This window comes from Streptomyces sp. NPDC093600 (assembly GCF_044764755.1).
Classification (GTDB): domain Bacteria; phylum Actinomycetota; class Actinomycetes; order Streptomycetales; family Streptomycetaceae; genus Streptomyces.
Window position 1 is genome coordinate 174,497 of record NZ_JBIWIU010000009.1, and the last position, 113,152, is coordinate 287,648.

The 113,152-nt window shown below is 71.9% G+C and carries 109 protein-coding genes (2 of these 109 cut by a window edge); 64 read left to right on the plus strand and 45 right to left on the minus strand.

What is annotated here, in order from left to right; translation table 11 throughout:
- Positions 1–248: the 5' portion of a GntR family transcriptional regulator gene (locus ACIRB4_RS22625; protein ID WP_403293780.1), read on the minus strand. It extends 532 nt beyond the left edge of the window; the window shows 248 of its 780 coding nt (coding positions 1–248); its start codon is at positions 246–248; its stop codon lies beyond the left edge, outside the window.
- Between the two features lie 57 nt (positions 249–305).
- Between ACIRB4_RS22625 and ACIRB4_RS22630 the strand changes: the two genes are divergently transcribed.
- A complete protein-coding gene (locus ACIRB4_RS22630) occupies positions 306–734 on the plus strand; it encodes an NUDIX hydrolase (RefSeq protein ID WP_403293782.1) in 429 nt (142 codons plus the stop codon).
- A gap of 155 nt (positions 735–889) precedes the next feature.
- Positions 890–1,522: a hypothetical protein gene (locus ACIRB4_RS22635; protein ID WP_403293783.1), complete on the plus strand. Its 633-nt coding sequence runs from the start codon at positions 890–892 to the stop codon at positions 1,520–1,522.
- Between the two features lie 296 nt (positions 1,523–1,818).
- On the opposite strand, the gene ACIRB4_RS22640 is transcribed toward ACIRB4_RS22635, so the two are convergent.
- Positions 1,819–2,805 carry an NAD-dependent epimerase/dehydratase family protein gene (locus ACIRB4_RS22640; protein ID WP_403293785.1) on the minus strand — a complete coding sequence of 329 codons (987 nt, stop codon included), beginning with the start codon at positions 2,803–2,805 and terminating at the stop codon, positions 1,819–1,821.
- Positions 2,802–3,428 carry a ScbR family autoregulator-binding transcription factor gene (locus ACIRB4_RS22645; protein WP_403293786.1) on the minus strand — a complete coding sequence of 209 codons (627 nt, stop codon included), beginning with the start codon at positions 3,426–3,428 and terminating at the stop codon, positions 2,802–2,804. The genes ACIRB4_RS22640 and ACIRB4_RS22645 overlap by 4 nt, the downstream gene beginning before the upstream one ends.
- A 119-nt stretch (positions 3,429–3,547) precedes the next feature.
- Here ACIRB4_RS22645 and ACIRB4_RS22650 point away from each other — a divergent pair, with 119 nt between their 5' ends.
- Together ACIRB4_RS22650 and ACIRB4_RS22655 are read left to right on the plus strand one after the other, a co-directional pair.
- On the plus strand, positions 3,548–4,486 hold the full coding sequence (locus ACIRB4_RS22650; RefSeq protein WP_403293787.1) for a ScbA/BarX family gamma-butyrolactone biosynthesis protein: 939 nt from the start codon (positions 3,548–3,550) through the stop codon (positions 4,484–4,486).
- Between the two features lie 544 nt (positions 4,487–5,030).
- Positions 5,031–6,266: an IS701 family transposase gene (locus ACIRB4_RS22655; RefSeq protein ID WP_403293788.1), complete on the plus strand. Its 1,236-nt coding sequence runs from the start codon at positions 5,031–5,033 to the stop codon at positions 6,264–6,266.
- Here ACIRB4_RS22655 and ACIRB4_RS22660 read toward each other — a convergent pair.
- From ACIRB4_RS22660 to ACIRB4_RS22750, 19 genes are all read right to left on the minus strand, one after another.
- Complete coding sequence (locus tag ACIRB4_RS22660) at positions 6,227–8,200, minus strand: helix-turn-helix domain-containing protein (RefSeq protein WP_403293790.1); 1,974 nt, start codon at positions 8,198–8,200, stop codon at positions 6,227–6,229. The genes ACIRB4_RS22655 and ACIRB4_RS22660 overlap by 40 nt on opposite strands.
- A 172-nt stretch (positions 8,201–8,372) precedes the next feature.
- Entirely contained in the window at positions 8,373–9,227 is an 855-nt protein-coding gene (locus ACIRB4_RS22665; RefSeq protein WP_403293791.1) for a BTAD domain-containing putative transcriptional regulator, read from the minus strand.
- Positions 9,228–9,405: 178 nt separating this feature from the next.
- Complete coding sequence (locus tag ACIRB4_RS22670; RefSeq protein ID WP_403293793.1) at positions 9,406–10,158, minus strand: hypothetical protein; 753 nt, start codon at positions 10,156–10,158, stop codon at positions 9,406–9,408.
- A gap of 41 nt (positions 10,159–10,199) precedes the next feature.
- Entirely contained in the window at positions 10,200–10,721 is a 522-nt protein-coding gene (locus ACIRB4_RS22675; protein ID WP_403293795.1) for a hypothetical protein, read from the minus strand.
- Positions 10,718–11,986: an MCE family protein gene (locus ACIRB4_RS22680; RefSeq protein ID WP_403293797.1), complete on the minus strand. Its 1,269-nt coding sequence runs from the start codon at positions 11,984–11,986 to the stop codon at positions 10,718–10,720. The genes ACIRB4_RS22675 and ACIRB4_RS22680 overlap by 4 nt, the downstream gene beginning before the upstream one ends.
- The gene (locus ACIRB4_RS22685; RefSeq protein WP_403293799.1) at positions 11,983–13,320 is read right to left on the minus strand and encodes an MCE family protein; all 1,338 of its coding nucleotides are present in this window, start codon (positions 13,318–13,320) and stop codon (positions 11,983–11,985) included. The genes ACIRB4_RS22680 and ACIRB4_RS22685 overlap by 4 nt, the downstream gene beginning before the upstream one ends.
- On the minus strand, positions 13,317–14,462 hold the full coding sequence (locus tag ACIRB4_RS22690) for an MCE family protein (protein WP_403294016.1): 1,146 nt from the start codon (positions 14,460–14,462) through the stop codon (positions 13,317–13,319). Before ACIRB4_RS22690 ends, ACIRB4_RS22685 begins: the two co-directional genes overlap by 4 nt.
- 98 nt (positions 14,463–14,560) lie before the next feature.
- Complete coding sequence (locus ACIRB4_RS22695) at positions 14,561–15,544, minus strand: MCE family protein (protein ID WP_403293801.1); 984 nt, start codon at positions 15,542–15,544, stop codon at positions 14,561–14,563.
- Complete coding sequence (locus ACIRB4_RS22700) at positions 15,541–16,581, minus strand: MCE family protein (protein WP_403293803.1); 1,041 nt, start codon at positions 16,579–16,581, stop codon at positions 15,541–15,543. Before ACIRB4_RS22700 ends, ACIRB4_RS22695 begins: the two co-directional genes overlap by 4 nt.
- Positions 16,578–17,828: an MCE family protein gene (locus tag ACIRB4_RS22705; protein WP_403293804.1), complete on the minus strand. Its 1,251-nt coding sequence runs from the start codon at positions 17,826–17,828 to the stop codon at positions 16,578–16,580. Before ACIRB4_RS22705 ends, ACIRB4_RS22700 begins: the two co-directional genes overlap by 4 nt.
- 4 nt (positions 17,829–17,832) lie before the next feature.
- On the minus strand, positions 17,833–18,666 hold the full coding sequence (locus ACIRB4_RS22710; protein WP_403293806.1) for an MlaE family ABC transporter permease: 834 nt from the start codon (positions 18,664–18,666) through the stop codon (positions 17,833–17,835).
- Between the two features lie 2 nt (positions 18,667–18,668).
- The gene (locus tag ACIRB4_RS22715; RefSeq protein ID WP_356888410.1) at positions 18,669–19,439 is read right to left on the minus strand and encodes an ABC transporter permease; all 771 of its coding nucleotides are present in this window, start codon (positions 19,437–19,439) and stop codon (positions 18,669–18,671) included.
- Positions 19,436–20,386: an ABC transporter ATP-binding protein gene (locus ACIRB4_RS22720; protein ID WP_403293807.1), complete on the minus strand. Its 951-nt coding sequence runs from the start codon at positions 20,384–20,386 to the stop codon at positions 19,436–19,438. The genes ACIRB4_RS22715 and ACIRB4_RS22720 overlap by 4 nt, the downstream gene beginning before the upstream one ends.
- An 85-nt stretch (positions 20,387–20,471) precedes the next feature.
- A complete protein-coding gene (locus ACIRB4_RS22725) occupies positions 20,472–21,446 on the minus strand; it encodes an RNA polymerase sigma factor (protein ID WP_403293809.1) in 975 nt (324 codons plus the stop codon).
- 181 nt (positions 21,447–21,627) lie between these two features.
- Complete coding sequence (locus tag ACIRB4_RS22730; protein WP_403293811.1) at positions 21,628–22,701, minus strand: lytic transglycosylase domain-containing protein; 1,074 nt, start codon at positions 22,699–22,701, stop codon at positions 21,628–21,630.
- Between the two features lie 294 nt (positions 22,702–22,995).
- Entirely contained in the window at positions 22,996–24,126 is a 1,131-nt protein-coding gene (tgmC, locus tag ACIRB4_RS22735) for an ATP-grasp peptide maturase system methyltransferase (RefSeq protein ID WP_403293813.1), read from the minus strand.
- Positions 24,123–25,073, minus strand: a complete 951-nt coding sequence (tgmB, locus tag ACIRB4_RS22740; protein ID WP_403293815.1) for an ATP-grasp ribosomal peptide maturase — start codon at positions 25,071–25,073, stop codon at positions 24,123–24,125. The genes tgmC and tgmB overlap by 4 nt, the downstream gene beginning before the upstream one ends.
- The gene (gene tgmA, locus ACIRB4_RS22745; protein ID WP_403293817.1) at positions 25,070–25,381 is read right to left on the minus strand and encodes a putative ATP-grasp-modified RiPP; all 312 of its coding nucleotides are present in this window, start codon (positions 25,379–25,381) and stop codon (positions 25,070–25,072) included. The genes tgmB and tgmA overlap by 4 nt, the downstream gene beginning before the upstream one ends.
- Before the next feature lie 80 nt (positions 25,382–25,461).
- Positions 25,462–25,656: a hypothetical protein gene (locus tag ACIRB4_RS22750; RefSeq protein WP_403293819.1), complete on the minus strand. Its 195-nt coding sequence runs from the start codon at positions 25,654–25,656 to the stop codon at positions 25,462–25,464.
- A gap of 167 nt (positions 25,657–25,823) precedes the next feature.
- Here ACIRB4_RS22750 and ACIRB4_RS22755 point away from each other — a divergent pair, with 167 nt between their 5' ends.
- From ACIRB4_RS22755 to ACIRB4_RS22840, 18 genes are all read left to right on the plus strand, one after another.
- Entirely contained in the window at positions 25,824–27,188 is a 1,365-nt protein-coding gene (locus ACIRB4_RS22755) for a tetratricopeptide repeat protein (RefSeq protein WP_403293821.1), read from the plus strand.
- A 312-nt stretch (positions 27,189–27,500) separates the two neighbouring features.
- Positions 27,501–28,502: a helix-turn-helix transcriptional regulator gene (locus ACIRB4_RS22760; protein WP_403293822.1), complete on the plus strand. Its 1,002-nt coding sequence runs from the start codon at positions 27,501–27,503 to the stop codon at positions 28,500–28,502.
- A 120-nt stretch (positions 28,503–28,622) separates the two neighbouring features.
- Positions 28,623–28,952: a hypothetical protein gene (locus ACIRB4_RS22765; protein ID WP_403293824.1), complete on the plus strand. Its 330-nt coding sequence runs from the start codon at positions 28,623–28,625 to the stop codon at positions 28,950–28,952.
- A gap of 241 nt (positions 28,953–29,193) precedes the next feature.
- Positions 29,194–31,044, plus strand: coding sequence for an amino acid adenylation domain-containing protein (locus ACIRB4_RS22770; RefSeq protein WP_403293826.1), 1,851 nt, complete (start codon positions 29,194–29,196; stop codon positions 31,042–31,044).
- 11 nt (positions 31,045–31,055) lie between these two features.
- On the plus strand, positions 31,056–31,997 hold the full coding sequence (locus ACIRB4_RS22775; RefSeq protein WP_403293828.1) for a chlorinating enzyme: 942 nt from the start codon (positions 31,056–31,058) through the stop codon (positions 31,995–31,997).
- A gap of 1 nt (position 31,998) precedes the next feature.
- On the plus strand, positions 31,999–33,168 hold the full coding sequence (locus ACIRB4_RS22780; protein ID WP_403293830.1) for an alpha/beta fold hydrolase: 1,170 nt from the start codon (positions 31,999–32,001) through the stop codon (positions 33,166–33,168).
- Positions 33,165–33,923 (plus strand): SDR family oxidoreductase, encoded by a 759-nt coding sequence (locus ACIRB4_RS22785; protein WP_403293832.1) that lies wholly within the window; start codon positions 33,165–33,167, stop codon positions 33,921–33,923. Before ACIRB4_RS22780 ends, ACIRB4_RS22785 begins: the two co-directional genes overlap by 4 nt.
- A 40-nt stretch (positions 33,924–33,963) precedes the next feature.
- On the plus strand, positions 33,964–35,043 hold the full coding sequence (locus ACIRB4_RS22790; RefSeq protein WP_403293834.1) for a thioesterase domain-containing protein: 1,080 nt from the start codon (positions 33,964–33,966) through the stop codon (positions 35,041–35,043).
- 5 nt (positions 35,044–35,048) lie between these two features.
- A complete protein-coding gene (locus tag ACIRB4_RS22795; protein WP_403293836.1) occupies positions 35,049–35,273 on the plus strand; it encodes an MbtH family protein in 225 nt (74 codons plus the stop codon).
- Positions 35,270–43,537 (plus strand): amino acid adenylation domain-containing protein, encoded by an 8,268-nt coding sequence (locus tag ACIRB4_RS22800; RefSeq protein ID WP_403293838.1) that lies wholly within the window; start codon positions 35,270–35,272, stop codon positions 43,535–43,537. Before ACIRB4_RS22795 ends, ACIRB4_RS22800 begins: the two co-directional genes overlap by 4 nt.
- Entirely contained in the window at positions 43,534–44,793 is a 1,260-nt protein-coding gene (locus ACIRB4_RS22805; RefSeq protein WP_403293840.1) for an MFS transporter, read from the plus strand. Before ACIRB4_RS22800 ends, ACIRB4_RS22805 begins: the two co-directional genes overlap by 4 nt.
- A gap of 7 nt (positions 44,794–44,800) precedes the next feature.
- Positions 44,801–45,439 (plus strand): hypothetical protein, encoded by a 639-nt coding sequence (locus tag ACIRB4_RS22810; protein ID WP_403293842.1) that lies wholly within the window; start codon positions 44,801–44,803, stop codon positions 45,437–45,439.
- Positions 45,440–46,201: a 4'-phosphopantetheinyl transferase gene (locus ACIRB4_RS22815; RefSeq protein WP_403293843.1), complete on the plus strand. Its 762-nt coding sequence runs from the start codon at positions 45,440–45,442 to the stop codon at positions 46,199–46,201.
- Positions 46,198–47,385: a ribosome small subunit-dependent GTPase A gene (gene rsgA, locus ACIRB4_RS22820; protein ID WP_403293845.1), complete on the plus strand. Its 1,188-nt coding sequence runs from the start codon at positions 46,198–46,200 to the stop codon at positions 47,383–47,385. The genes ACIRB4_RS22815 and rsgA overlap by 4 nt, the downstream gene beginning before the upstream one ends.
- 212 nt (positions 47,386–47,597) lie before the next feature.
- Positions 47,598–47,780 (plus strand): hypothetical protein, encoded by a 183-nt coding sequence (locus ACIRB4_RS22825; protein ID WP_403293847.1) that lies wholly within the window; start codon positions 47,598–47,600, stop codon positions 47,778–47,780.
- A gap of 82 nt (positions 47,781–47,862) precedes the next feature.
- On the plus strand, positions 47,863–48,885 hold the full coding sequence (gene gntD / locus ACIRB4_RS22830) for a guanitoxin biosynthesis L-enduracididine beta-hydroxylase GntD (RefSeq protein ID WP_403293849.1): 1,023 nt from the start codon (positions 47,863–47,865) through the stop codon (positions 48,883–48,885).
- 30 nt (positions 48,886–48,915) lie between these two features.
- Positions 48,916–50,223 (plus strand): cation:proton antiporter, encoded by a 1,308-nt coding sequence (locus ACIRB4_RS22835; protein ID WP_403293851.1) that lies wholly within the window; start codon positions 48,916–48,918, stop codon positions 50,221–50,223.
- Positions 50,223–50,450, plus strand: a complete 228-nt coding sequence (locus tag ACIRB4_RS22840) for a hypothetical protein (RefSeq protein ID WP_403293853.1) — start codon at positions 50,223–50,225, stop codon at positions 50,448–50,450. Before ACIRB4_RS22835 ends, ACIRB4_RS22840 begins: the two co-directional genes overlap by 1 nt.
- A gap of 138 nt (positions 50,451–50,588) precedes the next feature.
- Here the strand turns inward: ACIRB4_RS22840 and ACIRB4_RS22845 are convergent, their stop codons facing one another.
- Positions 50,589–51,152 carry a DUF6479 family protein gene (locus ACIRB4_RS22845; RefSeq protein WP_403293854.1) on the minus strand — a complete coding sequence of 188 codons (564 nt, stop codon included), beginning with the start codon at positions 51,150–51,152 and terminating at the stop codon, positions 50,589–50,591.
- Between ACIRB4_RS22845 and ACIRB4_RS22850 the strand changes: the two genes are divergently transcribed.
- Both ACIRB4_RS22850 and ACIRB4_RS22855 read left to right on the plus strand, forming a co-directional pair.
- Positions 51,121–51,633 (plus strand): SigE family RNA polymerase sigma factor, encoded by a 513-nt coding sequence (locus ACIRB4_RS22850; protein ID WP_403293856.1) that lies wholly within the window; start codon positions 51,121–51,123, stop codon positions 51,631–51,633. The two genes, ACIRB4_RS22845 and ACIRB4_RS22850, sit on opposite strands and share 32 nt — an antisense overlap.
- Before the next feature lie 71 nt (positions 51,634–51,704).
- Positions 51,705–53,027: a hypothetical protein gene (locus tag ACIRB4_RS22855; protein ID WP_403293858.1), complete on the plus strand. Its 1,323-nt coding sequence runs from the start codon at positions 51,705–51,707 to the stop codon at positions 53,025–53,027.
- Positions 53,028–53,158: 131 nt separating this feature from the next.
- Here ACIRB4_RS22855 and ACIRB4_RS22860 read toward each other — a convergent pair whose 3' ends face one another.
- The 5 genes from ACIRB4_RS22860 to ACIRB4_RS22880 all read right to left on the minus strand — a co-directional run bounded on the left by ACIRB4_RS22860 (position 53,159) and on the right by ACIRB4_RS22880 (position 60,122).
- Positions 53,159–54,850: a bifunctional 3'-5' exonuclease/DNA polymerase gene (locus tag ACIRB4_RS22860; protein WP_403293860.1), complete on the minus strand. Its 1,692-nt coding sequence runs from the start codon at positions 54,848–54,850 to the stop codon at positions 53,159–53,161.
- Between the two features lie 125 nt (positions 54,851–54,975).
- Positions 54,976–55,581: a Uma2 family endonuclease gene (locus tag ACIRB4_RS22865; protein ID WP_403293862.1), complete on the minus strand. Its 606-nt coding sequence runs from the start codon at positions 55,579–55,581 to the stop codon at positions 54,976–54,978.
- A 10-nt stretch (positions 55,582–55,591) separates the two neighbouring features.
- Positions 55,592–56,413, minus strand: coding sequence for a helix-turn-helix domain-containing protein (locus ACIRB4_RS22870; RefSeq protein ID WP_403293864.1), 822 nt, complete (start codon positions 56,411–56,413; stop codon positions 55,592–55,594).
- 770 nt (positions 56,414–57,183) lie between these two features.
- Positions 57,184–59,274 carry an FtsX-like permease family protein gene (locus ACIRB4_RS22875; RefSeq protein ID WP_403293866.1) on the minus strand — a complete coding sequence of 697 codons (2,091 nt, stop codon included), beginning with the start codon at positions 59,272–59,274 and terminating at the stop codon, positions 57,184–57,186.
- Complete coding sequence (locus ACIRB4_RS22880; protein WP_403293867.1) at positions 59,268–60,122, minus strand: ABC transporter ATP-binding protein; 855 nt, start codon at positions 60,120–60,122, stop codon at positions 59,268–59,270. Before ACIRB4_RS22880 ends, ACIRB4_RS22875 begins: the two co-directional genes overlap by 7 nt.
- Positions 60,123–60,288: 166 nt before the next feature.
- On the opposite strand from ACIRB4_RS22880, the gene ACIRB4_RS22885 reads away from it, so the two are divergent.
- From ACIRB4_RS22885 to ACIRB4_RS22895, 3 genes are all read left to right on the plus strand, one after another.
- Positions 60,289–61,431, plus strand: a complete 1,143-nt coding sequence (locus ACIRB4_RS22885; protein WP_403293868.1) for a DUF2786 domain-containing protein — start codon at positions 60,289–60,291, stop codon at positions 61,429–61,431.
- A gap of 262 nt (positions 61,432–61,693) precedes the next feature.
- Positions 61,694–63,745: an FUSC family protein gene (locus ACIRB4_RS22890; RefSeq protein ID WP_403293870.1), complete on the plus strand. Its 2,052-nt coding sequence runs from the start codon at positions 61,694–61,696 to the stop codon at positions 63,743–63,745.
- Positions 63,746–63,825: 80 nt separating this feature from the next.
- Positions 63,826–64,377 carry a GNAT family N-acetyltransferase gene (locus ACIRB4_RS22895; RefSeq protein ID WP_403293871.1) on the plus strand — a complete coding sequence of 184 codons (552 nt, stop codon included), beginning with the start codon at positions 63,826–63,828 and terminating at the stop codon, positions 64,375–64,377.
- A gap of 73 nt (positions 64,378–64,450) precedes the next feature.
- Here the strand turns inward: ACIRB4_RS22895 and rpsN are convergent, their stop codons facing one another.
- Entirely contained in the window at positions 64,451–64,756 is a 306-nt protein-coding gene (gene rpsN / locus ACIRB4_RS22900; protein ID WP_403293873.1) for a 30S ribosomal protein S14, read from the minus strand.
- Positions 64,756–64,992 (minus strand): 50S ribosomal protein L28, encoded by a 237-nt coding sequence (gene rpmB, locus ACIRB4_RS22905; RefSeq protein WP_403293874.1) that lies wholly within the window; start codon positions 64,990–64,992, stop codon positions 64,756–64,758. The genes rpsN and rpmB overlap by 1 nt, the downstream gene beginning before the upstream one ends.
- Positions 64,993–65,055: 63 nt before the next feature.
- On the opposite strand from rpmB, the gene rpmG reads away from it, so the two are divergent.
- The 5 genes from rpmG to ACIRB4_RS22930 all read left to right on the plus strand — a co-directional run bounded on the left by rpmG (position 65,056) and on the right by ACIRB4_RS22930 (position 67,255).
- Positions 65,056–65,220 (plus strand): 50S ribosomal protein L33, encoded by a 165-nt coding sequence (rpmG, locus tag ACIRB4_RS22910; protein WP_403293875.1) that lies wholly within the window; start codon positions 65,056–65,058, stop codon positions 65,218–65,220.
- Between the two features lie 7 nt (positions 65,221–65,227).
- Positions 65,228–65,494 carry a type B 50S ribosomal protein L31 gene (locus ACIRB4_RS22915; protein ID WP_403293877.1) on the plus strand — a complete coding sequence of 89 codons (267 nt, stop codon included), beginning with the start codon at positions 65,228–65,230 and terminating at the stop codon, positions 65,492–65,494.
- Positions 65,494–66,633 carry a CobW family GTP-binding protein gene (locus tag ACIRB4_RS22920; RefSeq protein WP_403293879.1) on the plus strand — a complete coding sequence of 380 codons (1,140 nt, stop codon included), beginning with the start codon at positions 65,494–65,496 and terminating at the stop codon, positions 66,631–66,633. The genes ACIRB4_RS22915 and ACIRB4_RS22920 overlap by 1 nt, the downstream gene beginning before the upstream one ends.
- 3 nt (positions 66,634–66,636) lie before the next feature.
- The gene (rpsR, locus tag ACIRB4_RS22925; protein WP_137988604.1) at positions 66,637–66,876 is read left to right on the plus strand and encodes a 30S ribosomal protein S18; all 240 of its coding nucleotides are present in this window, start codon (positions 66,637–66,639) and stop codon (positions 66,874–66,876) included.
- Positions 66,877–67,042: 166 nt separating this feature from the next.
- Positions 67,043–67,255: a DUF397 domain-containing protein gene (locus ACIRB4_RS22930; RefSeq protein WP_041129870.1), complete on the plus strand. Its 213-nt coding sequence runs from the start codon at positions 67,043–67,045 to the stop codon at positions 67,253–67,255.
- 74 nt (positions 67,256–67,329) lie between these two features.
- Here the strand turns inward: ACIRB4_RS22930 and ACIRB4_RS22935 are convergent, their stop codons facing one another.
- Entirely contained in the window at positions 67,330–67,821 is a 492-nt protein-coding gene (locus ACIRB4_RS22935; RefSeq protein WP_403293881.1) for an ATP-binding protein, read from the minus strand.
- A 319-nt stretch (positions 67,822–68,140) separates the two neighbouring features.
- Between ACIRB4_RS22935 and ACIRB4_RS22940 the strand changes: the two genes are divergently transcribed.
- The 6 genes from ACIRB4_RS22940 to ACIRB4_RS22965 all read left to right on the plus strand — a co-directional run bounded on the left by ACIRB4_RS22940 (position 68,141) and on the right by ACIRB4_RS22965 (position 73,728).
- Positions 68,141–69,013, plus strand: coding sequence for a helix-turn-helix domain-containing protein (locus tag ACIRB4_RS22940; protein ID WP_403293883.1), 873 nt, complete (start codon positions 68,141–68,143; stop codon positions 69,011–69,013).
- Between the two features lie 81 nt (positions 69,014–69,094).
- Positions 69,095–70,552 carry an aldehyde dehydrogenase family protein gene (locus ACIRB4_RS22945; protein ID WP_403294018.1) on the plus strand — a complete coding sequence of 486 codons (1,458 nt, stop codon included), beginning with the start codon at positions 69,095–69,097 and terminating at the stop codon, positions 70,550–70,552.
- Positions 70,553–70,684: 132 nt separating this feature from the next.
- A complete protein-coding gene (locus ACIRB4_RS22950) occupies positions 70,685–71,224 on the plus strand; it encodes a DinB family protein (RefSeq protein ID WP_403293885.1) in 540 nt (179 codons plus the stop codon).
- 63 nt (positions 71,225–71,287) lie between these two features.
- Positions 71,288–71,917 carry a PadR family transcriptional regulator gene (locus ACIRB4_RS22955; protein ID WP_403293887.1) on the plus strand — a complete coding sequence of 210 codons (630 nt, stop codon included), beginning with the start codon at positions 71,288–71,290 and terminating at the stop codon, positions 71,915–71,917.
- Positions 71,918–72,016: 99 nt separating this feature from the next.
- Positions 72,017–72,967, plus strand: a complete 951-nt coding sequence (locus ACIRB4_RS22960; RefSeq protein WP_403293888.1) for an ATP-binding cassette domain-containing protein — start codon at positions 72,017–72,019, stop codon at positions 72,965–72,967.
- Positions 72,964–73,728 carry an ABC transporter permease gene (locus ACIRB4_RS22965; RefSeq protein WP_403293890.1) on the plus strand — a complete coding sequence of 255 codons (765 nt, stop codon included), beginning with the start codon at positions 72,964–72,966 and terminating at the stop codon, positions 73,726–73,728. Before ACIRB4_RS22960 ends, ACIRB4_RS22965 begins: the two co-directional genes overlap by 4 nt.
- An 18-nt stretch (positions 73,729–73,746) precedes the next feature.
- Here the strand turns inward: ACIRB4_RS22965 and ACIRB4_RS22970 are convergent, their stop codons facing one another.
- Positions 73,747–75,159: a glutamate decarboxylase gene (locus tag ACIRB4_RS22970; protein ID WP_403293892.1), complete on the minus strand. Its 1,413-nt coding sequence runs from the start codon at positions 75,157–75,159 to the stop codon at positions 73,747–73,749.
- A gap of 182 nt (positions 75,160–75,341) precedes the next feature.
- Between ACIRB4_RS22970 and ACIRB4_RS22975 the strand changes: the two genes are divergently transcribed.
- Complete coding sequence (locus ACIRB4_RS22975; protein ID WP_403293894.1) at positions 75,342–76,040, plus strand: DedA family protein; 699 nt, start codon at positions 75,342–75,344, stop codon at positions 76,038–76,040.
- A 169-nt stretch (positions 76,041–76,209) separates the two neighbouring features.
- On the opposite strand, the gene ACIRB4_RS22980 is transcribed toward ACIRB4_RS22975, so the two are convergent.
- Together ACIRB4_RS22980 and ACIRB4_RS22985 are read right to left on the minus strand one after the other, a co-directional pair.
- Positions 76,210–77,877 (minus strand): threonine/serine exporter ThrE family protein, encoded by a 1,668-nt coding sequence (locus ACIRB4_RS22980; RefSeq protein WP_403293896.1) that lies wholly within the window; start codon positions 77,875–77,877, stop codon positions 76,210–76,212.
- 101 nt (positions 77,878–77,978) lie between these two features.
- Positions 77,979–78,473: an inorganic diphosphatase gene (locus tag ACIRB4_RS22985; RefSeq protein ID WP_019888410.1), complete on the minus strand. Its 495-nt coding sequence runs from the start codon at positions 78,471–78,473 to the stop codon at positions 77,979–77,981.
- A gap of 102 nt (positions 78,474–78,575) precedes the next feature.
- Between ACIRB4_RS22985 and dacB the strand changes: the two genes are divergently transcribed.
- The 7 genes from dacB (at position 78,576) to ACIRB4_RS23020 (ending at position 86,895) form a co-directional block, all read left to right on the plus strand.
- A complete protein-coding gene (gene dacB, locus ACIRB4_RS22990) occupies positions 78,576–80,000 on the plus strand; it encodes a D-alanyl-D-alanine carboxypeptidase/D-alanyl-D-alanine-endopeptidase (RefSeq protein ID WP_403293899.1) in 1,425 nt (474 codons plus the stop codon).
- Between the two features lie 77 nt (positions 80,001–80,077).
- Positions 80,078–81,208 carry a zinc-dependent metalloprotease gene (locus ACIRB4_RS22995; RefSeq protein ID WP_403293900.1) on the plus strand — a complete coding sequence of 377 codons (1,131 nt, stop codon included), beginning with the start codon at positions 80,078–80,080 and terminating at the stop codon, positions 81,206–81,208.
- Positions 81,209–81,402: 194 nt separating this feature from the next.
- Complete coding sequence (gene tilS / locus ACIRB4_RS23000; protein WP_403293902.1) at positions 81,403–82,458, plus strand: tRNA lysidine(34) synthetase TilS; 1,056 nt, start codon at positions 81,403–81,405, stop codon at positions 82,456–82,458.
- Between the two features lie 41 nt (positions 82,459–82,499).
- On the plus strand, positions 82,500–83,039 hold the full coding sequence (hpt, locus tag ACIRB4_RS23005) for a hypoxanthine phosphoribosyltransferase (RefSeq protein ID WP_403294021.1): 540 nt from the start codon (positions 82,500–82,502) through the stop codon (positions 83,037–83,039).
- A 149-nt stretch (positions 83,040–83,188) separates the two neighbouring features.
- Positions 83,189–85,231, plus strand: a complete 2,043-nt coding sequence (ftsH, locus tag ACIRB4_RS23010) for an ATP-dependent zinc metalloprotease FtsH (protein ID WP_403293904.1) — start codon at positions 83,189–83,191, stop codon at positions 85,229–85,231.
- An 89-nt stretch (positions 85,232–85,320) separates the two neighbouring features.
- Positions 85,321–85,926: a GTP cyclohydrolase I FolE gene (gene folE, locus ACIRB4_RS23015; protein ID WP_403293906.1), complete on the plus strand. Its 606-nt coding sequence runs from the start codon at positions 85,321–85,323 to the stop codon at positions 85,924–85,926.
- Between the two features lie 51 nt (positions 85,927–85,977).
- Positions 85,978–86,895 (plus strand): DUF6891 domain-containing protein, encoded by a 918-nt coding sequence (locus tag ACIRB4_RS23020; RefSeq protein ID WP_403293907.1) that lies wholly within the window; start codon positions 85,978–85,980, stop codon positions 86,893–86,895.
- Between the two features lie 8 nt (positions 86,896–86,903).
- Here ACIRB4_RS23020 and ACIRB4_RS23025 read toward each other — a convergent pair whose 3' ends face one another.
- The 6 genes from ACIRB4_RS23025 to ACIRB4_RS23050 form a co-directional block, all read right to left on the minus strand.
- Entirely contained in the window at positions 86,904–87,389 is a 486-nt protein-coding gene (locus tag ACIRB4_RS23025; RefSeq protein WP_403293908.1) for a DUF3180 domain-containing protein, read from the minus strand.
- A gap of 68 nt (positions 87,390–87,457) precedes the next feature.
- Positions 87,458–88,057 (minus strand): 2-amino-4-hydroxy-6-hydroxymethyldihydropteridine diphosphokinase, encoded by a 600-nt coding sequence (gene folK, locus ACIRB4_RS23030; protein ID WP_403293910.1) that lies wholly within the window; start codon positions 88,055–88,057, stop codon positions 87,458–87,460.
- Complete coding sequence (gene folB / locus ACIRB4_RS23035) at positions 88,054–88,413, minus strand: dihydroneopterin aldolase (RefSeq protein ID WP_356888526.1); 360 nt, start codon at positions 88,411–88,413, stop codon at positions 88,054–88,056. The genes folK and folB overlap by 4 nt, the downstream gene beginning before the upstream one ends.
- A gap of 200 nt (positions 88,414–88,613) precedes the next feature.
- On the minus strand, positions 88,614–89,072 hold the full coding sequence (locus ACIRB4_RS23040; RefSeq protein ID WP_403293911.1) for a nuclear transport factor 2 family protein: 459 nt from the start codon (positions 89,070–89,072) through the stop codon (positions 88,614–88,616).
- Entirely contained in the window at positions 89,069–89,929 is an 861-nt protein-coding gene (gene folP, locus ACIRB4_RS23045; protein ID WP_403293913.1) for a dihydropteroate synthase, read from the minus strand. Before folP ends, ACIRB4_RS23040 begins: the two co-directional genes overlap by 4 nt.
- 38 nt (positions 89,930–89,967) lie before the next feature.
- The gene (locus ACIRB4_RS23050; protein ID WP_403293914.1) at positions 89,968–91,800 is read right to left on the minus strand and encodes a phosphatidylglycerol lysyltransferase domain-containing protein; all 1,833 of its coding nucleotides are present in this window, start codon (positions 91,798–91,800) and stop codon (positions 89,968–89,970) included.
- A gap of 174 nt (positions 91,801–91,974) precedes the next feature.
- Here ACIRB4_RS23050 and ACIRB4_RS23055 point away from each other — a divergent pair, with 174 nt between their 5' ends.
- Entirely contained in the window at positions 91,975–93,087 is a 1,113-nt protein-coding gene (locus ACIRB4_RS23055; protein WP_403293916.1) for an alpha/beta hydrolase, read from the plus strand.
- Between the two features lie 37 nt (positions 93,088–93,124).
- Here the strand turns inward: ACIRB4_RS23055 and ACIRB4_RS23060 are convergent, their stop codons facing one another.
- On the minus strand, positions 93,125–94,210 hold the full coding sequence (locus ACIRB4_RS23060) for an ABC transporter ATP-binding protein (RefSeq protein ID WP_403293918.1): 1,086 nt from the start codon (positions 94,208–94,210) through the stop codon (positions 93,125–93,127).
- Between the two features lie 101 nt (positions 94,211–94,311).
- On the opposite strand from ACIRB4_RS23060, the gene ACIRB4_RS23065 reads away from it, so the two are divergent.
- The 4 genes from ACIRB4_RS23065 to ACIRB4_RS23080 all read left to right on the plus strand — a co-directional run bounded on the left by ACIRB4_RS23065 (position 94,312) and on the right by ACIRB4_RS23080 (position 97,811).
- Positions 94,312–94,998: an ABC transporter permease gene (locus tag ACIRB4_RS23065; protein WP_403293920.1), complete on the plus strand. Its 687-nt coding sequence runs from the start codon at positions 94,312–94,314 to the stop codon at positions 94,996–94,998.
- Between the two features lies 1 nt (position 94,999).
- On the plus strand, positions 95,000–95,659 hold the full coding sequence (locus ACIRB4_RS23070; RefSeq protein WP_403293922.1) for an ABC transporter permease: 660 nt from the start codon (positions 95,000–95,002) through the stop codon (positions 95,657–95,659).
- A 28-nt stretch (positions 95,660–95,687) separates the two neighbouring features.
- Positions 95,688–96,668 carry an ABC transporter substrate-binding protein gene (locus ACIRB4_RS23075; protein ID WP_403293924.1) on the plus strand — a complete coding sequence of 327 codons (981 nt, stop codon included), beginning with the start codon at positions 95,688–95,690 and terminating at the stop codon, positions 96,666–96,668.
- Between the two features lie 141 nt (positions 96,669–96,809).
- Complete coding sequence (locus ACIRB4_RS23080) at positions 96,810–97,811, plus strand: hypothetical protein (protein WP_403293926.1); 1,002 nt, start codon at positions 96,810–96,812, stop codon at positions 97,809–97,811.
- A 74-nt stretch (positions 97,812–97,885) separates the two neighbouring features.
- Here ACIRB4_RS23080 and ACIRB4_RS23085 read toward each other — a convergent pair whose 3' ends face one another.
- Positions 97,886–99,028: an NADH-quinone oxidoreductase subunit D gene (locus ACIRB4_RS23085; RefSeq protein ID WP_403293928.1), complete on the minus strand. Its 1,143-nt coding sequence runs from the start codon at positions 99,026–99,028 to the stop codon at positions 97,886–97,888.
- A gap of 58 nt (positions 99,029–99,086) precedes the next feature.
- Positions 99,087–100,091, minus strand: coding sequence for an SAM-dependent methyltransferase (locus ACIRB4_RS23090; protein ID WP_403293930.1), 1,005 nt, complete (start codon positions 100,089–100,091; stop codon positions 99,087–99,089).
- Between the two features lie 97 nt (positions 100,092–100,188).
- Between ACIRB4_RS23090 and ACIRB4_RS23095 the strand changes: the two genes are divergently transcribed.
- Both ACIRB4_RS23095 and ACIRB4_RS23100 read left to right on the plus strand, forming a co-directional pair.
- Entirely contained in the window at positions 100,189–101,391 is a 1,203-nt protein-coding gene (locus ACIRB4_RS23095) for a sensor histidine kinase (protein ID WP_403293932.1), read from the plus strand.
- Positions 101,392–101,467: 76 nt separating this feature from the next.
- Positions 101,468–102,142, plus strand: a complete 675-nt coding sequence (locus tag ACIRB4_RS23100) for a response regulator (RefSeq protein ID WP_403293934.1) — start codon at positions 101,468–101,470, stop codon at positions 102,140–102,142.
- A 98-nt stretch (positions 102,143–102,240) separates the two neighbouring features.
- Here ACIRB4_RS23100 and ACIRB4_RS23105 read toward each other — a convergent pair whose 3' ends face one another.
- Positions 102,241–103,395 carry a threonine aldolase family protein gene (locus tag ACIRB4_RS23105; RefSeq protein WP_403293936.1) on the minus strand — a complete coding sequence of 385 codons (1,155 nt, stop codon included), beginning with the start codon at positions 103,393–103,395 and terminating at the stop codon, positions 102,241–102,243.
- 124 nt (positions 103,396–103,519) lie between these two features.
- Here ACIRB4_RS23105 and ACIRB4_RS23110 point away from each other — a divergent pair, with 124 nt between their 5' ends.
- The 10 genes from ACIRB4_RS23110 (at position 103,520) to ACIRB4_RS23155 (ending at position 111,547) form a co-directional block, all read left to right on the plus strand.
- A complete protein-coding gene (locus ACIRB4_RS23110; RefSeq protein ID WP_403293937.1) occupies positions 103,520–104,431 on the plus strand; it encodes a Rossmann-like and DUF2520 domain-containing protein in 912 nt (303 codons plus the stop codon).
- Complete coding sequence (gene panC / locus ACIRB4_RS23115) at positions 104,428–105,501, plus strand: pantoate--beta-alanine ligase (protein WP_403293938.1); 1,074 nt, start codon at positions 104,428–104,430, stop codon at positions 105,499–105,501. Before ACIRB4_RS23110 ends, panC begins: the two co-directional genes overlap by 4 nt.
- Positions 105,498–107,195: an L-aspartate oxidase gene (locus ACIRB4_RS23120; RefSeq protein ID WP_403293940.1), complete on the plus strand. Its 1,698-nt coding sequence runs from the start codon at positions 105,498–105,500 to the stop codon at positions 107,193–107,195. Before panC ends, ACIRB4_RS23120 begins: the two co-directional genes overlap by 4 nt.
- A gap of 2 nt (positions 107,196–107,197) precedes the next feature.
- Positions 107,198–108,244 (plus strand): carboxylating nicotinate-nucleotide diphosphorylase, encoded by a 1,047-nt coding sequence (gene nadC, locus ACIRB4_RS23125; RefSeq protein ID WP_403293942.1) that lies wholly within the window; start codon positions 107,198–107,200, stop codon positions 108,242–108,244.
- Positions 108,244–109,050 carry a type III pantothenate kinase gene (locus tag ACIRB4_RS23130; protein WP_403293944.1) on the plus strand — a complete coding sequence of 269 codons (807 nt, stop codon included), beginning with the start codon at positions 108,244–108,246 and terminating at the stop codon, positions 109,048–109,050. Before nadC ends, ACIRB4_RS23130 begins: the two co-directional genes overlap by 1 nt.
- 141 nt (positions 109,051–109,191) lie before the next feature.
- Positions 109,192–109,767 carry a hypothetical protein gene (locus ACIRB4_RS23135; protein ID WP_403294023.1) on the plus strand — a complete coding sequence of 192 codons (576 nt, stop codon included), beginning with the start codon at positions 109,192–109,194 and terminating at the stop codon, positions 109,765–109,767.
- A gap of 14 nt (positions 109,768–109,781) precedes the next feature.
- Positions 109,782–109,958, plus strand: coding sequence for a hypothetical protein (locus ACIRB4_RS23140; RefSeq protein WP_403293946.1), 177 nt, complete (start codon positions 109,782–109,784; stop codon positions 109,956–109,958).
- A 137-nt stretch (positions 109,959–110,095) separates the two neighbouring features.
- Positions 110,096–110,518, plus strand: a complete 423-nt coding sequence (locus ACIRB4_RS23145; RefSeq protein WP_403293948.1) for a BlaI/MecI/CopY family transcriptional regulator — start codon at positions 110,096–110,098, stop codon at positions 110,516–110,518.
- A gap of 9 nt (positions 110,519–110,527) precedes the next feature.
- Complete coding sequence (locus tag ACIRB4_RS23150; RefSeq protein WP_356888549.1) at positions 110,528–111,064, plus strand: amino-acid N-acetyltransferase; 537 nt, start codon at positions 110,528–110,530, stop codon at positions 111,062–111,064.
- 144 nt (positions 111,065–111,208) lie between these two features.
- Positions 111,209–111,547, plus strand: coding sequence for an Lsr2 family protein (locus ACIRB4_RS23155; RefSeq protein ID WP_403293951.1), 339 nt, complete (start codon positions 111,209–111,211; stop codon positions 111,545–111,547).
- Here ACIRB4_RS23155 and ACIRB4_RS23160 read toward each other — a convergent pair.
- On the minus strand, positions 111,526–112,119 hold the full coding sequence (locus ACIRB4_RS23160) for an SCO3374 family protein (RefSeq protein WP_403293952.1): 594 nt from the start codon (positions 112,117–112,119) through the stop codon (positions 111,526–111,528). The two genes, ACIRB4_RS23155 and ACIRB4_RS23160, sit on opposite strands and share 22 nt — an antisense overlap.
- 463 nt (positions 112,120–112,582) lie before the next feature.
- Here ACIRB4_RS23160 and ACIRB4_RS23165 point away from each other — a divergent pair, with 463 nt between their 5' ends.
- Positions 112,583–113,152, plus strand: the 5' portion of a protein-coding gene (locus ACIRB4_RS23165; RefSeq protein WP_356888552.1) for an ATP-dependent Clp protease ATP-binding subunit. The gene runs 1,956 nt beyond the window's last position; 570 of the gene's 2,526 nt are visible here — the first part of the coding sequence; it begins with the start codon at positions 112,583–112,585; the stop codon falls past the right edge of the window.

Here is a 113,152-nt window from a genome sequence, read left to right on the forward strand (position 1 = left end):
CGGACGGGGGGTCGCCGCTTAACGTAGGAGCCCTTGCCGTGGAGGGTGTCGATGAGGCCAGTGGCCCGAAGTTCGGCCATCGCCTTCCGGACAGTGCCCTGCGAGGCCGAGTACTTCTTCATGAGTTCCGACTCGCTCGGCACCTGCTCGCCGGGTTCGAGTACCGCCTCCTTGATCTGCTGGACGAGGTCGTCGGCGATCTGGAGATACCGCGGCTTTCCGGAGTCCCGTGCGGGGATGGATGCCATGTCCTTCAGTTCCTCCTAAGCTCCTGTATATAAGCAACGCTACTGGAGGGCGCAACTATGCCGCTGCATTCGGTGTCAGTAGCTGGAGTGGTGGTGCGGGAAGACGGCCGCATCCTCGCGATCCGGCGCGCGGACAACGGCACCTGGGAGCCCCCAGGCGGGGTGCTTGAGCTGGACGAGCGCCCCGAACAGGGGACCGCTCGCGAAGTGCTAGAAGAGACGGGCTTGTGCGTCGAGGTCGAGCGCTTGACCGGTGTGTACAAGAACATGACGCGCGGGGTCGTGGCTCTCGTCTTTCGATGTCGACCCGTCGGCGGCCAGGAGAGCACGTCTGTCGAGTCGACGGCCGTCGAGTGGCTCACTCGCGACGAGGTCCAGGAGCGGATGGGCGAGGTTTACGCCGTGCGGATCTTTGACGCCTTGGACTCCATGGCCGCGCCGCATGTCCGAGCGCACGACGGCCGGCGCCTGCTGGAGAGCGCCTGATCCTCCACGTGATGCACGACGGCGATCCCGCGACCATGACGGCGGCCCTTGACGGCTTCCGCTGGGCCTGCTGCTGGCCGGGGCCCCTGTAAGTGTTGTCCGCACGGATTGGGTGAGTGACCACCGCGTCGGCTATTGGGGAGCAGACTGTTGCAATGCAGATGACCGAGTCCTACGCAGCCACAGTGGCTGCTGTTGTGCCTGTGCTTTGGCTCGTAGGGGCACTTGAGCAGCATCAGGTCGCGCGGAGCTTCGCACAGCGCTTGCGGGAGATCGAAGAATTGACTGCCGAGCACCACAGGGCGCTGGTCAGCCTTAGGGAGGGGGTCTCGGTCGCCGAGGTCGCGACGGCACTAGAAGGCCTCAAGGGCCTGAAGCCGGATCGAGACGCGAAGCTCAAAAATTTCGCAAGTGCCGCTTGGGCGCTGACGGTTGGCGCCCTGCTGGTTGCAGAGACTCAGGCTCTTGGTTGGCTTGCTGACTCTTCGCGGGGCCCCGATGAGTTTTGGGCCGAGTACTGCCTCTGGGCGACCGTTCTGGGCTTCGCCGCTGTAGGTGTCATCCCCCTCGTGATCGCGGCCGTGACGGGTTCCCGGGCGGACAAGGGGACGCGTGAGGCTCTGAGAGAGCTGCAGGAGCACAGAGGTCGTTTGACAGCGGACTTCAATGCTCGGTTGCAGGTGCTCAAGGACCGCCTACATGAGGCGCGAACTCCCGAGGATCTAGAGGAGGTGGAGCGTCTGATGAGAGAGCTGTACGGGGACGATGATGGCGGCGTTCAGGAGTGAGCCAATCCGGTAGACGTGACAGCACTTGCCACCGGCGCTGTCGCCCATGCGCCGGCCCGCCCGACGGGGCTTGTGGTCTCAGTCGTGGTCTCATCTGCCTTTCGTTCCGGCGGTGTCTGGGGTAGTCCGTCAGGGTCCAGCACGGCATCTGACCTGGAGCGCAGCGCGTTTGCCAGACCCCCATGGACGTCCCCGGAACAAGATCGGACAACTCGTAATGCGTAGGTCTCGGGTTCGAATCCCGAAGGCGGCTCGGATCAGCCCCAGGACTCACTCGCCGTGACCTGGGGCTTTTCTTATGCCCGGACCGGCCGCCCGTCGTGGCGCCGACGGCTTTCTCTCAGGAAGGTCCGGTACCACGGGGCCGCCTCCGTGAGGCGGGAGACGGGGCCCGGGCCCTCGGGGCAGGGGAGGGTGTGCCAGATGGTGTTGGCGTCGTACCAGTGGTCCTGGGCGAGCAGGGAGAACTGGCGCTCGCTGATCGTTCCTGGCGTGCGGTGCAGGTGGTGGAGGCACTTCTCCCAGGGCCAGTCGTCCTCGGTGGGCGGCAGCACGTCCAACGCCGCGAGTTGCGCCATCAGTTCGCCGTTGTTCACCGGCTCGGGGTGGCTGGCGTGGTAGATCCCCGAGGCCGGGGCGTGCGGGGTGGTCGCCAGGGTGGTGATCAGTCTGGCCAGATCGTTCACGTCCACCAGGGACAGCAGGCCCCGGCCGCCGTCCCAGCGGGCCGGGACCCGGTCCAGGAGTTCGGCCAGGGCGGGCACCACCCAGCGGTCGCCGGCGCCGAGGACGAGGCCGGGGCGCAGGACGATGCCGCCCGCCGCCAGGGCCGGGGTCTCGCCGAGGAGCCGGGTGCGGCTGGCGGCGGAGACCGGGGCGGGGGTGATCTCGTTCACGGCGATCCCCCGGTGCGGGCCCGCGCCGTAGACCGCCGTGGTGGAGAGGTGCACGACGCGGCCCACCCCGCACCGCACCGCCTCGTCGACCAGGGCCGTCGTGCCTTCGACGTTGACCGCCGCGCACTGGGCCTCGTCACCGGAGATCCGGGAGGCGAGGTGGACCAGGACGTCGGCCCCGCTCATGACGCCCCGCAGCGACGCCGGGTCCGTCAGATCCGCGGGTGTCCACGTGACGCCCGGCGCCGGCCGGCTCTCGGGCGCGGTACGGGCGAGCGCCCGTACCGTGATCCCGGGGTCGGTCTCGTGCGCGGCGGCCAGCCCGCGCAGCACGTGCGAGCCGACGAAGCCCGTCGCCCCCGTCAGAACGATCCTCGTCGGACTCACCCGGCGATCACCGGGTCCGCCTCGGGGACCGTCAGGCCCGCGATGACGTCGGCCGGGGCCAGCGCCGGCAGCAGGCACCGCCACATCGCGGTGATCCGCTGGGGCAGGTCGGCGCGGCCGGTGGAGATCTGGGACATGACCTGGGTGCCGGTGTACGCGGCGACCAGGAGCTGGGCGAACGCGGTCTCGTCCACATCCGGCAGGAGCTGACCCTTCTCCCGCGCGCTCAGGAGCTCCTGGCGGAACCGCTCGGCCCACCATTCGTAGATCGAGTACTCCTGACCGCCCGCCACGCCCTGCTCGACGGCCAGCCTGACCCCGGCGCGCAGCAGGGTGTTGCGCTGCATCTCCACCGCGAGGTACCCCGTCATGTCCAGCAGGTGCTGGAGCCCCGGTTCACCCTCGGGGAACCGCAGATCAGCGGCCTGTTCGAGGATGACGGCCCGGGCAAGCCCTTCCTTGGACTTGAAATGGAAGTACACGGCGCCCGCGGTGAGGCCCGCCCGGTCCAGGATCTTGGTGATGCTCGTTCCCAGATAGCCGGCCTCGTCGAAGACCTCCGCCGCGGCCCTGAGGAGCAACTCCCTCGTACGGACCGCTCGTTCCTGCCTCTGTTCCGCCACGTGCCCGATACCTCGCGTACCTCGACAAACCAAAAGAATGACCACTATCTTATCGGCGCGGTGTTGGCGCAAGTATGTGCGAACCCGTAGACCACAAACAGACTTGGGGGAGAGCTGTTTTGTCTTCGACCGACCTTGCCCTGGACCGACCGACCGTGCCCGTTCCCGTACCCGTCGCGTACACCCACAAGTCGGATCCGGCCGAGGTGCTCCTCTCGACGTGGTGCCAGGTCGGGGAGGACCGCTTCGTCGTCACGGCCCGGTGGCCCGAGACGCACGGCTTCTATCTGACCCGGTTCGGACTGTACGACCCCCTGCTGCTGAGCGAGACGGTGCGCCAGACGCTGCCTCTGCTGGCCCATGCCGCGTACGGCGTCCCGTTCGGGCACCAGCTGCTCTGGAAGGACTTCGGCTGGGACCTGGACCCGGCGGCGCTGCGCGCCGACGGCGAGAAGGGCGCCGCGGTCGAACTGCGGCTCACCTGCTCGGACGTGAAGTACCGGAAGGGCCGGGCGACGGCGATCACGCTCTCCGTCGAGGCCCTGCGGGACGGCGAGCGGCTGGCGCACGCGAGGACGCGCTTCACGATCCAGGAACGGGCCGTGTACGAGCGGCTGCGGGGCCGCTACGCCGACATCGCGAGCGCCAACGCCCGGGCCGTTCCGCTGCCGCCGCCCGCGCCCGCGCAGGCGATGGGGCGGGAGTCCTTCCAGGACGTGGTCCTCTCGTGCACCGACGTTCCGCACCGCTGGCAGCTGCGCACGGACACGTCGCACCCGATCCTCTTCGACCACCCCGTCGACCACGTCCCCGGCATGCTGCTCCTTGAGGCGGTGCGCCAGGCCGCGCAGGCCATAGCCCACCCCCGGCCGACCGTGGTCGTGGGCATGCACTCCGACTTCGTGCGCTACGCCGAGTTCGACGCGCCCTGCTGGATCACGGCCAAGCCCCTGCCCGACGACGTCGAGGGGCGGCGGCGTGTCCTGGTCTCGGCGCACCAGCACGAGGAGGAGATCTTCACCTCCGTCGTCGCCCTGGGCGAAGCCCCGGCCGAGTGAGCCGCCCGGCCGACCGTTCGCGGCCGGGAAGGTGACGTAGTCGGGCACCGCGGCTGGCAGTTGGTTCGCCCCCTTGCCACGATCTCCGTCAGGAGGCCGGGTGTTGTCGTCGTCATCCCCCGTCCGCGACGCGGCCGGCCTCCTGTCACCCCCCCCGGGGGGGGCGGGCACGCGCTCACCGCCGGCAGGCCCGAACCGGCGGAGATCGCCTGTCACCGCGACCGCCGCATCGCCATGGCCTTCTCCGTCCTCGGTCTGCGGGCGGAGGGATCACCCTCGACGACCCGGTTGTGTCGGGAAGATTTTCCCCGGCTTCCACGGGGAGCCGCACCGGATCTTCCGCGCCACCCGCTCGCGGCCGCCGCCCACTACCGACCGGCCCCACTGACCGGCCGCCGCCCACTGACCGACCGGCCCCACGGGCGACCTGTGGCCAAGGATGCACGGATGGTCACAAGTGGGTGGCCTGAGCACCTCGTCCCCCTCCGTCCGTGACGCCAGGGTAAGGGGTGACCGCAGTGGCCCCCACCACGACTGGAGCGTCGTGAACACAACTCGTGACGGAGACCTCGCCCACCGCCTGACCGTGCCCCACCGGGTCGGAATCCCCACCGGCAACGCCGCGTCCGACCACGTCCTCGCCGAACTCGGCGACACCCTGTTCTCGTCGTTCCGCAGGAAGGACCAGCGGCGCAAGGCCGAGCGGTACCTGCACGGACTGCTCACCACCCGAGGACGCAAATCCATCCGCAACATCGCCCTCCAGCTGGGCGGTTCGGCCACCGAACAGAGCCTGCACCACTTCATCGCCAGCTCCACCTGGGACTGGCGGCCGCTGCGCGCCGCCCTCGCCTCGCACCTGGAGCGGACGGCCGCTCCCCAGGCCTGGGTCGTACGCCAGATGGAGATACCGAAGGCGGGCGAGCACTCGGTGGGTGTGGACCGGCGGTTCGCCCCGCACCTGGGCCATGTGTTCCGCGGCCAGCAGGCGTCCGGCGTATGGCTCGCCTCCCAGGAGCTGAGCGCACCCGTCGACTGGCGTCTGCAGCTGTCCGACCAGTGGGTCAACGACCGGGAGCGCCGCGACCGGGCGGAGGTCCCGCACGGGGCCGAGGCGGAGAGCCCGGAGGAGTGCGCCGTGGCCGCCGCGCTGGAGACCGTACGGCTCTGGGGCGCCCCCCGGCGGCCGGTCCTGATCGATCTGCGCTGCGGCGACGCCGCCGCCTCGGTGGCCCGGCTCGCCGCGGCGAACGTCCCCTTCCTCGCCCGGATCAGCGGCTCCCGCCGGCTGTCCGTCGCGGACCGCGGCCTGCCCGGATCGAGGGGCGGCTCCCTGCCGGCCCAGCGGATCGTCGAGTCGGCCAAGGCGATGCGCGCGCCCGTGCAGTGGCGGGACCCGGCCGCCGGGCACGCCTCCCGGGTCTCCCTCGCCGCTCTGGTCCCGGTGGTGTTCCCCGAACCGTCCGCCGCCCCGCGCCGGCGGCTCTCCCTGCTCGGCGAGTGGGACGACCCGACGCGCCCGCCCTCCGCCCTCTGGCTCACCGGCATGGGGCACGCGGCCGCGGGGCCGCTGCTGCGCCTCACCCGGCTGACCCGCAGAGTCGAGGCCGACTTCGCGCGCGTCGGCGAGGAAGCGGGACTACGGGACTACGTCGGCCGGTCCTTCCGCGGCTGGCACCGGCACACCACGCTCGCCTCCGTGGCTCACGCGGCGGTCGTGCTGACCGCGGCCGCGGACGGCTACGCCAACGGCCGCCCGATCGAACTCGCCTCCGCCTGAGGGCCCGGACCGGACCGGCGCTGTCGGCGCAGGGCCTCCCGTGAGCGGTGCAGCCGCAGCGCCAGCTGCACCTCCAGGGTCCTGGCCGGCTGCTGCCACTCCTCGCCCAGGAGGTCGCCGATCCGGTCCAGCCGACGGGAGACGGTGTTGGGGTGGACATCGAGTACGGCGGCGGCGCCTCTCGGGCTGCCCCCTGACGCGAAGTACGCCTCCAGGGTGTCGGTGAGGTCGGTGAGCCGCTCCCGGTCGTAGTCGAGGACGGGACCGATCGCGGACCGGACGTAGCCGTCCACGTCGTGACTGTCCGACAGCAGGAGGCCGAGGAAGCCCAGGTCCTTCGCCGCCGCGGAACCGCCCGCGCCGCCCAGCGCGGTCAGCGCGTCCAGACAGCGCAGCGCCTCCCGGTACATGGGCGCGATCGCGGCCGCTCCCCGTCCCGGCCCCGCCGCGCCCACGGACACCGGATGGCCGAGCAGCGGTGTCAGTTCGTCGGCGACGGCGCGAGCGGCGGCCGAGGCGTCCGTACCGGGCAGGAGCAGCAGGATGCGGCCGCTGTGCACCGTCTTGAGCCCGGACAGCCGGTGCGCGTACGAGGAGGCCCACACCACCGCGCGCCCCTGCTCGCCCCCCTCGGGATGAGCCACGAGCAGGACATGGGGCGCGTCCAGGTCGATCCCGAGGCTGCCGGCCCGGTGGGTCAGGTGGTGCGTCTGACGCCCGGCCCGCGGATCGGCCGCGAGGAGCTCCTCGAACAGGTCGTCGCGTACGGGCCCTTCGGCCACGTCCGTGCTCCGCCGCAGCAGCAGCTGGATCGCGAAGGTCTGGGCCGTCAGCTGCAGCAGGCCCTCGTCCTCGCCCACCAGAGCCGTCGTCGGCCGCAGCAGCAGCGCGCCCAGGTCCTCCGCGCCGGCGACCACCGGAGTGACCCAGGTGCCCTGGGGGGTGACGACGGGGCGCAGCTGGGAGTGGGCGTCCAGCACCGCCTCGGCCAGGGCGGACTCGTCCTGGTCGCCGAGGTCGCCACTGGCGGCGAGGATCCGGCCGCCCGGATCGCGCAGTTGGATCGCCGCGTCCAGCGCGCTGCCGGCCCCCGCGGCCACGGTGGTCAGATCGGCACCGGCGAGCAGCATGCCGAGGGCCCGGCTGTGCGCCTCGTTGAGCTGCTGCAGCCGGACCAGGCTGGTGCGGGTGCGGAAGCTGTCCAGTTCGAGCTGGCCGACCTCGCCCCAGGCCTGTTCGAGGCGTTCGGCCCGCTCGATGGCGACGGCGGCGAGCGCCGCCAGTGAGCAGACCAGTCCGATCTCGTCCGGGCTGAAGTGGCGGACCGTGCGCGCCGATCCGTAGAGCACGCCGACGGCCTCGTCGCCCCGGCAGATCGGCACGGCCATGATCGCGTGCAGTCCTTCGGCCCGGACGACCTCGTCGACGCTCTCGTTGTGGACGAGGGCGTCGTCGTGGAGATAGTCCGCCGTCCACAGCGGGGCCCGGACCTCCAGGCTCTGGTGTCCGAGGCCGTGCCCGGCGGGGACCTCCTGACCGGCGACGAGCGCGGTGGTCGAGCCGTCCGCGGCCCGTACGCGAAGGCCGCCCTCCGGGTCGAGGAGGGCGACCGATGTCATGTCGAAGTTGAGCAGCCGCTTGACCCGCCTGGTGACCACGCGCAGCAGGGAGTCAAGATCGTGAGGGGAGGTCAGGTCCCGGGCGGTGTCGACCAGATCGGCCAGACCGTCCTCCCGCCGGCGCCGCCGGCCCTGCCAGTCGTACACCTGACGGGCAAGGTGTACGGCATGCTCCAGGCGGGCCACGTCCGGCTCCGCAGCGCCGTCGCGCCGCGCGCGCTGTAACACCTCGTCGAACCGTTCGGGTGGCGCCTGCTCGGCGAGCAGCTCCAGGACGAGCATCAGGTCGGCGTCTCTGGTCTCGGCATCCGTCATCGTGCGCAGGCCCCCGTCGAAAGTTTGTCTACCCCCAGCGGAAGCTAGTTCGCCCGTGATCCACCAGTCAACAAGTGACCTGCGGTTATGCCTGGGGCCGGTGGGCGGCACACCGGCCGCGGTGCGGGTGAGGTGTGACGGACACACCACACCACACCACGCCGGGCCCGGCTCAGCCGCCGACGCCGACGCCGACGCCTACACCGCCGATCGCGAGAGTGGTCCTGGCCGGCCGCGGCCGCTCGATGCCGGCGGGACGGGCGGTGCGCAGCAGGGTCCTGACGCGGCCGGCCGCGGGCTCCCGGCGCGTGCATCGGAGCAGCCTCTCGCAGTCCTCGAGCACGTGAACGGGGTCCGCGCCGTGCTCCAGCTCCGCCAACAGCCCTTCGTACGTGGGCTGCGGACCGCTGAACCTGGCGAGGAACCCGGGCAGCGCGGCGTACAGCTCGCGGCGGCGGCCGAGCCTGAGCTGCGCCTCGATCCACTGGTCGAGGGCCTGTACGCGGGACTGTTCCAGGCGCGTGATGTGGGCCCGCAGCTGCGGGCCGGCCGCGACCTCGGTGTACGCGTCGGCGGTCCACAACGCCAGTGCCTGGCCCAGCCGTTCGGCCGCCGTCTCCAGGTCCTCCAGCTCCATGGCCCGGTAACCGGCGCCCACCGCGCGGTGGAACGCGGAGACGTCGGAGCTCCCCCCGCCGGTGTCGAGCCGGTAACCGCCGGGGAGCGACACCAGGACGTCCCGGGCCGACCGGGCCACGGGACGGGAGTCGCTGCCCGGCTCCTCGCGACCGGCGCGCAGCGCGGTGTCGATGAGCTCGCGCACTTGCCGGACATAGGTCTCGACCATGTCGAGCGCGTGGGCCGGCGGGCCGTCGGGCCAGAGCTCCTGCACCACGACGGCGGTCGGGACGACCTGGTCCGCGAACGCCGTGAGCAGGGCGAGCATCCGTCTGGCCGGAGCCGTGACGGGCACGATCGGCGTCCCGCTCTCCTTGACGGCGAACACGCCCAGCACCTTCAGATCCATACTGTCCCCCTCCGTATGGCACATGACGGGGGACCGCGCCGGGCGCAAGCGCTACCGACACTTATCCCCTCTCCCACCGAATAATAAATAGTGGTCATTATTTTGTCTCTAGGGGGAAGCAGAACTTGACGGAGAGCAAACGTCTGTCGCCGCGCCGGGCCGCGGCGACCACGCGGGCTCAGAGGGCGTCGACGGCGCTCACCTTCCAGCCCTGGGCCGTCCGAGCGATGGTCATCCGGACGCGGTTGAGGTCGACGCGGGGGCCGGAGACCTGGGTGCTGTCGGTGACCTGGTTCATGAAGAGCAGGACGACAGCCTCGTCCGGTGACGCGGACACCACCGACACGGCCGGTGCCGCGCCGTCGCCCGGCGGTTGGGCCACGCTCGCCTTGACCACACCCTGGTACTTCTTGGCCGTCGGCGCGACCACGGTCGTGGTCGTCTTCTCGTACTCGTCGAGGAACGGACCGGTGAGGTGGCGGCGCGCCGCGGCGAAGTCGCGGTCCAGGTGACGGTAGTCGTACGACAGGATCACGGGGGCCGCGGTGCGCGCCGCCGCGACCGCGCTCGTGCGGGCCTGATCCGTCCGGACCGCCTCCCGGTACCGCAGGCCGAGGAGGGTCGTGGCGGTCAGGCCCACGACGACGAGGACCGCGAGAACCGTGACGAGGCGGCCGCGCCGACGGCGTGACGGGGTGCCACCGACGTCCGCACCGGCCTCAGCAACCTCAGCAACCTCACCGACCTCACCGGCCTCACCGGCCTCCGCGTCCTCGACGGCCTCCGGCCTCTCGCTCTCCTCCGCGTCGGAGACCGGCACCGGCGGCGCGGGGGACGCGGCGGCCTCCGGCCCCTCGGCGCGGCGGGCCTTCTCGGCGCGCTTGGCGGCGGCGCGGGCGGCCGCCGCGACTCGGACGGGCTGGTTCGCCACGACGTTTCTCCTTACGGGCGGGTGGGACGGGTGGGACGGGTTCAGCCGACGAACTCGACGTTGGAGGTCAGCCACCGGCCGCCCTCGAACACCAGGTCCAGCTGCAGCCGGTAGTTGCGGGCGGCGCCCTCCGGGGCGGACACGTTGCTCACCTTGCTGTCGGTCACCACCAGGACGCGGGCGGTGCGTTCGTCCGCCCGGGCGATGCCCGCGTCGAGCACCTGCCCCTCGGAGACCGACTTGTTGGCGGCGACGAGCTTCGTCAGCTCCGCGGTCTGCGCCGCGAACTGCTTCTTGAACTCCCCGGTCGCGCCGTTCAGCACGTTCTGGCTGTCCCGGGCGTAGTGCCGGTAGTCGAGCGAGGTGAAGTTGAGCGCCGACTGACGGGCCGCGGCCAGGATGTCCTGGTGCCGCCGCTCCGTCTCCCGGCGTTCGTACAGCTGGTGGCCCAGCCACAGGGACGTGGCCGTCAGGACGGTGGCCACGACGGCGAGGACGGCGGTGAGCGCCCTTCCGTGACGCGCCGCCCGCACCGCCACGCTCCGCAGGAGTACGCGGGTCATGCCATGGGTCCCACGAGCAGCCATTGCCATGAGTCCTTTCCGAACGCGTTCCGTGCTCCGCCCGTGGAGCCGATCTCGACGGGCGTTCCGTCCGGGCCGTACGCGGCTCCGGTGTCGGGGTCGTAGGCCGTGACGTGCGATCCCCGGCCGGCCGTGCGCCCCTGCGCGCCCGGTACGTTCTGGGCGCCGCGGACGGAGGTCTCACTGCCGCGCGGGGCCGTGCAGCGGGCCCGGGTGTTCGCCGGGCGGTCGCTGGTGTCGGCGGGGTCGCGGCGCCGGGTGTCGTAGCCCTGCCGACAGGCCGGCGGATCGTCGGCGTTGACCACCATCCCGAAGTGGGTGGTGCCGTCACCGGGGATCACGGTGTAGCTGCCGGCGACCACGACCGGGAAGGTGACCAGCATCTGCTCCACACCGGGCAGCCGGGCGACGGTGATCTGACCGCCGCTGATCAGGTTGCCGAGGAGGACCGGCAGGTGCGTCTCGTTGGCCTTCAGCAGGGAGTCCAGCTCCTGCGCGGCGGGTGTGCCATGGTCGATGAGGGCCCGCAGGTCGCCGTCGGAGGCCTTCAACTGGGCGGTGAGGGCCGCCAGGTCGCGGGAGAACGACGTGATGGCCGAGCCCTTGTCGGCCTGTGTCTTCAGGACCGTCCGCGAGTCCTCGATCAGCCGGATCGTCTGGGGGAGCGAGTCGGAAGCCGACTCCACCAGCGCGTTGCCCGAGTCCACCAGCCGGGTCAGATGCGGACCCGTACCGGCGAACGCCTTGCCGAGCTCGTCGACCGTCACCCGCAGGTCCTTCTTGTCCACCGAGTTCACCAGCCGGTCCAGGCTGAGGATCAGATCGGTGGTGGGAACCGGCACCCGGGTGTTGCGGCGGGCGATGGTGCCGCCCTCCCGGAGGTACGGGCCGCGGTCGGCGCGCGGCTGCAGATCCACGTACTGCTCGCCCACGGCGGAACGGTTCGCCACCACCGCCAGGGCGTCGGCCGGGATGCGGGTGCCGTCCTCGATGTGGAGGGCGACCGAGACACCGTCGGAGCCCGACAGGCGCAGCTCACCCACCCGGCCCACGGGCACCCCGCGGTAGGTGACCTCGGCGCCCGAGTAGATCCCCCCGGAGTCGGCGAGGTCCGCGCGTACGGTGTAGCCGCGGTCCAGGAGGCTGTCGGCGAGACCGGTGTACTCGGCGCCGACGTAGGAGACCCCGACGGCGGTGACGAGCGAGAAGGCGATCAGCTGGGCCTTGACCGTACGGGTGATCACAGCTGCATCCCCTTCAGCATCAGTTCCGCGAGCGGAAGGTTCACGCCGTGCCGGTCGCCCCCGCCGCCGTGCGAGGTGTGGCTGCCGCCGTAAGAGGCGTGGTTTCCGCCGTAAGAGGCGTGGCTGCCCGTGCACACCGGCGGGCAGAGCACGCCACCGTCGCCCGTCCCGCCCCCCGGCCCGTTCGGAGGGACCGTCGGCGACGGGACCGGTGTCGTCGGCAGACCGGGCGTGTCCGGCAGTTTCGGGGTGCCGGGCAGGCCGGGGGTGCCCGGAAGCGTGGGCGCGCCGGGCACCTGGGGAGCCCCGGGCTTCGGCGGCTGGGCGGGGTCGTCCGTGAGGTTGCCGTAGATACCGCGCAGATCGAGGTCGGCGGTGACCTTGAGGTTGACGTAGTCGCCCTTGATGGCGTCCACGGCGTTGCGCGGGAACGGGTAGGTGGTCAGCAGCTCCAGCGAGTTGGGCAGATCGGCGCCGGCCTTGTTCAGCTGCTCCAGGATCGGCCGCAGGCTCCGCAGGTTGGCGATCACGTCGCTCCGCGACGCGTTGATCACGCGCGTGCCGGTCCTGCCCAGCTCCGACAGGGAGGTGAGCATCGCGGTCAGCTTCGTGCGCTGGTCGGCCAGGACCTTCAGCGCGGGCGGCACAGTCGTGAGTGCCTGGTCGATCGTGGCCTTCTCCTTGGCGAGCGTCGTGGCCAGCTTGTCGAGGCCCGCCAGCGCGCGGACGATGTCGGCGCGCTGCTTGTCGAGACCGCCGATGAAGGTGTCCAACTCGGTGAGCAGCGACTTGACCCGGTTCTCGCGGCCCTCCAGGGCTTTGTTGAGCTCCGTGGAGATCGTCTTGAGCTGGGCCACACCGCCGCCGTTGAGCAGGGCGGAGAGCGCCGACAGCACCTCTTCGATCTCGGGGTTGCGGCCGCTGCGGGAGAGCGGGATCTTCGCGCCGTCGGTGAGCCGGCCGACGGGCGCGCCGTCGGCCGGTGCCGACAGGGCGACGTACTTCTCGCCGAGCATGCTCGTCTGCCGCAGCTCGGCGACGGCGTTCCCGGGCAGCTTGACCGAGTCGGAGACGCGCAGCCGCACCCGGGCGTGCCAGCCGACGAGTTCGATCTTCTCGACGGCCCCGACGGTGACGTTGTTCACCTTCACCGTGGACTGGGGCACGAGATCGAGGACGTCCCTGAACTCGACCGTGATCCGGTAGGCGTCGCCGTCGGCGGCGGCCCCGCCGGGTAGCTGCACGTCGTACAGCCCGTTGAAGGAGCAGCCGGTCAGCAGCAGCGAACCGGCCGCCGCCCAGACGACCGCCCGACGGGTCGTGAATGTGCTCATGTACGGGCCTCCAGGATTCCGCCGAGCGTCCGGTCGACCGAGCCCGTGCCGGAGGCGGCGGTGCCCGCCGGGTGCGCGCCCGCCGCGGGCAGCTCGGGCAGGGAGTCGAACAGCTTCTTCAGGTCCCGGCAGTCGGCCTTCTCGCCGGTCGTCCGGAGAATGGAGCAGAGCAGGGAGGCCGGGTCCTGCGGGTGGTCGGGGTTGTTGCGGGTGTCGAGGGTGCCGGAGCCCGGGTTGTAGGCGTTCTGCAGGTTGGAGAGCCCGGCGGGTGCGACCTCGAGGAGTTCCTCCAGCGCGGCGCGCTGGGTGACCAGTACCTTCGTCACCTTGGCGAGGCCCTTCACGTCGGCGGTCAGCGCCTTCTTGTTCTTCTTCACGAAGTCGGCCACATCGGCCAGTGCGACGGCCAGGTGCTTGATCGCCGCCGCGAGGTCCTTGCGTTCGCCGGCCAGTTGCCCGGCCACGGCGGCCAGGCTGTCGTTGAACGCCCGGACGCTCGCGTCGTCCGCCGCCAGCGCGGCCGTGAACACCTGGAGGTTCCGTACGGTCCCGAACAGGTCCTGCCGGCCGTCGGACAGGGTGGTGACGGCCTGCGAGAGGTTCTCCACCGTCTTGTGCAGCTGATCGCCCTGCCCCTGGAGGTTGTCCGCTCCGACGGCGAGGAGCCGGGACAGCGACCCGTCCTTGTTGGCACCGCGCGGGCCGAGCGCGTCCGCGGTCGTACGGAGGCTGTCGAAGACGCGGTCCAGTTCGACCGGGACCGCCGTCCGGTGCTCGGGGATGACGTCGCCGTCGCGCAGCGCGGGTCCGCCGCGGTAGACGGGCAGCAGCTGGAGGTAACGGTCGCTGACCACCGAGGAGTTGATGATCGCGGCCTTGGCGTCCGCCGGGACCTTGCGTTCGCCTTCGTACTCCAGCTCCACGCGCACCCGGTCGCCCTGCGGGGTGATCTTCGTGACCTTGCCGATCCTGACGCCGAGGACACGGACGTCGGAACCGGGGTAGACGCCGACCGTGCGCGGGAAGTACGCGGTGACCCGGACGGTGGGCGACTGCGGCCAGAACACGACGGCGAGGGTGGTGGCGACGGCCGCCAGCGCGGTGAGGAGCGCCACCCGGCGGGCGACCCGCCGGTTCGTCATGAGCCCCTTCAGCGCGAGCCCCTTCAGCGCGAGCCCCTTCAGCGCGAGCCCCTTCAGCGCGAGCCTCTTCGTCACGATGCTCTTCATCGCGATCCGCTTCATCGTGAGCCTCCCGTGCGAGGAGTCACCGGGGCCGGCGCGACGAGGTTCTGGATGTAGCTGTCGAACCAGCGGCCGTTCCCGAGGGTGTTGGTGAAGACCCGGGCGAAGGGCGCCATCAGCTTGACGCTGCGGTCCAGGCTCGCCTGGTTGCGCTCCAGCAGTCGGACCACCGCGTTCAGGTTGCTGAGGGCGGGCCCGATCTCAGCGCGGTTGTCCCGTACCAGGCCGGAGAGCTGGATGCCCAGGGCGACCGAGCTCTTGAGCAGCGCGCGGATGACGTCGCGTCGCCGGGTGATCTCCTTGAACAGCTTGTCGCCGTCCTTGACCAGCGTGGTGAACTCGCCCGTCCGCTCGGCGAGCACACCGGTGACGCCGTTGGCATGGGCGAGGAGTTCGCGCAGCGCCTTGTCGCGGGAGGCCACGGTCGTGGAGATCCTCGACAGGCCCTGGATGGAGGCCCGGACCTCGGGGGGCGAGTCCTCGAAGGTGGTGGAGATGGTGTCCAGGGCGGTGGCAAGGCGCTCCGTGTCGATCTGCTCGGTGGTCGTGGTCAGATCGCTGAACGCCTCCACCACGTCGTACGCCGCCACCGTGCGGCTCAGCGGGATCTCGCTGCCCGGCTCCAGCCGGCCGGGGCCCTTCGGCTCCAGCGCCAGGTACTTCGCGCCCAGGATCGTCTTGATCCGGACGGCAGCGCCGGTCTCCTTGCCGAGCTCCGGGTCTCCCTTGATCCGGAAGGTCACCTTGACGTGGTCGCCGTCGAGGTCGACGTCGTCCACCTTGCCGACCTTCACCCCGGCGATACGGACCTCGTCGCCGGACTTGAGACCGCCCGACTCGGAGAGCGCCGCGCTGTACTCCTCGCCGTTCCCGATCAGCGGGAGGCTGTCGGCGTTGAACGCCGTGGCGATCAGCGCGACGACCATGGTGAGGCCGACGGCCCCGATGGCCACGGGATTGCGTTCGCGGAAGGGGATCATCCGGCGCACCTCGCCCGTGCGACATGGAGTTCGGGTGTGATGACCTCACCGGTCTTCGGCAGCACGATCCGGCCGTCGAAGTCGCACAGGTAGAAGTTGAACCAGGAGCCGTAGGACGCGGTGCCGGTCAGCTTGTTCAGCTTGTTCGGCAGCCGCCGCAGGACGCCTTCCACGGTCTTCTCGTTGTCCTTCAGCGTTCCGGTGAGCTTCGACAGCTCGGCGATGTCCGCCTTCAGCGGCGGCCGGGCGTCCTTGAGCAGGCCGGACGTGGCCTCCGCGAGGCCGTTGATCCCCGCCAGCGAGTCACCGATGGGCTTCCGGTCGGCCGAGAGCCCCGAGATCACCCGCTGCAGCTGCGCGAGGAGATCGGAGAAGCGGGTGCTGCGCTTGTTCACGGTCGACAGCACGGTGTTGAGGTTGGTGATCACCGAACCGATCAGCTTGTCGCGGTCGGCGAGGGTCGTGGTGAGCGAGGCGGTGTGCGCGAGCAGGCTGTTCACCGTGCCGCCCTCGCCCTGCAGGGTCTTGATGATCTCGGTGGCCAGCTGGTTCACGTCCTTCGGGCTCAACGCGGCGAACAGCGGCTTGAAGCCGTTCAGGAGCGCGTTGAGGTCGAGCGCCGGCTCGGTGCGGGAGAGCGGGATCCGTCCGCCGGGGGGCAGCCGCGTCCCGTTCCCCGCCCCTTCCGTCAGCGCGATGTACCGCTGCCCGACCAGGGACCGGTAGCGGATGACGGCGCCGGTGCTGGTGAGCAGCGGCCGGTCGCGCGAGACGCTGAAGGTGACCTCGGCCAGCGTCCGTTCGGTGATGCGGATGGACTCGACCTCGCCGACCCGCACTCCCGCGACCCGGATGTCGTCGCCCTCCTCCAGGCTGGTGACGTCGCTGAACACCGCCGTGTACGTGTCCTGGGGTGTGAAGGAGACGTTGACGATGGTGGCGGCGAGCACCGCCGTGGCCAGCACGGTCACCACGGTGAAGAGGCTGAACTTGACCAGCTGGGGCGCCGTCGACCGTGCACTCGTCCTCGCGCTCATGCGACGCTCACCGCCGTTCCCCGTGCCATCGGTCCGAAGAGCAGGGTCGCGACCGCGGGGACGTCGGCGGCCGGCACGCCCATGACCGGGGCCACGAGCGTGGCGACGGCGCGCTGTTCGGCCGCCGTGCCGGAGAGGGTCTCCCCGGACGTACGCGAGGTGCCGTCGTCGAGCTTGGGGTGCGGCGCGGGCACGCGCGGGTGGGGCAGGTCTCTGCAGTCGGGGCCGGAGCGGTCGGCATAGCGCGGTTCCTCGCCGGGGTGGTAGGGGGGCCGTGGGCGTACGAACTCGAGGGTGATGCGCATCTGTCCGCCCCTGAAGGTCTCTTCGGCGGCCGCCTCCTGCCGGACCAGGCCGGCGAGCAGACAGGGGTACTCGGGGGAGTAGCGGGCAAACAGGGCGAGCGTGGGACGGGAGACCCGGCCCAGGGTGATCAGCCGGTCGGCGTTGTCGTCGAGGAAGCCCTCCGTGGTGCCCGCGGCGGTGGCGGTCCAGGTCAGGGCCGACGCCAGCCGGTCCTCCTTCTCGACCAGGGTCCGGCTGGTGGTGAGGGTGTTGTTCAGGATCCGCATCAGGTCGGGTGCGGCGTCGGCGTACACCTCGGCCACGTCGGCGAACCGGGAGATGTTCTCCCGGAGGGACGGCATGTGCGGGTTGAGCCGGCGGAGGTACTCCTCCACGCGTACGAGGTTGTCGCCGATCCGGTCGCCGCGCCCTTCGAGCGCGGTGGCGAACGCGGACAGGGTGGCGTTCAGCTTGGCGGGCTGCACCGTGCGCAGCAGCGGTAGCAGGTCGTTCATCAGCCGCTGGAGCTCGATGCCGACGGTGGTGCGGTCCTGGGTGATGACGTCGCCGGCGGCGATGTGCCGGGACGACGGGGCGCGCGGCGGGACCAGCTCGACGTACTTCTCGCCGAAGAGGGTCTTGGGCAGCAGCCGGGCGTGGACGTCGGAGGGGATGAGGGTGACGTGCTCCGGCTTGAGCGCGAGGGAGAGGACCGCCTTCTCGCCGTCGGCCCGGACCTCGCGGACCTCGCCCACCAGCAGGCCGCGCAGTTTGACGTCCGCGCGCGGCTCCAGCTGGTTGCCCAGGGTGTCCGCCTCCAGGGTGATCCGGACGACCGGGGTGAACGCCTGCTGGTAGACGGCGACGGTCAGCGACAGCAGCAGCGCGATCACGACGAGGAAGACGACGCCGTACACCCGCAGCCGGGCGGTCGGGGACAGAGTCGGTGGACGCATGGCCATGGCCTTACCCCGCTATCCGTACGGTCGTGTTCGCGCCCCAGATCGCCAGGCTGAGGAAGAAGTCGAGGATGTTGATGGCGACGATGGAGGTACGCACCCCGCGGCCGACCGCGACACCGACCCCGGCGGGGCCGCCGCTCGCGTGGTAGCCGTAGTAGCAGTGGACCAGGATGATCACGACGGCGAAGACGATCACCTTGCCGAAGGACCACAGCACGTCGACGGGGGGCAGGTACTGCTGGAAGTAGTGGTCGTAGGTGCCGGCCGACTGCCCGTAGTAGCCGGTGGTGATGGTCCGGGCGGCGAAGTACGAGGAGAGCAGCCCGACCACGTACAGCGGGACGACCGCGACGAATCCGGCGATCATCCGGGTGGTGACCAGGAAGGGCAGCGACGGGACGCCCATCACCTCCAGGGCGTCGGTCTCCTCGCTGATCCGCATCGCGCCGAGCTGGGCGGTGAAGCCCGCGCCGACTGTGGCCGACAGGGCGAGCCCGGCCACCAGCGGGGCGATCTCGCGGGTGTTGAAGTAGGCGGACAGGAACGCCACGAAGTTGGACGTGCCGAGCTGGTTGAGCGCGGCGTACCCCTGGAGGCCGACCTCGGTGCCGGTGAAGAAGGAGAGGAAGGCGATGACGCCGACGGTGCCGCCGACGACGGCCAGCGCGCCGCGGCCGAAGCTCACCTCGGCCAGCAGGCGCAGCACCTCCTTCTTGTAGCGGCGCAGGGTGCGGCCGGTCCAGGCGAGGGAGCGCCCGTAGAACGACATCTGGCGGCCGAGCTCCTCCAGGAGCCGTCCGGCGCCGCCGAGTGGGTTGAGCCGGTTCGGCAGGGTCATCGCTAACCCCTCTGCGGAACGAGTTGGAAGTAGACCGCCGTCAGCACGAAGTTGGTCACGAAGAGCAACATGAAGGTGATGACCACGGACTGGTTCACGGCGTCGCCGACCCCCTTCGGACCGCCCTTCGCGGTCAGCCCCTTGTACGAGGCGACGATCGCGGCGATGGCGCCGAAGACCAGCGCCTTCAGTTCGGCCGCCCACAGGTCGGACAGCTGGGCGAGCGTGGTGAAGGAGGCGAGGTAGGCGCCGGGTGTGCCGTTCTGCAGGACGACGTTGAAGAAGTAGCCGCCCGCCACCCCGACCACCGAGACCAGGCCGTTGAGCAGCACCGCCACGAGCATCGTGGCGAGCACCCGGGGCACGACGAGCCGGTGGATCGGGTCGATCCCGAGGACCTGCATCGCGTCGATCTCCTCGCGGATCTTGCGCGCCCCGAGGTCCGCGCAGATCGCGGTGCCGCCGGCGCCCGCGATGAGCAGGGCCGTGACGATGGGGGACGCCTCCCGCAGGACGGCGAGCACGGAGGCGGCGCCGGCGAACGACTGGGCGCCGAGCTGCCGGGTCAGGCTGCCGATCTGCAGCGCGATGACGGCACCGAAGGGGATGGAGACCAGCGCGGTGGGCAGGATGGTGACGCTGGCGACGAACCACGCCTGCTGGATGAACTCCCGCACCTGGAAGGGGCGTCGGGGAAGCGTCCGCAGGACGTCCAGGGCCATGGCGAAGAGGCTTCCGGTGTGCCGGAGCGCCCCGGTCGGTGACAGGCTCACGCGTCCGCCACCTCCCGGCTGTCCTCGCGTGCGGCGATCGCCTGCCACCGGGGCGGGCGGGTGACTCCGGGGCTGGGCAGCAGGCGGGGGGTGATGCCCGCTCCGGATGCTCCCTTGCCGCCCTGAGGGCCGCGGTGGTCCCCGGCGTCGAGCTGGGCGAGCTCCTCCTCGACCTGGGCGGCGTCCTTCTCCTCCGCCATGCCGATCGGCCCCTGCATGCGGCCGTTGAGGAACTGCCGTACCACCGGCTCGTCGCTGGCGAGCAGCTCTTCGCGCGGGCCGAACATCACCAGTTCGCGCCGGAAGAGCAGCCCGATGTTGTCCGGGACCTGCCGGGCGGAGGCGATGTCGTGGGTGACGATCAGGAAGGTGGCGTCGATCTGGGCGTTCAGATCCACGATGAGCTGGTTGAGATAGGCCACCCGCACCGGGTCGAGTCCGGAGTCGGGCTCGTCGAACAGGATGATCTCCGGGTCGAGCACCAGGGCCCGGGCGAGACCGGCCCGTTTGCGCATGCCCCCGGATATCTCGCCGGGCAGCTTCTCCTCGGCCCCGATCAGACCGACCATGTCCATCTTCTCGAGGACGATCCGGCGGACCTCGCTCTCCGGCTTACGGGTGTGCTCGCGCAGCGGGAAGGCGATGTTGTCGTACAGGTTCATCGACCCGAACAGGGCGCCGTCCTGGAACAGCACGCCGAAGAGCTTGCGCACCTCGTACAGGTCGCGCTCGCGCAGCCGCGTGATGTCCTGGCCCGCGATCGTGATCGATCCCCGGTCCGGCTTCAGCAGGCCGACGAGCGTTTTGAGGAACACCGACTTGCCCGTGCCCGAAGGGCCGAGCATGACGGACACCTCGCCGGCGGGCAGCGTCAGCGAGACGTCCTGCCAGATGACCTGGTGGCCGAAGGATTTGGTCAACCCTTCCACACAGATCTCGACACCCATCCGGTTCACCCTTCAGCGGGGAGCAGCTCCGACATCTGCTCTACGGGGAGGGGCGGGGCGTCCGTCGCGGAAAGGCGAAGATTTTTTACGGGGCGGAAACCGGACCGTCGACAGACGGGCGTACGGGGACGTCCGGGAGGGCGTCGGATACGGGCACGCGGGGCACGTCGGGGGCTTGGGCCACGGGTATCCGGGCCACTTGGGTCACGTGGGGTATCCCGGGCACCTGGGGCACCTGGGGGGCCGGGACCGCCGGGACCGCCGGTACGGGCAGGTCGGGGACGGGGATACGCGGCACCGGCACCGGCGGCACCGGCACCTCGGAGAGAACCGAGGGGAGGCCGGAGGGCGACGGCTTGGCGCTCGACGGCGCCGGACGGGCGGACGAGGGGGACGCGGACGCGGAGGGGACAGCGCCGGCCCGCCCCGCCGTTCCCTCGGCCTTTTCCGCCGTAACCGGGTCCACCGCCGCGGACGTCACTCCCCGCGGCGGCCGACCCGAGCGGTCCGGCTCGTACTCGTACGTGAAGGGCAGGGTCAGCCCCACCACGGCGAGCGTCGCCGCCGTGGAGGCCGCGACCGCCATCTGGGCGTTCCCGCCCGTCTGGGTCCGGCCGCGCCCGCAGAGCCACAGGGCGAGCGCCAGCGTGCCCGCCAGCGAGTTGCGCAGCGTGCGCCGTGCCCTGGCAAGGAGCGACTCGACCGCCTCGTAGCTGAGCCCCATCTCCTGGGCGACCTGGCCGACATCCCGGTCCTGGGCCTTCAGGCGGAGCGCCTCGGCCTGACGGGCGGGCAGCTCCCGGCTCCGGAACGCCAGCCACTTCGCCTCCGCCCGGTCGCACACCGCCTCGTCGACGGGGACCGGGCCGGGCGCGACGAGCCGCGGGATCCGGCGCACCTCGGCCTCGCGGTTGACCTGCCGGTACCGGTCGACGCACAGGCGCATGGTCACCGTCGTCAGCCACGCGCCCAGCCGGGGGTCGTCGAGGTCGAGGTGCGGGTTCTCCGCGGCGCGCAGCATCGCCTCCTGGACGGCGTCCTCGGCGTCCTCGGTGCTCAAGGATCTCCGGCGCGCCACTTTGAGGAGTTGCTCGCGATGGCTCCACAGGTGCTGCCACCCAGGATGTAGGTCCGTCGCCATGAGGGCCCCTTCACGCTCACACCGGACTGCAGGGCGGCGGCGACATTACCGCCCGGTATCCGGAGTTGTGGAGGGGTGGAGCCGGAGTGAGTCCGCACCGTTACGGGGTGAGTGGTCCGGGGGCCGGGAGGACGGGGTCGTCCGGCAGCCGGACACCGGTGCCGGGGGTGGTGACCGCAGGTGGGGGCGTGAACGAGGGGGTCGGCGAGGGTTCGGGTGAACGGCTGGGCGTGGGGGTGGGCTTGGGCCTGGACGCGGCCGGAGGGGCGGGTGCGACGGAGGGCGAGGTACCGGTACGCGGACGCGTGCCGGCCGGCCGGCCGGGCGCGGCGCTGGAAGGGGCCGCCTGTGCCGGGCCCGTATCACCCGTTTCACCCAGGCTGTCCCCGTACCCGCCGTCCCAGCCCGTTCCGACCGGGATGTGGCCGTCCAGGAAGTACGCGTACCAGGACCGGACAGTGCGGAGGTACTCCCGCGACCGGTTGTAGGAGAGGACGGCGCGGTCGAGATCGTCCGGTTCGGAGAGGACGCGTCCGCCCGCGCAGAGGTAGCGGCCGGCCGCGAGGGCCGCGTCGTAGACGTTGTGGGGGTCGGCGCCGCCGTCACCGTTTCCGTCGGCGCCCCACCGGGCCCAGGTGGACGGGATGAACTGCATGGGGCCGACCGCCCGGTCGTACGAGGTGTCGCCGTCGTACGCGCCGTCGTCGGTGTCGTGGATGGTGGCGAACCCGTTGCCGTCGAGCCGCGGGCCGCGGATGGGCGCGTAGGTCGTACCGCTCCGGTCCACCCTGCCGCCGCGCGCCTGGGCGGACTCGACCTGGCCGATCGCGGCGAGCAGCTGCCAGCGCAGGGCGCAGCGCGGGGTGCTCCGCGCGACGGCCGCCTCCGCCTTCCGGTACGCGTCGAGGACGGTGGCCGGAAGGGCACCGCCTCCCGTCTCGACGGCGACGGCCGGGGCCGGACGCCGAGGCGGCAGAGCGCCGCCGCGCACCGACAGCGGGGGCAGCGCGGTGAAGTAGTACGCGTCCCCCGGAGGGGCGGCGTCCGGCTGTCCGGTGACCTCCTGTGCCACGGGGCTCGGTGGCTGCGAGGCGGTCAGCACCGCCACGGCCACCGCGGCGGCCGCCGTCCCCGCGACTCCCCTGCGTATCCGTCCTGCGACCCGTCTGGCCATGCCCCGGACCCTCCCGGCTCCCACCGCCGCACCGAGGCCCGGCGCGGCGTCCGTCACCCGCTCTACGGGGAGACGGGTCGCGTCCGTCGCTCAGTCCCGGTTCTTTTTCGGCCATCTCGCCGCCCGGGCCGCGGTGTCGGTCGACCGGGGCGACCGGGGGCCCCGACTCCCGCTCCGGCGTCCTCCCGGTGGTCACCACGTTCGGGACGCCACTCGCCGACCCGGCCCTGCCGCCGGGCATCGAACCCCCGGCCCACGTGAGGGGACGGGCGGGGCGCATTCTCGGCGGGGAGGTCACCTGTCCCAGGTGATGGTCTGTTGATCTGGTGTGACCGTGATCAGGAACCGGTCGAGGTCCGGTGATCCGTCGCGTTGCCAGTGCGCCATGTGCTCCTCGATCCGGTCCCACACGCGGTCCGGCCCGCCCTGGCGAACGGTCCAGTGGGCGCCGTCGAGGCGCAGGGCGGCCCATGACTCGGCGTCGACGTCGATGAAGACGTGCTGTGTCTCGCCGCCGGGGGGCTGGATCCGGATGCGTTGAGTACGAGGTGCGGCGATCTGGGCGACGAACCGTGCGGTCCAGTGGTCCAGGGCGTCGGCGCCGATGACGGCCTCGCGTTCCTCGCCGTCGTCGAGATCGGGCAGCATCCCGAGCGGGGGCGGCAGGTGGGGGCGGGCGAGCATGAAGGAGATCTGGCCACCCAGGAGCCTGCCGTGGGCGGCGCCGTCGTCGACGGTGAGGCGGGCGAGTTCGGAGGAGTACATCCAGCCGCAGACCGTGGCGAGGATCTGGCCGCCGGGCCGGGTCTGCGCAAACCAGGCCGCCGGGATGTCGAGGACTCCGCAGGTGGCCACGATCCGGTCGTACGGAGCTCCGTCGGGGTCCCCGTCGAGGCCGTTTCCCACGATCAGGCGGGGAATGTGGCCGGTGGCGCCAAGGGCCGCACGGGCCCGGGTGGACACGTCTTCGTCGATCTCGATCGAGGTCACGAGGTCGTCGCCGAGGCGGTGGCACAGGAGAGCGGTGGAGTAACCGGTGCCGGTGCCGATCTCCAGGACGCGCATTCCGTCGTCCAGGCGCAGCTCTTCGAGCATCCGGACGACCAGGCTGGGCAGGGTGCTGGAGCTGGTCGGGGACCGGAAGATCCGGCCCTGGATGTCGGCAGGTGCGATGGTGCCCGCGATCTGGGTCACCAGCGAGTCGTCGGTGTACGAGGCCGGGAGCCATGCCGCGTCGCCGGGCATGACCGGTTCCCAGCCGGTGGGGCCGGTGCCCGTGCCGTCCACCCGGCGGAAGTAGCCGCCACGAAGAAACTCGTGGCGGGGTGTGTCGAGCACGGCCTGGCGCCATTGGGGCGAACGCAGGTGACCGCCGGCGGTGAGCCGGCCGGCCAGGTCCTCACGAAGAGTCTTGTCGTCGCTCACGCGGTCTTCCGTTCCAGGAGGTCGGCCATGGCCGCGACCATGGGCAGTCCGGTTTCCGGTTCCATCCACGCCCACTGGCCCGACGGGTTGCACTCGAGGAACCACCATGCCCCGCTCCGGTCCACGGCGAAGTCGAATGCTCCGAAGACCAGACCGAAGTGGTCCACGTACCGGTGCAGGGCGTCAGTGATGCCAGGCGGTGGTTCGACCACGGTGTAGGTGAGCCGGTCGTAGTCGGTTCGCCAGTCGAGGAGCCCGGAATCGATCCGGACGCTGAACACCTGTCGGCCGATCAATGTCACGCGTACATCGGCGACTTTGTCGACTCGCTGCTGGAACAGGTGGGCGGTTCCCGCCACCCGCTCATCGATCTGCTCCGCCGTGACCTCGCACACCTCGACCGTGCAGGAGACCCCGTCGATCCGGTACAGGGGCGTTGACAAGGGCTTGTAGATGACTGGCCCGTGGGTCTTGATGAACGCGCGGGTGGCGTCCGGCTCCGAGGTGATCAGGGTCGGCGGAACCTGGAAGCCGCAGTCGACGGCGGCCGCAAGACCGGAGGGCTTGAACTCGGCGTCTCCGATGCGGTGGGGGTGGTTGACGTACAGGCAGTGGGGGAGCGAGGCCAGGACGCCACCGAGGCCGTAGCGGGCCTGGGTGACGGCGAAGCGGGCGTTCTGCGCGTCGAGGTGCGGGAAGGCGAACCCGGAGGGCCGCCGGTAGTACAGGGACCGTACGTGCGGCAGGTCGGCGGTCCTGGTGGGGGTGGACAGCGTTCCTTCGATGCCTCGCGGCGTGATGGTGGCCGCGACCGACATGGTGGCGGGGAAGTCCCCGGAGTCGAGCCGCACGACCGGGATGCCCCGGTCGTGCAGCTCGCTGATCACCACGTCGGCCGTGGGGTCGTCGATCACGGTGACGACCAGCACCGGGCCGGCGTGGGTCACTGGTCGCTGTCGTTCCCGGTGTCCTGGTCGCCGCCGCCGGAGCCGCCGCCGCTGGAGCCGTCGGAGGGGTTGCCGGTGTTGGTGCCCGGGTTGGTGCCGGTGCTGGTGCCGTGGGCGGGCATCTCCATGACCTGGCCGGTGGTGTCGAAGTATCGGGCGGTCTGGGTGTCCGGGTCGATCTCGGCTCGTGCCCAGGCGGGGGCCATGGCCGGGTAGGGGGCCATGCGCTGAACGCCCCACGGCACGGCTGTGCGGTGGCCCATGGGCAGTGGCGTCCCGGTCGGGAGTCGGTCGGAGTGGTTGAACATGCTTCCTCCAGTGGTGGGTTCGGATGGTGGGTGGTGCCGCGCTCCGACGTGCGGGGAGCCGTTCACCACGCGGCGGACCGTCACCCTGCGGCTTCGCGCCGCTCGCCCGCCTGCTCCAGCTGAATCGCGTGCAGCTGGATCTCGTCCGGCGTCAGGACCAGGGTGCTGGGTTCGGAGGTCCCGTCCAGGTGGTGCAGCGTGATCGCGATCGTGGTCCGCTCGGTGGTGGGGTCGTACCGGATGTCGCGGCGGGCGGGGGTGGCGTGGGTGATCACCGGGCTTCTCCGTTCGGGGGACGTGCGTGGGTGTGACGGCGTGTGCGGACCAGCGGTTTGGGCTCGATGATCCGGCGGTATCGAGTCAACCGAACCGCCGCGTGGCACGGAACGGGCGTGGCAGGGTGCGGAGTTGAAATTCTTGAATTCCAAGGGAAGGCCACGGCATGACCGGTCGTGCACGGACGCCGAACACCTCTCTTTCGTCGCTCATCGCCGAGGCGAGGTGGACCAACGGTGAGTTCGCCCGCGCGGTCAACCGGGTGGGCACGGAATCCGGGTTGTCCCTGCGGTACGACGACTCCGCCGTCTGCCACTGGCTGGCCGGCACGATGCCGAGGGCGCGCGTCCACGCAGCGATCGTCGAGGCGCTCTCCCGCCGCCTGAGCCGGCCTGTCACGGCTACCGAGGCGGGTCTGAGGAAAAGCGCCGTCTCTTCCGCGCCCCCGGCGGATACCGTGGAAGGGCTGATCGAGTTGGGGAGCGCGGACATGGACCCATCCCGGCGGGCGGTACTCGGGGCCGCGGGCCTCTTCTCCGTGGCCCTGGCCATCCCCCAATACGAAGACATGATGGGACGGTTCGAGACCGTCGCTCACACCCCGCACGCCAGAATCGGGTACGGCGAGGTCAAGGCCGTCATCGCCATGACGGAGAAGATCAGCGAGATAGACGACCAGTTCGGTGGTCGGACCGCGCGCCCGCTGGCCGCCGCGTTCCTGGTCAACACGGTCGTGCCGCACCTGAGAGCGGACGCTTCCGATGACGTGAAGCGAGCCATGCTGTCCGCCGCCGCCGACCACCTGTACCTGACCGGGTACATGGCCATGGACGAGCGTCTGGACGGCCTGGCCCAGCGCTACTACACGCAGGCTCTCGAACTGGCCGGTGCCGCGAGCGACCACCTGACGTACTGCACGACACTGCGCGGTATGAGCGTCCAGGCCGTGGATCTCGGGCACAGCCGCCTGTCCCTGCGACTGGCGGACTCCGCGTCGGCGGCCTCACCCCAGGCAGGCCCGAGGATGGTCGCCTTCCTCGCCGGACAACAGGCCCACGCGGCCGCCCAGGCCGGCTACCGCACCCTCGCCCTGGCCAAGATCAAGGAAGCCGAGATCGCGATGGACAAAGCCGAGTCGAAGGCGAAGGCGTTCGGTTCGTACGACCCGTCGTCGCTCGCCTACCACGTCGCCCAGGTCCGCTACGAGCTCGGCGACAAGACGGCGGCCATCGACGCCCTGGAGGACTCCGACCGGCTGAGGCACTCGATCTACCAGCGCGGACGAGTTCGCCATCTCGGGCTGCTGGCAGAACGGAAGCTGGAACGGGGACATCTGGACGAAGCGTGCGTGGACTGGAACCGGATGCTCGATGACTATCCGCAGGTGCAGTCCGGACGCTGCGACGACCGGTTCCGTGCCATGACGGCCGCGCTCCGCCCGTACACGAAGAACGGTCACGCGAAGCAGGTGTGGGAACGGGCCCGGTCGATCGCCTTCGGGCCATCCGCGCCGGGTGCCGGAACGGCCTGACCAGGGGCGCTCGGGTCGGATCAGCCGCGCGGTCGTGGCGCCCTATGCCGTTCCCGACCAGTTTGTTCGCCCTTCATCATTCCGCCCGGGTTTCCCCTGTCTCGGCGGTTTGAAACCACGATTCGGTGTGTCCCCTTTTCTGCTCCCGTCCTGTAACGTCAATCACCCGAAAGGGCGCCCTGAACTCCGTACCGGAATGGACCATCCGGCGCTGAATACTAAGGGGCGGGCAAAGGATTCGGCCGAGGATCGATCCATTGGGTGAGGATGGGTTACATGGGGGGCTTTGCCGATCCGTGCCGCGAGACGCGCGTGGGTACGGATCTCTCGTCGCTCGCGGCGCTGATCGGACAGGACGAGATCTGCGTCGACGTCTACCGCCTGGTGATCACCGAACCCGGCTGGGGGCTCGCGGAGATCGCCAAGGAGCTGGACGTCGAAGAAGCCGCGGTCCGGGAGTGCCTGGACCGGCTGGCCGAGCTCTCGATGCTCTATCCGACGAAAGACGCGACGGATGTCGCCCCGATCAGTCCCGAAGTCGGCCTCGCCGCGTACATTCACCGCCGGGAAACCGAAATTCATTCCCAGCAACTGGAGTTGGCGACGATTCGGGCGGCCACCGCCGAACTCACCGCGACGTACGCCTCCCAGCGCGGCCGGCAAGGCAACGTCGGCCTCGAACAGCTCGAAGGCGTCAACGAGGTGCGGGCCCGGCTGTCCGAACTGGCCCGGCACGCCGGATCCGAGATCCTCGCCTTCATGCCCGGCGGCGCGCAGAGCCCCGAGGCGCTGGAGGCCAGCCGCCCGCTGGACGAGCAGAGCCTGTCCGCCGGGGTGAAGCTGCGGACCATCTATCTCGACAGCGTGCGCAACTGCCGGGCCACCACCGAGTACGCCCGCTGGCTCTCCGAACTCGGCGGCGAGATACGCACGATGCCCTCGCTGCCGCTGCGCATGCTCATCGCCGACCGGTCGGTGGCGCTGCTGCCGGTCAGCCCCGACGACACCCGCGCCGGTGCCGTGATCCTGCGGGCCCCCGGTGTGGTGACCGCGCTCCTCGCGCTGTTCGAGATGGTCTGGGACCGGGCCACCCCGCTGCACGGCGGTTCCCGGCCGGCCGTCGACGCGCCCTCCGAGCAGGAGATCGAGCTGCTCCGGCTGCTGCAGAAGGGGCATACCGACGAGGTGGCTGCCAAGAAGCTGGGGCTCTCGCTGCGTACCGCGCGCCGGATGATGTCGGCCATCTCGGCCCGGCTCGGCGCGCGCAGCCGGTTCGAGGCCGGTGTGCTCGCGGAGCGGGCCGGCTGGCTCTGACGTTCTTCGCACGACCCTGCCAAGGGCTCGCCGAATTCCGGCGGGCCCTTTCCTGCCATGGCATCAACCTGCCCTGAGTGTGCGGACGAACCCCGCGAGACGGCTGGGATTCTCTGTGCCATGTACGCCATCCATCTCGATGTCCCGCCCGATGAATTCGGGGTCGCGCGCATCGATCCCGATGATCTGGCCAGAGTGGTCCCCCAGGTGTCCAGCTGCCAGGTGGAGCACGTCTATCTGCCCAAGCCGCCCGAGACCGACCGGCGTTCCGTCGTCTTCGTCTCCGCCGCCTCCGCGCCCGAGGCGGGTACGGGCGTCCTCGCCGCCGTCCAGTTCCTGCTGCGGCCCCCGGTCGAGCGGGTACGGGTCGAGCTGAGGGTGCCCCAGAAGGGCCGGGACCTCGGGCTCTGCCACGGGATCGTGTGCGTCGTGGACGCCGCGCTGCCCTGACCCCGCCCCTCGCCGCCGGTGCCGTCGACGCCCGGACGCCCCCGCGCTGGCCACTTGCAGCCACTGCACCTTGGTGCCAGGAGATTCCCTTGAAGGGCCCCTGAGGCGGCTGACACATTCATGAAGGCGGACGGCGGAAGGTGCCGCCGAGAGTGCCACGAATTCCGAGAAGCATGCGGATCACGCGAATCCCGCGAATCCCTCAAACTCCTGCTCCATGACTGGGAAAGGCTCCACCTCTATGAATCCTGGTGCGATTTCCAGCGAATCGCTCGATGATTCGCTCACCCTGCACGAAAACTTCGAGCGGATCGCCGCGCGATTCCCGGAATCCGTGGCCGTCACCGATGGCCGGACCCGGCTCACCTACGCCGAGCTCGACGCCCGCGCCGAGCGGCTGGCCCGTGCGCTGCGGGCGGCCGGCGCCGGGCGGGACCGGAGGGTCGGACTCTGCGTGGAGCGCGGAACCGACCTCGTCGTCGGTCTGCTCGGCATCCTCAAGGCCGGCGCCGGATACGTCCCGGTCGACCCCGCCTACCCCGCCGACCGCCGTGACTTCGTCCTCGCCGCGTGCGACGCCGGTGTCGTCGTCGCCAGCGGCGCCACGGCCGGTCTGGTGACCGGACAGCGCGTCGTCCTCGTGGACGGGCTGCCCGACGGCGACGGCGGCGACGCCGCCATCCCGGCCGGCCACCAGGCCGCTGACCCGTCGAGCCTCGCGTACACGATCTTCACCTCGGGCTCCACCGGTGAGCCCAAGGGCGTCATGATCGAGCACCGCAACGCGGTCCGGCTCTTCACCGCCACCGCGCCGGTCTTCGGCTTCGACGAGAACGACGTCTGGACCGCCTTCCACTCCGCCGCCTTCGACTTCTCCGTCTGGGAGATCTGGGGCGCGCTGCTGCACGGCGGCCGCCTGGTGGTCGTCGACCACGACACCGCCCGCGACCCGGGGGCGTTCCACGCGCTGCTGCGCCGCGAGCGGGTGACGGTCCTCAACCAGACGCCGTCGGCCTTCCGCAACCTCGTCAACGCGGACATCGACGCCCACGCCGCCGACCCGGCCACCGCGGCGCTCAGCCTCCGGTACGTCGTCTTCGGCGGAGAGCGGCTGGACTACCGCGCCCTGACGCCGTGGACCGACCGGCACGGCTTCGACGCGCCCGCGCTGATCAACATGTACGGCATCACCGAGACCACCGTGCACGTCACGTGGAAGCGGATCGCCGCCGCCGACCTGGCCGGCGAGGGCCCCAGCCCGATCGGCGAGCCCATCGCCGACCTGCGCGTCGACATCCTCGACGAGCAGGGGCGCTCCCTGCCGCTCGGCGAGGAGGGCGTCATCCACGTCGCCGGCGCCGGTGTCGCCCGCGGCTATCTGAACCACCCCGAGCTCACCGCCCAGCGGTTCGTCGAGCGCACCGACGCCGAGGGGACCACCCTGCGCTGGTACGACTCCGGCGACCGCGGCGTCCAGATCGCCCCCGGCCAGTTCGCCTACACCGGCCGCGCCGACCGCCAGCTCAAGGTCCGCGGCTACCGCGTCGAGCCCGGCGAGATCGAGGCCGTCCTCAGCCGGCACCCCGCCGTCCGGGACGTCGTCGTCATCGCCGCCGACTTCGGCGAGGGCGACCCGCGCCTGGTCGCGTACCCCGTGACCACGGCCGCGCCGGACCAGCTGGTCGCCGAGCTCAAGGACGCCGTCGCCGCCGCGCTGCCCGCCTACATGGCGCCCTCGGCCTACCTCCCGCTCGACGAACTCCCGGTCACCGTGAACGGGAAGCTCGACGAGGGCGTGCTGCGCAAGCGGCTGGAGCTGAAGCTCGCCGAGGCGTCGAAGGGCGAGGCCGAAGGGGCCTCCGTGGAGGACACGCTGCGCGCCATCTGGTCGGAGGTGCTCGGCACCGACGGCATCAAGGACACCGACGAGTTCTTCGACCTCGGCGGCACGTCGTTCTCGCTGATCCACATGCTCAGCGTCGTCAACGACCGATTCGGTCTCAGCCTCAACGTCGGCACGCTCGCCGAAGGCGCGAACATCGCCGCCCTCGCCGCCGCCGTCAAGAACCAGCTCGCCGCCACCTCCCGCTAGGAGCGCAGGACATGACCACGGAAGCCCAGCAGGCACAGCAGTCGTTCGCCCTCTCCGAGGAAGAGCTCGCCACCTTCCACCGGCAGGGGTTCATCGGCCCCTTCACGGCCTACCAGCCCGAAGAGATGCGCGAGATCTGGCGCAAGACCCGGCTGCAGATGCTCGACCGCAGCCACGCCGTCTACCCGGACGACGAGCTGTCCGGCGCCACCAACATCTCCAACTACGACCGCCACCTCGACAACGACTTCCTCGCCGCGCACGTCGGCAAGCGGGAGATCGTCGACCGGGTCGCCTCCATCCTCGGCCCGGACGTCATCTGCTGGCGTACGGAGTTCTTCCCCAAGCACCCCGGTGACGAGGGCACCGACTGGCACCAGGCGGACACCTTCGCCAACGCCTCGGGCACCCCGCAGATCCTGTGGCCGGACAACGCCGAGTTCGGCGGCACGATCACCGTCTGGTCCGCCTTCACCGAGGCGAAGGTGGAGAACGGCTGCCTGCAGTTCATCCCCGGTACGCACCAGCAGATGAACTACGACGAGACCAAGCGGATGCACTACGACCCCAACTCGATCAACGGGGTCGACAAGGACGGTGTCCGCCGCGGCTTCTTCGGCTACGACTACCGCGAGCTCCAGGTCGACCCGGACTGGAAGCCGGACGAGGACTCCGCCGTCTCGCAGATCATGGAGCCGGGCCAGTTCATCATCTTCTGGTCCACGCTGATGCACGCCTCCCACCCGCACGACGGCCTGACCGACGAGATGCGGATGGGCTTCGCCTCCCGCTACGTCCCCTCCTCGGTCTCCGTCTACCCCGGCAGCGACCACATCGAGGAGTACGGCGGCCGCATCAGCCTGGAGCGCTACGGCAGCGTCCTGGTCAACGGCACCAACAACAACCCGTCCAACCGCATGGTCACCGAGACCACGCGCGGGAAAAAGTTCTGAGATGACCACGAAGACCCTGAGCGTGGTCGATGTGCTGGAGCTCTGCCAGCCCCTGCTGGGATCGGCCCGCGAGACGCTGCGCGTGTTCCCGGCGAACGGCCGGGACGGCGAGGGCTTCGCCCCGGAGGACGTCGAACGGTGCAACGAGGTCCTGGCCGGTATCGGCGCCTCGTACGGCCTGACGGTGCCCCGGTTCGTCTGGCCGGCCCCGGAGAAGCCCTCCAGCCTGGAAGTGGCGCTGAGCAACTTCTGCGACCTGGAACTGGGCGGCTGGCAGCCGGTCGCCGACCGCTCGGGGGACCCGGCCGGCGGCGCGGCGGGCCTCGCCGGGCTCGCCGCCCTCCCCGGCCGCCGCCGGATCGAGGCCGAGGGCGTCCCCGCCTTCGACTCCTTCTCGGCCGGTCCGGCCGGTGAGGAGGCGATCGTCCTGATCCTGCCGTCCGGGGTGCCGGCGACGCTGTTCCGGCCCTGGCTGGAGGAGCTGTCGGCGGACCGGCTCGTGATCACCTACGAGAACCCGTACCTGTTCGGCGAGTGGCGCTCCCTGGACACGCCCGAGGGGGACTTCGCCGAGGAGATCGATCTGGTCGGCGCGCTCCTCACCGCGTACGGGCTGACCCGGGCGCATCTGGTCGGGATCTGCGGCGGCGCCCCCGTGGCGCTCGCCGCGGCCGCCGAGTTCGGCGACCGGGTGGAGACGCTGACCGTGCTCCACCCCGACCTGAACTTCGGCGAGGGGGTCATGCGCACCCCGTTCCAGAAGCAGTTCCAGAGCGTGCTCGCCGGGGCCGCGTCCGGCCCCCGCCGGGCCCGGGAGACGCTGAACCTCTTCCTCGACCCGAACATGCTGTTCGGCGTCGAACCGAGGCTGGCGCCGTTCATCCTCTACCCGTACGGCGACGAGGAGCTGTTCCACCGGTACGCCAAGCAGAACTACGCGCTCATGGCGTACGACGCGAACGAGGCGGCCCGCCGCCTGCGGCAGCGGGTGCTCATCGCCACCAGCCGTACGGACCGGATGACCCACCCCGAGACGGCGCACCACTTCGGCGGGCTCGTGCCGGGCGAGGTGACGGTCGCGGAACGGGAGTCCGGCACCCATCACGACATCCTGATCCCGGACCAGGAGATCTACGCGATGCTCCGGGAGTTCATCGGCGGTGGCGCGTGAGCGCGGAAGCGACCACGCGCCCGGACACGGCGGAGCGCGTCGCGGTGGTCACCCACGCGACGCGCTACGCCGGGCCCGGCTCCGTCGAGGCCCTGCGCAAGGCCGGCTACACCGTGCTCTGTCACGACGAGTCCTTCGCCGAAGAGGCCGCGCGGACCGCGTTCGAGGACGGCAGGGACGGCGCGGTGGCCTGCCCGGCCAGGACCCCGACCGGCGCGGTCGGCCAGGCGGTCAAGCGGTACGGCCGGCTCGACCTGGTCGTCAGCAACGACGTCTACCCGGCCCGCTACCTGCCGGTGGAGCAGGCCGACCCGGCGGAGCTGCGGCGCGCGGCGGAGGCCCTGCTCGTGACCCCGGCGGCGGTCCTCGCCAAGGCCGCCGCGCACATGAAGCGCCGCGGGAGCGGTCACATCGTGCTGATGACCTCCGCGGCCCCGGTCCGGCCCGAGACCGGGTTCTCGGCGTACAGCTCGCTGCGCGCCGGCGCCTCCGCCTACGCGCGGGCCGCGGCCCGCGAACTCGCCCCGCACGGCGTCACCGTGCACGCCGTCGCCCCCAACTTCCTGCAGAGCGAGACCTACTACCCGCCGGAGGTGTGGGAGACGGACGAGGGCCGGGCCCGGCTCCGGGACCTCCTGCCGGCCGGCCGGCTCGGCACGGCCGAGGAGATCGGCGACCTGGTCGTCTTCCTCGGCAGCGGGTCCGCCGACTTCCTCACCGGCGACGTCATCCACTTCACGGGCGGCTGGTCCTAGGGCCGACCCCAGACCCTCCCCCCAGAAAGAGAGTTCCGTTGTGAGTACTCGGCCGATAGCGCCCGAGGAGTGCGAGGTCACGCCGGGGCAGAGCCTGGTGGAGCAGGCCCTCGTCGAGATCTGGAAGACCACGCTCGACCGCCCTTCGGTCGGCCTCGACGACGACTTCTTCACCACCGGGGGCGACTCCCTGCTCGCCCTGGTCACGATCGAGCAGATCAACCAGCGCCTGGGCTGGTCGCTCAACATGGGCGATCTGCTGCGCTACCGGACCGTCCGCGCCCTGAGCGCCAACAAGGCGCTCTCCCAGGCCGCGAACACCGAGCGGGCGATCATCCGCCTGAGCAACCAGGGCTCGCGCACCCCGCTCGTCCTCATCCACCCCGGCCTCGGCCTGGTCGACGGCTACGCCCGGATCGTGCGGGCGCTCGGCGGCGACCGCGGCTGCTACGGCCTCCAGTCGCCGCACATCAGCGCCCTGGACGTGCCGGACGAGATGACGGCGCTCGCGGAGACGTACGCGGACCTGCTGGAGGACGAGTTCGGCGAGGACGAGTTCCACCTCGCCGGCGCCTGCGCGGGCGGTGTCATCGCGTACGAGATCGCGCGGATCGCCGAGGAGCGCGGCCTCGGGGTGCGCAAGCTCGTCATCCTCGACGGCTACCTCGACGGCTCGGTGACCGGCGAGGACGACATCCCGGAGGGGGAGAGGCTCGTCGGATACCGCGACGACGTGCTGCGGATGGTCGCCCCGCAGGTGGACCACCCGCCGCTGGCGGCCGCCGACGCCACCCGCGAGGACGTCTTCCTGGAGGTGTCGACCGCGCTCTTCGGCGCCGAGACCGCCGCGAAGGACGGCGGCACCCAGTTCATGGAGCGGCTCTACCGGGCGTTCCTGACCACCTCCCGGGCCCTGGAGACCTACCGCCCGGAGCCGGCCGAGCTCGACGTGCTGCTGCTGCTCGCCAAGGACAACCCGACGCTCCCCGACTGGCAGGAGATCGTGCGAGGCGAACTCACCGCCCACGTCATGGACTCGGACGCGTACGGGCTGCGGCTCTGTGTGATCGAAGCGGCGCAGATCGCCGCGCGCATCGACGACTTCGTGGGCGAGGAATGAGCGACATGGACCAGTCAAGCACCAATCCTTTCGAGAACGAGTCGGGCGTGTACCGCGTCCTGACCAACGCCGCGGGCGAGCACTCCCTGTGGCCGGACTTCGTCGCCGTGCCCGACGGCTGGGAGACCGCCTTCGGTCCGGACGTACGCGCGGCCTGCCTCGGGTACGTCGAGGAGCACTGGACGGCGCTCGCCCCCGCCGGTTCCCAGGGACGGGACGGCCGGTCATGACGGCGCGGACGGAGAACGCGGTGGACGCCGGCGCCTGGACGTCCGGTCTCGTCGCCCGGTTCGAGGAGCGGGCCGGGCGGGCCCCCGACGCGGTCGCCGTGCGCTGCGGCGCGCAGTCCCTGTCGTACGCGGAGGTGAACGAGCGGGCCAACCGGATCGCGCACCGGCTGATCGACCGGGGCATCGGCCCCGAGGACATCGTCGCCGTCGCCCTGCCCTCCTCGCCCGAGCTGGTCGCCGCCCTCCTCGGCACGCTCAAGGCCGGCGCGACGTACCTTCCGCTCGACCCGGGCTATCCCGGCGAGCGCCTCGCCTACATGACGGCCGACGCCCGCCCGCGCGCCCTGATCACCACCCCGGAGGTCGAGCCGGGCCTCGGACCCGTCGACCCCGCCACCGCCCTCCTGTACGCAGGTGAGGAGGCCGTCGAGCCCGCCGGGAACCCGGCCGGCCGCTCCACGGACCCCGGCCAGGGCGCGTACACCATCTACACCTCCGGCTCCACGGGCCGCCCCAAGGGCGTGGTCGTCACCCACCGCTCCCTCGCCAACTTTCTCGCCTTCATGTCCGCGCGGTACCGCGTGCACCCCGGCGACGTGGTGCTGTCCACCACCCCGATCTCCTTCGACATCGCCGGTCTGGAGCTGTACCTCCCGCTGGTCAACGGAGCCACGCTCCACCTCGTCCCGCGCGAGACCACCGTCGACGGCGCCGCGCTGCGCCGCCACCTCGTCGAGGCCCGCCCCACCCTGATCCAGGGCACCCCCGCCCTGTGGCAGCTGCTGCGCGAGGCCGGCTGGACCCCGGCCGAGACGCCCGCCGGGACCCGGCTGCTCTGCGGCGGCGAGGCGCTGCCGCAGGACCTGGCCGACTTCCTGGCCGCCGCCGGCCACGCCGAGGTGTGGAACCTCTACGGCCCCACCGAGACGACCATCTGGTCGCTGGTGGCCCCCGTGCGCGCCGGCGAGCCGGTCACCATCGGCGCCCCGATGTGGAACACCGGCGTCCACCTCCTCGACGAGCGCCTCGCGCCCGTCGCCGACGGCGAACCCGGCGAGCTGTACCTCTCCGGCGACGGCCTGGCCCGCGGCTACCACGGCCGGGCCGCGCTCACCGCCGAGCGGTTCGTCGCCTGCCCCTTCGGCCCGCCCGGTGCCCGCATGTACCGCACCGGGGACGTCGTGCGCCGCCGCGCCGACGGAACGCTCGACTTCCTCGGCCGCGTCGACGAGCAGGTCAAGATCCACGGCTACCGCATCGAGATCGGCGAGATCGAGGAGGCGCTGCGCCGCCTTCCCGAGGTCGCCCAGGCCCGGGTCGTCGTCCGCGAGGACACCCCCGACGCCCCCGGCAGCCGCCACCTCGCCGGCTATGTCGTGCCCGCGCCCGGCCACACCCCCGAGCCGACCGCGCTGCGCGCCGCGCTCACCGCCTGGCTGCCCGCGCACATGGTCCCCGCCGGGATCGCCGTCCTGGACCGCTTCCCGCTGACCCCGGCCGGCAAGGTCGACCGCAAGGCCCTGCCCGCCCTGGAGTTCACCCGCTCCACCGCCTACCGCGAGCCCACCGGCGCCGGCGAACGCGCCCTCGCCGACCTCTTCCGCGAGGTCCTGCGGGTCGACCGCGTCGGCGCCGACGACAGCTTCTTCGACCTCGGCGGCAACTCGTTGCTCGCCACCCGGCTCGTCGCCCGCGTCCGCGCCGCCCTCTCCGTCGAACTCCCCCTGCGCGCCGTCTTCGAGGACCGCACCCCGGCCGCCCTCGCGCCGCACCTCGACGCGGGCACCCCCGCCCGCCCCGCCCCCCGACCCGGGGAGCGCGGGGAGCGCGTCCCGGTGTCGTACGCGCAGCAGCGGCTGTGGTTCCTGCATCGCCTGGAGGGCCCGAGCACCACCTACAACCTGCCCATCGCCGTCCGCCTGACCGGTGAGCTCGACCTCGACGCGCTGCGCGCGGCCGTCGACCACCTCCTCGTACGGCACGAGAGCCTGCGGACGTACTTCGCCGAGGGCCCGGACGGCGCCGAGCAGATCGTCGTGCCCGCCGCCGAGGCCCGGGTCGACGTCACCCTCCACGACGTCGCCGAGGACGACCTGCGCGGCGCCGTCGACCGGGCCGCCGGGCACCTCTTCGACCTGGCCGCCGAGATCCCGGTCCGCGTCGACCTGTTCCGTACCGGACCGCACGACCACGTCCTGCTCCTGTGCATCCACCACATCGCCAGCGACGGCTGGTCCCTCGCCCCGCTGGTGAAGGACCTGTGCGACGCCTACACCGCCCACCGCTCCGGCACGGAGCCGCAGGCGCCCGCGCTCGGCGTCCAGTACGTCGACTACACGCTGTGGCAGCGCGAGCTGCTCGGCTCCACGGACGACCCGGACTCCACCATGTCCCGGCGGCTCGCCTACTGGCGCGAACGGCTCGCGGGCGCCCCCGAACTGCTCGACCTGCCCACCGACCGGCCGCGCCCGGCCCTCGCCACCTTCCGGGGCGACGTCGTCCGCTTCGACGTCGACGCCTCTCTCACCGAGAAGCTGCAGAGCCTCGCCCAGCGGGAGCGGGCCAGCCTCTTCATGGTCCTCCAGGCCGCCGCCGCGACCCTGCTGACCAAGCTCGGCGCGGGCACCGACATCCCGCTCGGCTCCCCGCTCGCCGGCCGCGCCGACAGCGCCCTCGACGAGCTCGTCGGCTTCTTCGTCAACACGCTCGTGCTGCGCACCGACACCTCCGGCGACCCCGCCTTCACCGAACTCCTCGCCCGCGTCGCGGAGTCCAACCTCGCCGCCTACGAGCACCAGGACCTGCCGTTCGAGTACCTCGTGGAGGTGCTCAACCCGGCCCGCACCACCAGCCACCACCCGCTGTTCCAGGTGATGCTGGTGCTCCAGAACAACGTCGAGCCCGAATGGCGGCTCGACGGGCTCACCGCCGTGCACGAGACCGTGCCCACGCACACCTCGAAGTTCGACCTGACGATCGAGCTGACCGAGCGTTTCGACGCCGACGGCCGCCCGGGCGGCCTGCGCGGCGAGATCGAGTACGCCACCGACCTCTTCGACCGGGAGACCGTCGAACGGTTCGCCGGCTACCTGCTGCGGATCCTCGACGCCGTCGTCACCGACCCCACCCGCCGCCTGGAGAGCATCGACGTCCTCGACGAGAGCGAGCGCACCGCGCTCCTCGACACCTGGAACGCGACCGGACTCGACCTGCCCGACGACACCTTCCCCGCCCTCTTCGAGGCCCAGGTCGCCCGCACCCCCGACGCGCTCGCCCTCGTCCACGAGGACACCGAGCTCAGCTACGCCGAACTCGACCGGCGCGCCAACCAGGTCGCCCACTGGCTGATCGCCCGCGGGGTCGGCCGCGACGACGTCGTCGGCCTCTCCCTGCGCCGTTCGCCCGAGCTGCTCGGCTGCCTGCTCGGCATCCTCAAGGCCGGCGGCGTCTATCTGCCGCTCGACCCGGACTACCCGCCCGACCGGCTCGCCTTCATGGTCGAGGACACCCGCCCCAAGGCGCTCGTCACCACCGCCGACGTGCTCGCCAAGCTGCCCGCCGAGGCGCGGGACGTGCTCCGGCTCGACCTCGGCGACCCCGAGGCGCGCGCCGAGCTGGCCGGTATGCCCGGCCACGCCCCCACCGACGCCGACCGGCGGGCCCCGCTGCGGCCGGAGGACCTGGCGTACGTCATCTACACCTCCGGCTCCACCGGCCGGCCCAAGGGCGTCGCCGTCACCCACCGCGGCATCCCCAACCTGGCCCGCGGCTACATCGACCGGTTCGGACTCGACGAGAACTCCCGCTTCCTGCAGTTCTCCTCGATCAACTTCGACCCGACGTTCTGCGAGATGTGCTGCACCCTGCTGTCGGGCGCGGCCGTCATCCTCACCTCCCCCGAGGAGCTGCTCTCCCCCGACCGCCAGCGCGCCCTGACCGCCCGCTTCCGGCCGACCCACATCACCTTCTCGCCGACGATCCTCGGCTCCATGGCCGAGGACGCCCTCGCGGACGTACCGCATCTGATGGTCGCCGGAGAGGCCTGCCCGCCGGGGCTCGCGGCGACCTGGTCACGCGGCCGGACGATGATCAACGCGTACGGTCCGACCGAGGCGACCGTCGACACCCTGTACTGGGAGTGCGGCAGCGCGGGCCCGGAGTTCGAGGCCGGTTCGGTGCCCGTGGGCCGCCCGCTGCCCAACACCCGCGTCTACGTCCTGGACGCCGCGCTGCGGCCGGTCGCCCCGGGCGTCACCGGCGAGCTGTACATCGCCGGCCACGGCCTGGCGCGCGGCTACCTCAACCGGCCCGGCCTCACCGCCGAGCGGTTCGTCGCCTGCCCGTACGGTCCGCCCGGCTCGCGGATGTACCGCACCGGCGACCTGGCGAAGTGGCGCACGCTGCCCACCGGTGAGGGCGTGGTGGACTTCGTCGGCCGCGCCGACGACCAGGTCAAGATCCGCGGCATGCGGATCGAACTCGGCGAGATCGAGGCGGTCCTCGACACCCACGAGCGCGTCGCCCAGTCCGCCGTCGTCGTCCGCGAGGACACCCCCGGCCACCAGCAGCTCATCGGCTACGTCGTGCCCAGGGCCGCCGACGCGGCCGTACGCGACCTCGCCGACGACATCGCGCACGTCGACAAGTGGCAGGAGATCCACGAGGAGGGGTACAGCGAGCAGGAGGATCTCGGCGTCGAGCAGGACTTCACCGGCTGGAACAGCAGCTACGACAACCAGCCGATCCCGCTGGAGGAGATGCGCGAGTGGCAGGCCGCCACCGTCGCGCGCATCCTCGACCTGCGGCCCCGCAACGTCCTGGAGGTCGGCGTCGGCTCCGGCCTCATCCTGTGGCAGGTCGCCCCGCACGTCGAGACGTACGCGGGCGTCGACTTCTCGCCCTCCCTCATCCAGACGCTCGGCGCCCGGGTGGAGGCGTCCGAGGAGCTGCGCGACCGGGTCCTGCTGCGCAGCCTCGCCGCGCACGAGATCGGTGACCTGGCCGGCCGCCGCTTCGACACCGTCGTCATCAACTCGGTCGCCCAGTACTTCCCCAGCGTCCACTACCTGATCGACGTCCTGCGGCAGGCCATCGAGCTCCTGGAGCCCGGCGGCCGGATCTTCCTCGGTGACATCCGCCATCTGCGGCTCCTGCACCCCTTCCTCACCGCGACCGCCCTGCACGGCGGCGCCCACGCGGACGAGCCGGTCACGGCCGTACGGGACCTGATCGCCCACACCGTGGAGCTGGAGAGCGAACTCCTCCTCGACCCCGCCTTCTTCAGCCGTATCGGCGAGGAGATCGCGGACGTGGCGGGCGTCGACATCCAGCTCAAGCGCGGCCACCACCGCAACGAACTGACCGACTTCCGCTACGAGGTCGTCCTGCACAAGCAGGGCGCCGAGCCGTTCTCCGTACGGGACGCGGCCGAGATCGTCTGGCAGGACGCCACCGGTCTGGACGCCGTCCGCGAGCACCTCGCCGCCAACCGACCCGCGACGCTGCGCGTCACCGGCATCCCCAACCACCGGGTCGCCGCCGAGGTCGAGGCCGCGCATCTGCTCCGTACGGAATCGGCCGCCCGCCTGCGGGACCTCGGGCTCGACACCCGGGAGCGCCCCGGCACCGACCCCGAGGCGGTGCACGCGCTGGCCGAGGAGCTCGGCTACCGCGCCGCACTGACCTGGACCGACGCCTCGGAGGGCGATCGCTTCGACGCGGTCCTGTTGGACGCGGCGACCGAACACCCGCTGATCACCGACCTGTTCGTCCACAAGGCGGCCCCCGGCCAGTCCCTGTACGAGCACGGCAACGACCCGCGCGCCGAGGACCACGGCCGGAAGCTGGCCGTGGAGGTCCGCCGCCAGGCGGCCCGGCAGCTGCCCGAGCACATGGTGCCCGCGGCCGTCGTCCTGCTCGACAAGCTGCCGCTCACCCCGAACGGCAAGCTCGACACCCGCAGGCTGCCGGCCCCGGACTTCACCGCCCGTGCCGTACGGCCGCCGCGCACCGAACGGGAGATCACCCTCGCCCGGCTCTTCGCCGAGGTCCTGGGCCTCGACACCGTGGGCGTCGACGACCAGTTCTTCGATCTCGGCGGCGACTCCATCCGCTCCATCCAGCTGGTCAGCCGCGCCCGCGCCGAGGGGTTCGTGATCACCCCCCGGGACGTGTTCCAGTACCAGACCATCGAGGCGTTGATCGCCCGCGCCGCCCAGCAGGCCGAGACGACCGACCCGGCGGCCGTGGCGGCCGGCGAGCTGCCGTACTGGCTGAAGACGCTGGAGACGCCCGACCCCTCCTACGGCGAACCGGGCGACGAGCGGGCCGAGTTCGGCCGGGCGCTGACCGGTGACCTCGCCGAGGCGCTGCTGACCGCCCTGCCCCGGATGTTCCACGCGGACCCGGCGCACATCGCGCTCGCCGCGCTCGCCCCCGCCCTCATCGAGTGGCGCGGCCGGCGCGTCCCCGCCGCCCAGTCCGCGCTCCGCGTCGACCTGGCGACGACGGCGGTCCCCGAAGCGGTCCCGGTCCGGCTCACACCCGGCCTGGCCCACCTCGACCGGAGCCTGTCGGACCCGCGCGGCCTCGCCCGCGCCCTGAAGCGGGTCAAGGAGCAGATCCGGTCGCTGCCCGCCGACGGCCGCGGCTACGCCGAGCTGCGGCGCGGGAGCGCGGAGGTACGCGAGCAGCTCGCGGCGTTCGCCCCCTCCCGGGTCTGCTTCCGCTACGACGTGACGGGTGACCCCGGACCGTACCCGCTGCTGGTCGACGTACGGCCGCGGGACGACGGCGGGGCCGACACCGTCTGGCGGTGGGACACGGCGCTCTTCACCGAGCCGGACGTCACCGCGCTCGCCGACCGGTGGACCGAGCTCCTGACCGCCCTCGCCGGGCTCACCGCCCACCCCGGACTGGGCGGGCTCACCCCCTCCGACGTGAGCCTGCTCCCGCTCAAGCAGTCCACCCTCACCGAACTGGAGCGCACCTACCCCGGCCTGCGGGACGTGCTGCCGCTCGCCCCGCTCCAGCAGGGCCTGCTGCTGCACGCCGGCGCCGCCGACCCGGAGAAGGACGACGATCCCTACCAGGGGCAGACCCTCTTCGACCTGGAGGGACCGCTGGACGCCGACCGGCTGCGGCAGGCCGCGCACGGGCTCCTCATGCGCCACGACAACCTGCGGGCGAGCTTCGCGGTCCGCGGCCTGGAGACCCCGGTCCAGGTGGTGCGGGACTCCGTCGAGGTGCCGTGGCGGGTCCACGACCTCACCGGCCTCACCCCCGCCGAGCAGAGCGCGGCGGCCGACCGGATCACCGCCGAGGACGCGGCCCTCCGCTTCGACCTGGCGCACGGCCCGATGCTCCGCTTCTCCCTGCTCCGCTTCTCCGCCACCCGGCACCAGCTCCTCGTGGCGGACCACCACATCCTCCTCGACGGCTGGTCGATGCAGGTCGTCTGGCAGGACCTGTTCGACCTGTACGCGGGCGCCGCACTCCCGCCGGTCACCCCCTTCCGGGAGTACCTGGACTGGCTGGCCCGGCAGGACCGGGAGGGCGCGGTCGAGGCGTGGCGGGAGTACCTCGCCGGCGTCGAGGCACCCACCCGGGTGGGACACCCCGCACTCGCCACCCACGTCCTGCCCGCCACCACCTCCACCGTCCTGCCCGCGGAGCTCACCCGGGACCTGGAGCGGGCCTGCGCCCGCCTCGGCATCACCCTGAACACCGCCATGCAGACCGCCTGGGGCCTCCAGCTCGGCCGGCTCACCGGCAGCACGGACGTCGTCTTCGGCACCACCGTCTCCGAACGGCCGGCCGAGATCGACGGCATCGAGTCCGTCGTCGGCCTGCTCATCAACACCGTCCCCCTGCGGGTGCGCACGGAGCCCGGCGAACCGCTCGGCGCGACCCTCGGCCGCGTGCAGTCCGCCCAACTGGACGTGTTCCCGCACCGCCACCTGGGCCTGACCGAGATCCAGCGGCTCGTGGGCGCGGGCGAACTGTTCGACTCGTACTACGTCTTCCAGAACTACCCTGACCAGACCGATCCGTCCGCCGGCCCCGACGGTCCGCGCGTCACCGAGCGGACCCAGGGCGCCAAGGGCGTCTCCCACTATCCGCTCGGCGTCACGGTCATCCCCGGAGAACGGCTGGAGATCCTCTTCGGCCACCACCCCGATCTTTTCGACCGCCGGCGGATCGACACTCTCAAGGAATCCCTCATCGACATCATCGAAGCGATCGCGGCGGAGGGCAGGGCATGAAGGACCTCCTGAGCCTCGTCCGCGAACTGCCCATCGCCGTACGCATCTTGCTGCTGTGCGCGATGGCGCGCTCGATCAGCTTCTTCGGCATTTTGGCCTACCTGCCGATCTACCTGCACGACGCGCTGGGCATGAACGGCGCCACCATCGGCTACGTCCTCGGCGTGTGCCTGCTCGTCGGCACCCTGGTGAGCGTCTACGGCGGCTATCTCGCCGACCGGTTCGTGAAGGTCCACTTCATGATCGTCCTGGACGTGATCCTCACCGTCCTCTACGCCGCGCTGCCCATGGTCGGCTCCCCGTTCCTGGTCGTCGGCATCCTGCTCGTCGCCAACACCGCATCCTCCTCGATGAGCGTCACCGCCAACGCGCTCCTCGCCGACCTGCTGCCCTCGGAGAACCGGGCGAAGGTGTTCTCGCTGCGCTACTCGCTGCAGAACATCGGCGCCGCCGTCGGCCCGTTCCTCGGCGTGTGGACGGTGCAGGCCGGGACCGGCGGGCCGTTCCTGCTCGCCGCCGGTGTCATCTTCGCCGCCCTGCTGCCGCTGGTGATCTACCGCAGGCTGTTCACCGGCACCACCGCCCCCAAGGACGAGACCGCCGCGGCCGACGACGAGTCGATGAACTTCCGCGAGGTCCTGCGGGTCATGCGGGCCGACCGCCGGCTCGGGCTCTTCACCCTGGGCGGCATCCTCAGCATCGTCGTCTACGGACCGCTGCTGACCTACATGTCGCAGTACCTGGTCCTCGTCGAGTCCCGAGACACGGCCTACCAGCTGGTCGCCTACATCTCGGCCGCCAACGCGATCGTCGTCATCTCCACCCAGTACGTGATCGGCAGCAAACTGAAGGAGAAGACGCTGCTGCGCTGGCTGACCTGGGGCACCGGCGCGTTCGTGCTCGGCCTGATCGGCATGGCCTTGTCGACCAACGCCTGGATCATCGTCGCCGCGATCGTCGTCTTCACCATCGGCGAGGTGATCGTCGTGCCGGCCGAGTACATGTTCATCGACGCGATCGCCCCGGACAACCTGCGCGGCAGCTACTTCGGCGCCCAGAACCTCGTCCACATCGGCGTGGCGATCGGCCCCATCATCTGCGGCTTCCTGCTGGTGCACGCCTCGCCCGCCGCGATGTTCGCCGCGCTCATCGCCCTCGTCATCGCCGGCTGGTGGTTCTACGTCCTCGGCTGCCGGGCCCCCGTGCCCCAGGCCGCCGCCCCCGTCGACTCCGACGCCCAGAAAGTGAACCCGTGAGGTGACCATGAGCTTCGAAGAGATCGTCAAGAACACCCTGTGCCCGTTCGCGAGGTCGTCGAAGATGGGCCCGCCCCTCACCATCGCCACCGGCGACGTGGAGCGGGAGCTGCCCACCCACCGCACCGCCCTCGCCGACTTCTTCCGCACCGCCCGGGCCGAGGAGCTCGACGGCATGGTGCTCACCTTCGAGGACACCGCCCTGGGCGCCACCCTGGACTCGCTGACCCGGCTGACCAAGCGGTTCTTCGAGACGCTCTGCGCGATGTACCCGAGCGTCTACGTCCAGGACTCCCCGGACCCCGACGAGACCTGGTACGCGATGATCGAGGGCGAGCGCTTCTTCGTCGTCTCCTTCGCGCCCTGCTACCCCGAGCACTCGCCGCGCTTCAACCACGGAAGCCCGCACACGTACTTCCTGCTCCAGCCGGCCTCCACCTTCGAGCGGCACGCGCCCGCCATCGACAAGCGCAGGGAGCGCATCCACCGCGCGTTCACGACGGTGGGCAGGCCCTACGACGCCACGCTCGCCAACGTCGAGAACGACATGTTCAAGTCCGTCATGCCGATCTCGCCGATCGACCGGCACATCGCCTGGTGGGAGGCCGGAGCCGACGAGGCGGTCCCGGTCAAGAGGGCCGGCTAGATGATCGAGGAACTGCTGCCCCGGCCGGTCGCCACCGCGGAGGCGTTCGGCGACCCGGCGGGGGAGCCCGTCCCCTTCCCGGGGGAGGAGCATCTGCTGGCCCACGCCGTGCCCGCGCGGCGCCGGGAGTTCACCACGGCGCGGGCGTGCGCCCGCCGGGCCCTCGGCCTGCTCGGGGAGCCGCGGGCGGCCATCCCGTACGACAGCTCCCGCGCCCCCGTCTGGCCGGCCGGGATCGTCGGCAGCATCACCCACTGCGTCGGCTACCGCGCCGCCGCGGTGGCGCGCGCCGAGGACCTGGCGGTGCTGGGCTTCGACGCCGAACCGCACGACCCGCTCGACCACACCGGGGTCCTGCACATGGTGACGGGCGCCGAAGAGCGCGCCCACCTGGCCGAGCTGACGGCGCTGCGGCCCGAAGTCCACTGGGACCGGGCGCTGTTCAGCGCCAAGGAGAGCGTCTACAAGGCGTGGTCGCCGCTGACGGGGCGCTGGCTGGACTTCACGGAGGCCACCGTCACCTTCCAGCCGCGCACGGCGACGTTCTCGGCCCGGCTGCTCGTGGACGGGCCGCTGGTCGACGGCGTGGCGCTGCGCGGATTCGAGGGGCGGTTTCTGGTCAGGGGCGGGCTGCTGCTCACCGCGACGACGGTGAGCCGCGTCCCGGGCGCCGCCTCCGGCGCCGACAATGGCCCCGACCTGGGGGCTGCCCGGCGGTTCAGGGCCGGACAGCCGCTGGCCCGATCGAGGGGAACTCCGTGACAAGCGCAGCCACTTCACCGCTCACCGCCTACGGGTGGGACGCCGACTGGGCGGACGCGTTCGCCCCGCACGCCGAGGCGGGCCTCGTGCCCGGCCGGGTGGTGCGGGTCGACCGCGGCCGCTGCGAACTGGTCGCCGCGACCGACGACATCACCGGCGTCGATCTCACCACCGGCACCGACGGCAGCACCGGTATCGATGGCGCCACCGGCACCGGGGTCGGCGGCGCGGACGCGTCGGCCGGCGGCTCCGTCCGTACGTTACGCGCCGACACCGACCCGGTGACCGGCGTCTGTACGGGCGACTGGGCCGCCGTCGACACGGCACCGCCGACCGGCCCCGTCGTACGGGCGCTGCTGCCCCGCCGTACCCGCTTCACCCGCTCGACCTCCTCCGCCCGTTCCGAGGGCCAGGTCCTCGCCGCCAACATCGACCTGGCCGTGATCGCGGTCTCGCTCGCCGTCGAGCTGGACCTCGGCCGCCTGGAGCGGTTCCTCTCCCTGGCCTGGTCCAGCGGCGCCCAGCCGGTGGTCGCCCTGACCAAGACGGACCTGGTCCCCGACATCACCCATCTCGTCTCCGACGTGGAGCGGGCGGGCCCGGGCGCCGGGGTCTTCCCCGTCAGCTCGGTCAGCGGCGAGGGCCTCGACGCCCTCGCCGGCGAGCTGGCCGGCCGTACCTCCGCCCTGCTCGGGCAGTCGGGCGTCGGCAAGTCCACGCTGGTCAACGCGCTGCTGGGGGAGGAGGAGCAGGCTTCGGGCCCGGTCCGCGGCAGCGACGGCAAGGGCCGGCACACCACCACCGCCCGCGAACTGCTGGCCCTGCCCCGCGGCGGCGTCCTCATCGACACCCCCGGGCTGCGCGGAGTGGGCCTGTGGGAGGCCAACGAAGGACTCTCCCAGGTCTTCGCGGAGATCGAGGAGCTGGCCGCGCACTGCCGTTTCCACGACTGCGAGCACCACGCCGAGCCGGACTGCGCCGTGCTCGCCGCGGTCGAGGACGGCACCCTGTCCCACCGGCGGTTCGAGAGCTACCGCAAGCTGCTGCGGGAGAGCGCCTGGATCGCCTCGCGCACCGACGCCCGGCTGCGCGCCGAACTGGCCCGTGAATGGCGCCGCCGGGAGGCCGCGGGCCGGGAGATGTACGAGCGCAAGCGGGGTGGGAAACACCGCAAGGCGTTCTGACGGTGACCCGGTCACCACCGCGCAAGTGGCCCGTGGCCACTTGCAGCCACTGCACCTTTGTGCCAGTGGAAATCCTTGTAGCGCCCGTTCGGCCCCTGGCAAATTACTCAGCGGCGGCCGGTGAATGAGAGCCACGAAAATGGCGAGGTCACCGGCCCGCCCGGGGGAAAGAGGAATTTCCTCTCGCCACTTCGAAGGAATCGGACGGGAAAATGCGACGCAAGGCTTTCGTCTACCTGATCTCGTGCGCTGCGGCTGTGACGACCACGGTCCTGGGGGCGACCACCGCGCAGGCGGCCGACTCCCAGCCGGTGACCTCCGCGGCGCAGGCCGGCACCACCACCGCCGCCACCGGTACCAACGGCGACGCCGGCGACAGCTGGGGCTGGGACTGACCTCCCCGACGCCCCCGGGCGTGGGGGACCCACCCCCCGGCCCGCGGCTCCGACACCACCCACGCCAGAGAGGGCGAATTCCGTGACCAATGACCAAGGCGTGCTCCACTACGACTTGTCCACCGACGAAGTCACCCAACTCGACGCTTTGATCACCGAGTTGAAGGAGGGCGACGGCGACCCGGGCGACCCGCTCTTCCACGACCGGGCGTGGGAGCTCGCCGCACGGCTTCCCCTCGGGCTGCGCAGGTTCCTGGCGGAGTTCCGGCGCGAGGACCCGGCCGCGGCTTTCAAGATCCAGGGGTTCACCGTCGACGACGCGGCGGTCGGCCCCACCCCCCGGAACTGGGCGGAAGCGGCCGCCTCACGCCGGACCCGGCGCGAGGAGGTCTTCCTCTCACTGATCGGCACATGCCTCGGGGAAGTGTTCAGCTGGCCCACGCTGCAATCCGGAAGAATGATCCAGAACGTGCTTCCGATCGCCGGTGAGGAGAACGAGCAGAGCGGTCACGGAAGTGACGTGCTCCTCGAATGGCACACCGAGGACGGCTTCCACCCTTATCGCTGTGATTATCTGGCCCTCTTCGGAATCCGAAACCATGATCGAGTTCCGACGACCGTCGCCTCCATACGCGATGTCGATCTCGGTGACGAGACCCGCAAGATCCTTTCCGAACCGCGGTTCTACATTCTTCCCGACGACGAACACCTGCGGCAGCTGGCCGCCCAGCAGCCCGACCACCCCGGCCTGCTGCGCATGCGGGCCATGCGCGAGACCCCCGAACCCGTGGCCGTCCTGTTCGGCGCCCCCGACTCGCCGTACCTGCGGATCGACCCCTTCTTCATGCGCTGTGTCGACGGCGACGCCGCCGCCGAGCAGGCGCTCAAGGAGCTGGTGCGGGGACTGGAGGCGGCGACCCGCGACATCGTCGTCGAGGCCGGCTCCCTCCTCGTCGTCGACAACTACCTCGCCGTCCACGGCCGCAAGGCGTTCACCGCCCGGTACGACGGCACCGACCGCTGGCTGCAGAAGGCGATCATCACCCGCGATCTGCGCAAGTCACGCGAGACCCGCGACACCGCCGCCGGCCGCGTCCTGATCTAGCACCTGTCGGTCGAGGGGAGGGAAGACGTGATGGCAGCGTCGTCAAGTGTTCCGCTGGACGCGATCGTCCTGGCGGACGTCGCGATCGTCCTGGTCGTGGGAGCCGTGATGGTCGCACTCGGCCGACGGCTCCACCAGCCGCCCGTCGTCGCGGAGATCGCGGCCGGGCTGATGCTCGGGCCCAGCCTGCTCGGGCTGCTGCCGGGAGATCTGCCCGCGCTGATCTTCCCACCCGAGGCGAGGCCCGCCCTGTCGGCGCTCGCCCAGGTGGGCCTGGCGCTCTTCATGTTCCTGGCCGGCTGGGAGCTGGACCTCGGCCGGCTGCGCGGCCGGACCGGATCCGTCGGGTCGACGGCGTTCCTGGCGATGGCCGTGCCGTTCGCGGTGGGCGCGGGCGCGGCGGCGCTGCTCTACGACTCCACGGCCCCCGACGGCGTCGGCGCCGACATGTTCGTCCTCTACATGGCGACCGCCTTCTCGATCACCGCCTTCCCGGTGCTCGCCCGCATCATCCGGGACCGCCGCCTCGGCCACACCCGCGTCGGCGCCATGGCGATGGCCTGCGCGGCCGCCGGCGACGTCGTCGCCTGGTGCGTCCTGGTGCTGGTCGTCGCCCTGGCGGGCTCGGGCGGCACCGGCGGCTTCTTCACCGTGATCGCCCTGACCGCCGTCTACGCCGCGGTGATGCTCCTCGTCGTACGGCCGCTGCTGCACCGTGCGCTGCGCTCGGCCGCCGGGGGGCCGCAGGAGAGGGGCGTACGGCTCGTCCTGATCGTGGCCGGTGTGCTGCTCTCCTCGTACGCCACCTCCTGGATCGGCATCCACGCCATCTTCGGGGCCTTCGCGTTCGGCCTCGTCATGCCGCGGACGACCGAGCCGCGACTGCACCAGCAGCTCGCCGCCCCGCTGGAGAAGACCTCCTCCCTGCTGCTCCCGGTCTTCTTCGTCATCACCGGCCTCTCCGTGGACATCGGCGGACTGGGCGTGTCCGGTCTCCTCACGCTGCTCGTCGTCCTGGTGGCGGCGGTGGTCGGGAAGTACGCGGGCGCCGCGATCCCGGCCCGTCTCTCGGGGATGAGCTGGCGCGACGCGGGGGCCTTCGGGACGCTCATGAACACCCGGGGGCTCACCGAGATCGTGATCCTCGGCATCGGCCGCGAACTCGGCCTGATCGGACCGGACCTGTTCACCATGATGGTGCTCATGGCGCTGGTGACCACCGCGATGGCCGGGCCCCTGCTGCGCCTGCTCGGCGTGGGGGACGCGGCGCCCCTGACGGTGCCGGAGCCGCCGGAGCCGACGACCGACAGCCGCAAGCAAGCGATCGGAGTCAACTGATGCACACGTCCGTCTCCCAGCCCCGGCCCTCGTCCCGGCCCCGCTCCCGGCACTTCGGCTACGAGCACCGCACCAACGGCACCGTCGTGATCACCCGCGCCTGCCGGATCGTCGCCGTCGTACGCGGCGACGCCCAGGTCCTGCGCTTCCTCGACGACCTCGGGACCGGCGACGCGCAGGAGGTGCTGGCCCGCTGGGTCACCCGTATCGCCAGGGCGTCGCTGTAGGGGGTGCCCACACCGCCCCTGCCACCGGTGCGAGACCTGCCGCCCACGTCCACCCGCACGTGGACGCCGGGCGGCTCGGTCAGGTCCGAACCGCCCGGCGCGATCAGGGGACGGCGGTCGTACGCCCGCCGCGCGGCGTCAGTCGCCGTGCCCCGGCCCGCCGCTGCCGAAGCCTCCACTGGAGATGCCGCCCCACTTGCGCTTCTCCTCGCTGGGCGGTTCCGGTGAGGTCTCGGTGCCCGACGTGCCCGAGTCCTTCAGCTGGTACGGCATGAGCCGGTGCTCCCCGTCCGTCTGCGGCATCTCGGCAGGCCGGCGGTACTCCGACATCTCGCCGGGCAGCCGGTCGGTGTCCGGCCGGTGCGGCTGCTCATCGGGGGTCGGCGGCCGCGGCTCGCGGTCCCGGATCCTTCGCCCGAGAACGAAGGCGCCGATGAGGACGCCGACGACGGCGAGACCGGCCAGGAACTGGCCCAGGCCCTGGGTCCAGACGCTGGCGGCCGTCGTGACCTCTGCGGAATGCATGGCGAAAGCGTTCATATCCGCCGAATACCCGCCCAGGGTCGCCTCAGACATCCCCGGGTCCCCACCTTTCTCCGTACGGGTGAAACATTCCCCCGGGGCCGCCGCGTCAAAGGTGTGGAGCGACGGGGACACGAAGGGGGAGGGCATGAAGCACACGTCCCGCGCGGACGAGTTCATGGAATTCGCGTCCGCCCGAACGGGGCACCTTTTCCGGTCCGCATGCCTCCTGACCAGCGGCGACACCCATCTCGCCGAGGACCTGACGCAGGAGACGCTCGGCCGGCTGTACGCCATGTGGGGACGGATGGGGCGGATCGGCAACCCGGCCGGATACGCCCAGACCGTTCTCGTGCGCACCTTCCTCACCCACCAGCGGCGGCGCTCGTCGACGGAGCGCCCGCTCGGGGAACTGCCCGACCGGGCCCCCGCCACGGGGGACGACCCGGCGCTGCGGGTCGCCCTGCTCGACGCCCTGGCCGCCCTCGCGCCCAAGGACCGGGCGGTCGTGGTCCTGCGGTACTGGGAGGACCGCAGCATCGAGGAGACCGCCGAAGCGCTGCAGGTCAGCTCGGCGGCGGTACGCACCCGCTCGGTGCGGGCGCTGGGCAAGCTGCGCGAGCGGCTCGGCGGCAGCCTCGTCGCCTTCGCCACCCGCTGAGGGCCCGCGCCCGCGGACCCCGAACTCTTCACCTACGAACTTTCACCCATGGACCGGAACGGTGATGCGGCATGCCTCTGAACGACGGACACGGACACGAGGGACACGAGGGATTCGAGGACCGGCTCGGTGAGGCCCTGCGCCTCACGGGCGAAGGCTTCGCCGCGCACGACGGCCGCGGACTGGCGTCCGCCGGCCTCAGCCGCGGCCGGCGCCGCCTGGCCCGCCGCCGTGCGGCCGCGGTGACCGGCGGCGTGCTGGCCCTGGCGGTGATCGGCGTCGGCGGGTCGTACGGCGGGGACCTGCTGGGATCGGGCGGCGGCGAGGTGAGGGGCGCCACGGTCGGCGCGCCGCGGACGGACGGCGTCTCCGCGCGGAGCGAGGCACCGCCGCAGAAGGAGGGACCGGCGCAGGCCGAGATCCCGGTCAAGGCCCTTGCGGAGGTCGTGGAGGCGAACACCCCGGCAGGGACCTGGACCTTCGACGGTCTGGACGGCACGGGCCAGTCCGTCGCGGGGGTGTACGACGACGGCAAGGGCAAGGCGGCCGTCTCCGTCGGCCTGTACCGCACCGGCGGCACCGAAGAATCCGGCACCGACCAGGTGACCTGCCCGGACAAGGTCTACGTCCCGTACGACGACTGCGCCACCGAACGGCTGCCGGACGGCTCCCGGCTGATGGTCCTCCAGGGGTACGAGTACCCGGACAAGCGCGAGGAGACCAAGAACTGGCGGGCCGTGCTGCTCACCGAGGACGGCTTCCTGGTCGACGCGAGCGAGTGGAACGCGGCCGCGCAGAAGGGGGCTCCCGTCAGCCGCGAGACCCCGCCCTTCAGCCCCGCCCAGCTGAAGGCGCTGGTCACGACCGACGAGTGGCACCCGCTGCTCCAGCAACTGCCCAAGAACAAGCGCGGCGAGACCGACCCCGGCGCGCCGACCACCCCGCCCGCCCCGGCCGAGCCGAGCAAGGCGGCCGTCCAGGCGACCCTGAAGGCCCTGCTCCCCAAGGACCTCAAGGTGGTCGAGAGGGGCGGCGACACCGGGTTCGGCTACGTGGTCGTCGACGACGGCCAGGGCAGGAGCCTCGTCCAGATCAACGTCCAGTCCCGCATGAACGACGTCGCGGACGAACTCTTCGGCAGCGGTGACGTCACCACCCTGCCCGACGGCCGGCGCGTGAAGCTGACCCAGCAGCCGGGCGAGAAGGGCGGCGCGGGCGTGGTCTGGTGGACGGCCGACACCATCACCGCCGACGGCTTCCGGGTCGTGGTCTCCGCGTTCAACACCGGCGCACAGCACGAGGCGGCGACGCGCGCCGAGCCGGCGCTGACGATGGAGCAGCTGAAGGAGATCGCACTCAGCCCGAAGTGGCGGAAGGGCGCCTCCGCGAAGTAGCACCGCAGGGGCGGGCGGTGGGGCCGCGCCTCGGAGCGGGCGGTGGCCGCGTCCGTGGGCGGGCGGTGGGCCGGACTCTCGGATGGCCGGACCTCTCGTGGGCCGGCCCACCGCCCTTCCCCGACGGCCCGCTACTTCGCGTCCGAGTACCGCTCCACCGTGGCCGTCGTGAACGGAAAACGCACCGGCGTCGGCCCGAACGCGATCCGCCCGGCCTCGTCCCCGGCCGCGCGGATCGCCTCCGTGACCGCCTCCGCCTCCTCGGCCGGGCAGTGCACGATCACCTCGTCGTGCTGGAAGAAGACCAGCTCGGCCCGGAGCCCGGCGGTGGCGCGGCGCAGCGCGGCGAGCATCAGCAGCGCCCAGTCGGCGGCGCTGCCCTGCACGACGAAGTTACGGGTGAAACGACCCCGGGCCCGCGCGTTGGTGGAGGCGTAACCCGGTGTGAACTCCCCGTCCGGCACAGCGAGTTCGCCGCCCTCCTGGGGGAGGCCGGCCTCCCCGTCGTCGCCCGAGCCGGCCGCACGCGGGCTGGTGCGGCCCAGCCAGGTCCGGACGAGCCTGCCCTCCTCGCCCGCCTTCGCCGCCTCGTCGACATAGGCCACGGCCCGGGGGAAGCGGCGGCGCAGCGCGGCGAGGTTCTTCAGGCCGTCCCCGCTGGTCTGGCCGTAGATGGCTCCGAGCAGGGCCAGCTTGGCGTGGTCCCGGTCGCCGGAGAAGGCCCGGTCGGACAGCCGGGTGTACAGGTCATCGGGGTGGCCGGCGACCTCCATCAGGCCCGGGTCGCGGGAGATCGCGGCCAGCACCCGGGGCTCCATCTGGTCGGCGTCGGCGACGACGAGCCGCCAGCCCTCGTCGGCCACGACCGCCTGCCGTATCACCTTGGGGATCTGCAGTGCCCCGCCGCCGTTGGTGGTCCACCGCCCGCTGACCGTGCCGCCCGGTACGTACTCGGGGCGGAACCGGCCGTCGCGCACCCAGTCCTGGAGCCACGACCAGCCGTGCGCGGTCCAGATCCGGTACAGCTTCTTGTAGGCGATCAACGGCTCGACCGCCGGGTGGTCGAGCTCCGCCAGCTCCCAGCGGCGCGTCGACCTCACCCGGATCCCGGCCTGCGCGAAGGCCCTGATCACATCGGCGGGCAGGTCGGGGCGGACCCGGCGGCCGAAGGCGGCGGAGACCTCGTCGGCGAGTTCGGCCAGGCGGCGCGGCTCCCCGCCGCCCGCGTACCGCTCGCCGAGCAGACCGTGCAGCACCTCCCGGTGCACATCGGCACGCCAGGGCAGCCCGGCGCGGTGCATCTCGGCGGCGACGAGCATGCCGGCGGACTCGGCGGCGGTGAGCAGCCGCATCCGGCCGGGGTGTTCGGCACGGTCATGGCGCCGCTGCTGCTCGGCGTACACCTCCAGAAGACCTTCGAAGGGGATCTCGGAGGTCGGGGCCGGTTCGAAGAGCGAGTCCTGCGAGCCGGGCTCGGCGGCTCGCTGCGGCGGGTCGGGGGGCACGGGCGCGTCCCGCAGCCGCGCGAGCGCGGCGGCGGCCGACCGGGGATCCCCGAGGCGCCCCTCGTGCCCGAGGAGGAGCTGCTCGGCGGCCTCGATGTCGTAACACCGCTCGACCCGCACCCCGGCGGCGAGGAGCCGCGGATAGACCTCGGCGGTCGAGCGCCAGACCCAGCGACCGACCTCGGGCCGCGAACGCACGGCCTCCACGAGATCCGGCTCCCGCCGAACCGGCCCGGCGGGCACCCCGTCGGCCCCGAGGGGCACGAGCCGCGCTCCGCCCCCCTCCCCCTCGCAGGCCAGCGCCCACCTCTCGCTCATGGGTGCGAGTCTGGCACCCACCACTGACAACGACCGGCCACGGCGCCTCGTGGGGCTGCGCGCCGACCTCGCGGCCGCGCGAGGCGCCACCGGGCTCCGGCCGGACTGACGGCCCTCGGGCGCCGTCAGGGATAGCGGGGAAGGTCCTCGGTCGAGATCGTCCAATCGGCGATGGTGACGTCCTCGCCGTAGACGAAGTCCTTGCGGGTGGCGTAGCGCGGGCCGTCGGGGGTGGCGTGGATGTCGGAGAAGACGGCTCCGGTGCCGGTACGGGGATCGAAGATCGCGTACACGGGAATGCCGATCAGGGGGTAGTCCCGCAGCTTGCCCACCCAGTCGTTGTCCGGGTTGGAACGGGAAGCGATCTCAATGGCGGCGACGAGGGTGCGGGGGTCGAAGGAGCCGTCGCCCTCCATGTCCGTCCACGAGATCACCATGACGTCGGGGCGGCGCATGATGCCCCCGGGCGCGTCCTCGACGTCGGGCTCGCCCGTGTGGGCGACGAGGCTGTCCGGCATGACCCGTTCGAGGCGCCGACTGACTTGCGCGGCCGTGAACTCGTGGGGGCGACGCGGAGCCATCATGTCGTGAACGATTCCATCAGCGGTGATCTCGAACTTGCCCGAGACGGTGTCGTCCAGGACCTTCAGCGCTGCGCGCATAGACCGGTAGTGGGGGGAGTCGATGGTCATGGCGCTGGCTCCTCGTCCGTGCCCTGGGGCCCGAGTCATCAGCTTCATGCTAGGCGGCCCTTCTCTCGGGGGGACGGCAGTCGCGACACCGGCCGGGTTCGGCCGATCTGAAGGCTCGGTCGCAGCTGTCGCAGTTCTGAAGGGGGTCGCGGGCGGGTGGTTGCGCGGGGAGGGGCGGTGGAAGCAGGGCGGCGAGGCGGTGGGCGATGAGTCCGGCCGGGTGGACCAGGTCGTCGGGGAGGGTCGCGGCGAGGGTGCGCACGATGGCGTCGGGGGCGGCGCCGCGTTCGAGCCAGGTGGTGACGCCGGGGGCGAGGCGCTGGATGTCACGCGCGGCGAGGAGCAGCCGGGGCTCGTGGAGGCGGAGGCGGGCGAGCAGGTCGGCGGCAGGCTGATGCGCCGGGGGGAACGGCGGTGACGGAGCGGGGGTTACGGGGTGGGATGCGGGTTTCGGTCGCTCAGGCCGGCCCGGCGGCGGCGGGGCGTCCGGAGGCTCGGGGGGCTCCGGAGGCGTCTCCGGTACGGGATCGGGTTCAGCCCCCGGCCGGTTGTACGAGACCGTGCGCGGGGCGAGGCGGCCCGTGGGCAGCCGTTCGTTGAACCGCTTCAGGTAGCCGTGGGTCTCCAGCTCCCGCATGGCGCCCGCGATCCGCATCTCGCTCTCCGGGAACTTCGCGGCCAGGGCCTTGATCCCGACAGGGGTTCCGGCGGGGAGCGACTGGAGGTGGACGGCGAGCCCGATGGCGAGCAGCGAGAGCTCGCGGTGCTGGGCGAGGTGGTTGCCGACGACCGTGAAGCGGGTCGTGTGGCGGACGTTGACGTGAATGAGCCCGGAGGCGCGCGAGGGCGCGCTAGGGTGCTGGGAGGCCATCGGGAAGCCTTATCTTCCTCGGTGGTCAGGCCCTCGATCGGGATCGCTAGTCCCGGCCGGGGGCCGTCGCATGTCTGGGGTTGTGGCGGTGAGCATATGCCAGGCAACGGGCCCCAAATCCAGCCCAGTTGGCGCATATCACCCGTGTGGGTGACGGGTGCGCGTCGGGGAGGCTGGAGGGGTGGGGAGGGTACTTGCCCTGGTACTTAAGTCTTTTCCGTCGTGGGCCACCGGATCGCGGACGCCCGCGACGCGGGACGTCCGGGGTGGGCATCGTGGTCGTCCGCGACGCGGAACCGGGGACGGGCCCCCGGCGCCGCCATCCCCTGGGGCCGCCCTCCGAGAGTTTTCACGCGCCCGGAGGTGACGGGTCAAGGGTGGCCGCAGGTCATCGCACAGCGACGCGTCGCGGAACGAGGAGCGCCCTTGGCGCGTCGCCGGAGGGCGCGACTCTCGGAAGGAAGGGCGTTCCGCACCAGACACTCGCGGAGACCGGCCGCGCACAGGCACCCCTCCCAAGGCCCCGAGCCCGATCTCCGCCGTGACCGCCTTGCGAAGAACAGGGCCGGCTGCCACGCCTCACCGCTCCGCGAGCGCCTCGACGACGACGAGCCCAGCCCGGCCCGGACTCCGCCGACTTTCCCGACTCCGCGCACCCCAAGGCCGGTAGGCGGTCAGCCCGGGTGTCGGTCACCCGGCACAGAACCGAGGGACGGGGCGGTGACCCGGCTCCGACCCCGGTCACCGCCCCGCCCCACCACCTTCCCCGCTCAGCGCGTCAGGCGCCACGCGGGCAGTGCCGCCGCCCCCACCGCCACCGCGCCGCACACCCCCGCCGCCGCCCCGACCGCGCCCCACGGCACGGTGACCGCCACAGGTGCCGAGAGGGCCGCGAGGCCCGCGCCCAGGCCGGCCAGGTTCACCGCTGTCACCGCCAGGCCCAGGACCGCGCCGATCGCCACGGCCACGCCCGCCTCGCCGGTCACTATCCGGAGGACCTGCGCCCGTGTCGCCCCCGCCAGCCGCAGGGACGCCAGTTCCCCGCCCCGTACGGAGGTGGCCATCAGCAGGGTGTTCGCGAGGGCGATCACCGTGTAGACGAGGGCGATGCCCAGGACCAGGAGCAGTCCGAGCCGGGTCTCCGGGCTGCTCGACGGGTGCGTGGCGGCGGCCCACTCCGCGACCGTGCGAACGGGTCCGCCGGCCGCCGAAAGGGCCTCGGGGGCGACGCCTCGTGCCTCGACCCGGTCCACCGCCGCGCCCGGCGCGTTCGCGCGGGTCACGTACGGCCCGTTGTCGCCCGTGCCGAGCGCCAGGACCGCCACGACCCGCAGCCGTACCGGACCGCTGCCGTCCGCGAGCCACACCTCGACGGTCTCGCCGACGCGCCCCCGTTCCCACTCCTCGTTGACGACGATCGACCGGTCGTCGAGCCGCCGTACGTCCCCGGCCACCACCGGCAGCCGTGCCAGGCCGGCGAAGGCCGCCGGGTCGGACACCGCCCGCGCCCCGTACTTCACCAGCGCCTCGGCCCCGTCCCGTACGAAGACGGACGTCGCGCCCGTCGCCGAGGCCCCCGGCACCGGCCGCAGGCCCTCGCCGCTCACCACGTACTCGGCCCGCGTCTGCTCCCGCGCCTCCGCCGCCTTCGCGCTCGTCACCGTCGCCGCCGAACCCAGCAGCGAACCCGCCAGGGCGACGGTCACCAGCACCGGCGCGGCGACGGCGGCGGTACGGCGTACGGCCGCCGCGCTGTTCTCCCGTACGAGCGTCCCCACCGCGCCCGGCAGCCGCAGGGCGCGCGCCACCGGCCGTACCAGCGCCGGTGCGAGCAGCGCGAGCCCGCTGGCAAGGAGCATCGGCTGGGTCGTGTACGTCTTGCGCTTCATCAGCTCCGACGGCTCGGTGAGGCAGGTCCACACCAGCAGCCCGAGGCCCGTCGCGAGCAGTCCCGCGCCCAGCAGCGCACGGCCGAGCGGGAGTACGTCCGTGTCGACGTCCGCCTCCTGGAGCGCCGCCGTCGGGCCGACCTTCCCGGCCCGGCGGGAGGCGGCGACCGCCCCGGCGAGCGCGACCGTCACCCCGGTCCAGAAGGCCGCGTGCAGCGGCCAGGTGGTGGCGCGGTCGATCAGGAACCAGTCCGGGGCCATGTTCCCGTCGACGAGCACACGCACCAGCCAGGGTGCGCCGAGCACACCGAGCGCGCATCCGGCGGCCGAGGCGAGGACGCCGACGCCCGCCGCCTCGACGAGCAGCATCCGCCGCAGCTGTCCGGGCGTCGCACCGGCCGTGCGCAGCAGCCCGAACTCGCGCCGCCGCAGGGCGACGGCGAACGCGAAGGTGGAGGCGACGACGAAGACGGAGACGAAGGCGGTGACGCCGCCCGCCGTGCCGAGAAGGGCGTTGAGGGCGACGAGCGCCTCGGCGTCCCGCTCGGGCTCGGGGTCCGCGAGCCGCCGGTCGTCGCCGGTGAGCACTTGGGCGCGGGCACCGACGAGGGTACGGACCTCGGGGGCCGGGCCGTGGACGCCGACGGCGTCGGGGCCGCCGGCGGTGGTGACCGTCCAGCGGGCCTTCAGCTCGCGCAGCAGTTCGGTATCCACAGGCTGTGGACGGTCGAGCTTCTTGGACACGGGGACGGTCGCCGGTCCGCGCCGTACGTCGACGGTGACCGCGTCCCGCCCCTTGACGACCACCGGCGCGGACGCGAACCGCTGCGGCGCGCGTTCGGGGGCGTCGAAGGTGGCGGAGAGGCCGAGGCCCATGGTGGTGAGGAGGCCGACGCCGAGGGCGAGGGCGACGAAGCTGCCGAGGAAGGCGGCCCAGCGGGCGCGCAGCCCGGAGAGGACGACGGTCAGCACGCGACCCCTCCCGCCCCGGCGCGCGCGCCCTCCGCGCCCGTCTCCGGACTGGCCGTCCGGGCCGCGTCCGTCTCCGGGCCCGCCATCCGCGCCGCGTCCGTCTCCGGGCCCGCCATCCGCGCGGCGTCCGTCTCCAGGCCCGCCATCCGCGCGGCGACCCGCGCGGCCGTCGGGGCGAGGAGTTCGCCGCTCACCCGGCCGTCGACCAGGAATACCACCCGGTCCGCGCGGGCGGCCGCCACCGGATCGTGGGTGACCATGACGATCGTCTGGTCGTCCCGGTCCACCAGCTCCCGCAGCATCGTCAGCACGTCGCGGCTCGTCGTGGAGTCCAGCGCACCCGTCGGCTCGTCCGCGAAGAGCACCGCCGGGCGCGTGATCAACGCCCGTGCGATGGCGACGCGTTGCTGCTGTCCGCCGGACAGCTCCCCGGGGCGGTGCTTCTCCCGACCGGCCAGGCCCACCCGGGCGAGCGCCTCCCGCACCTCCGTACGGGACGGGCGGCGCCCGGCGAGGCGGAGCGGCAGGGCCACGTTCTGCGCCGCCGTGAGCGAGGGCAGCAGGTTGAAGGACTGGAAGACGAACCCGATGCGGTCGCGCCGCAGCAGCGTCAGCCGCCGCTCGCTCAGCTTCTCCAGGGCGACGCCGCCCACCTCCACCCTGCCCCCGGTGGGCCGGTCGAGGCCGGCCGCGCAGCGCAGCAGCGTGGACTTTCCGGAACCGGACGGCCCCATCACGGCGGTGAAGGTCCCGGCCCGGAAGTCCAGGTCGACGCCGTCGAGGGCACGGACGTCCCGGTGGTGGCGGTGCAGGGCGGTGAGCCGTACGGCTACGGCGCTTGAGGTCATGGCTCAAGCGAACCGTTTCCGCCTCTTCCGATCACGACCGCTGGAGGGCGTCTCGGGGGTAGGCCCAGCCCTACCCCGATGTCGCGGGGGTGCGCGGTGAGGACCATCCTGGTGGAGTGACCGGGACCGCGTAAGGTCGCGTGGTGATCGGGCGGGCGCGCGAGGAATGGGACGCGAAGCAGAAGTGAGCGGCACGGTGGAGCGGGCGCTCGAAGCGCTCTACACGGACGACGAGCGGGCACTGGACACAGCGGCGTCGCTGCTCGCCGCCGATCCGGCGGCGGACGCGGAACTGGCCCGCCGGGGCGAGCAGTTCGTCCGCCGGGCGTGGGAGCGCGGCTGGCAGCCGGCCGATGTCGTACGGCTGGCCCGCCGGGACCTGCGGGAGGAGCACGTCCGTCTGCTCGGCGCCCTGATCGCGACGGAGACGGGCGGTTACGAGCGCCTGCCGGCGCGTTGGGCGGCGCAGATCGCCGAGCTGGACACACGCCCCTGGAAGGCGGACCGCTTCTCGTACGCGACGGCGGTCCTGGAGCTGTACCGCCTGCTGGTCCGGCTGCCGTCCCTCGATCCCGTGGGCCCGGTGCCGGGCGACGCGCTGCTCCCGCCCCCGGCGGCGGGGGAGTCCCGCATGCTGACCCGCGTCCGGGCCCTGCTCGCCAAGGCGGAGGCGACCGGCTACCCGGAGGAGGCCGAGGCGCTGACGGCCAAGGCGCAGGAGCTGATGGCCCGCCACAGCCTGGACGAGGCGTCGCTCGCGGCGGGCGCGCCGGCGGGGGAGACGCCGGGGGCGGTTCGGATCGGGGTGGGCGCGCCGTACGAGCAGGCCAAGGCGATCCTGCTGGACGCGGTGGCGACGGCGAACCACTGCCGGGCGGTGTGGAACGAGGCGTACGGCTTCTCGACGGTGATCGGCTTCGAGGCGGACCTGGAGCCGGTGGAACTGCTCTACACCTCGCTCCTGGTCCAGGGGACCTCGGCGATGACGCGGGCGGAGGCGGAACAGCGGGCGGGTGGCCGCAAGCGCACGAAGTCCTTCCGCCAGTCCTTCCTCCTCGCCTACGCGAACCGTCTGGGTGCGCGGCTGGCGAGCACCTCGCGCCGCGTGGCGGCCGAGACGCCGACGCTGCTGCCGGTCCTGGCCTCCCGCGATGTCGCGGTCACCTCGCGCACGGACGAGCTCTTCCCGGAGACCCGTACGACCCGGGTCCGCGCGATGTGGGACGAGGCGGGCTGGACCCACGGCACGACGGCCGCGAACCGCGCGGGCCTCGGCCCCGACCGCCGCGCCGTCCGGGGCGGCTCCTGACGACTCCTAGACGGCTCCTGACGTCCGGGGCACCTGACGGGTCCGGGGCGGCTCCTGACGTCCGGGGCGCCTGACGAGTCCGGGGCGGCCCATGACCGTCGGCGGCTCCTGACCCACCCGGGCTCCTGACCCGCGCGGGCGGTGCCCACGGCGCGTCGGCCCCAACCGGGGCCCCTGACCGGCCCGGGCCCCGCCCCGCCGGGCCCCGGCCGACCATGCGGCCGAAATGTCTGGTCCACCCTTTCGTGGATAACCTCACCCCATGAGCTGGCTCCGCGCCCTGAAGGAGACCGCCCGTGCCGGGCTCGCCGTCGAGCGGCGGCGGCTCGAACCCCTCGTCGCCGCCCGTGGAGCCCTCGGTCTCGCCCTCGTCGTCGGCGTCTCCCTCGCCCTCTTCGGACCCGGCGTCGCCATCTCCTCCGCCTTCGGCGCCTTCCAGGCCGCCATCGCCACCTTCCAGCGCTCCTGGCGCCCCCGCCCCACCCTCGCCCTCGCCTCCGGCGCCAGCCTCGCCGTCTCCACCTTCCTCGGTTACGTCACCAACGCCGGCGCCCACCCCGCCCTCTTCCTCGCCCTGCTCATCCTCTGGACCTTCCTGTCCGGGCTCGCCTGGGCCAACGGCCCGACCGTCGGCATCATCGCCTCCTCCAACGTCGCGATCATGCTGGTCACCGTCACCCTCCCCACCTCCGTCGCCGGAGCCGCCGGCCACGCCGCCATGATCGCCGTCGGCGGTCTCGTCCAGGCCGCGCTGGTCGTGCTCCTCCCGATCCGCCGCTGGGGCGCCCAACGCGACGCCCTGGCCGACGCGCTCGCCGCCGAGGCGGACTACGCCCGGCGCCTGCGCCACGACCCCACCGCCTCCTTCGACCCCGTACCGCTCATGACGGCCCGCAGCGCCGCCGCCGTCACCCCCCGCCAGGCCCGCCGCCGCCCCGCCGAGCTGCACGGCGCCCGGGGCCTGGCCGAGCGGATCCGCCCCGTGCTCGCCTCCCTCGCCGACCCGGCCGTCGGCGTCCCGGCCGAAGGCCCGCAGCGCGCCCGGGTCCATGAGCTGCTGGGCGCCGCCGGTGCCGTCCTGGACGCCGCCGCCCACGCCATCCGCCACGGCACACCGGTCGACCTCCCGCCCGCCGCGCTCGCCGCCCTCCGTACCCCCGACACCGGCGCGATCCTCACCGGCCCGCCCCGCCGCGCCGCCGTCCGGCTCGCCGCGCTCCTCGACGACGTCGTGGAGACCGCCGAGCCGCGCACCGAGACCGCAGCCGAGGCACGCTCCCGCCCCACCCTCCTGCGGCTGACCCCCGTCGCCCTGGCCCGGGTGCGCGCCGAACTGCGCCACGACTCGCCGATCCTGCGCCACGCCGTCCGCGTCTCCGTGGTCACCGCCGCCGGCTACGTCCTCGGCACCGCCCTCCCCCTCGGCCACGGCTACTGGGCCCCGATGGCCTCCGTGATGGTCATGCGCCCCGACTTCTCCCAGACGTACGCCCGTTCCGTCGCCCGCTTCGGCGGAACCCTCCTCGGCGTCGCCCTCGCCACCGGCATCGTGCAGACCGCCCGCCCCGGCGTGTACTCCTCGGCCGCGCTCGCGGTGGGGTGCGCGTTCGGGATGTACCTGCTGATGCGCACCGGGTACGCCGTCAGCCAGGTCTGCGTCTCGGCGTACGTCGTCTTCCTGCTCGGCACGGGCGGTTCGGCGTGGACGCAGACCGTCCCCGAGCGGGTGGTCCTGACGCTGCTGGGCGGCGTCCTGGCGATGGTCGCGTACGCCGTCTATCCGGCGTGGGAGACGCCCCGGCTGCGCCACCGCCTCGCCGACTGGCTGGTGGCGGACGGGCGGTACGCCGCCGCCGTCGTCGCCCACTACGCCGCCTCGGCCGGCCCGGCACTCCCCGACGTCCGCGAGGCGCTCCTGGAGACCAGGACGGCCCGGATCGCCTGGCAGGAGGCGGTGGCGCGGGCGACCCACGAACCGGTGCGCCACCGGGGCCTTTCGCGCGCGGCGGCGGAGGACGCCGGGCACGCCCTGGCCCAGTTCGGACGGGTCGCGATGCTGCTTGAGGCACACCTGCCGGAGCGCGGCGCGCCACCGGTCCCCGCCGCCACGGTGCTCGCGGAGTCGCTGCGCCGGGCGACGGAACGGGGCGCGAGGACGGTACGGGAGCGGGAGGTGCCGCGCTGGGGCGACCTGCGGGAGACCGTCGCCGCCTGGGACACGGCCCCACCGGACCACTTCCTGCTCCACACGAGCGCCCGACTCCTCCTGGACGCGCTCGACGACCTCAGCGCGGCCCTGACGGAGAAGCCATAGGGCACGGTCTTTTGTCTCGGGGCCCACGCCGTGGAAAGTGGTTCGCCGGGCGGGGCGTCGCCTGGATAACGTCACCGTCCATGACCCCGACCCCGGCCCCCACCCTGCGTACCGACCGCCTGCTCCTGGAGCCCTACACCCCTGCGGACGAAGAGGACTTCGTCGCTCTGTTCCAGGATGTGGCGGTGTCGCGGTGGATGGGTGACGGCCCCTCTTCCGAGGAGGAGGACCGGGCCCTGTTCGGGCGGATCTTCACGACGGTCTACGCCCACCGCCTGTTCGACGTCTGGGCCGTTCGCAGAGACGGCCGGCTGATCGGGCACGCCGAGATCAAGCCGACCGAGGAGTCCGGAGGCCACGAGATCATCTACGCGCTGGCACCGGCCGCGTGGGGATCGGGACTGGGGACGGAGCTGGCCCGAGCCCTCGTGGCCTACGGCTTCGACACGCTCGGACTGACCGAGGTGCACGCCACCGTCGCGGCGCCGAACAGCGCGTCGCTGACCCTGCTGAACCGGATCGGCTTCGAGCACGTCCGCGACATCAGCGAGGACGACGGCAGCACGACACGCGTGCTGACCCGCCGCCGCTCGACCGCCACGGACAGGGCCTCGCTCACCCGGCAGGGATGATCACCCGGTCACCACGGCGCCTTGCGCACCCCGGCCACCCGGTCACGACGCCTCGCGCACCTCGGCCACCCGCTCACCACGACGCCTTGCGCACCCCCGGCAGGAACCCCGCGTGGGCCTGTTCCCGCAGCCGGACCCGGGAGATGCCGAACTTCCGCAGGTGACCGCGCGGCCTGCCGTCCACGGCGTCCCGGTTGCGTACCCGGGTCGCACTCGCGTCGCGGGGCTGGCGGCGCAACTCCCGCAGTGCCGCCTCGCGTTCGGCCTCCGCGGTGGACGGGCGGCGGATGATCTCCTTCAGTTCGGCCCGCCGCGCGGCGTACCGCTCCACGACCGCCTTGCGCCGCTCGTTGCGCGCGATCTTGCTCTTCTTCGCCATCAGACCTTCACTCCCCGCGCGCGGATCCGGGCCACGGCGGCCTCGATCCCGATCGTGTCGACGGTCTTGATCGCCCGTGCGCTGAGCGTCAGCCGGACGTACCGGCCCTCGCCGGCCAGCCAGTAGCGCTTGCGCTGGATGTTGGGGTCGAAGCGCCGTGACGTACGGCGGTGGGAGTGCGAGATGCGGTTGCCGAATCCGGGCTGGGCGCCGGTCAGCTGGCAGTGGGCGGACAAGGGTGACCTACCTCTCCGAGCGATTATTGGTAATGGGAACCATGTTCATTTACTCTACACGCCATGGCCCGCAACGAACTCCGCCCGATCATCAAGCTCCGGTCCACCGCCGGCACCGGCTACACCTACGTCACCCGCAAGAACCGCCGGAACAACCCCGACCGCCTCACCCTGCGCAAGTTCGACCCGGTCGCCGGCCGGCACGTCGACTTCCGAGAGGAGCGCTGAGCACCCCATGCAGCACGGCATCCACCCCGCTTACGGCCCCGTCGTCTTCCGCGACAAGGCCGCCGACTTCGCCTTCCTCACCCGTTCCACGCTGACCAGCGACAAGACGGTGGAGTGGGAGGACGGCCACACGTACCCCGTCGTCGACGTCGAGATCTCCTCCGCGAGCCACCCCTTCTACACCGGCACCGCGCGCGTGCTCGACACCGCCGGCCGGGTGGAGCGCTTCGAGCGCCGCTACGGCCGCAAGGACGATCGGCGCGAGGCACGCTGATGTCACCCGGCCTCTCCGTCGCCCTCGTCGGAGGTCTGCACTCCGACGCCCGCCGCGCCGCCGTGGACCGGCTCCTCGCCACCGTCCCCGGCAGCGTCGCCCTCCACCACGACCTCGCGACGGCCCCGGCGACCGGGACGGTCGCCCGAACCGTCCGCGACGCCACCGGCGTCCTGTCCACCGACGAGACCCCGCTCGTCAACGACTGCGCCTGCTGCGCCCTGCGCGAGGACCTCGTCCCCGAGCTGGAACGGCTCGCGGGCAGCGGACTGACCCGTCTGGCCGTCGTCGAACTGTGGGACTCGGTCGAGCCCAAGGCGATGGCCGAGGTCGTGGCCGCCGCCGGGCTCCGGATCGGCGCCGTGATCACCGCCGTCGACCCGGCCCTCGTCCTGCCCTACCTCGGCAACGGCGACGACCTCTCCGACGCCGGGCTCGCGGCCGCCGCGACGGACCAGCGGACCGTCGCCGACACCTGGGCGCGCCAACTGGAGTACGCGCCCGTCCTCGCCCTCCTCGACAACCCCGACGCGGACGACGAGGACCGGGCCCTCCTCACCCAGCTCCACCCCACGGCGCGGCACGTGCCCATCGACGGCGGTACGGAACTGGCCGGCGTCGCGCTCGCCGGTTTCGACGTCGAGGCCGCCGCGGCCGCCCAGCACCCGGCGTGCGCCCTGCTGCCGCAGGAGGCCGACGCGAGCGGCGTCGCCACCTACGTCTGGCACCACCGCCGGCCCTTCCACCCCGAGCGCCTCTACGCCGCCCTGGAGGACCTGACCTGCGCCGCGGCCCGCAGCCGGGGGCGGTTCTGGCTCGCCGACAAGCCCGACACCCTGCTCGCCTGGGACGCGGCCGGCGGCGCCCTCTGTGTGGAGAGCGCCGGGCCGTGGCTGGCCTCGCTGCCCGACGCCGCCTGGGAGATGGTGCCGCCGGTCCGCCGGGCCGCCGCCGCCCTCGACTGGGACCCCGAGCACGGCGACCGCTGCCAGCACCTGGTCTTCACCTCGCCCGGCCTTGACCGGGACGGCCTCGCCGAGGTCCTCGACTCCTGCCTGCTCACCGACGCCGAGTACGCCGCCGGGCGCGACGCCTGGAAGCGGCTCCCGCCCGCCTTCGACTCCCTCCTGGAGGTCTGACCCGTGCCCCCCAAGTCCCCCCGCAAGCCCGCCAAGCCGCGCCCCAACCCGCTGGACCGGGACGGCATCACGTACATCGACTACAAGGACACCGATCTGCTGCGGAAGTTCATCTCCGACCGGGGCAAGATCCGCAGCCGCCGGGTGACGCGCGTGAGCGCGCAGCAGCAGCGGCAGATCGCCCGGGCCGTCAAGAACGCCCGCGAGATGGCACTCTTGCCTTACTCGTCGGTAGCCCGCTGAGGCACGCTGGTACGGAGCGTCGCGTAGTCGACACACCACCCCTCGTGCACGTGCAGATGCTCATGCATTGGTAACGTGAACACGGCTATGATCCGAGGAAGTTGACCACTGCACGAAGCATCTCGGGGAGCTACCAGTGCACCACGCGCATCACGCGTACAACGGCATGGCGGCCACGGAGCTGCGGGGTGTCGTGTGGCAGAAGAGCCGGCACAGCAACTCCCAGGGTTCGTGCGTGGAGTTCGCCAAGCTGCCCGGCGGAGACGTGGCGGTGCGCAACTCCCGTCACCCCGAGGGGCCGGCGCTCGTCTACACGCCCGCCGAGATAGAGGCGCTGCTGCTGGGGGTCAAGGACGGGGAGTTCGACCACCTGGTGTGAGCCGTGCGTGATCGCGTACGCGGAAGAGGGCCCCGGCATCCGCCGGGGCCCCTTTCTGTTCGCGTGGGCGCGTACTACTCCGGCCCCAGCCGGAACAGTGCCCAGACCACCTTGCCCTGGAGCGTCCCGGCCAGCGGGTGCCAGCCCCAGCCGTCACTGAAGGAGTCGACGAGGAAGAGTCCCCGGCCGCCCTCCGCGCAGTCGTCGCTCCCGCGCGCCTCCGGGCTCTTGTGGCTCGGGTCGCGCACGGCGCACACCAGCCGCGAGGACCAGCGCATCAGATGCAACCGCACCGGCGGATTCTGGCCTTCCTCCTGGGGCGCGTCCGCCGGGAGCGCGTGGCGCAGGGCGTTGGTGACGAGTTCGGAGACGACCAGGGCCACATCGTCGAAGCGGTCCGCGAGATCCCACTGGACCAGCGTGGTGCGGGTGAACTTCCGTGCGCCGCGCACCGCGTCGTAGCGCGGGGGCAGCGAGCAGGAGGCCGAGGTGGAGACGGCCGCGGGATCGATCGGCGGAAGCCCCTGCCGTAACGGCTCGAGCATGGTCGATCCATTCGTCCCCATGCGAGGCACTCCCGGAAATCGCGGCGAATCGCGGCTGTGGTGCGACGGCGTGGTGCTACAGGTGGTGCGACGACACGAGGTGTACGCGGCTGCGCGTCCATGGTTCCGAAAGCGACCCCTGGATGCAAGGGCAGATGCACGTGCACGCGCCGGACCTGTCCTTCCCCGCGCCGATTCTGGGGAAATCTTCTGCCGACTCTTTCGCCGGAAACGCCAACCCGCCCTGAAGTCGCCGTCTTTGAGTAATCGAATGTGTACGCGCTGAAGCGTTTAGTGGCAGAATCCGGGGCCCTGGACCCCCGAAGGGAAGGCTGGAGCCGTGACCGCAGGCGAATCGAGCGGGGCGAGCGGGAGCGTGGTGCGGCGCATCCTGCTCGGCTCGCAGCTGAGGCGACTGCGCGAGTCGCGCGGCATCACCCGCGAGGCGGCCGGTTACTCGATCCGCGCGTCCGAATCCAAGATCAGCCGTATGGAGTTGGGCAGGGTGAGCTTCAAGGCCAGAGACGTCGAGGACCTGCTCACGCTCTACGGCGTCAGCGACGACAGGGAGCGCGGCTCGCTCCTCGGGCTCGCCCGCGAGGCCAACGTGGCCGGCTGGTGGCACAGCTTCGGCGACGTCCTGCCCGGCTGGTTCCAGACGTACATAGGCCTCGAAGGCTCCGCCTCCCTCACCCGGGTCTACGAAGTCCAGTTCGTGCACGGCCTGTTGCAGACAGAGGCGTACGCGCACGCTGTCGTCAGCCGGGGCATGCCCGACGCCCCGAGCGCGGACATCGAGCGTCGCGTCGCTCTGCGCCTGGAGCGCCAGAAGATCCTGGTCTCGGAGCACGCCCCCCACTTCCACGTCGTCCTCGACGAGGCCGCGCTGCGCCGGCCCTACGGCGACCGCGCGGTGATGCGGGGCCAGCTGAGGCATCTCATCGAGGTCTCCGAGCACCCCGGAGTCACGCTCCAGGTCATGCCGTTCAGCTTCGGCGGCCATGCCGGCGAGAGCGGCTCGTTCACCATGCTCAGCTTCCCCGAGTCGGACCTCTCCGACATCGTCTATCTGGAGCAGCTCACCAGCGCCCTCTACCTCGACAAGCGCGAGGAGGTCGGCCAGTACGCGCGTGTGATGGAGCGACTGCAGAAGGACAGTCCCGATCCGGCCGAAAGTCGGGACCTTCTCCGAGGACTCCTCCAACTCTCCTGACTCGTCAGTAGGATGACGTCACATCAGTCGCGTCCGTACCGACGTCCGCCACCGCGGGTTAAGGGGTCTCGCCCAATGTCCATGGCCTACTTCACCGACCTGGCTCACCAGTACATAGACGGCGAGTGGAAGCCCGGCAGCGGGTCGTGGGACATCATCGACTTCAACCCCTACACCGGGGAGAAGCTCGCCTCGATCACCGTCGCCACCGCCGACGAGATCGACCGCGCCTACCGCTCCGCCGAGCGCGCCCAGGCCGCGTGGGCCGAGACCAACCCGTACACCCGCCGGCTGGTCTTCGAGCGCGCGCTGCGGATCGTCGAGGAGCGCGAGCAGGAGATCGGCGACGCCATCGTCGCCGAGCTCGGCGGCACCCGCCTGAAGGCGGCCTTCGAGCTGCACCTCGCCAAGGAGTTCCTGCGCGAGGCGATCCAGCTGGCGCTGCGCCCCGAGGGCCGGATCCTGCCCTCGCCCGTGGACGGCAAGGAGAACCGCGTCTACCGCCTCCCGGTCGGTGTCGTCGGTGTCATCTCCCCCTTCAACTTCCCCTTCCTCCTGTCGATCAAGTCGGTGGCGCCCGCGCTCGCGCTCGGCAACGCCGTGGTCCTCAAGCCGCACCAGAACACGCCGATCTGCGGCGGCACCCTGGTCGCCAAGGTCCTGGAGGAGGCCGGCCTGCCGGCCGGTCTGCTGAACGTCGTCGTCACCGACATCGCCGAGATAGGCGACGCGCTGCTGACCCACCCCATCCCGAAGGTCATCTCCTTCACCGGCTCCGACAAGGTCGGCCGCCATGTCGCCACCGTCTGCGCCCAGCACTTCAAGCACGCCGTCCTCGAACTGGGCGGCAACAGCGCCCTGATCGTCCTGGACGACGCCGACGTCGACTACGCCGTCGACGCGGCCGTCTTCAGCCGCTTCGTGCACCAGGGCCAGGTCTGCATGGCGGCCAACCGGATCCTGGTGGACCGCACGCTGGAGGCGGAGTTCACCGAGAAGTTCGTGGCGAAGGTCAGGACGCTGCGCGTCGGCGACCCGGCCGACCCCGCCACCCACATCGGCCCGCTGATCAACTCCCAGCAGGCGGAGGCCATCTCGGCGCTCGTCGAGCAGACGGTCGAGGGCGGCGCGACGGCCCTGCTGCACGGCGCGGCGGACGGCAACGTCGTCTCCCCGACAGTCCTGACCGGCATCGCGGCCGACGCGCCCGTCCTCGGCCAGGAGATCTTCGGCCCGGTCGCCCTGATCGTCCCCTTCGACGGCGAGGACGAGGCGGTACGGATCGCCAACGACACCCCGTACGGGCTGAGCGGCGCCGTCCACACCAGTGACCTGGAGCGCGGCGTACGGGTCGCCAAGCGCATCCACACCGGCATGATCCACATCAACGACGGCACGGTCCACGACGAGCCGATCGTGCCGTTCGGCGGCGAGAAGCACTCCGGTATCGGCCGGCTGAACGGCGACGCGATGATCGACGCCTTCACCACCCAGAAGTGGATCTCGATCCAGCACGGGCGGAGCCACTTCCCCTTTTAGGGCCAGCCTTTTAGGGCCACCCATTTAGGACCATTCCTGTCCGCAAGGGTGCGTAGCGTGAGGGGTGTCGGGAAGGCGGCAGGCCCTCCCGGCACCCACCGGTCGTTCAGGTACGTACGGAAGGCGGACACCATGGTTGCTCTTGTTCCCGCGGAGACCCCCGGCGACGAGCGCGGAGCGTTCCTCAACTTCGTCGAGGCGCAGCGGGCCGCGATCCGCCGCGCCGCCCTCGGTCTCACCGAGGAGCAGGCGGCGAGCCGCCCCAGCGCCAGTGAGCTCAGCCTCTCCGGCCTGATCAAGCACGTCGCGGAGGTCGAGCTGAACTGGCTGCGCCTGGCGCAGCAGCGGCCGAACGAGCGCCAGCGCTCGAAGGAGACCTGGGGCGAGGCGTTCCGGCTGGTGGACGGCGAGACGATCCCCGGGCTGCTGGACTTCTGGGACGGAGTGAAGAAGGAGACCGAGGAGTTCGTCCGCGAGGTCCCGAGCCTGGACGACACCTTCCCGCTGCCGCCGGCGCCGTGGTTCCCGAAGGACGGGCGGGTGTCGGTGCGGTGGATGCTCCTCCACCTCGTCCAGGAGATGGGGCGGCACGCCGGGCACGCGGACATCATCCGGGAGTCCCTGGACGGCCAGGACTCGTTCTCGCTGATCAAGCGGGAGCAGGAAGGGTGACGCGAGGGTGACGCCCCCGACGTCCCCCGTACCCTGGTCGCAGTTGATGAGAGGGGTGGAGGGATGTCGGCGATCCGGCTCCTCGTCCTGGGCGCGGTGCGCCGGCACGGCCGCGCCCACGGCTACCAGGTCCGCAACGACCTGGAGTTCTGGGGCGCGCACGAGTGGTCCACCGCCAAGCCCGGCTCGATCTACCACGCGCTCAAGCAGATGGCCAAGCAGGGCCTGCTGCGCGCCTACGAGACCGCGCCGAGCACGGCCGGCGGACCGCCGCGCACCGAGTACGAGGTGACGGACCGGGGCACCGAGGAGTACTTCGCCCTGCTGCGTGAGGCGCTGACCACCTACGACCAGAAGATGGACGTGCTGTCGGCGGGCATCGGCTTCATCGTCGACCTGCCCCGCGCCGAGGTCGTGGAGCTGCTGCGCGAGCGGCTGCGGGCGCTCGACGAGTGGCGCTCGGCCGTCACCGGGTACTACACCCCGGAGGGCGGCCCGCAGCAGCTCGGGCACATCGGCGAGATCATGCACCTCTGGGTGCACTCCGCCGACGCGGGCAAGGAGTGGACGCTCGGTCTGATCGAGCGGATCGAGGCGGGTGCGTACTCCTTCGCGGGCGAGGGCGGGGACCCCTTCGTGGGAGTCCTCGCGGAGGACCAGGAGAACCCGTTCGCGTCGGGAACCTCCGACTAATCAAGTTTGACCAATGACCGACTCGGGCATAGCGTCACCGCGTAGTCAAGTTTGACTACTGGCGAGGTGTGGGCGGATACGAGTGAAGGAGATGGGCGGATGACCGACGCGATCGTCGTCGAGGGCGCGCGGAAACGGTACGGGGACAAGCAGGCGCTCGACGGCCTCGATCTGGTCGTCGGCGGCGGCACGGTGCACGGGGTGCTCGGCCCCAACGGCGCCGGCAAGACCACGACGGTACGGATCCTGGCCACACTGCTGCGGCACGACGAGGGAGTCGTGCGCGTCGCGGGCTTCGACGTCCGCGGGCAGGCCGCCCAGGTGCGGCGGCGGATCGGTCTCCTCGGCCAGCACGCCGCCGTCGACGAGGAGCTCGGCGGCCGGCAGAACCTGGAGATGTTCGGGCGGCTGCACCACCTCGGCGCCAGGCGTGCCGGGACCCGCGCGGACGAGCTCCTGGAGCGGTTCGGCCTCACGGACGCGGGGCGCAAGCCCGTCAAGCGGTACAGCGGCGGCATGCGGCGCCGGCTCGACCTCGCGGCCTCGCTCCTCACCGAGCCCGACGTGCTCTTCCTCGACGAACCGACGACCGGCCTCGATCCACGGGGCCGGGCCGAGGTGTGGGACTCGGTCCGCTCCCTCGTGGGCGGCGGGACGACCGTGCTGCTGACCACCCAGTACCTGGAGGAGGCCGACCAGCTCGCGGACCGCATCTCGGTCGTGGACCGGGGGAGGGTCGTCGCGGACGGCACGGCCGACGAGCTGAAGGCGAAGGTGGGCGGCGACCGGATCGACGTCGTCCTGCGGGACGCGGGCCGGCTCGCCGAGGCGGCGCGGCTGCTTCCGGCGGCCGACGTGGCCCTCGACGCCGACCGGCGCCGGATCAGCGCCCCGGTCACCGACCGGATGGCCGCGTTGGCGGAGACCGTACGGGCCCTGGAGGCGGCCGGGATCGAGGCGGAGGACATCGCCCTGCGACGGCCCACGCTGGACGAGGTGTTCCTGCACCTGACCGGCGCGCCCGACCACGCGACGGAGGTGGCGGCATGAGCGCCGTGTACGTGATGAGCGACTGCTGGACCATGACCCGCCGCGAACTCGCCCACTGGGCGAGACAGCCGGTCCAGGTGGTGGTCGGACTCGTCTTCCCGATCATGATGCTGCTGATGTTCGGCTACCTCGTCGGCGGGGGCAGGGGCATCGACGGGCCGTACGTCGACTTCCTCGTGCCCGGCATGCTCACCCTCACGATGGTCTTCGGCCTCGAAGGCACCATGACGGCCGTCACCCGGGACCTCGACAAGGGCGTGATCGACCGGTTCCGGTCCATGCCGATGGCCGACGGCGCGGTCCTGGTGGGCCGCTCGGTCGCCGACATGCTCCAGTCCGCCGCCGGGCTGATCCTCATGATCGGTGTCGGGTACACCATCGGCTGGCGTGCGCACGGCGGCCCGGGCGCCTTCCTCGGGGCCGTCGGGCTGCTGCTCCTGCTGCGGTTCGCGATGCTGTGGATCGGCATCTTCCTGGCGCTCGTGGCGGGCCGGGCCGAACTCGTGCAGACCGTGCAGATCCTGGTCTGGCCGATCGGCTTCCTCTCCAACGCCTTCGCCGCTCCCGGAACGATGCCCGGATGGCTGGGCACGGCTGTGGAGTGGAACCCCATGTCCGCCACGGCGACGGCGGTACGGGACCTGTTCGGCAACCCGGGAGGGGAGCCCGGGCACGTCATGGCGGCCGTGGTGTGGCCGCTGCTGCTCCTGGCCGCCTTCTTCCCGCTGGCGGTGGCGAAGTTCAGGCGGCTCAGCAGATAGCGGCGCGGCGGCCGGCCGTCAGTGGTGGAAGGCGGTCGCCGCCGCCTTGTCGCGGCTCCAAGGGTGCGGCTGGCGGCGCAGTTCGGGCAGGAGCCGCCTCAGATCCTCCACGAACAGCTCCGCGAGGTCGGCCGAGAAGCCGTTGCGGCAGACCACGCGCAGCACGGACAGGTCCTCACGGTGGGCGGGGAAGGTGTAGGCGGGGACGAGCCAGCCGCGCTCGCGCAGCCGGCGGGACACGTCGAAGACATCGAACGCGGTGATGTCCGGGGAGGTGGTGAACGCGAAGACGGGCAGCTGGTCGCCTCGGGTCAGGAGCCGGAAGTCGCCCATCGCCTCCACCCGCTCGGCCAGCCCCCTGGCGACGTCCCGGGTGGCCTGCTGGACCGCCCGGTAGCCCTCCCTGCCGAGCCGCAGGAAGGTGTAGTACTGCGCGACGACCTGGGCGCCGGGCCGGGAGAAGTTGAGGGCGAAGGTCGGCATGTCGCCGCCCAGGTAGTCGACCCGGAAGACCAGGTCCTCGGGGAGTTCGGCGGGCGAGCGCCACAGCGCCCAGCCGACGCCCGGGTAGACCAGGCCGTACTTGTGACCCGAGGTGTTGATCGAGGAGACGCGCGGGAGGCGGAAGTCCCACACCAGGCCCTCGTCCAGGAACGGCGCGACCATCGCGCCCGAGGCGCCGTCCACGTGCACGGGGACGTCGAGACCGGTGCGCTCCTGGAGAGTGTCCAGCGCAGCGCAGATCTCGGCGACGGGTTCGTAGGAGCCGTCGAAGGTCGAACCGAGCACGGCGACGACACCGATGGTGTTCTCGTCGCAGAGCGCGACGGCCGCCTCGGGGTCCAGATGGAAGCGGTCGCCCTCCATGGGCACGAGCCGGGGCTCGACCTCCCAGAAGGCGCAGAACTTCTCCCAGCAGACCTGGACGTTGATCCCCATCACCAGATTGGGGCGGGCGGCGGCCGGATAGCGGTCCGCGTTCCGCCGCGCCCAGCGCCGCTTGAGAGCCATGCCCGCGAGCATGCACGCCTCGCTGGAGCCGGTGGTCGAGCAGCCGACGACGGCCGACGGGTCGGGCGCGTTCCACAGGTCGGCGAGCATGGCGACACACCGCCGCTCCAGCTCGGCGGTACGCGGGTACTCGTCCTTGTCGATCATGTTCTTGTCGCGGCACTCGCCCATCAGCACACCGGCCTGGGGCTCCATCCAGGTCGTGACGAAGGTGGCGAGGTTGAGCCGGGAGTTGCCGTCGAGCATCAGCTCGTCGTGGACCAGCCGGTAGGCGGTCATGGGCGGCAGGGGCCCGTCCGGCAGGCGGTGCCGCGGTGGTGCCTCGGTCATGCCGCCGACCGGGTCGGCCTCGCCGTAGAACGGGTTGAGGGCCAGACGCCGGTCGGGCTCCGGCTCGGCGGGAACCTGGTGCAGCGGCACGGGGGATCTCCTTCCGGGCGGGCGTCACACGTGATCCACCTGGCCCCCAGACTCGGCCCCACGGGCCCCACCCGCATCCCGGAGGGCCCCGGGAGGTGCCCGTGGAACCCGAAGCCGTCAGAATGCGTTGATACTTTGGGGCAGCCGTCCCCCGCCCCACCGACCGCAGGAGCCCGGAACCCGTGAATACGCTTGCCCTCGGACCGAGCTGGCTGGACCCGGACTATTTGATCCAGACCTTCGGTCTGATCGGTGTCCTGGTCATCGTCTTCGCCGAGTCCGGCCTGCTCATCGGGTTCTTCCTGCCCGGTGACTCGTTGCTCTTCACCACCGGCCTGCTGGTCACCACCGGCAAGCTGGACACGCCGCTCTGGCTCGTCTGCACGCTGATCGTGATCGCCGCGATCATCGGCGACCAGGTCGGCTACCTCTTCGGCCGCAAGGTCGGCCCGGCCCTCTTCAAGCGCCCCGACTCCAGGCTCTTCAAGCAGGAGAACGTGGAGAAGGCGCACGACTTCTTCGAGAAGCACGGGCCGAAGTCGCTGATCCTGGCCCGGTTCGTGCCGATCGTCCGCACGTTCACGCCGATCATCGCCGGTGTGAGCCGGATGAACTACCGCTCGTTCATCATCTTCAACGTCATCGGCGGTGTCCTGTGGGGCGCGGGCGTGACCCTGCTCGGCGCGTCCCTCGGCAAGATCGACTTCGTGCACCGGCACATCGAGGCGATCCTCATCCTGATCGTGCTGATCTCGGTCGTCCCGATCGTGATCGAGTACCTCCGCGCCCGCTCCCAGTCCAAGAAGGCCGCCGCCCGCACCGAGGCCACCCCCGTCGACCAGGACACCCCCACCGAGCGCGGCCGCCACGCCAAGCGCTGATTTTTCAGGGGCTCGGTTCGCCTCCGGGCGCTTTATGCGTCTGTCGACGGTCGGCCGTGCTCGGTCCCTCGTTCCTCGGGACCTGCGCGCGTTCTCCCTTTTGGCAGCCGCGCGCCCTTCGGCTCACTCGCCGCTGGTGGGCGCCCGGAGGCGAACCGAGCCCCAAAAACTAGAAGCCCCTGGTGCGCTTCGCGGCGCGGCGGGCGGCCGCCGCGCCCGGGGCCTGCATGAAGAGGCGGGCCAGTTCGCCTCCCAGGTTGACCCCGATCGCGATCGCCAGGGCGAGCGCCGCGGCCTTCGCCAGGGAGGTGAAGCCCTGGTCCAGGTTGTTCTGGGCGATGGCCAGGACTCCGAAGTAGGTCGCGGAACCGGGCAGCAGCGGCCCGATCGCCGCCGTCACGTACGGCAGGGACGACGTGTGCTGGTAGCGGGCGATCAGCTGCCCGAACAGACCCACGAGCCCGGCCGCCACCGCCGTGGCCATCACCGCCGACGCGCCCGCCGTCACCGCGATCGACGCGTAGATCACCCACGCGACTCCGCCGTTCAGCGTCACGAAGAGCACGGTCTCCCGCGACTGCTGCAGCAGGATCCCGAACGTCGCGCACAGCACCATCGACGCGAGGATCTGCACCACCGGCCGTTCGACCGGGTTCAGGACACCCTCGGGGTTCAGCTCGGCGTCGAACTGCACGGCCACGTACAGCACCGAAAGCACGCCCACGACGATCGCGACGAAGAAGTACCCGACCTCCAGGAGCCGGGCCGAAGCCGTGATGTAGAAGCCGGTGAGACCGTCCTGGACGGCCGCCACGAGCGCCCGCCCGGGGATCAGCGCGAACAGCCCACCGGTGATCACCGCCGACGGCCGCAGGTCCGCGTGCAGCAGCGTCAGCAGCACCCCCATCGCCGCCGGCGGCATCGCCGCCACCAGGAACTGGTAGAACTCCGGCAGCCCGCGCCCCGCGCACAGCCACGCCAGCCGGTCGCCGAGCACCGCGCCGAGCGCCGCCACGAAGAAGACCGTCGCCCCGCCGCCGAGCAGCACCGACGCCGCACCGGCCAGCACACCGGCCGCCCCGGTCAGCACCCAGCCGGGGTACGGATGCCGGTTGCGCCGGATCTCCGCCAGCCGCCGGTACGCCTCCTCGGGCGTGACCTCGTGCGCCTCGGCGTTGATGTCCGCGAGCAGCTGGTAGACCGCCGCGAGCCGGGTGTAGTCGGTGCCCCGCCGCCGTACCGTCCGGTTCGCCGTGACCGGATCGTCCACCAGCGACGGCTGGTACGTGACCGAGAGCAGGGTGAACGTCACGGTCGGCTCGCAGCGGTCCAGACCGTACGAGCGGCAGATCGCGAACATCGCCGCCTCGACGTCCTCCGCGCCCTCACCGCCCGCGAGCAGCAGCTCCCCGATACGCAGGGCGAGGTCGAGCACGCGCGCCACCGGAGGGCCGCTCTCGTCCTCCTTGCGCAGCGCTTCCGGCACAGGCCGGTCGCCCACCGGCAGCCGCAGCATGGTCCGCATCCGGTCCTGCCAGGGAGCGTCCTTGGACAGCTTCACCAGCGGGATGCCGTGCGAGGGCGTGAAAGCCGGCGGCGAGTGCTTGGCGGAGTAGGTCGACGGCGGAGCGAACGCCGACCCCTCGTGCTCGGCCGGCGGCTCCGTGGCGAGACCATCGGGAACGGCGAACTCGGAGGTCGGATGCTCCTCCTCCGGCACCACCGGCTGCTCGACCCCGGCCGGCGGGGTGAAGGCGCTCCGCGCCTCGTCCGACTGCGGCTTGCGGTCCTCCAGGCCGTCAGACTCCGCCACTACTGTTCCCGCCTTCGTTCCCATTCGCCCCGTCTGCCCAGTATGGACATGCACATACGGCGTTACGCGAGACGGGCGGCGCACCCGGAGGTGCACCGCCCGTCACGTCGTCGACGTGGCCCCACTCAGTGGGCGCCGCCCTGCGCCTCGAGGCGCTTGTAGGAGGCCTCGATCTCGGCCTCCGCCTCGGCGCGGCCGACCCAGTTGGCGCCCTCGACGGACTTGCCGGGCTCCAGGTCCTTGTAGACCTCGAAGAAGTGCTGGATCTCCAGGCGGTCGAACTCCGACACGTGGTGGATGTCGCGCAGGTGCTCGACGCGCGGGTCCGAGGCGGGGACGCACAGCAGCTTGTCGTCGCCGCCGGCCTCGTCCGTCATCCGGAACATGCCGATGGCGCGGCACTTGATGAGGCAGCCGGGGAAGGTCGGCTCGTCCAGGATGACCAGCGCGTCCAGCGGGTCACCGTCCTCGCCGAGGGTGTTCTCGACGAAGCCGTAGTCGGCCGGGTAGCTGGTCGAGGTGAAGAGGCGGCGGTCCAGGCGGATGCGACCGGTCTCGTGGTCGACCTCGTACTTGTTCCGCGACCCCTTCGGGATCTCGATGGTGACGTCGAACTCCACGGGTGGCTCCTCCTGAATCAACACATGTGAATGCCTGCGGCAACGCGCAGTGGTTAAGTGTCCCTCACGCCTGTGTGTGATCGCGAAAGGGGCTGGTCAGCTGTGCCGGAGCCGAGGACTTGGCAGCTCACGGCGTGCTCTGCGGTACTCGGTCTGGCCCTGGCCGCCGGAGCGGTGGCCGCCGCCGGCCCGTGGGACAACGGTCAGCGTAAGGCCGAGCGGACCAGGGCAGCCGCCACGGCCCCCACAGGTGGCGCACATCACGCGGGACCGCCCGCCGCCGCGACCCCCGCCCCGGCCCCCAGCGCGGCCGGAGTCCTCCGCGCCCTCGGCACCCCCGCCGGCACCCGCCCGGGCGACCTCGCCCGCGTCCTCGCCCCGCTCCTCGCCGACCCCGGCCTCGGACCCCTGCGCACCGCGTCCGTCGTCGACACGGCCACCGGCCGGCAGCTGTACGGCGAGGGCGCCACGACCCCCATGACCCCGGCCTCCACCATCAAGATCGCCACCACGGTCGCCGCGCTCTCCGCGCTCGGCCCCGACCACCGCATCCCCACCACGGTCGCCGCCGGCCAGGACGCCCGCACCGTGACCCTGACCGGCGGCGGCGACCCCACCCTCGACCGCGCCCGGCTGCGGGCCCTGGCCATCGACACCGCCCGCGCCCTCAAAGGCCGGGGCCTCACCGCCGTACGGGTGACCTACGACACGAGCCTCTACCAGGGCCCCGTCCGGCACCCCATCGGCCGCAACGACAACATCGCCCCCGTCAGCCCCCTCATGCTCGACGCCGGCCGCCTGGACGGCTCCCGCAGCGGACGCGCCCCGCGCAGCGACGACCCGGCCAAGGCCGCCGCCACCGCCTTCGCCGACCTCCTCACCGGCGCCGGCATCACCGTCCAGGGCGTTCCCGCCCCCGGCCGCGCCCCCGCGACCACTCCCCTCGCCCGCACCTCCTCCGCACCCCTCGCCGCCCTCGTCGAGCGGACCCTGACCCACAGCGACAACGACCTCGCCGAAGCCCTCGCCCGCCAGACCGCCCTCGCCCGCAAGCAGCCCGCGAGCTTCGACGGCGCCGGCCGTGCCGTACGGGCGGAGCTCGCCGCGCTCGGCCTGCCGGTCGAGGGAGCGCGGTTCGCCGACGGCAGCGGGCTCTCCCGCGCCGACCGCGTCTCCGCCGCCCTCCTCACCGCCCTGCTCACCCGCGCGGCCGACCCCGCCCGGCCCGCCCTGCGGCCCGTCCTCACCGGACTGCCCGTCGGCGGCTTCAGCGGCACCCTCGAAGAGCGCTTCGACAGCGGCCCCGCCACCACCGGCGCCGGCCTCGTCCGCGCCAAGACCGGCACCCTCCAGGGCGTCGACACCCTCGCCGGAACCGTCGTCACCGCCGACGGACGGCTGATCGCCTTCGCCTTCCTGGCCGGCCGGACCCCCTCCCCGTACATCGCGCGGCCCGCCCTCGACCGGCTCTCCGCCGCCCTCGCCCCGCCCGCCGGACGGCTGCCGACCGGCGCCCAACAGCCGTGACCGGCGCACGCGAGCCGCACGCAAGCCGTACGCGCGGAACCGGCGCCGATCAGACGCCGAGAACGTACGGTTGACGCATGACGAGCATCGGTGGTGCCGAGATGGTCGACTGGAATCTCGCGGTCGCGACCGCGATCCGCCTGGTCAAACCGGGCCCGGAGGTGAGCCGCGACGAGGCCCGGGAAGTCGTCGCCGAGCTGCGGCGGCACGCCAAGGCGTCCGAGGAGCACGTCCGGGCCTTCACCCGGATGATCCCCGAGGGCCACGAACCACGGGACACCCCCGTCCTCGTCGTGGACCGCGCCGGCTGGATCAGGGCCAACGTCGCCGGCTTCCGCGAACTGCTCTCCCCGCTCCTCGACAAGATGCGGGAACGCCGCTCGAACACCCCCGGCGGCGCCGTGTTCGGAGCCGTCGGCGGCAAGGTCACCGGCGTGGAGCTCGGCATGCTGCTGTCCTTCCTCGCCTCCCGCATCCTCGGCCAGTACGAGACCTTCGCCCCCGCCACCCGCGACCTCCCGGCAGGGGAGGACGGCGGCGGACGCCTCCTCCTCGTCGCCCCCAACATCGTCCACGTCGAACGCGAACTCGCCGTCTCCCCGCACGACTTCCGGCTCTGGGTCAGTCTCCACGAAGAGACCCACCGCACCCAGTTCACCGCCGTGCCCTGGCTGCGCGACCATCTGAAGGGCGAGATCCAGTCATTCCTCGCCGCCACCGACGTGGACCCCTCCACCGTCGTGGAGCGCCTGCGCGAAGCCGCCCAGGCCCTGGTCGGCGGCCGCCCCGAAGGCGAGGAGGGCGAGCCCGCCCCCTCCCTCGTCGAACTCGTCCAGACCCCCGAGCAGCGCGAGGTCCTCGGCCGCCTCACCGCCGTCATGTCCCTCCTCGAAGGCCATGCCGACTACGTCATGGACGGCGTCGGACCCCAGGTCGTTCCCTCGGTCGCCGAGATCCGCGAGAAGTTCCAGCAGCGCCGGGCGCGCGGCGCCTCCCGCCTCGACCTGGCCCTGCGCAAGCTCCTCGGCCTCGACGCCAAGCTCCGCCAGTACCGCGACGGAGAGCGTTTCGTACGAGCCGTCGTCGACCAGGTCGGCATGGACGGCTTCAACCGCGTGTGGACCTCCCCCAACACGCTCCCGACCAAGGCCGAGCTCGCCACACCGGCCGACTGGGTGGCGAGGGTGCACCGTAAGGCAGACTCGTGAGACGGGTGCGACGTACGACAGGAGAAGACGGCCCCCATCACCCATACGAGGGACCGTAGGCAAGGGGTGGGGCGTGCAATGCTCGGGTAACGGCCAGGTTCTGTCACCATCGACGCACTCTGAGTGACCGAACCCCCTCTTCCGACCGTTAAGACTCCGACCGAGGCACCCCACTTTCACGAAGGGCACCGGACATGGGTCCCCATCCTGCGGTCGCGGCGATACGCCTGGCGGTCCGCCGCGTACTCCACGACGTTCTCACCGAGCACCACACCCGCGCCGACCACGCCGGCGGCCACCCCGACCGGAGCGGCCGGCCCCCGGGCACCGCCCCGGACCGCCCGCTGGTCCTCGTGGCCTGCTCCGGAGGCGCCGACTCCATGGCGCTCGCCTCCGCGCTCGCCTTCGAGTCCCGCAAACTCGCCGTCCGCGCCGGCGGCATCACCGTCGACCACGGCCTCCAGGACGGCTCCGACCTCCGCGCCACCGAGGTCGCCGGCCGCATGGCCGCACTCGGCCTCGGCCCCGTCGAGGCCGTCACCGTCACCGTCGGCCGCGAAGGAGGACCCGAGGCCGCCGCCCGCGACGCCCGCTACGCCGCCCTCGACGCCGCCGCCGAACGCCACGGCGCCACCGCCGTCCTGCTCGGCCACACCCGCGACGACCAGGCGGAAACCGTCCTCCTCGGCCTCGCCCGCGGCTCCGGCATCCGCTCCCTCTCCGGCATGGCCGCCGTCTCCGGCGCCGCCGGACGCTACCGCCGCCCCTTCCTGGAGCTCGACCGCCAGACCGTCCGCAAGGCCTGCGTCGCCCAGGAACTCGCCGTATGGGACGACCCGCACAACGCCGACCCGGCCTACACCCGCTCCCGCCTCCGCCACGAGGGCCTGCCCGCCCTGGAGAAGGCCCTCGGCAAAGGCGTCGTCGAAGCCCTCGCCCGCACGGCCCGGCTCTCCCGCGACGACGCCGACGCCCTCGACTCCTGGGCCGCCGACGCGGAGACCGCCGTACGCGACGAAGCGGGCCGGCTCGAATGCGCCAAACTCTTCGGCCTCCCGCCCGCCGTCCGCCGCCGCGTCCTGCGCCGCGCCGTCATCGCCGAAGGGGCACCCGCCGGCTCCCTCTTCGCCCGCCACATCGAGGAAGTCGACCGGCTCATCACCGGCTGGCGCGGCCAAGGAGCCATCAATCTGCCCGGTCGCGTCGAGGCGCGACGCCAGGGTGGCAGACTGGTCATCCGGCAAGGCTGACGCAAGCTGCAACGAAAGTGACCCGGGTGAACGAGAAGGACATGGGCACCGACCTCAAGTCGGTGCTCATCACCAAGGAAGAGATCGACGCGAAGCTGGCCGAGCTGGCCGCGAAGATCGACGCGGAGTACGCGGGCAAGGACCTGCTCATCGTCGGAGTCCTCAAGGGCGCCGTGATGGTGATGGCGGACCTGGCGCGCACGCTGTCCACCCCCGTCACCATGGACTGGATGGCCGTCTCCTCCTACGGCGCCGGCACCCAGTCCTCCGGCGTCGTCCGGATCCTCAAGGACCTCGACACCGACATCAAGGGCAAGCACGTCCTGATCGTCGAGGACATCATCGACTCCGGACTGACCCTGTCCTGGCTGCTCTCCAACCTCGGCTCGCGCGAGCCGGCCTCCCTGGAGGTCTGCACGCTGCTGCGCAAGCCGGACGCCGCGAAGGTCGCCATCGACGTGAAGTGGATCGGATTCGACATCCCGAACGAGTTCGTCGTCGGATACGGCCTCGACTACGCCGAGAAGTACCGCAACCTCCCCTTCGTCGGCACCCTCGCGCCGCACGTGTACGGAGGCTGACCCAGGGGAACCCGTACCGCCTTTCCACCGTTGGAGGAAGGGAAGGCGGTCGCGGGTGACAATGCTGGGGTACCGTCCGAAGAACAGCTTTTTCTCATAGCAGCATTTACCTACGGGCAGGAGGGACGGAGCGTTCTCGCTCCGTATGGATGGACGTGAAGCGATACTTCCGTGGGCCGGTCATGTGGATCGTGCTGGCCGTCCTCGCCGTGGTCGTGCTGATGCAGGTCGTCGGCTCGTCCGAGGGCTACAAGACGGTGGACACCAGCAGGGTCGTCCAGGCGATCAATGACAAGCAGGCCGACCAGGTCAAGCTGACGACCGGCGACGAGCAGGTCATCAAGGTCGAGCTCAAGAAGGGCGCCGACAAGGACAAGTACGGCGGCAGCACCAAGATCCAGGCCAGTTACATCGGTGACCAGGGCGCCAACCTGACCACCGAACTCCAGAACCAGGCCTCGTCCGGCGCGCTGGACAAGGGCTACACGGTCTCCCCGGAGCGGCAGAGCCCGTTCCTGTCCGTGCTGCTCTCGCTGCTCCCCTTCGTGCTCATCGTCGTCGTCTTCCTGTTCCTGATGAACCAGATGCAGGGCGGCGGCTCCCGAGTCATGAACTTCGGGAAGTCCAAGGCCAAGCTCATCACCAAGGACACCCCGAAGACGACCTTCGCCGACGTGGCGGGGTCCGACGAGGCCGTCGAGGAACTCCACGAGATCAAGGAGTTCCTCCAGGAACCGGCGAAGTTCCAGGCCGTCGGCGCCAAGATCCCCAAGGGTGTGCTGCTGTACGGCCCGCCCGGAACCGGCAAGACCCTCCTCGCACGCGCCGTCGCGGGCGAGGCCGGCGTGCCGTTCTACTCGATCTCCGGCTCCGACTTCGTCGAGATGTTCGTCGGCGTCGGCGCCTCCCGGGTCCGCGACCTGTTCGAGCAGGCCAAGGCGAACGCCCCCGCGATCGTCTTCGTCGACGAGATCGACGCCGTCGGACGCCACCGCGGCGCCGGCCTCGGCGGCGGCCACGACGAACGCGAGCAGACCCTCAACCAGCTCCTCGTCGAGATGGACGGCTTCGACGTGAAGGGCGGCGTCATCCTGATCGCCGCCACCAACCGGCCCGACATCCTCGACCCGGCGCTCCTGCGCCCCGGCCGCTTCGACCGGCAGATCGCCGTCGACCGCCCGGACATGCAGGGCCGCCTGGAGATCCTCAAGGTCCACCAGAAGGGCAAGCCGGTCGCCCCGGACGTCGACCTCGGCGCCGTCGCCCGCCGCACGCCCGGCTTCACCGGTGCCGATCTCTCCAACGTCCTCAACGAGGCGGCGCTCCTGACCGCCCGCTCGGACAAGAAGCTGATCGACAACCACTCCCTGGACGAGGCGATCGACCGCGTGGTCGCGGGCCCGCAGAAGCGGACCCGGATCATGTCGGACAAGGAGAAGAAGATCACCGCGTACCACGAGGGCGGCCACGCCCTGGTCGCGGCGGCCTCGCCGAACTCCGACCCCGTCCACAAGATCACCATCCTGTCCCGCGGCCGGGCCCTGGGCTACACCATGGTGCTCCCGGAAGAGGACAAGTACTCGACCACGCGCAACGAGATGCTCGACCAGCTCGCCTACATGCTGGGCGGGCGCGCGGCCGAGGAGCTCGTCTTCCACGACCCGACCACGGGCGCGGCGAACGACATCGAGAAGGCCACGGCCACCGCACGCGCGATGGTCACGCAGTACGGCATGACCGAGCGGCTCGGCGCGATCAAGTTCGGCGGCGACAACACCGAACCCTTCCTCGGCAGGGAGATGGCGCACCAGCGCGACTACTCCGAAGAGGTCGCCGCGCTGGTCGACGAAGAGGTCAAGAAGCTCATCGAGACCGCGCACAACGAGGCGTGGGAGATCCTCGTCGAGAACCGTGACGTCCTCGACAACCTGGTCCTGCAGCTCCTGGAGAAGGAGACGCTGGGCAAGGAGGAGATCGCCGAGATCTTCGCCCCGATCGTCAAGCGCCCGGCCCGCCCCGCGTGGACCGGCTCCTCCCGCCGTACGCCCTCGACGCGCCCGCCGGTGCTCTCCCCCAAGGAGCTGGCACTGACCAACGGCGTGAACAGCACGAACGGCAGCCCGACGATCGACACCGCCAAGACGCCGGCAACCGGCATCGAGGTGGCCCCGGAGGAGACCCCGGAGGTCTGACCCGGAATGGAAGCCGCGCCCCCGCAGGTTCTAGCCTGTGGGGGCGCGGTGTTTTTCGCGTACCACGGTTCAGATGGAACGAGGCACAGATGATCGACCCGGTGACGCTGGACGGCGAGGGCAAGATCGGCGAGTTCGACGAGAAGCGCGCCGAGAACGCCGTACGAGAGCTCCTCATCGCGGTCGGTGAGGACCCGGACCGCGAGGGGCTCAGGGAGACGCCGGCGCGGGTGGCGCGGGCGTACAGGGAGCTGTTCGCGGGGCTGTGGATGAAGCCCGAGGACGTCCTGACGACGACGTTCGACCTGGGGCACGACGAACTGGTGCTCGTGAAGGACATCGAACTGACCGCGACCTGTGAGCATCACCTGCTGCCCTTCCATGGCGTAGCTCACATTGGTTACATTCCGGCGGAAACGGGCAAGATTACGGGCCTGTCCAAGCTGGCGCGCCTCGTCGACGTCTTCGCCCGCCGTCCGCAGGTGCAGGAGCGCCTGACGACGCAGATCGCCGATTCGCTCATGGAGATCCTTGAGGCGCGGGGCGCGATCGTCGTGATCGAGGCCGAGCACATGTGCATGTCGCTGCGCGGCATCCGCAAGCCGGGCGCGAAGACGACGACCTCGGCGGTGCGCGGCCAGCTGCGTGACGCCACCACTCGGGCCGAGGCCATGTCCCTGATACTGGCCCGCTAGCCGCGGTTCCCGGCAGGGTCTGCTGTCAGAGGGGTGTGCCAGAGTCTGCGCATGCTCGAGATCGTGGTGAAGACGGAGACCTGGGAGCGGCATGTCCGCGTGTCCGCCGAGGAGCTGGCCGGACTGGTCCGGCGAATCGGCGGTGAGGGTGACCGGTATCTGGTGCTTCAGCGGATACCGGACCTGCCTGACGTCTTCACCCAGGTCTGGCACCAGGCCGGTGGTGATTTCACTCTGGAGCACCGCGACGGTGCCGCCGACCGGCATTTCCAGGTGAGGGCCGACAGTCCCGAGGCCGTGATCGCGGCGATGACCGGCTGGGCGCGCCGGGAGACCGGCTGGGACGCCGGCCTGGGCTGGTCGCCGCTGGACATGGGCGCCACCCGTGAGGTGGCGCCGCTCGACATCGAGGAGGACGAGCGCGAGCAGTTGGAGAAGCGCGTCCGCGAGGTGCTGGTCGGCGGCTACGCCTCCCGCGCCGAACTGTCCGAGCTCGCCGAGGACTACCTGGTCACCGAAGACCGCCGGCCCCTCTCGCGCGAGCAGGCCGAGGCGCTGGCCGACCGGATGTGGCTGGAGCGCGTCGCGGAGCAGGCCGAATGGCAGGGCGAGACCGACCCCGAGCGGCTCACCCGTGCCTTCACTGCGCTGGAGCACGCCGGCATCACGAGCCGGGAGAACTTCACCTGCTGCCGGTCCTGTGGCAACGCGGAGATCGGAGCCGAGGGCGCACCCGACGCGCGCGGCTTCGTGTACTTCCACACCCAGTGCACCGACTCGGCCGCCGCCGGCCACGGTCTGATGCTGCTGTACGGCGGGTTCGACGGCTCGGAGGAGACGACCGCGGCGGTCGGCCGCGAGGTGGTGGCCGCGCTCGAGGCTGTCGGCCTGCCCACCGTCTGGGACGGCACCCCGGGGCGGGCCGTTCACGTCACCCCGCTCGACTGGCGCCGACGTCTGGTCGGCTGACGCGTCCGCTACGCCACCGGGGCCGTTCCCTTGCCGTTCTCCTCGTCGTCGGGGAGTTTGCAGACGCGTTCCAGGAAGAGGGCCGCCGCGATCACGCCGATGCCCGCCAGGACCGAGAAGCCGGCGTAGATCGCCTGGTCGCGGCGGGCCGGGATGTCCAGGGAGCCGAGCAGGAAGACGCCCGCGCCGCCGTACATGCCGGAGACCAGCGCCGCCACCAGGGCGCTGGCCTGGCCGAAGACCACCGCGCGGGCCGCCATCAGGGGTTCGACGCCCTTCGCGCCGGGGCGGCGTTCGCGCTGGGCCTTGAGGCGGGAGCGCAGGGAGAGGGCCGTCGCGGTCAGGACGGCGGCGATCGCCGCGAGCACGATCGGGGCGGCCAGCGGCACGCTCGGCAGGGTGCCCACCGAGTCCCAGAGCCGCGCACCGCCCCAGGACAGGATGCCCGCCACGAGGAACAGTCCGGTGAGCACCTTGAGCCGCAGTTGTTTCACCGGGTGTCCTTCGTCGTCGCGGGCGTCGATCCGGGTCGATCGATCTCGATCTCTGACGAGAGTAACGACTACTCGGGCAGACGGAGTTCCAGGTCGGTGCGCGGCACGACCCCGGCGCCGCCGAGGGCGGTCAGGAGTTCGGCCACCGTGCCGTGGCCGGGCAGCTGGGCCTCGGGGTCCACGTCGCGCCAGGGGGCCAGGACGAAGGCGCGCTGGTGGGCGCGGGGGTGGGGGAGGGTGAGGACGGGGTCGTCGGAGACGACGTCGGCGTAGGTCACGATGTCGACGTCGATGGTGCGGGCGCCCCACCGCTCCTCGCGGACCCGGTGGAAGGCCTCCTCGACGGCGTGCGCCCGCTCCAGCAGGGAGGAGGGCGGCAGGGTGGTCTTCACCAGGACGACGGCGTTGAGGTACGAGGGCTGGGAGCCGGGCTCGACGCCCCAGGGCTCCGTCTCGTACACGGAGGAGACGGCCTTGACCCGGAGGCCCGGGGTGTCCTCCAGGGCGTCGATGGCCCCTTGGAGGGTCTCCATGCGGTTGCCGAGGTTGGAGCCGAGGGCGATGACGGCCCACTTGGGGTTGGAGAGGGTCACGTCGGCGGCGTCGACGGCCTCGACGACGGAGGCGGGTACGGGCTGCACGGTGGGGTCGCTGTGCGTGGCTTTCATACTCGGCTCCGGGTGATGGTGATGGTGACGTCGTCGAAGGGGACCGTGATCGGTGCGTCGGGCTTGTGGACGCACACCTCGACCTCCTGGACGCCGGCGTGCTTGAGGCACTGCTGGGCGATCCGTTCGGCGAGCGTCTCGATGAGGTCCACCGGCTCGCCCTGGACCACGTCCACGACTTCCTCCGCGACGACGCCGTAGTGCACGGTCTTCGTCAGGTCGTCGTCGGCGGCCGCGGGGCGGGTGTCGAGGCCGAGGACGAGGTCCACGATGAAGGTCTGGCCCTCCTCGCGCTCCTTGGGGAAGACGCCGTGGTGTCCTCGGGCCTTGAGGCCGCGCAGCGCGACACGATCCACGCGAATCACTCCTGCTGTCGTAGTTCTCGGGCCACGCAGCCGGGTGCGGACGGCCGGGTGTCCACCATCGAATCTACCTGCGGGCACCGACAGCATGTGCCCACGGGGGCAGCAGGCGAGGGCCGCAGGGGCTGGTAGCGGCCCCTACCCAGGGGGCGCGGCCCCAACCCCGTGGATCACCCGCAAGGCCCAGCGACCCGTCAGGCGCCTGGCTCCTCGTCCTCTTCGTCGTCGGATTCGGCGAGGACGGGGGAGCCGTGGTGGGACCAGATCTTCCAGCCGTCGAATGTGCGGCGGAACACATTGGTGGCGACCACCAGCTGGCCCACCAGCGGGCCGAGTTCGGCGCCGTCCTCGGCGGGTCCGCCGCTGAGGATGTTCTCGGTGCAGGTGACGACGGCCACGTCGCCGCCGAGGGAGACCTTGACGTCGGTGAGGAAGAACTGGATGTACTCGGTGTTCGCCATGATCAGGGCGTACGAGCGGAGTACCTCGCTGCGGCCGGAAAGGACCGGCCAGCCGGGGTGGACGCAGGAGATCGGGGTGGCGCCGTCGTCGAGCCAGAGGGTGGAGACCTCTTCGAAGTCGCCGCGCTCCATCGCTTCGTAGAAGGCGGTGTTGGCGGCCTCGACCGCTTCGGTGTCGGTCCGGTGGGTCACGCGGCTCCCTCGACGGCTCTGGCGACTCGGACGGCGTCGGCGGTGGCCCTGACCTCGTGGACGCGGACGGCCCAGGCGCCTTCGTGGGCGGCGATGGCGGAGACGGCGGCGGTGGCGGCGTCGCGTTCGCGGGCGGGCGGCGGGGCGGCGCCCTCGCGGGCGAGGACATGGCCGAGGAAGCGCTTGCGGGAGGCGGCCACGAGGAGCGGCCGGCCCAGTGCGCGCAGCTCGGGCAGGTGGGCGACGAGGGCGAGGTCGTGCGGGGCCTGCTTGGCGAAGCCGAGGCCGGGGTCGATGACGATGCGTTCGGGGGCGATGCCGCCGTCGACGACGGCGTCCAGGCGGCGGCGGAGTTCGGTGACGACCTCGGCGACCACGTCGTCGTAGACGGCGAGGCGGTTCATGTCCTGGCTGAAGCCGCGCCAGTGCATGACGACGAAGGGGACCTCGGCGGCGGCGACGGCGGGGACCATCTCCGGGTCGGCGAGGCCGCCGCTGACGTCGTTGACGAGGACGGCGCCCGCCGCGACGGCGGCGCGGGCGACGGAGGCGCGCATGGTGTCGACGGAGACGGTGACGCCTTCGGCGGCGAGGCCGCGGACGACGGGGACGACGCGGCGCAGCTCCTCGTCCTCGTCGACCCGGCTGGCGCCGGGCCGGGTGGATTCGCCGCCGACGTCGACGAGGTCGGCGCCTTCGGCGACGAGGTGGAGGCCGTGTTTGACGGCGGTCGTGGTGTCGAACCAGCGGCCGCCGTCGGAGAAGGAGTCCGGCGTCACGTTGACGACGCCCATGACCGCGCAGCGATCCCACTCCGGCAGGCCCCAGGCCGTGCCCCGTCCGCTCAACGTACTCATACGACCAGCCTAGGGGCTGGCCGGTCCGGGGGCGCCCGTCAGGCCGCCCGGACCTCGCGGTCGGCCTGAGGGGTGACGATGTGGGCGCAGGGGCGGGCGGTGGCGGCGGTGCGGCGGCGGGTGAAGGGGCGGGGCAGGTCGAGGTTGACGAAGCCTTCGGCCTGCATGGCGGCGAAGCCGATGCGGGGCAGGTCGCGGCTCTTGCGGTAGACGACGAAGCGGGGTTCCCAGCGGGGCTGGAACTTGGCGTTGAACTTGTAGAGGGACTCGATCTGGAACCAGCGGGAGAGGAAGACGAGGAGGCCGCGCCAGACGCGCAGGACGGGGCCGGCGCCGATCTTCTCGCCGCGGGCGAGGGCCGCGCGGAACATGGCGAAGTTGAGCGAGACGCGGGTGATGCCCAGGCGGGGGGATTCCTGGAGGGCGGCGACGATGAGGAGCTCGTTCATGCCGGGGTCGGCGGAGCGGTCACGGCGCATGAGTTCCAGGGACATGCCGTCGGCGCCCCAGGGGACGAAGTGGATGATCGCCTTCAGGTCGCCGTAGGGGGAGTCGGGATCGTCCTTGTGGGCGGTGGCTATGACGGCGTCGCCGTCGCCGGGATCGCCGATGCGGCCGAGGGCCATGGAGAAGCCGCGTTCGGTGTCGGTGCCGCGCCAGTCGGCGGCGGCGCGGCGTACGTGTTCGAGTTCGGCGTCGGAGAGGTCACGGACGCGGCGGACCTGGGTGGTGTAGCCGTTGCGTTCGATGCGCTTCACCATCTGGCGCACGTTGCGCATGGCGCGCCCGGCGAGGGAGAAATCCGCGACGTCCACCACCGCCTCGTCGCCGAGTTCGAGGGCGTCGAGGCCGGTCTCGCGGGTCCAGACCTGGCCGCCGGTCTCGGAGCAGCCCATGACGGCGGGGGTCCAGGAGTGGGCCTTGGCCTCGTCCATGAAGCGTTCGATGGCGCCGGGCCAGGCTTCGACGTCGCCGATGGGGTCGCCGCTGGCGAGCATGACGCCGGAGACGACGCGGTAGCAGACGGCGGCCTTGCCGCTGGGGGAGAAGACGACGCCCTTGTCGCGGCGGAGCGCGAAGTGGCCGAGGGAGTCGCGGGCGCCGTGCTTGTCGAGCAGGGCGCGGAGCCTGGTCTCGTCGTCCTGGGTGAGCCGGGCGGTGGGGTGTTCGGGGCGGAAGGCGAGGTAGACGGTGGTGAGGGCGGTCAGCATGCCGAGGGCGCCGAGGGAGTAGCCGACGGTCCAGTCGGCGCCGCCGGTGTAGCGGATGGGGCCTTCGAAGCCGAAGAGTCCGTACAGGACGTGTTCGAGGCGGTCGGTGAGGCCGGGGCCGCCGACGACGCGGCGCGGGTGGGCGCTGACGATGACCAGGCCGAGCGCGATGGATCCGGCGCCCATGAGGACGAAGTTGGCGAGGGCCTTCCAGCGGCTGCGGGGGTCGGGCAGGGCGGCGAACTCGCGGCGGTGGCGGAGCAGCAGGGCGAGCAGCGCGAGGGAGAGCAGGACGCCGACGATCGAGTGGCGCCAGACGAACTGGGCGACGGCGCCGAGCGGCAGCAGGACGACGGCGGCCCGCCAGGCGCGGCGCTTGTGGCGCTTGAGGCCGTGGGCGAGGAGCAGGAGCAGGACGCCGGCGCTGAGGGAGAGGGCGGCGGACAGTGGTCCGAGGGTGCCGGGCAGGACTTCGGCGACGGCGTGCATCCGGCTGGTGCGGAAGCGCGGGAAGACGCCTGCGGCGATGTCGATCAGGCCGATGAGGGTGCAGGCCGTGCCGACGAGGGAGGGGACCTTCTCCGGTCGCGGTCCGCGCAGAATCCGGCGTACCCGATCCGGAACCGATCGTGATTTGTCCCCATCTACCGTGACAGACATCGCTTCCCGTGCTTCCCGTGATCCGCATCCGCGAGAGATTCTTGGTCCGGCGGCCGCGCGGGTGGTCAGGAGCGGGCCGTGTACCGGAGGTTGTGCGCCTTCTAGGACGGTCCTGCGGGGGAGCGGGTTCATTCGCTCACAGGAAAATCTCAAGGAAGAAAGTTCGATCACCTCATGGGTCTCACCAGCAACAATGTTCTGGCGCTCGCCGTCGCGCTGGCTGTGGTGCTGTTCGCCGCCACCGTCTGGCTGTGGCCGCGGCTCGCACGCGGGGGCTGGCGGGCCGTCCTGGGCCGGATCGGCCTGCTGCTCGCGACCCAGCTCGCGCTGTTCGCCTCGGTCGGCCTGGCGGCGAACAACTCCTTCCTGTTCTACGGCTCCTGGGCCGACCTGTTCGGGCAGGAGCAGGACCTGGGGGTGGTCGTCGACCACTCGGCCGGTTCCAAGGACATCAAGGTCGTCGGCGTCCAGGCGCTCGACGTCCCCGGCGGCGGGAAGCCGTCGGTCGGCGGACAGATCCAGAAGATCGTCGTCTCCGGCGAGAAGTCGAAGATCGACTCCCCGGCGTACGTCTATCTGCCGCCGGAGTACTTCCAGGAGGCGTACGCGAAGAGCACCTTTCCCGCCTCGGTGGTGCTGACCGGCTACCCGGGCACGGCCGAGAACCTGCTCAAGGGGCTGAAGTACCCGAAGACGGCCTTCCTGCAGGCGAAGGCGGGGAAGATGCGGCCGATGATCCTGGTGATGCTGCGCCCGACGGTGGCGCCGCCCCGGGACACCGAGTGCGTGAACGTGCCCGGCGGCCCGCAGACCGAGACGTTCTTCGCGCAGGACCTGCCGAAGGCGGTCTCGGAGACGTACCGGGTGGGGACGAAGGCCCGGAACTGGGGGTTCATGGGGAACTCGACCGGCGGCTACTGCGCGCTGAAGATCGCCCTGCACCACCCGGACCGGTTCGCGGCGGGCGCGGGCTTCTCCGCGTACTACAAGGCCGCCGAGGACGTGACGACCGGCGATCTCTTCCACGGCGACGGGAAGGCGCGCAAGCGGGCCGACCTGCTGTGGAGCCTGGACCACGCCCCGCAGGGCAAGTCGTCGTTCCTGGTGACCACCTCGAAGCAGGGCGAGGGCAACCTGAAGGGGACGCTCGCGTTCATCGAGAAGGTGAAGGCCCCGGCGCGGGTCTCCTCGATCACGCTCGACAGCGGCGGGCACAACTTCAACACCTGGAACCGCGAGATCCCGCCGGGCCTGGTGTGGATGAGCGGGCGGCTCAGCGCGAACTGAGCTTGCCCGCGGGGCCCCGGTGTCCGTGGGGTTCTCGTCAGTCCGCCGAGGGGTTTGCGGGAGACGGCTCCGGACGGGCCCGGCGCAGGGCCCGGTGGACGCCGTCGGGGGTCAGCACGCCCGCGTACCGTCCGCCGTCCGTCGGGTCGATGACGGGGAGCCAGCCGGTGTCGTCCTGCAGGAGCGCCGCCAACGCCTCCCGCAGGGAGGTGCCGAGCGGTACGGGAGCGGGCGTCGGCCGGACGTCCTCGGGGTGCTCCGCGGAGACCCAGCCCTCCGGGCGGCCGTCGGCGTCGAGAACGACCACCCGGGGCGCGTCGAAGCCGGCGCCGGTGCGCACCGTCGGCGGGTGTTCCAGATCGCCCTCCTCCACGGGGGTGACGGAGAGCCGCTTGAGGCCGCGGTCCGCGCCGACGAAGTCGGCGACGTACGGGGTGGCGGGGGCGCCGAGCACGGTGGCCGGGGCGGCGAACTGCTCGATCGTCCCGTGGCCGTAGACGGCGATCCGGTCACCGAGGCGGACGGCCTCCTCCAGGTCGTGCGTGACGAGCAGGACCGTCTTGCGGACCTGGGACTGGAGCCGCAGGAACTCGCTCTGCAGCCGTTCGCGGACCACCGGGTCGACCGCGCCGAAGGGTTCGTCCATCAGCAGGACGGGCGGGTCGGCCGCCAGCGCGCGGGCCACCCCCACGCGTTGGCGCTGCCCGCCGGAGAGCTGTTCGGGGTAGCGGTCGCCGTACGTGCCCGGGTCCAGGCCGACCAGGTCGAGGAGTTCGGCGGCGCGGGCGCGGGCCCGGGCGCGCGGGACGCCGAGGAGGTGGGGGACGGTGGCGGTGTTGTCGAGGACCGTGCGGTGCGGGAAGAGGCCGACCTGCTGGATGACGTAGCCGATGCGGCGGCGCAGCTGGACGGGGTCGACGGCGGCTATGTCCTCGCCGTCGAGGAATATCCGCCCCTCGGTCGGCTCGATGAGCCGGTTCACCATCTTCATCGTGGTGGTCTTGCCGCAGCCCGACGGGCCGACGAGCGTGACCAGTTCGCCCTCGGCGACCTCGAAGGAGAGGTCGTCCACGGCGGTGGTGCCGTCCGCGTACCGCTTGGTCACATGCTCGAACCGGATCATGGTTCCCCATTCTGGCCCGGCGATTGTCGGTGGCGGGGGCTAGGGTCGGTTAAGACGTACGTTCGGGGATACGGGTACACGGGCGGGCCGGGGGGAGGCACATGAGCGCGTCGAGCTGTCTGGTGACGAACGACTGGGTCTGCGGGGAGTATCTGCGCACCCGCGCGCAGGAGTTGACCGACGCCACGCTCCAGCACGGGGGCATCACGCTGGTGTCCGTGCTGATCGGGCTCGCGGTCGCCTTTCCGCTGGCCCTGCTCGTCCGGGCCCGGCCCCGGCTCGCCGGACCGGTCCTCGGGCTGACGACCCTGCTCTACACCATTCCGTCGCTGGCCCTGTTCTCGCTGCTGCTGCCGCTCTTCGGGCTGTCGACGGCGCTGGTGGTGACCGGCCTCGTGCTGTACTCGCTGACGATTCTCGTACGGAACATCCTCGCGGGCCTGGCGGCCGTGCCGGCCGAGGCGCGGGAGGCCGCCCGGGGCATGGGGTACGGGCCGGGACGGCTGCTGTGGGAGGTCGAACTCCCCTTGTCGCTGCCTGCCTTGATGGCCGGGATACGGATGGCGACGGTCTCGACGATCGCGCTGACGACGGTCGGGTCGATCGTGGGCCGGGGCGGGCTCGGCAATCTCATCGAGGACGCGCTGCCGACCTTCTTCAAGGCGCAGGTGCTCGCCGCCTCGGTGCTGTGCGTGCTGCTCGCGGTCGCCGCCGATCTGCTGCTCCTGGGCCTCCAGCGGCTGCTCACACCGTGGACCCGCATACGGACCGCGCCGGGGGGAGGGTGAGATGGGGGTCGTGACGGACGCCTGGGCCTGGCTCACCACCGGCGCCCACTGGTCGGGGGACGGCGGGATAGGGCAACGGCTCGCCGAGCACGTCTATGTGAGCGGGGTCGCGCTGCTGCTGGCCTGCGCGCTCGCGCTGCCGCTCGGACTGTGGCTGGGGCACCTCGGCCGGGGCGGCACGCTCGCCGTCAACCTCTCCAACGCCGGACGGGCGGTCCCCGTCTTCGCGGTCCTGGCCCTCTTCATGGTGTCGCCGCTGCGCACCGCCGGTTCGGTGCCGACCGTGATCGCCCTGGTGCTGTTCGCGCTGCCGCCGCTGCTCACCAACGCGTACGTCGGCATGCGCGAGGTCGACCGGGCGGTGGTGGAGGCCGCGCGGGGGATGGGGATGTCCGGCGGCCAGCTCTTCCGGAAGGTCGAACTCCCCCTCGCCCGGCCGCTGGTCATGACGGGGGTGCGGTCGGCCGCCGTGCAGGTGGTCGCCACCGCGACCATCGCGGCGATGGTCGGCCAAGGGGGCCTCGGCCGGATCATCACCGCCGGATTCAACACGTACAACACCCCGCAGGTGGTGGCGGGCGCGCTCCTCGTCGCCCTGCTCGCCCTCCTGGTGGAGGCCGCGCTGGTGGGGGCCGACCGGCTCCTCGGCCGGCGCGCGTGAGACGACCGAAGAAACGACTGGGATGGGGATGGGTGATCTCGTGAGCAGGATCTCGCGCACGGTGGGTGTGGTGCTGGCTGTGGCGCTGACCGGCGGGCTCGCCGCGTGCGGCGGCGACAGCCTGGAGAAGGCGGGCGGCGGCGGTGGCGCGTCCGGAGCGGGCAAGGGCTCCCTGGTCGTGGGCGCCGCCGCGTTCACCGAGTCCAAGGTGCTCGCCGAGCTCTACGCCCAGGTGCTTGAGAGTGCCGGATACTCCGCGACCGTCACCACGGTGAAGAACCGGGAGCTGTACGAACCCTCGCTGGAGAAGGGCGAGATCGACGTCGTACCGGAATACGCGGCGACGATCGCGGAATTCCTCAATGCGAAGGCGAACGGGCCGAAGGCCCCCGAGGAGAAGCCCGTCGCCTCCGGTGACGCGGCCGCCACGGTGGAGGCGCTGAAGAAGCTCGCCGAGCCGCGCGGACTGAAGGTGCTCGGGTTCGGTCAGGCCGTCGACCAGAACGCCTTCGCGGTGTCACGGGAATTCGCCGAGAAGAACGAGCTGACGACGCTTTCCGATCTCGGCCGCGCCAAGCTGAAGGTGAAGATCGCGGCCGGTGACGAATGCGCCGTACGGCCGTTCTGCGCGCCGGGCCTGAAGAAGACGTACGGGATCGACGTCACCGGTGTCGACCCCAAGGGAGTCGGCACGCCGCAGTCCAAGCAGGCGGTCAAGGACGGCGTGGCCCAGCTGGTGCTGACCACCACCACGGACGCCACGCTCGACGGCTTCGGCCTCGTCCTGCTGGCCGACGACAAGAAGCTGCAGAACGCCGACAATGTGCTGCCCGTGGTCAATGCGAAGGACGCCGGATCGCCCGAGATAGCCGCCGCACTGGACAAGATCACAAAGGTCCTGACGACCGCCGATCTCGCCGAACTGAACCGCAAGGTGGATGCCGAGCGGGCGAAGCCGGAGGACGTGGCCAAGAGCTATCTGGAGTCGAAGGGGCTGGTCAAGAAGTGAGGGCCGGCTAAAGGGAGTCGGCGCGGCCGGGGTTGGGTACGGCGAGGGCGGGGCAGAGGCGCGGTGACGACGGCGAGAAGTGGCCAAGAGATTGCGGGGCCGACACCCCATACCGCGCCTACGCACGGTAAATTTCAGGCCATGCCACGTGGACGCCACCGCCATTCCCCTCCCCTGCACAAGCTTCTGCCGCCCTCGGCGGTCGCCGGAGCTTCGGTCGCCTGTGCCGCGGGCGCCTGGCTGCTCGCGGATCCCGTGGTGCTGCGGCTGCTCGTCGCGGCGGCCGCCGCCGCCGCGATCACCGGCGCCGTCCTCATGCGCAGTTGGGACCGGAGCGCCGGCCGCCAGGTCGCCGAACTGACCCGGGCGCGGGCCGCGGACCAGTGGAAGACCGAGGAGCGGATAGCCGAACTCGAGTCCGACATCGAGGAGGCCCGCGAGCTTCGCGCCAAGCTCGACGCGAAGCTGCGCGCCAAGCGGGTGGAGCTCGCCGGACTGCGCGGCGAGCACGCGGAGCTGCTGCGCCGGTACGCCACGGCGGAGACCGAGCGGGCCAGCGCCCTGGAAGGCCGCAGGCAGCTCGCCCTGGAGGCGACCTCCCCGGCGAAGGCGCTGCCGGCCGCCGGATCCACGCCGACCAGGGACGCCTACCGCCAGGCGGCACAAGCGCTGCGCGACCTCTCGCGCAACGCCGCCGCCCAGCAGGCCCGCAGAACCGTCGAAGCCGCCCGCGACCGCGACCTCGCCGAGCGCGCCCGGGAGACGGAGGAGCCGCAGGGGAAGCACGCGGCGGCCGCCGGGGCCGGGCAGCACGCCCGCCCGTCGTCCGCCGCCACCACCGCGCCGCCCGTGCCCGCGGTCCGTCCCGTCCCGGCCGCCGCCGCGATCGTGCCCTACGCCGCCCGCCGCCCCGCCCCGCGCCCCGAAGGAGGCTTCGACTTCTTCGGGACGCAGAAGGCGGCGGCCGCGATCGAGGCGGTCCAGGACACCGATCTCGCGGACGTCGTCGGCGAGGAGGTCCTGGCCACCGTGGCGCGGCGCGCCCCCGAGCAGCGGGCGATCGGCCAGGTCATCGACCTGACCGAACACGACGAGACCGAGCAGCTCGACGTGGCGGAGCTGCGCGGAGCGGTCAGCTCCTAGAGGGCGCGCTGCCGATCAGGCCGGGCCAGGCGGAGTGTCCGGACGCGACCCGGGGGACCCGGGCCCGCCGCCGGTCACTTGTCGATGTCGCCGACGACGAAGAACAGCGAGCCCAGGATGGCCACCATGTCGGCGACCAGCGTGCCGGGGAGCAGCTCGGTCAGCGCCTGGATGTTGTTGAACGACGCCGAGCGGAGCTTGAGGCGGTACGGGGTCTTCTCGCCCTTGGAAACCAGGTAGTAGCCGTTGATGCCGAGGGGGTTCTCGGTCCAGGCGTACGTATGGCCCTCCGGGGCCTTCAGCACCTTCGGCAGCCGCTGGTTGACCGGGCCCGGGGGAAGCTCCGCGAGCCGGTCGAGGCAGGCGTCGGCGAGCTCCAGGGCGTTGTGCGTCTGGTCGAGGAGGCACTCGAACCGGGCCAGGCAGTCGCCCTCCTGCCGGGTGACGACCTTCAGCGTGTCCTGAAGCTCCCCGTAGGCCAGGTACGGCTCGTCGCGGCGCAGGTCGAAGTCGACGCCGGAGGCGCGGGCGATGGGCCCCGAGACGCCGTACGCGTGCGCGGTCTCCTGGCTCAGGACGCCGATGCCACGGGTGCGCCCCCGGAAGATCTCGTTGCCGAGGACCAGCTTGTCGTACACGTCCATCCGGGACCGGACGTCGGCCACGGCCGCGCGCGCCCGGGTCTGCCAGCCGGCCGGCAGGTCCTCCTTGAGGCCGCCGACCCGGTTGAACATGTAGTGCATCCGGCCGCCGGAGACCTCCTCCATCACGGCCTGGAGCTCCTCGCGCTCCCGGAAGGCGTAGAAGACCGGGGTGATACCGCCCAGTTCGAGGGGGTACGACCCCAGGAACATGAGGTGGTTGAGCACCCGGTTCAGCTCGGCGAGGAGCGTACGGGTCCACACGGCGCGCTCGGGGACCTCCATGCCGAGCATCCGCTCGACCGCCATCACGACACCGAGCTCGTTGGAGAAGGCCGACAGCCAGTCGTGGCGGTTGGCGAGCATGATGATCTGGCGGTAGTCGCGCGCCTCGAAGAGCTTCTCGGCACCGCGGTGCATGTACCCGATGACCGGCTCGGCGTGCCGGATGACCTCGCCGTCCAGGACGAGCCGGAGGCGGAGCACACCATGGGTCGAGGGATGCTGCGGCCCGATGTTCAGCACCATGTCGGTGCTCTCCGCCGCCCCGCCGATTCCGACCGTCGTCTCCGTCATGGGCACAGTATCCCCCGCCCCTCCACCCCCGTGGGCGGTCGTCCCACCCGCTGCTCCCTCACCGGCCGGCTCGTCGGCCCGGCACCCGCTGCGTGAGCCACAGGAAGTCCCCCAGACCGCCCCGGGCGGTGAGCTCCGCCGCCTCCCCCGCCGAGGCCAGCGCCCGCACGTACGCCGCCGGATCGCTCGACGCCAGGGACAGCGGCGGCCGGCCGCCGCTCACCCCCAGGCGCCGCAGCGCCTCCCGCTGGGTCGTCAGCTCGCCCCCGGGGCCGCCCGCCGCGGCGACCGCGTCCAGCGCCACGTGCGAGGTCAGGTCGCACGACCCGTCCGGCACCGCCGGGACCTCCCGCCCCGCGCGGAACCCGGTCAGCGTCCCGAAGGGCGGCCTGGCCCCCTGTACATGCGCGTAGTCCACCGCCACCGCGAGTCCGGCCTCCAGCGCGCCCACCGCCCGCGCCCACGCCTCGTCCCGCGGCCGCCCGATCTCCGCCCGCTCGCCCGGCTCCCGCAGCGGCCACCACCGCTCCAGCCACTCCGCGTCCGGGCCCGTGACCGCCCCGCCGAGCCGTTCCGTGCCGTCCGCCCGCACCTCGACGTAGCGCGCCGTCCCCGACGCGTCGGCCTGGGCGACGTCCACGGGCACGTTGTCCAGCCACTCGTTCGCGAAGAGCAGCCCGCGCACCCCTTCCGGCACCCGGTCCGTCCAGGTGATCCGCGGGTCGAGCCCGTCGGGGCGGGCGGCGCGCTCGACGCCGTACGGCCGCACCGAAAGTCCCGCCGGAGCGGCGGCCAGCACGCCCGTCAACAGCTCGCCCCGCCCCGCGCCCACATCCACCAGCGCGATCTCGTCCGTGCCGAGTTCGCCGGCCACCTCCGTCAGCAGCCGGGCGACGGCGCCGGCGAAGAGGGGGGAGGCGTGCACCGAGGTGCGGAAGTGCCCGGCCGGGCCCTCGGGGCGCAGATAGAAGCCGCCCGGCCCGTACAGCGCCCGCTCGGCGGCCTCCCGCCAGCCCCGCCAGCCCGGCTGTCCGTCCGGCCATTGACACGTCTCATCCGTCACGTGCCCCAGTCTCCACCTTGCGGAGTACGGCCTTCCCGCCAAGGATCGCCCCCACGGTTGACCCCTGCACCTATCTCCCTTCCCTACGCTGGGTCACGTGCAGCGCGTCTACGACTTCATCCGCAGACACCCGACGGGCGTCGACAGCCTCTGGGCCGTCGCCCTCCTCGGGTTCTCCCTGCTGTGGGTCGGGTCGACCTACCCGGGGGTCGAGGAGCCCGCCGCGTACGGCGTCGTCGCCGCACTGCTCTCGCTGGTCGTCGCGCTGCGCCGGCGCGCGCCAGAGAAGATGCTGCTGCTCGCGGTCGCCCTGGGGCTCGCCCAGCTCGCCTTCGGGGTGATGCCGTTCTTCGCCGACTTCGCGATGCTCGTGATCATCTACACGGTCGCCGCGCACGACGGTCCGCGCTGGGCCTCGCGCCTCGCGCTGGCCGGCGGACTGAGCGCCGCCACGCTCTCCCAGCTGAGATGGCCGATGGAGGGCGAGAGCTCGGCGCTCGCCAAGGTGTTCTTCACGGTGATCATGACCGTGCCGTTCGCCCTCGCCTGGGTGCTTGGCGACTCCCTGCGCACCCGCCGCGCCTACTTCGCGCAGCTGGAGGAGCGCGCCACGCGCCTGGAACAGGAGCGCGAGGCGCAGTCCAAGGTCGCGGTGGCCGCCGAGCGCGCCCGGATCGCCCGCGAGCTCCACGACGTCGTCGCCCACAACGTCTCCGTCATGGTCGTGCAGGCCGACGGCGCCGCCTACGTCATGGACACCTCACCGGAGCAGGCCAAGCAGGCCCTGGAGACCATCTCCTCCACCGGCCGGCAGGCGCTGGCCGAGATGCGCCGGCTCCTCGGGATCCTGCGCACCGGCGAGCACGAGGAGGCCGGGGAGTACGTGCCCCAGCCCGACGTCCAGCAGATCGAGGATCTGGTGGACCAGGTCCGCGGAGCCGGTCTGACCGTCGACTTCAAGGTCGAGGGCACGCCCCGGCCGCTGCCCAGCGGCGTCGAGCTCACGGCGTACCGGATCGTGCAGGAGGCCCTCACCAACACCCGCAAGCACGGCGGCCCGGACGCCGGGGCCAGTGTCCGTCTGGTGTACTTCGACGACGGGCTCGGCCTGCTCGTCGAGGACGACGGGCGGGGCGCGACCACGGAGATGTACGAGGACGGCGGCGCCGACGGCCGGGGCCACGGCCTGATCGGCATGCGGGAGCGGGTCGGCATGGTCGGCGGCACCCTGGACGCCGGACCCCGGCCCGGGGGTGGCTTCCGGATCAGCGCCCTGCTCCCCTTGAAGCCCGCCCACTGAGCCCCCGCCCTCTGAGCCCCGCGCACGTGGCCCCTCCCGAGCCCCTTGGCCCACCGACGAACCGAAGGAACCCTCCATGTCCATCCGCGTGATGCTCGTCGACGACCAGGTGCTGCTGCGCACCGGATTCCGCATGGTGCTCGCCGCCCAGCCGGACATGGAGGTCGTGGCCGAGGCCGGCGACGGCGTGGAGGCGCTGGAGGTGCTGCGGTCCACGGCCGTGGACGTGGTGCTGATGGACGTACGGATGCCCAAGCTGGACGGGGTCGAGGCGACCCGGCGGATCTGCTCGCAGCCCGACGCGCCCAAGGTGCTGATCCTGACCACGTTCGACCTCGACGAGTACGCCTTCTCCGGGCTGAAGGCGGGGGCGAGCGGCTTCATGCTCAAGGACGTGCCGCCCGGTGAGCTGCTGGGCGCGATCCGCTCGGTGCACAGCGGGGACGCGGTGGTGGCCCCGTCGACCACGCGCCGGCTGCTCGACCGCTTCTCGCCGATGCTGCCGTCGTCGGGCAAGGAGCCCCAGCACAAGGAGATCGACCGGCTCACCGAGCGCGAGCGCGAGGTGATGATGCTGGTCGCACAGGGTCTGTCGAACGGTGAGATCGCCGCGCGGCTGGTTTTGTCCGAGGCGACGGTGAAGACGCACGTCGGCCGGATCCTGACCAAGCTGGACCTGCGCGACCGGGTGCAGGTCGTGGTCCTGGCGTACGAGACGGGCCTGGTGCGGGCGGGCGGCGGAGCGGTCTGACCCGGTCGCTCCCGCCGCGGCGCGCGGCGCCTGAGCGGAATCACCTCACGCGGGCGAGGAAGGCGCCCGGGGGAGGCCGAAGCCTTGACCCGGTCCCCTCACCCCACGCGCGCGAGGAAGGCGCCCACCGCCTCCCGTACGTCGTCCTTCGTCCAGGACAGTCCCGGCTCCCCGACCGTCACCTCCGTCACCGCCACCCCCGGCGGGCCGCCCGCCCCCGGCGAGGACCAGCGGCGGAAGAGGACCGTGTCCGTCTCCACCGTCAGGGCCAGTGACGCCGCCGTGAGACGGTCCGGGTCGTACGGGAGCCACACCTGGAACTGGTGGGTGTGCGGGGGCGCGGGGTGGACCCGGAACCACGGCACCCCCGCCTCCTCGAAGCCCGCCCGAAGCCCGTCCGCCACCACGCGCGCGTGCGCCACGTACGAGGGCAGCCTCGGCAGCTCCACGGCGAGGCCCCTCAGCGCCGCCATCGCCGCCGGGAACTGCTGGAAGACCAGCCCGCCGTACCGGTGGAGCCACACCCGCGCCTCCTCCATCACGTCCTCCGGGCCGGCCAGCGCGGCCCCCGAGATCCCGCCCAGCGACTTGTAGAAGGACACGTACACGGTGTCCGCGAGGCGGGTGATCTCCCGCAGACCGCGCCCGAAGTGAGGGGCGCACTCCCACAGTCGCGCGCCGTCGAAGTGCACCACTGCGTCACGTTCGCGCGCCGCCTCCACGACGTCCACCAGTTCGTCCCAGGCCGGCAGCGTGAAACCGGCGTCCCGCAGCGGCAGCTCCAGCATCAGCGTGCCGAAGGGCTCCGGGTGGTTCCGTACCTCCTCGGCCGTCGGCAGCCGGGGCTCGTCCGTCGGATGGACCGTGCGCAGCCCGCTCACCGCACCGAGCGCACCGCGCTCGTGGACCTCCGGGTGCGCGAGGGGGTGCAGGGCGACGACCGGGCTGCCGGTCCGCCCCGACCAGCAGCGCAGCGCCACCTGCTGTGCCATCGTGCCGGTCGGGAAGAACACCGCCGCCGGCATGCCCAGCGCGTCGGCGACCCGCCGCTCGACCTCCCCGACCGGGCCGCCGCCGTAGGTGTCGACAAGGTCGTGCGGGTCCATGAGCGTGTGGCCCCGCCGGGCCAGCTCCGCCAGCTCGGTCAGCCGTTCGCCGACCGACGCCTCCACCGGCGAGCGCCACAGCGCCCGCCCGGCGCCCGACCACACCGAGGCCCGGTACCGTCTCGCGTCCTGCTCCGACTCGTCCATCCGCCGATCATCACACTGCAACCCACACCCTGTGGACAGGCACGGAGGGGGGCGAAACGCTGGCGTAGCATGACGAGAAATCGTCCGGTACCCCCCGCGGACTGGAACGGAAGGCCGTTGCCGCGTGAACCAAGCTGCAGAACCCCGAGCGGAAGACCGTCCCGCGCGACTCACCGTCGGAGTCGTCGGAGCCGGCCGCGTGGGGCCCGCCCTCGCCGCCTGCCTCCGGCTGGCGGGACACCGCCCCGTCGCCGTCTCCGCGGTCTCCGACGCGTCCGTGCGCCGCGCCGCGACCCTGCTCCCGGACGTGCCGATCATGTCGCCCGCCCAGGTGCTCGCCCACGCCGACCTGGTCCTGCTGACGGTCCCCGACGACGCCCTGCCGGGCCTGGTCGAGGGCCTCGCCGAGACCGGGGCCGTACGGCCCGGGCAGATCCTGGTGCACACCTCCGGGCGGTACGGAGTCAAGGTCCTGGACGCCGCCCGCCGCGCCGGTGCCCTGCCGCTCGCCCTGCACCCGGCCATGACCTTCACCGGCACCTCCGTCGACGTCCAGCGGCTGGCCGGCTGCTCCTTCGGCGTCACCGCGCCCGAGGAGCTGCGGCTGGCCGCCGAGGCCCTGGTGATCGAGATGGGCGGCGAGCCCGAGTGGATCGCGGAGGAGGCCCGCCCGCTCTACCACGCGGCCCTCGCCCTCGGCGCTAACCACCTGGTCACGCTGGTGGCCCAGTCCCTGGACCTGCTCCGTACGGCGGGGGTCGCCGCCCCCGACCGGATGCTCGGACCGCTCCTGGGCGCCGCCCTGGACAACGCCCTGCGCTCCGGTGACGCGGCCCTCACCGGCCCCGTCGCGCGCGGGGACGCCGGCACGGTCGCCGCCCACGTCGCCGAGCTGCGCAAGCACGCCCCCGGCACAGTCGCCGGCTATCTGGCGATGGCCCGCACGACCGCGGACCGGGCGCTCGCGCACGGTCTGCTCAAGCCCGAGCTGGCCGAGGATCTGCTGGGCGTGCTCGCCGAGGGGGAGTCCCGATGAGGTCCACGCCGTCCTCCGCACCGTCCACGTCGTCGTCCACGCCGTCCACGTCATCGTCCACACCGTCCGCGCCGCTCGCACCGGTCCGTACGGCGGACGAACTCCACGCGCTGCCGAGCCGCGGCAGGCGCGCCGTCGTCATGACCATGGGCGCCCTCCACGACGGCCACGCCACCCTGATCCGTGCCGCCCGCGAGTACGTCGGCCGGGACGGGTTCGTCGTCGTCACCGTCTTCGTCAACCCGCTCCAGTTCGGCGCCGGCGAGGACCTCGACCGCTATCCGCGCACGCTGGACGCCGACCTGGAACTGGCCTTCGCCGCAGGCGCGAGCGCCGTCTTCGCCCCCTCCGCCGAGGAGGTCTACCCCGGCGGGGAGCCCCAGGTCCGGATCACCGCGGGACCCATGGGGGAGCGCCTCGAAGGCACCTCCCGCCCCGGGCACTTCGACGGCATGCTCACCGTCGTCGCCAAGCTCCTCCACCTCACCCGTCCCGACGTGGCCTTCTTCGGCCAGAAGGACGCCCAGCAGCTGGCCCTCATCCGCCGGATGGTCCGCGATCTGAACTTCCCGGTCGAGATCGTCGGCGTGCCGACCGTCCGCGAGAGCGACGGCCTCGCGCTCTCCAGCCGCAACCGCTACCTCGCCACCGCCGAGCGCCGCACCGCGCTCGCCCTGTCCCGGGCGCTGTTCGCCGCGAGCGACCGGCTCGCCGCCCAGCAGGCGCTGGCCGCGCGTGCCGCGTCGCTGCCCGGCTCGGAGAGCCGCGCCGAGGCGCTCTCCCGGCTCGGCGAGGCCCGCGCGGCGGCCGACGCGCACGCCGTCGCCCAGGCCACCGCCAGCGAGTGGGGCGGCGCCGACGCCGTACGGGCGGCGGCCCGCGCCGTCCTCGACGACGCGGCGAAGGCCGACCCGCCGCTCGTCCTGGACTATCTCGCCCTCGTCGACCCGGCCGACTTCACCGACGTCGCCGACGACCACCACGGCGAGGCGATCCTCGCCGTCGCCGCGCGCGTGGGCACCACGCGGCTGATCGACAACATCCCGCTGACGTTCGGAGCCACCAAGTGACCGGAATACGGCTGCACGCGCCCGCGCCGGGCTGGGCCATCGACGCCGACGTCGTCGTGGTCGGCTCCGGCGTCGCCGGCCTGACCGCCGCCCTGCGCTGCACCGCCGCCGGACTGCGTACGGTCGTCGTCACCAAGGCCCGCCTGGACGACGGCTCCACCCGCTGGGCCCAGGGCGGCATAGCCGCCGCCCTCGGCGAGGGCGACACCCCCGAGCAGCACCTGGACGACACGCTCGTCGCGGGCGCCGGGCTGTGCGACGAGCAGGCCGTGCACGCCCTGGTCACCGAGGGCCCCGACGCCGTCCGCCGGCTCATCGCCACCGGCGCCGACTTCGACAAGACCTCCGAGGGCGAGATCGCCCTGACCCGCGAGGGCGGTCACCACCGCCGCCGGATCGCGCACGCGGGCGGCGACGCCACCGGAGCCGAGATCTCCCGCGCGCTCGTCGAGGCGATACGCGACCGGGGCGTGCGCACCATCGAGCACGCGCTCGTCCTGGACCTCCTCACGGACGCCGAGGGCCGTACGGCGGGTGTGACCCTGCACGTCATGGGGGAGGGCCAGCACGACGGCGTGGGCGCCGTCCACGCCCCCGCCGTGGTCCTCGCCACCGGCGGCATGGGCCAGGTCTTCTCCGCCACCACCAACCCGGCCGTCTCCACCGGCGACGGGGTCGCGCTCGCGCTGCGCGCCGGGGCCGAGGTCTCCGACCTCGAGTTCGTCCAGTTCCACCCCACCGTGCTCTTCCTCGGCGCCGACGCCGAGGGGCAGCAGCCGCTGGTATCCGAGGCGGTACGCGGGGAGGGCGCCCACCTCGTGGACGCGGACGGGGTCCGGTTCATGCTCGGGCAGCACGAGCTGGCCGAGCTCGCCCCCCGCGACATCGTCGCCAAGGCGATCACGCGCCGCATGCGCGAGCGCGGCACCGAGCACATGTACCTCGACGCCCGGCACTTCGGCGCCGAGATGTGGGAGCACCGCTTCCCCACGATCCTGGCCGCCTGCCGCGCCCACGGCATCGACCCGGTCACCGAGCCCATCCCGGTCGCCCCCGCGGCCCACTACGCCTCCGGCGGGGTCCGCACCGACCTGCGGGGCCGGACCACCGTCCCCGGCCTCTACGCCTGCGGCGAGGTGGCCTGCACGGGCGTGCACGGCGCCAACCGGCTCGCCTCGAACTCCCTCCTGGAGGGCCTGGTCTTCGCCGAGCGCATCGCCGAGGACATCACGGCCCGTACCGCGCGCGTGCCCGGCACCCCCGTGCCGCACCCGGCGCCCGTCATCCTCCCGCTGCCGGTCGCCGGCGCCCGCACCCGTATCCAGCGGATCATGACCGCCGGCGCCGGAGTGCTCCGCTCCGCGGCGAGTCTGCGCGAGGCCGCCGAGGCCCTGGACGCCCTCCACACGGACGCCCTCGCGGGCGGCACCGACGACTCGAAGGCGGCCGAGCCCGGCGTCGAGTCCTGGGAGACGACCAACCTCCTGTGCGTCGCCCGCGTCCTGGTCGCGGCCGCCCGCCGTCGCGAGGAGACCCGGGGCTGCCACTGGCGCGAGGACCACCCCGAGCGCGACGACACGGCCTGGCGCCGCCATCTCGTCGTACGCCTCACCCCGGAGCGGGCCCTCGACGTCCGGCCCACCGAGAACCATGACTTTCCCCCCACCGCCGCCGACGCACCCAGGGAGCCGTAACCGTGAGCACGCCGAGCACCCCCGAAGAAGAACGCCCGCAGCCCGTGGACGTACCCCTGATCCAGATCAGCGCCCCCGGCACGGCCGCGGCGGACGCGGGCGGCTGCGGTGACGGCTGCGGCTGCGGCGACGGTGACGAGGTGTACGAGTGCGGGCTCGACCCCGCCCTCGCGCAGCTGCTCGCCGACGCGGGGCTCGACCCCGTCCAGGTCGAGGACATCGCCCACCTGGCCATCGAGGAGGACCTCGACGGCGGGGTGGACGTGACCACGGTCGCCACCGTCCCCGAGGACGCCGTCGCCACCGCCGACTTCACCGCGCGCGAGGCGGGCGTCGTGGCCGGCCTGCGGGTCGCCGAGGCGATCCTGTCCATCGTCTGCACGGAGACCTTCGAGGTCGAGCGGCACGTGGAGGACGGCGAGCGGGTCGAGGCCGGCCAGAAGCTGCTGTCGGTCACCACCCGCACCCGCGACCTGCTCACCGGTGAGCGCAGCGCGCTGAACCTCCTGTGCCGTCTCTCCGGGATCGCCACCGCCACGCGCGCGTGGGCGGACGCCCTGGAGGGCACCCGGGCCCGGGTCCGCGACACCCGCAAGACCACACCGGGCCTGCGCGCCTTGGAGAAGTACGCGGTGCGCTGCGGCGGTGGCGTCAACCACCGTATGTCGCTCTCCGACGCGGCCCTGGTGAAGGACAACCACGTGGTGGCCGCCGGCGGCGTGGCGCAGGCGTTCAAGGCCGTACGGGAGCTCTTCCCGGAGCTGCCCATCGAGGTCGAGGTGGACACGCTGCACCAGGTGCGCGAGGTCCTGGACGCGGGCGCGGACCTGATCCTGCTCGACAACTTCACCCCCATGGAGACCGAGGAGGCGGTCGCGCTCGTCGCGGGCCGTGCCGTCCTGGAGTCCTCCGGCCGTCTCACGCTGGAGAACGCCGCGGCCTACGCCGCCACCGGTGTGGACTACCTCGCGGTGGGCGGGCTCACGCACTCGTCGCCGATCCTGGACATCGGGCTGGACCTGCGCGACGCCTCCGGAGCGGCTGTCTGATGCTTCTCACCATCGACGTCGGCAACACGCACACCGTCCTCGGTCTCTTCGACGGCGAGGAGATCGTCGAGCACTGGCGCATCTCGACGGACCCGCGTCGCACCGCCGACGAGATGGCGGTCCTGCTCCAGGGCCTGATGGGCATGCATCCGCTGCTGGGCGTGGAGCTGAGCGACGGGATCGAGGGCATCGCGATCTGCGCGACGGTCCCCTCGGTCCTGCACGAGCTGCGCGAGGTGACGCGGCGCTACTACGGCGACGTTCCGGCCGTCCTCGTCGAGCCGGGCGTCAAGACCGGCGTCCCGATCCTCACGGACAATCCGAAGGAGGTCGGCGCGGACCGCATCATCAACGCGGTCGCGGCGGTCGAGCTCTACGGCGGGCCCGCGATCGTGGTCGACTTCGGGACGGCGACGACGTACGACGCGATCACCGCGCGCGGCGAGTACGCGGGCGGGGCGATCGCGCCGGGCATCGAGATCTCGGTGGAGGCGCTGGGGGTCCGCGGCGCCCAGCTCCGCAAGATCGAGCTGGCCCGGCCGCGCAGCGTGATCGGCAAGAACACGGTCGAGGCGATGCAGTCGGGCATCGTCTTCGGCTTCGCGGGCCAGGTCGACGGCGTGGTGGCCCGGATGAAACGCGACCTCGTGGGCCGCGGCGGCGACCCGGCGGACGTGACGGTGATCGCGACGGGCGGCCTGGCGCCGATGGTCCTGGGCGAGGCGGCGCAGATCGACGAGCACGAGCCCTGGCTGACGCTGATCGGCCTCCGCCTGGTCTACGAGCGCAACGTGTCCCGGATGTAGGCGGCGGGGCCCTCGGGCCCCGTCCCGTGCCCCGCCGCTTGTCCGGCGGGCAACGCGCCCGGGGGATGATCGGTAAACGAAATTTGTCCGATTAGCGCGTATTGTCACCTCATGCCCACGCCATACGGATCCCGCGGCGGCATGGCGTTCAGCGCGGACGAGCTGCGTGTGCTCCGCCGCGCCCTTGCCACCGCCCTCCACCCTGCCCCCCTCCACGACGAGGACGTCCAGGACTGCCTGCGCCTCGCCGAATCCGTGGACGACGCCGTCCGCGAGGCCGGCCGGCTGCGCGCCTTCCTCCTCGGCGACCTGGCCCGCTACCGGGAGGCCCTGCCCGGCTCGCTCCCCGGCTATCTGGAGCTCCTCCAGGACGCCCTGGCCGCGGGGTACGACCCCGCCGCGGACGACCTCGCCGCCCTGCGCGCCCTGCGCGGCAACCCCCGCGCCGCCGTGCTCCTGGAGCGCTGCCAGGTCCTCGCGGAGCGCTCCGTGCGCGCCCGCCTCGCCCGGGTCTCCCAGGCGTCCCTGACCACTGCCCCCGGCCCGCGCACCCGGCTGCTCGCCCTGCCCGGCGGCCGCGCCGCCGACGAGCCCAAGCCGAAGCCGACGCCACCGCCCACGCCCACCGAGCGCCCGGTGCCCAAGCCCTCCGAGGTGTTCCCGCCGCGCCGGCGCCCCGTACCGCCGCCCCCACCCGAGGAACGCGTCGCCGGATAGCTACCCTGGACGCCATGGACTACGTATCCGCGCTCCTGCCCCCTGTCGTGATGGCCGCGTTCTTCACCGCTCTCGTGGTCACGATCGTCAAGAGCCAGGGCGGCCCGAACAAGGCCAAGGAGGACGCGGCCGTCGACGCCGCCCTCGCCCGCACCGAGGCCGGCCGCCAGACGGACGGCCCCACTCCGTAGCCGGTGCTCCGCTCCGTAGTCACGGCTCCGGCCCGCGCCACCGAGGACGTACGCCCGCTTTAGCGGCGTACGTCCTTTTTGTTGCGTTTGTTACGTCAATAGCCCGTGGTTCCGTCATCGCGCACTATGGTGGCGATGTGCCCCGTCAATTGGGAGAGCTCGAAGACGCCGTCATGACACGCGTCTGGCAATGGAACCGCCCGGTGACCGTCCGGGAAGTGCTGGAGGATCTCCAGCAGGAACGGTCCATCGCCTACACCACCGTCATGACGGTAATGGACAATCTCCATCAGAAGGGCTGGGTGCGCAGGGAAGTCGACGGCCGCGCCTATCGATATACCGCCGTCTCCACCCGCGCCGCCTACTCCGCCGCGCTCATGAACGAGGCGTGGTCCCAGAGCGACAACCCCGCCGCCGCCCTGGTCGCCTTCTTCGGCATGATGTCGCCCGAACAGCGGGAGGCCCTCAACGACGCCATCCGTATCGTGGGCCACAACAGCGCCGACGCGCCGCCCCCACCCGCGGAGGGTGCCGACGGGACAGCGGGCCCAGGGCGATAACGTCCCCCCATGCCGTCGTCCTCCGCATCCCCGTCCTCTTCGAAAGCGGTCACCGTACGCCGGGCCCGCACCAGTGATGTCCCGGCGGTCCGCCGACTCGTGGATCCGTACGTCGGCCGGGGCATCCTGCTCGACAAAGCGACGGTGACTCTTTACGAGGACATCCAGGAGTTCTGGGTCGCCGAACGCGACGAGGACGGGGCCGTCGTCGGATGCGGCGCACTCCATGTCATGTGGGAAGACCTCGCCGAAGTGCGCACTCTCGCCGTCGATCCCGAGTTCAAGGGCGCCGGCGTCGGGCATCAGGTGCTCGACAAGTTGTTGCACACCGCCCGATGGCTCGGGGTGCGCCGGGTATTCTGCCTGACCTTCGAAGTCGACTTCTTCGCGAAGCACGGCTTCGTCGAGATCGGTGAGACTCCGGTCGACGGAGATGTCTACAGCGAGCTCCTGCGTTCCTATGACGAGGGTGTCGCCGAGTTCCTGGGTCTCGAACGAGTGAAGCCGAACACCTTGGGCAACAGCCGGATGCTTCTGCACCTGTGAGCGTAAGGCGCGTCCGGAACCCTATGTCCGAATCGCGCACGTTTCCCGCGCTGCCGGGCTTCTGAACCTCTGCCAGGGGTTTGTGTTTTTCCGGGAAAAGCGGTTTCCTTTCCGCGTACTGCATTTTCGATGAAAGGAAATCCGGTGGCACAGAAGGTTCAGGTCCTTCTTGTCGATGACCTCGACGGCGGCGAGGCGGACGAGACCGTGACGTTCGCTCTGGACGGCAAGACCTACGAGATCGACCTCACCACCGCCAACGCGGACAAGCTCCGCGGTCTGCTCGAGCCGTACACCAAGAGCGGCCGCCGCACCGGTGGCCGTAGCGCCGGTACGCGCGGCAAGGGTCGGGTCGCCGCCGGCGGCGGCAGCCAGGACACCGCGAAGATCCGCGCCTGGGCCAAGGAGAACGGTTACAACGTGAACGACCGCGGCCGGGTGCCCGCCGAGATCAAGGCCGCCTACGAGGACGCGAACCGCTGAGGCGTCAGCTGCTGGGACGCGGGCCCGTTCGCACGGGTACGCGCGCTCAGCAGCCGCACCCGGTGGCACTCCGCGGCCGCGGCGGCCACGAGCCGTACGAGACACGGGGCGGCCGCACCGCCCCGCACGGCCCGCAGGGCCGGCAGCGAGGACTCCACCTCGCGGCCGGGCTCGGGGGCCCGCAGCCACACCGCGGCGCCCGGCGCGCCGGAACCGCTCCATCCTGGGGGGATGGGCGCGGTCATCCGGCCGCCCGAGCCCAGCGCGGCGAGATCCAGCGAGATCCCGCCCCACTCCAGCCAGTCGAGCAGCCCCGGCAGCTCGTCAGCGCTTCCCGCGGCGACCAGTAGCCGCATCCTGCGCCCGAGGAGGGCCACCGGTCCGGTGGCCGCGCCCACCCTGCGCAGCACGGCACCGCCGGCCGCCGCGGGCAGCTCCAGGACGTCGAAGCGCAGCCCCGTGACCAGCCGCAGGGGCGGCCCGTCCGCGGTCGCCCAGCCGAGCTCGTGCTCGTACCACCACGCGGGGTCGTCCTCGAGCGGCGAGCGGGGAAGCGGGACGGTGAGGGCCATGCCCGGGGAACTCCCACGCGGACGCGTTGGTTACGCCCGAGGCTGACTCTCCGTCCTCACGTCGTCGCGCTCAGTGTCCGGGATGAGGGCGTACGGGTGCATCCGCGAGCGCAAGGTTGTTCGCCCGTAGCGGAGGGAACCATGGTGTGCCGCATGGAGTGTCAGTGCTTACGGGTAAGACATTCCTAGTGAGGAGGGGTGGCTCGCGGGCTTTGGCGTCTCACGTTCGCCATCGGCGTACAGATGGCGTGGGTAACTGCTTGGCCTGCGGGAACATCGTCTCGCACCATCGGGTTGGAGCATTTGTCGGCTGTTCTGCAGCAGGTCTCCCCACGGACAAGGGGGTGATCCGGACGGATGTCGGCAGTTGGAATGAGCGGTCCCCGCTTGCGGGACTAAGCTGCGGAAGGACAGGGAGGGGATCGACCCCTAACTGACTGACCGCTCTGAGGAGCGATTAACGATGTTCGAGAGGTTCACCGACCGCGCGCGGCGGGTTGTCGTCCTGGCTCAGGAAGAAGCCCGGATGCTCAACCACAACTACATCGGCACCGAGCACATCCTCCTGGGCCTTATCCATGAGGGTGAGGGTGTCGCCGCTAAGGCCCTGGAGAGCCTCGGGATTTCGCTCGAGGCGGTCCGGCAGCAGGTGGAGGAGATCATCGGTCAGGGGCAGCAGGCCCCGTCCGGGCACATCCCCTTCACCCCTCGTGCCAAGAAGGTCCTGGAGCTGTCGCTCCGGGAGGCCCTCCAGCTCGGCCACAACTACATCGGCACCGAGCACATCCTGCTCGGCCTGATCCGCGAGGGCGAGGGCGTCGCCGCCCAGGTCCTCGTGAAGCTGGGCGCCGATCTCAACCGGGTGCGGCAGCAGGTCATCCAGCTGCTCTCCGGCTACCAGGGCAAGGAAGCCGCCACGGCCGGCGGTCCTGCCGAGGGCACCCCCTCGACGTCCCTGGTCCTCGACCAGTTCGGCCGGAACCTCACCCAGGCCGCTCGTGAGTCCAAGCTCGACCCCGTCATCGGGCGCGAG

Coding starts and splice junctions, on each gene's coding strand:
- ACIRB4_RS22920 (WP_403293879.1), top strand. CDS start 65,494: ATGTCACCCGGCCTCTCCGTCGCCCTCGTCGGAGGTCTGCACTCCGAC.
- ACIRB4_RS22700 (WP_403293803.1), bottom strand. CDS start 16,581: ATGAGCGCGAGGACGAGTGCACGGTCGACGGCGCCCCAGCTGGTCAAG.
- ACIRB4_RS22675 (WP_403293795.1), bottom strand. CDS start 10,721: ATGACCCGCGTACTCCTGCGGAGCGTGGCGGTGCGGGCGGCGCGTCAC.
- ACIRB4_RS22805 (WP_403293840.1), top strand. CDS start 43,534: ATGAAGGACCTCCTGAGCCTCGTCCGCGAACTGCCCATCGCCGTACGC.
- rpsN (WP_403293873.1), bottom strand. CDS start 64,756: ATGGCGAAGAAGAGCAAGATCGCGCGCAACGAGCGGCGCAAGGCGGTC.
- panC (WP_403293938.1), top strand. CDS start 104,428: ATGAGGTCCACGCCGTCCTCCGCACCGTCCACGTCGTCGTCCACGCCG.
- ACIRB4_RS22995 (WP_403293900.1), top strand. CDS start 80,078: ATGACGAGCATCGGTGGTGCCGAGATGGTCGACTGGAATCTCGCGGTC.
- ACIRB4_RS22730 (WP_403293811.1), bottom strand. CDS start 22,701: ATGGCCAGACGGGTCGCAGGACGGATACGCAGGGGAGTCGCGGGGACG.
- ACIRB4_RS22835 (WP_403293851.1), top strand. CDS start 48,916: ATGGCAGCGTCGTCAAGTGTTCCGCTGGACGCGATCGTCCTGGCGGAC.
- hpt (WP_403294021.1), top strand. CDS start 82,500: ATGGGCACCGACCTCAAGTCGGTGCTCATCACCAAGGAAGAGATCGAC.
- ACIRB4_RS22720 (WP_403293807.1), bottom strand. CDS start 20,386: ATGGGTGTCGAGATCTGTGTGGAAGGGTTGACCAAATCCTTCGGCCAC.
- ACIRB4_RS23085 (WP_403293928.1), bottom strand. CDS start 99,028: ATGACGGAGACGACGGTCGGAATCGGCGGGGCGGCGGAGAGCACCGAC.
- ACIRB4_RS22775 (WP_403293828.1), top strand. CDS start 31,056: ATGACCACGGAAGCCCAGCAGGCACAGCAGTCGTTCGCCCTCTCCGAG.
- folE (WP_403293906.1), top strand. CDS start 85,321: ATGATCGACCCGGTGACGCTGGACGGCGAGGGCAAGATCGGCGAGTTC.
- ACIRB4_RS22710 (WP_403293806.1), bottom strand. CDS start 18,666: ATGACCCTGCCGAACCGGCTCAACCCACTCGGCGGCGCCGGACGGCTC.
- rpmG (WP_403293875.1), top strand. CDS start 65,056: ATGGCCCGCAACGAACTCCGCCCGATCATCAAGCTCCGGTCCACCGCC.
- ACIRB4_RS23160 (WP_403293952.1), bottom strand. CDS start 112,119: ATGGCCCTCACCGTCCCGCTTCCCCGCTCGCCGCTCGAGGACGACCCC.
- ACIRB4_RS22935 (WP_403293881.1), bottom strand. CDS start 67,821: ATGGGGACGAATGGATCGACCATGCTCGAGCCGTTACGGCAGGGGCTT.
- tilS (WP_403293902.1), top strand. CDS start 81,403: ATGGGTCCCCATCCTGCGGTCGCGGCGATACGCCTGGCGGTCCGCCGC.
- folP (WP_403293913.1), bottom strand. CDS start 89,929: ATGAGTACGTTGAGCGGACGGGGCACGGCCTGGGGCCTGCCGGAGTGG.
- ACIRB4_RS23135 (WP_403294023.1), top strand. CDS start 109,192: ATGGCGTTCAGCGCGGACGAGCTGCGTGTGCTCCGCCGCGCCCTTGCC.
- ACIRB4_RS22755 (WP_403293821.1), top strand. CDS start 25,824: ATGACCGGTCGTGCACGGACGCCGAACACCTCTCTTTCGTCGCTCATC.
- ACIRB4_RS22850 (WP_403293856.1), top strand. CDS start 51,121: ATGAAGCACACGTCCCGCGCGGACGAGTTCATGGAATTCGCGTCCGCC.
- ACIRB4_RS22690 (WP_403294016.1), bottom strand. CDS start 14,462: ATGACGAACCGGCGGGTCGCCCGCCGGGTGGCGCTCCTCACCGCGCTG.
- ACIRB4_RS22950 (WP_403293885.1), top strand. CDS start 70,685: ATGGTTGCTCTTGTTCCCGCGGAGACCCCCGGCGACGAGCGCGGAGCG.
- ftsH (WP_403293904.1), top strand. CDS start 83,189: ATGGACGTGAAGCGATACTTCCGTGGGCCGGTCATGTGGATCGTGCTG.
- ACIRB4_RS22915 (WP_403293877.1), top strand. CDS start 65,228: ATGCAGCACGGCATCCACCCCGCTTACGGCCCCGTCGTCTTCCGCGAC.
- ACIRB4_RS23150 (WP_356888549.1), top strand. CDS start 110,528: ATGCCGTCGTCCTCCGCATCCCCGTCCTCTTCGAAAGCGGTCACCGTA.
- ACIRB4_RS23100 (WP_403293934.1), top strand. CDS start 101,468: ATGTCCATCCGCGTGATGCTCGTCGACGACCAGGTGCTGCTGCGCACC.
- ACIRB4_RS22685 (WP_403293799.1), bottom strand. CDS start 13,320: ATGAGCACATTCACGACCCGTCGGGCGGTCGTCTGGGCGGCGGCCGGT.
- ACIRB4_RS23055 (WP_403293916.1), top strand. CDS start 91,975: ATGGGTCTCACCAGCAACAATGTTCTGGCGCTCGCCGTCGCGCTGGCT.
- ACIRB4_RS22665 (WP_403293791.1), bottom strand. CDS start 9,227: ATGGATCTGAAGGTGCTGGGCGTGTTCGCCGTCAAGGAGAGCGGGACG.
- ACIRB4_RS22695 (WP_403293801.1), bottom strand. CDS start 15,544: ATGATCCCCTTCCGCGAACGCAATCCCGTGGCCATCGGGGCCGTCGGC.
- ACIRB4_RS22825 (WP_403293847.1), top strand. CDS start 47,598: ATGCGACGCAAGGCTTTCGTCTACCTGATCTCGTGCGCTGCGGCTGTG.
- ACIRB4_RS22840 (WP_403293853.1), top strand. CDS start 50,223: ATGCACACGTCCGTCTCCCAGCCCCGGCCCTCGTCCCGGCCCCGCTCC.
- ACIRB4_RS23020 (WP_403293907.1), top strand. CDS start 85,978: ATGCTCGAGATCGTGGTGAAGACGGAGACCTGGGAGCGGCATGTCCGC.
- ACIRB4_RS22815 (WP_403293843.1), top strand. CDS start 45,440: ATGATCGAGGAACTGCTGCCCCGGCCGGTCGCCACCGCGGAGGCGTTC.
- ACIRB4_RS22800 (WP_403293838.1), top strand. CDS start 35,270: ATGACGGCGCGGACGGAGAACGCGGTGGACGCCGGCGCCTGGACGTCC.
- ACIRB4_RS22845 (WP_403293854.1), bottom strand. CDS start 51,152: ATGAACTCGTCCGCGCGGGACGTGTGCTTCATGCCCTCCCCCTTCGTG.
- ACIRB4_RS22810 (WP_403293842.1), top strand. CDS start 44,801: ATGAGCTTCGAAGAGATCGTCAAGAACACCCTGTGCCCGTTCGCGAGG.
- ACIRB4_RS22955 (WP_403293887.1), top strand. CDS start 71,288: ATGTCGGCGATCCGGCTCCTCGTCCTGGGCGCGGTGCGCCGGCACGGC.
- folK (WP_403293910.1), bottom strand. CDS start 88,057: ATGAAAGCCACGCACAGCGACCCCACCGTGCAGCCCGTACCCGCCTCC.
- ACIRB4_RS22635 (WP_403293783.1), top strand. CDS start 890: ATGCAGATGACCGAGTCCTACGCAGCCACAGTGGCTGCTGTTGTGCCT.
- ACIRB4_RS22885 (WP_403293868.1), top strand. CDS start 60,289: ATGGGACGCGAAGCAGAAGTGAGCGGCACGGTGGAGCGGGCGCTCGAA.
- ACIRB4_RS22870 (WP_403293864.1), bottom strand. CDS start 56,413: ATGGCCTCCCAGCACCCTAGCGCGCCCTCGCGCGCCTCCGGGCTCATT.
- ACIRB4_RS23060 (WP_403293918.1), bottom strand. CDS start 94,210: ATGATCCGGTTCGAGCATGTGACCAAGCGGTACGCGGACGGCACCACC.
- ACIRB4_RS22630 (WP_403293782.1), top strand. CDS start 306: ATGCCGCTGCATTCGGTGTCAGTAGCTGGAGTGGTGGTGCGGGAAGAC.
- ACIRB4_RS23130 (WP_403293944.1), top strand. CDS start 108,244: ATGCTTCTCACCATCGACGTCGGCAACACGCACACCGTCCTCGGTCTC.
- ACIRB4_RS23080 (WP_403293926.1), top strand. CDS start 96,810: ATGCCACGTGGACGCCACCGCCATTCCCCTCCCCTGCACAAGCTTCTG.
- ACIRB4_RS22890 (WP_403293870.1), top strand. CDS start 61,694: ATGAGCTGGCTCCGCGCCCTGAAGGAGACCGCCCGTGCCGGGCTCGCC.
- ACIRB4_RS22865 (WP_403293862.1), bottom strand. CDS start 55,581: ATGACTCGGGCCCCAGGGCACGGACGAGGAGCCAGCGCCATGACCATC.
- ACIRB4_RS22860 (WP_403293860.1), bottom strand. CDS start 54,850: ATGAGCGAGAGGTGGGCGCTGGCCTGCGAGGGGGAGGGGGGCGGAGCG.
- ACIRB4_RS22705 (WP_403293804.1), bottom strand. CDS start 17,828: ATGGCCATGCGTCCACCGACTCTGTCCCCGACCGCCCGGCTGCGGGTG.
- ACIRB4_RS22965 (WP_403293890.1), top strand. CDS start 72,964: ATGAGCGCCGTGTACGTGATGAGCGACTGCTGGACCATGACCCGCCGC.
- ACIRB4_RS23070 (WP_403293922.1), top strand. CDS start 95,000: ATGGGGGTCGTGACGGACGCCTGGGCCTGGCTCACCACCGGCGCCCAC.
- ACIRB4_RS22930 (WP_041129870.1), top strand. CDS start 67,043: ATGGCGGCCACGGAGCTGCGGGGTGTCGTGTGGCAGAAGAGCCGGCAC.
- ACIRB4_RS22795 (WP_403293836.1), top strand. CDS start 35,049: ATGGACCAGTCAAGCACCAATCCTTTCGAGAACGAGTCGGGCGTGTAC.
- ACIRB4_RS22765 (WP_403293824.1), top strand. CDS start 28,623: ATGTACGCCATCCATCTCGATGTCCCGCCCGATGAATTCGGGGTCGCG.
- ACIRB4_RS22880 (WP_403293867.1), bottom strand. CDS start 60,122: ATGACCTCAAGCGCCGTAGCCGTACGGCTCACCGCCCTGCACCGCCAC.
- ACIRB4_RS22660 (WP_403293790.1), bottom strand. CDS start 8,200: ATGACGGATGCCGAGACCAGAGACGCCGACCTGATGCTCGTCCTGGAG.
- ACIRB4_RS22960 (WP_403293888.1), top strand. CDS start 72,017: ATGACCGACGCGATCGTCGTCGAGGGCGCGCGGAAACGGTACGGGGAC.
- ACIRB4_RS22980 (WP_403293896.1), bottom strand. CDS start 77,877: ATGGGAACGAAGGCGGGAACAGTAGTGGCGGAGTCTGACGGCCTGGAG.
- ACIRB4_RS23105 (WP_403293936.1), bottom strand. CDS start 103,395: ATGGACGAGTCGGAGCAGGACGCGAGACGGTACCGGGCCTCGGTGTGG.
- tgmA (WP_403293817.1), bottom strand. CDS start 25,381: ATGTTCAACCACTCCGACCGACTCCCGACCGGGACGCCACTGCCCATG.
- ACIRB4_RS23075 (WP_403293924.1), top strand. CDS start 95,688: ATGGGTGATCTCGTGAGCAGGATCTCGCGCACGGTGGGTGTGGTGCTG.
- ACIRB4_RS23065 (WP_403293920.1), top strand. CDS start 94,312: ATGAGCGCGTCGAGCTGTCTGGTGACGAACGACTGGGTCTGCGGGGAG.
- ACIRB4_RS22945 (WP_403294018.1), top strand. CDS start 69,095: ATGGCCTACTTCACCGACCTGGCTCACCAGTACATAGACGGCGAGTGG.
- ACIRB4_RS22770 (WP_403293826.1), top strand. CDS start 29,194: ATGAATCCTGGTGCGATTTCCAGCGAATCGCTCGATGATTCGCTCACC.
- ACIRB4_RS23140 (WP_403293946.1), top strand. CDS start 109,782: ATGGACTACGTATCCGCGCTCCTGCCCCCTGTCGTGATGGCCGCGTTC.
- ACIRB4_RS22780 (WP_403293830.1), top strand. CDS start 31,999: ATGACCACGAAGACCCTGAGCGTGGTCGATGTGCTGGAGCTCTGCCAG.
- ACIRB4_RS23050 (WP_403293914.1), bottom strand. CDS start 91,800: ATGTCTGTCACGGTAGATGGGGACAAATCACGATCGGTTCCGGATCGG.
- ACIRB4_RS22895 (WP_403293871.1), top strand. CDS start 63,826: ATGACCCCGACCCCGGCCCCCACCCTGCGTACCGACCGCCTGCTCCTG.
- ACIRB4_RS22855 (WP_403293858.1), top strand. CDS start 51,705: ATGCCTCTGAACGACGGACACGGACACGAGGGACACGAGGGATTCGAG.